Consider the following 114,031-nt stretch of genomic DNA (forward strand, 5'->3'; position numbering starts at 1 on the left):
CCTCGCCGGAGTCGGCGGCGAGGACGCCCAAGATGATCCGCATGGTGGTGGACTTGCCGGCGCCGTTGCTGCCGACGAAGCCGAAGATCTCGCCGGGGGCGACGGAGAAAGTGACGTCGTCGAGGGCGCGGAGCGGTCCGTAATTCTTCTGTAGTCGATGGATGTGCAGGGAGTCGGTCATGTTTCGCCTCCGAAAGAATGGGTGGGGGGATGTCGCCCCCGAGGGGCGTCGTGATTCGGTGTCGAGTCACTCCTGCTCGTCGTCGGGTAGCCACCAGGTCAGGAGGATGTCCGGCAGGCAGGCCAGGGAGAGCAGGGCGGCGACGAACAGCCAGCCGACGGCCGTCACGGTCTCCCCGGCGACGTACTCGCTGTGGCCGAGGAAATTGGTGACGAGGAAGATCGCGATACCCGTCGGGATCAGCAGGACGTAGGTCAGCGAGCGCGCGGCGTTGCGCTGGGCCAGCTGGATCTCGTCGAGCGCCTGAGCGGGAGCGTCGGCGACGGCGTCGTTGGTGATCCGAATCAGGGTCAGCGGGATCAGGCTGCCCAACGTCGCGATGAGAAAGACCGGGGTGGCCGCTGCCAATTGCCAGAAGGTGGCGATCGACGACGCGACGGCCACCAACAGGGTGAGCATCAGGAGTGTCACGAGGGCGCGACGCGTGCGCCGGGTGCGTAGCGCCGGCCACCGGTGGCTGTACCGCGCGGCGCGGCGCTCGTGGGTGGCGATCCGACGGTCGTTGTAGCGCACCAGCCAAAGGGGCATGCTGCCGGCGGGGATGGTCAGGTTCGGGTCAGGCATCGGTGGGGCCTCCGTACAGCTCGGTGGACATCGCGGTAAAGGGGGTGCGGGAGAAGACTGCCTCGATCGGGAGGCCGAAGACCTCGCAGATGCGCATGGCCAGATCCAGGCTGGGGTAGTTGTCGCCGCGCTCGAGCGCGCCGACGGACTGCACATTGATCGAGACGAGTTCGGCCAACTGGGCGCGCGACAGGTTCCGTTCGGCGCGCAGAACCGCCAGGCGGTTGTAGATCGGACGTCGCTGCGCCCGTCGTGCTGCACTCATGCGCCGAAGTGTTGTGTAAACCCAACAGAATGTCAAGGTTGCACACGACCGGCGGGGGTCGGCAGGCCCGGGGTACGCTTCCCGCATGATCGAGAGCAGCGCAGTGGGGGCCGTCACCACCATCGAATTGGTGCGGCCGGAGAAGCGAAATGCCCTGAACGAGCAGATGGTGCAGGCGCTGTCCGTCGCCTTCGCCGAAGCGGTCGCCTCGGGCGCCCGCGCGATCGTGCTGACCGGTCGCGGCGAGGTCTTCAGTGCGGGCGCGGACCTGTCGGGTCCGGTGTACGAGCACGGTTTCATCGAGCAGCTGGTGGCGCTCGTGGAGCAGATCGAGACCACGCCGGTGCCGGTGATCGCGGCGCTGAACGGCGCGGCCCTCGGCGCCGGCCTGCAGCTGGCGATGGCCGCCGACCTGCGGGTGATGGATCCGGCCGCGCTGGCCGGTATCCCGGCCGCCAAGATCGGCGTCGGTCTGGACGAGTGGACCATCCGCCGCCTCGTATCGCTGGTCGGCGGCGGTCAGGCGCGCGGCATGCTCATCGGCTGCGACCCGCTGTCGGCCGATCGCGCCCACACCCTGGGCTTCGCCAACCGGATCGGCGACCTCGCCGAGGCCCAGCACTGGGCGGCCACCATCGCCGGGTTCGCGCCGCTGACCCTGCAGCACTACAAGTTGGTGCTGACCGGGGACGGCGCCCGGGACCAGCCGCCCGTCGAGCGGGATCAGGCGATGCGTGCGGCCTGGCTGAGCGAGGACCTGCAGGAGGCGCGCGCCGCACGGACCGAGAAGCGTCCGCCGAAGTTCACCGGACGATGACCGGCGAGCAGCCGACCCGGATCTCCGAGCCGCGGCGGCTGGTGGCCTACGGTCTCCTCGCGCTGCTCGGCGGGTGGTTCGCCGTGCGCGGCTACGACGGCGTGCGCGCCGACGAGGCGAACTGGCTGGACTGGCTGTCGCGGGTCCTCGGCGCGCTGGCCGTCGTCATCTGCCTCGCCGAGATGGCCCGGCCGTACGTGCTCCGGGCGCTCGGCAAGTCCGACGACAGCGACACCTGATCGCCGGACGTCTGATCAGGCGCCCAGTACCCGGTCCAGGTAGGGGTTGCTGAACGTGCGGTTCGGGTCGTACCGGTCGCGCACCGCGAGGAACTCGTCGAACCGCGGGTACACGCTCCGGAAGTAGTCGGCGTCGCGGGTGTGCATCTTGCCCCAGTGTGGACGGCCCTCGTACGCGGTGAAGATCTCCTCCGCATCGCGGAAGTAGCGCTCGGACGCCGCCGGATCGTCGCGGTGGTAGCGGTGCACGGCGATGTACCCGGACTCGCGGCCGCCGGCCGTGGACAGCATCAGGTCGTCGGCGGCCGCCGCGCGGACCTCGATCGGGAAGCTCACCCGGTGGCGGCCGCGCTCGATCATCGCGCGCAGTTCCCGCAGCACCTCGGGCACGGCCTCGAACGGCACCGCGTACTCCATCTCGCGGAAGCGCACGGTGCGCGAGGAGATGAAGACCTTGTCCGAGCGGTCGGTGAAGGTCCGGTCCGACAGCACGCGGCCGGCCACCTGGTTGATCTTCGGTGCCAGGGCCGGGACCGCGGCGCTGAGCGCGCAGGTCGCGCGGAACAGGCCGTTGGAGATCAGTTCGTCGTCGAGGTAGCGGCGCGCCACGCTCGGGCCGCTGACCGGCGTGTGCGCCGGCAGCCGCGTGTTGGTCTTGGTCAGCGTGCAGTCGGTGTGCGGGAACCAGTAGAACTCGTAGTGATCGTGCGCGCGGCAGTTGTCCACGAAGCCGTCGATCGTCGCATCGGCCTTGCCGGGCGCCTCGTGGGCCCGCATCGAGTAGGCGTCCACGCACTGCAGGGTGATCTGTGTCAGCACGCCGAGCGCGCCGAGGCCGAGGGCCACGGCGGGCAGATCGGGGTGGCCCTCGTCGAGGACGTGCAGTGCACCGCGGCCGTCGATCAGCTGGGCGCCGACGATCTGGGTGCTGATGCCGCCGAACGCCAGGCCGGTGCCGTGCGTGCCGGTGGAGGTCGCGCCGGACACCGTTTGTCGGTCGACGTCGCCGAGGTTGGCCATCGCCAGCCCGTGCGGTTCCAGCAGACCGGGAATCTGGTGCAGGTGCGTGCCAGCCGCGAGGGTCACGCGGCTGCGGGCGGCATCGACGTCGAGCAGCCCGCCGATGCCCTCCATGGAGAGCTGGATCGACGGCGCGACGGCGATCTCGGAGAAGCTGTGGCCGGCGCCGACCGGCTTGACCTTCTCGCCGCGTTCGCTCGCCGCGTGGATGTCGGCAGCGAGTTCCTCGGGGGTGCGCGGTGCGATCAACCGGCTGGGCTGGCACTGCACGGTGCGGCCCCAGTTGGTCCAGATGGCCTGTGTCGTCATAGGAAGCACTTTCCTTCGCCTCGATAGGTGGGGACCACGTCGACGACGTCGGCTCGGCCGGCTTCGTCGCGGGCGATCAACGCCACTTGTTCGGCGCGCTCGCTCACTTCCCCAGACTTAGTGTGACGGAACCATACTCTGCTTCCGACACGGAGGTGTCTCACTTGACCCCCGTGCAGTGGCGTCTGCACCTCTCCGGCGGCCTCGGTATCGACGTATTCCAGACCCGTCGGCCACACCGGCTTGGGCAGGCGATCGGGTCCCGGCGGACCGGAGGCGATCCAGCCGCCGCCGGCACAGGTGGCGTAGTCCGGGCTGGGACGACGCACCACGTCGAGCCCGAAGGCCAGCGCGGGGGCCGGCTGGAAGTGCCGGTAGGTGTCGAACAGGTGCCCGCCGAGCAGGCCGCTGCCGACCGCGATGTCGGTGACCGCGGCGTCCTTGGCGGTCTCCTCCAGCGAACCGGTGCCGCCGGCGTTCACGAACTCGAGGTCGGCGTACTCGCGGACGGCGGCGATGGCGCGGCCGCGGCGGTGCCGCAGTTCGGTCATCGACAGCGACTGCATGGCGCGCACCGCGGTGTTCATCAGTGTCTGTCCGGGCACGCCGTTGCCGACCCCGGCGACCTGCGCCTCGTACGACATCACGCCGACCAGCGTGAAGCCCGCGCGGGAGGTGATCGTCTGCGCCAACCGGCGGATCTGCGTCAGATCGTGAACGGGGGAGCGGCGCACGCCGAGGTGCACGCGCCCGCCGAGGATGCGCAGCGACGCATCGAGGTCGATCGCCACGCGCAGCGGCGCGCGCTGATCGGGCGCGGCGATCGCGTCGATCACGTCGAGCTGGGCGGGATCGTCGATCAGCAGCGTGACCCGCTCCAGCGCCACGTCGTCGGCCAACAGTTCGCCGATGGCGGTGCGGCGCACGCTCGGATAGCCGAGCAGCACGTCGGTGACACCGGAGGCGGTGGCCAGCCATCGCGCCTCGGCCACGTCGTAGGCCAGCACGCCGGCGAAACCGGGGCGGGAGAGGACGTCGTCGATCACCGAGCGGATGCGCAACGACTTGCTGGCCACGCGGATCGGGACGCCGCCGGAGCGGCGACGCAGGTCGGCGATGTTGTACTCCAGCGCTCCCAGGTCCAGGGCGAGGACCGGGGAATCCAGTCCGGCACGGGCGACGGCGTCGTCGATGCCGCCCCAGTATTCGGCGGGGTCGGTCACGTAGGGCGTGGGCCGAGACGTCATCGCGGGGTCCTCCTGGATCGGATGCGGCGCCGCGCGCGGCGCGTGAAGTGTGACCTGCAGCGCCGGAGCGGCAGGTGGCGATTAGGCTAGTCAAGCGTGACATCGATCCGAAGTCTTCTGTCCGACGGGGTGGCCGAACCGGTGGGCTCGGCCATGGTCCGCGGTCGCCGCGCGGCCGCCCGGCTCGGGGCCGCCGGAGCGCAGCTCAGCGAGACCGCCTTCGCCGGCGCCGTCGATCTGCTCGCCGACCGCGGGTTCGCTCCCGCGCGGGCGCTCGGCGCCACCCACGAGGACCTTCTCGCCGCCACCGCCGGGTCGGCGTTCGCCGTCGACGGAGTCTTCGGCAACCGCGAGCCCAGTCCGCCGCCGACCCGTCCCACCGTCTCGATGTCGCTCCAGATGGCACGCAATCCCGGGGTGCCGAGCGCGCCGGTACCGGTGCTGACCCCGAAGTTCGACGCCGAGCCCGCCGATCTGGCGGCCACCTGGCTGGGGCACGCGAGCGTGCTGCTCGAGATCGACGGGGTGCGCGTGCTGACCGATCCGGTCTTCAGCAAGCGGTGCTCGCCGACGCAGCGGATCGGTCCCCAGCGGATGCACGCGCTGCCCGCCGAGGTGGGTGCGCTGGGACCGGTGGACATCGTCCTGATCTCGCACGATCACTACGACCACCTGGACATGGCGACCATCGATGCGCTCGCCGCGCTGCAGCCGCAGGCGCAGTTCGTGGCGCCGATCGGCGTGGACGCGCACCTGCGGTCGTGGGGGGTGCCCGCCGAGCGGATCCACACCGCCGACTGGTTCGAGCGGGTCACCCTCGACGTGCGCGGTACGCAGCTGCGGTTCCACGCCACCCCCGCGCGGCACTTCTCCGGGCGCGGCCTGGTGCGCAACCTGTCCCAGTGGGTCAGCTGGGTGGTCGTCGGACCCCGCCACCGAGTGTTCTTCTCCGGCGACACCGGGTTCACCGAGCGGTACGCCGAGACCGGGGAATTGCTGGGGCCGTTCGACCTGACGATCATGGCGATCGGCGCGTACGACCCGCTGTGGCCGGACGTGCACGTGAATCCGGAGGAAGCGGTGGTGCTGCACCGCCTGCTCAACGGGCCGGCGAAGGCGGAGTCGCTGTTCTTCCCGATCCATTGGGGCACGTTCCTGCTGGCGCCGCACACGTGGGCCGATCCGGTGCAGCGCCTGCTCACCGCCGCGGGCGGCGCGGGTATCCCGGTGGTGGTGCCCCGACCCGGAGCCGCCGCCGACGTGGGCTCGCGCACCGGCACGGCCTTCGACGATCCGACCTGGTGGGAGCGCTGCGCATGAGTACACCGATCGATACGCGGCCCACCGGGCTGACCGCCGCCGAGGTGGCCGAACGCGTCGCCGCCGGGCAGATCAACTCGCAGCCGGACAAGACCGGCCGCACCGTCACCGACATCGTGCGGGCCAACGTGTTCACGCCGATCAACGGGATCCTCGGTGTGCTGTTCGCGATCGTGGCCTACACCGGTTCCTTCATCAACGGCCTGTTCGGCCTGCTGATCATCGCCAACTCCGGGATCGGCATCATTCAAGAGGTGCGGGCCAAGCGCACCCTCGACCGACTCTCCATCGTCGGGCAGGCACAGCCCGTGGTGCGGCGTGACGGTGTGAGCGCGCCCATCGCGCCCGATGAGGTGGTGCTCGGCGACCTCATCGAGCTCGGGCCCGGCGACCAGATCGTCGTCGACGGTGAGACCGTCGAATCCGAAGCCCTGGACGTGGACGAGTCGCTGCTGACCGGCGAGGCCGATGCCGTGGACAAGGCCGTGGGCGACCCGATCATGTCGGGCAGTTTCGTGGTGGCCGGCTCCGGTTCGTACCGGGCCACCAAGGTCGGGGCCGACGCCTACGCGGCGCAGCTGGCCGCCGAGGCCTCCAAGTTCACCCTGGTCTCGTCGGAGCTGCGCAGCGGCATCAACAAGATCCTCGCCGTCATCACGGTGATCCTGATTCCGGCCGGCGCGCTGACCATCTACAACCAGCTGTGGGTCAGCCGGCAGGAGCTGAACGACGCCCTGCTCGGCATGGTCGCCGCCCTGGTTCCGATGGTGCCCGAGGGGCTGGTGCTGATGACCTCCATCGCCTTCGCGGTGGGGGTGATCCGGCTCGGCCAACGGCAGTGCCTGGTCAACGAACTGCCCGCCATCGAAGGCCTGGCCCGCGTGGACGTGGTGTGCACGGACAAGACCGGCACTCTCACCGAGAACGGCATGCGCCTGTCGGAGGTGCGGGTGGTCGACGACGTCTACGCCGCCGCCGACGTGACCGCGGCGCTGGCGGCGATCGCCGCCGCCGACAAGCACCCCAACGCCAGCATCGAAGCGATCCTCGAGGCCTATCCGGAGGCTCCGGACTGGACGCCGTCGGCGGTGCTGCCGTTCGCGTCGGCCAACAAGTTCAGCGGTGTCTCGTTCGTCGGGTCCGACGGGGCGGCGCACGGCAACTGGCTGATCGGCGCCCCCGACGTGCTGCTCGACCCGGCGTCGTCGACCGCGCAGCTGGCCTCCGAGCTCGGTGCGACGGGCCTGCGCATTCTGCTCGTCGGCGCCACCGACGTGCCGGTCGACACCGAACCCACCGGCGACTCGCGGGTGCCCGGCACCCTGACCCCGGTCGGTCTGATCGTGCTGGAACAGCGCGTGCGGCCCGACGCCGGGGACACCCTGCGCTACTTCGCCACGCAGGGCGTCGACGTCAAGGTGATCTCCGGCGACAACGCCCGCTCGGTGGGCGCCGTCGCCGAATCGCTCGGCCTGGGCACGTCGGCGACCGCGATCGACGCGCGCGAGCTGGCCACCGACCGTGACGCACTCGCCGACCAGGTGACCGACGGGGTGACCTTCGGCCGGGTGCGTCCGGACCAGAAGCGGGCGATGGTCGAGGCGCTGCAGTCGCGCGGGCACACCGTCGCCATGACCGGCGACGGCGTGAACGACGTCCTCGCCCTCAAGGACGCCGACATCGGCGTCGCGATGGGCGCCGGGTCGTCGGCGGCGCGTTCGGTGGCGCAGATCGTGTTGCTCGACAACAAGTTCGCCACCCTGCCGTACGTCGTGGCCGAGGGGCGGCGCGTGATCGGCAACATCGAGCGGGTCTCGAACCTGTTCCTCACCAAGACCATCTACGCGGTGTTCCTGGCCCTCGCGATCGGCATCGCGGGGCTGGTGGCGCACTGGATGGGCGACCAGCCGATCAGCTACCCGTTCCAGCCGATCCACGTCACCATCTCGGCGTGGTTCACCATCGGCGTTCCGGCCTTCGTGCTGTCGTTGGCGCCGAACAACGAGCGGGCCAAGACCGGCTTCGTGCGGCGCGTGCTGACGCAGGCCATTCCCAACGGACTGATCATCGGCTGCCTCGTCTTCCTCTGCTACCTGTGGGTGAGCCCGGAGACCTCCACGGTGTCGGTGATCGGCGCCGAGACGGACTTCTCCACCAGTCAGACGCAGGCGGCCACGGCGACCCTGGCCGCCATGATCACGATGGCCTGGTGGGTGCTCGTGGTGGTGGCCCGGCCGATGAACTGGTGGAAGGTCGTCCTCGTGGCCACCGCGATCGTCGCCTACGTGATCATCTTCCTCTGGCCGTTCACGCAGGACATGTTCAAGCTGGACTCGTCCAACGGCCCCATGATGTGGCGCGCGGGTGTGTGCGCGCTGATCGGCATGGTGATCATCGAGATCTCGTCGCGAATTCTCAAGGCGCGCTTGGATCGTCGTGCCGCGGCGGAAGCCGCCGCACTGCTGGAGCATTCCGCGGCCGATCCTGTACCGCACTGAACGGCGCCGATGCCACTAGAATCGACGGTATGAACCTTCAGAATCTGGTCAAGCAGGCCAAGTCCGCGCTGCAGAAGAACCCCGATCTCATCGAGAAGGGCGGCGACATGGTCGACAAGGCCACCGGCGGCAAGTACGCCGGCCAGGTCGACAAGGCGCAGGACGCGGCGCGCAAGGCCGTCGGCGTCGAGAACAAGGCCCCCGAGGCCAAGGCCCCGGAGAACAAGCCCGAGGGCAACTAGCCCGCTCGCGTCTGAGCCCGACGGTGCCGCCGATATGCGGACACCGTCGGGCTTTGCGCTATCCAGAAGCGCCACGGCCGGTCCGCGGCCAGTCGGACGCCGACCCGCGGACCCACGCCGATCTGCTCGTTGGGCAGCGGCTCCGGCAGGCGTTGCACGACGATCCCCGGCGGTACTCGGACGTCGCTGCCGCGGTCGGCCATGGTGATGCCCAGCGCCTTGGCGAGATTGCCGGGCCCGCGGCCCAGCTGGACGTCCGGGACGTCGTCGCGTCGGGCACGCGCCGCCAGCAGGCCGTCGACGATCTCGCCCGCCCGCAGCAGCACCGCCGCGCCCTGCCCCTCGTCGCTGGTGACGATGTTCGCGCAGTGATGACCGTGGATCCGATAGACGTAGAGCCGGTCGGGCGGGCCGTACATCAGGTCCGAGCGCGGGGTGCGGGTGAAGGCGTGCGAGGCGGGGTCGTCGGGCCCGTTGTAGGCCTCGGTCTCGGTGATCCGTGCGATCACGCCGTCGTGCCCGAGAATCACCGCGCCCAGCAGTGCCCGTGCGGCGGCGCAGACATTAGGCTCATCAACCATGGCGAAGACCAGTGATTCCATTTCCGTCGATCTCACCCCGGACGATACCTTCGCGGCCGCCTCCGATCTGGCCCGCTTCGACGACTGGCTGCTGCTCCACGACGGCTGGCGCCGCGAGGTGCCCACCGGACTGGCCGTCGGCACCAAGGCCACGTCGGTGGTCAAGGCGAAGGGCACGCGCGTCCGCTTCGACTGGACCATCGACACCTACGACCCGCCGCGCCGAGTGCGCTTCTCCGGCAACGGAAAGGGCGGCGTGAAGGCCAAGATCGACCTGACCGTCGAGCCCGACGGCACCGGCTCCAAGGTGACCTTCCTGATCGACCTCGGCGGCCTGCCGCTGATGGGCCCGGTCGGCAAGGCCGCCGCCAAGGCCGTCCACGGCGACGTCCACCGCTCCCTGGAGCGCTTCCGCGAGATCTTCGGCTAGGTCTGTCGTCCGGCGCGACGGCCGGCACGGGCCCCGAGCGTCCTGACGTAGACTTCCTCAGGCGGCCGTCCACCCCACGAGCACGGCCGCGCCAGATCCGCTCTCGTAGCTCAGGGGATAGAGCACCGCTCTCCTAAAGCGGGTGTCGCAGGTTCGAATCCTGCCGGGAGCACAAACCGCAGGTCGGCCGCGCCGCGTGAAATCCGCAGTGGGAGAGTGAAAGCCGATAGCATCCGGGGCCAAAGCCACTGACGAAGCGGAGACACGATGACGACCACGATCCTGGCGGCGCCGGCCCTATTGCTCGCCGAAGAGGGCCGCGGATCGGGTATCTCCGCCTGGTGGTGGCTCCTGCTGCTCCTGCTGTTGATTCCGATCATCGGCGGCGGATGGCTGCTCACCCGGGGACCCAAGAACCCCGATGAGGTGCGGCACGCGCCGCGGCCGGACTCGCACGACCCGAATCTGCCGATGGTGGATCTTTCCGGCCCGGCACCGGAGGCGCAGTCCGGGTTCGTCGGCGCGCCGACGGGGGAGCCGGTGGTCCCGACCGCCCCGCCGGTGCCCGAAGTCAAGAAGACCGCCACCGGCGACGGCGTCGGGTCCTACCTCGACGCGGACGGCAACCGGGTCCCCGTGCCGATCGGCGGGCACCTTCCGCTGGCGTCGGACCGGCAGCAGGCGCCGGACGGCTATCCGATCAAGGGCGATGTCGACACCGACCTGTACCACCTGCCGAGCGATCCCTGGTTCGCCGAAGTGATCGCCCAGGTCTGGTTCGCCACCGAGGGCGCGGCGCGCTCCGCCGGATTCCAGCGGGCCGGCAGCCAGGACCCGGAGAACCCCTAACACCCGGGAATGCTCTGCGTCGCAGGAGTTCCTGTACTAGCCGGTACGGTGAGCACATGACGCACGCTGCTTCGCCCCAGACCGTCCTCGTCACCGGTGCCTCCAGCGGTATCGGTGCCGAGGTGGCCCGCCAGTTCGTCGCCGCCGGCCTCCGGGTCTACGGCACCAGCCGCAATCCGGACTCGGTCTCCGATCCGATTCCCGGTGTCACCTACGTCCGGCTCGACAACGCGGATCTGTCCACGGCACAGACCTGCGCCGACGAGGTCGGCGTGGTCGACATCCTCGTCAACAACGCCGGTGAGAGCCACGCGGGCGCCTTCGAGGACACCCCGATGGACGAGATCGAGCGCATCTTCGCGGTGAACGTCTTCGGCCCGGTGGCCCTGACCAAGGCTGTCCTCCCCGGTATGCGCGAGCGCCGCCGCGGCACGGTGATCATGGTCGGGTCCATGCTGTCGAGCTTCCCGATCGCCTTCCGCTCCACCTACGCCGCCACCAAGTCGGCCATCAAGGGCTACGCCCTCGCGCTGCGCCGCGAGGTGGCGCCGTACGGGGTGCGCGTGATCTCGGTGGAGCCGGGCACCATCGCCACCGGTATCGGGGACCGCCGAACCATCCATATCGGTGAGAACTCGCCGTACCGCGACGAATACGAGATCGTCTCGACCACCACCGCCGAGAACGAGAAGAAGGGCATCACCGCCGAGGCGATGGCCGAGCAGATCGTCAGTGCGGCGCTGGCCGAGAAGCCCAAGCCGTTCTACGCGCGCGGCAACCGCGCCGAGGTGGTCTTCCTCCTGCGCCGCCTGGTGCCGCGCCAGCTGGTCCTGGACCTGAGCTCCCGGATTCACGGACTTCCCAAGGTCCGCGCCTGACACCGGCGGGCGGGGTCAGGTGAAGTAGCGGAGGGTGTCGAGCACGTCCTCGGCAATCTCCGTGCGGCAGATCACGAAGTCGGGCAGGTAGGGCTTGGGATTGTTGTAGACGATCTCGCTGCCGTCCAGACGTGAGCAGTGCAGGCCCGCCGCGAGTGCGACGCCGACCGGCGCGCAGTTGTCCCACTCGTACTGTCCGCCGGCATGGAGGTAGGCGTCGACGTCGCCGCGGACCACGGCCATCGCCTTCGCGCCGGCCGAGCCGATGTGCACGGCGCGCAGCCCGAGCCGTTCGGCCACCGCGGCACTCGGATACGAGTGCCCGTAGCGGGAGACCGCGATCCGGCCGGTGAGCTCGCCGCCCACCCGCGGCACTGCATCGGATCGGAAGAGCTGTCCCTGCGCGGGCAGCGAGACGGCGCTGACGTCGGGAATCCCGTTGCGGGTCAGCGCCACATGCACCGCCCAGTGCGTGGTGCCGCGGGAGAACTCGGAGGTGCCGTCCAGCGGATCGATGATCCACACGCGCTCGGCGGCGAGGCGTGTCAGGTCGTCTTCGGCCTCTTCGGAGAGCACGGCGTCGTCGGGTCGCTGGCGCTGCAGTACCCGCGAGATCCAGGCCTGCGCGAGGGCGTCGCCGAGGTCGCCCAACTGGACCCGGTCCAGGAGCGCTCCGTGTCCCACACCGAGCAGCAGCTGTCCGGCGCCTTCGGCGATGATCGCCGCGAGTTCGGCATCGGAGTGGCGGTATCCGCCGGGGAGCGTCATTCCTCTACCAAAGCACACCGACCCGCTGCTGCGCGCACGCTGGAGGCATGCCCGAGCTTCCGGAAGTGGCGGCCCTCGCCGAGTTCCTCGACGGCCGCATGGCGGCCCTGCCGATTCGGCGGATCGACGTCGCGTCGCTGTCGGTGCTCAAGACCGCCGAGCCGCCGTACACCGCGCTGGTCGGACGAACGGTGGCGAGCGTCGAACGGATCGCCCAGTACCTGGTGATCCGCACGGTGCCCGGCGACCCGGCCGAAGCCGAGCCGCAGATCGATCTGGTGATCCACCTGTCGAGGGCGGGCTGGATCCGCTGGAGCGAGTCGCTCGCGCCGACTCCGCCGCGGCCCGGCGGCAAGGGGCCGATCGCTCTGCGCGTGCACTGCGGACTGCCGGGAGAGGGCTTCGACGTGACCGAGGCCGGCACCCAGAAACGACTGGCCGCGTGGGTCGTTCGCGACCCGAACGAGGTGGAACGCATCGCCGGACTCGGACCGGACGTGCTGTCGCTGGACCGCGCCGCGTTCGGCGCACTGCTCGCCGGCAGTGGAGCACGGATCAAGACCCTGCTCACCGATCAGCGCGTGCTGTCGGGCATCGGGAACGCCTACTCCGACGAGATCCTGCACGCGGCACGGCTGTCGCCGTTCGCCATCGCCAAGTCGTTGGATGACGCGGCGGTCGACACCCTGTACGACGCCGTGCGGTCCACCCTGATCGACGCCACCGAGCGGCTGGCCGGGCTGGGCGTGGGCAAGCTCAAGGCGGAGAAGCGCACCGGACTGAAAGTGCATGCGCGCGTAGGACTTCCGTGTCCGGTCTGCGGCGACAAAGTGCGCGAGGTGTCTTACGCCGACCGCTCGTTCCAGTACTGCGCGACCTGCCAGACCGGCGGGAAGGTGCTCGCCGATCGGCGGATGTCCCGACTGCTGAAGTAGCCGCGTTGCGCGCGCCGGGGGCGCGTCACCAGCCCTTCTGCAGCTTCGACTCGACGAGCATCACGTTGTAGTCGCTCCACCGAGATCCGTTGAAGTACAAGCGATTATCGGTCGCGCTGGTGAGAGCGGGCGACTGCGGCAGCATCATCGCCCCGTACAGGACGACGGCCCCCGCGGGCACCAGCGTGCGCGGCGCGCTCCACGGACCTTCCGGCGTGGTGGCGGTGCGCAGGCGGATGGCGTTGTCGCCGTCGATCAGGATGTACTTGCCGAGGTACTCGCTCCACGAGACGGACAGTTCGGTGACGGCGGCCTTGATGATGGCCGAGTCGTCGCTCAGGAGGCTGAGGTCGCTGGTCCAGCGTGTGCCCAGCCAGTACTCGTAGGCCGACAGGTTCAGGATGTCCTCGGGACGGAAGCGAGCGAGGTAGGCGCGGCCGAAGCGGCCGTTGGGGGTGCCCACCTGGTAGATGTACGGGTCGTCGCCGTGGCCCTTGACGTAGCCGCTCTGCTGGAAGCGACTGTTGTTGACGTTCAAGGTCGGGGCGGCAGCGGGCAGAGCGACCGTGACGGGCGCGTTGATCATCGCGGTAGACGGTTGCGGTGTCCACGTCTGGCCGTTGTCCTCGGAGACGGCGATGGCGGCGTAGTTGGTGTCCCACACGCCCGCGGCGCCCCACTTCCGCACGGACATGAAGTTGACGTACTGCTTGCCGCCCACGCTGATTCCCGCGGTGGGGATGGTGGTGATCTCCACGAAGTCCTGCTTGATGGCGCGGACCATCTCGACCGCGAAGTTCGGTGCCTCCGCCGTCACCACCGCGCCCGACGAGGTGTCGCCGGGGCGACCGGGGGCGATCGTCACTCCGTCGGACAGATCGTCGTCGTCGGTCCGCGTCAGCAGGTTGTTGCGCCACTGCTGTCCGGCGACGTTGCAGTAGCCGAACGAGTCGCCGAAGGCCATCAGCGTCTGGCCGCGGCCGTTGTCCCACGCGACGCCCAGATCCGTACCGGAGACGGCGAACCGCGCGAGCGTGTCGTTCGGGCTCTTCGGTCCGGTGACCCACGAGACGACCCGCGAGGTGGAGTTTCGCCAGCTGGGGAGCGGACCCTGCGGTCCGGCACCGGGGCTGGTCGGCGGGGTCTGGTCGCCGAGCGAACCGAGGCCGCCGAGAGATCCGCTCGACCCGCTGCTGGGGTTGCCGCACGGGGCGGCGTTCGCGGGACCGACGACGGCCAGGCTGACCGCGCACGTGGCGGCGACCGCGATCGTCGCCGTCAGCGGTAGGCGCAGTCGGTGACGCAGGGACGTCGCTGAGCGCATGGGCTCTCCCGGTGTTGTGGCCAGAGTTACAAAAGTGACAATAGGGATCAGGCGGGCGATCGCGTAGGACCACGGGGACGCAGTGGAGTCACGATCGCGCATCGATCGCAGCGGGGCGCTCGCCGCCGAAGCACCCGGTAGATTCCTCGGGTGTGACCCGCGACAAGATCATCATCACCGGTGCCAGTTCCGGACTCGGCGAAGGCATGGCCCGCCAGTTCGCCGCCCGTGGGCGTTCCCTGGGGCTCGCCGCGCGCCGCGTCGAGAAGCTCGACGCGCTGGCCGCCGAGCTCGCCGACCAGGCCGGACGCGTCGTGGTGCGCGGCCTCGACGTGACCGACTTCGACGACGTGCCCCGCGCGTTCGCCGAACTGGCCGACGGGCTCGGCGGTGTGGACCGCGTGATCGTCAACGCCGGACTCGGCAAGGGCGCCCCGATCGGCACCGGCAACGCCGCCGCGAACCTGGAGACCGTGCAGACCAATCTCCTCGGGGCCCTCGCTCAGGCCGAGGCGGCGATGGAGATCTTCCGCGCGCAGAACCACGGGCACCTGGTGCTGATCAGCTCCATCAGTGCGGTGCGCGGGCTGCCCAAGGCGCAGGCGGCCTACAGCGCCTCCAAGGCCGGGGTCTCCGCGCTCGGCCAGGGGCTGCAGACCGAACTCGCCAGCAGCCCCATCACCGTGAGCGTGATCCTGCCGGGCTACATCGAGACCGACATCAACCGCGGGGTCAAGACCAAGCTGATGTCCGAGACCGACGACGGCGTGCGCGCCATGGTCGCCGCCATCGAGGCCGAGCGCCGTCGTTCCGAGGTGCCGGCCTGGCCCTGGACGCCGATCGCCGCCGCGCTCAAATACCTCCCGGATGCGTTGTCCGCCAAGCTCGTTTGACGCGTGACGGGCGAGTAATCCCGACGCACCGCCTGTCGGAATCCGGGCACTACTAGGGTGAGGTAATGGACCCCGACATCGCAGCGCGTGTGAGCAACGACGATCTCGACATCACCGCGACGGCGGCCTGGTCGGACCTGCTCGATCACCAGCGGGACCTGGCCACACGCCAGATGCGCGATCTCTTCGCGGCCGAACCGGACCGCGGCCGCGAGATGGTGGTCGACGCGGCCGATCTGCACATCGACTACTCCAAGAATCTGGCCGACGCGCACACGCTCGGTCTGCTCGCGGCCCTCGCGCGCGAGGCGCGCGTGGAGGAACTGCGCGATGCGATGCTCGCCGGCGCTCACCTCAACACCTCCGAGGACCGCGCCGCACTGCACGTGGCGCTGCGGTCGCCCGCGGACGCGCGACTGGTGGTCGACGGCCACGACGTGGTGGCCGACGTGCACCGCGTCCTCGCCGCCCTGGGCGACTTCTCCGACGCCGTGCGCGACGGCGCGTGGACCGGCTACACCGGCAAGGCCATCACCGACGTGGTGAACATCGGCATCGGCGGTTCCGACCTCGGCCCCGCGATGGGCTACCAGGCGCTGCGGTACTACCGGCATCCGCGGATCCGCGGACACTTCGTCTCCAACGTCGACCCGGGCGATGTGATCGCCACGCTCGCCGAGTTGGACCCGGAGACCACGCTGTTCATCGTCGCCTCCAAGACCTTCACCACCCAGGAGACGCTGATCAACGCGAAGGTGGCCCGCACGTGGCTGCTGGAGCAGGCCGACGGCGACGAGACGGTGATCGCCAAGCATTTCGTCGCGGTGAGCACCAACGCCGCCGAGGTCGCGGCATTCGGCATCGACACCGACAACATGTTCGGCTTCTGGGACTGGGTGGGCGGTCGCTACTCCCTGGACTCCGCCATCGGCCTGAGCCTGATGATCGCCGTCGGCCGCGACAACTTCGCCGACCTGCTCGACGGCTTCCACCGCATGGACGAGCACTTCCGCACCGCGCCGATCGAGGCGAACGCGCCGATCCTGCTTGGGCTGCTGGGCCTCTGGTACTCGAACTTCTGGGACGCGCAGTCGCACGCGGTGCTGCCGTACGCCAACGACCTGACCCGCTTCCCGGCCTACCTGCAGCAGCTGGTGATGGAATCCAACGGCAAGTCGGTGACGCGCGGCGGCCGCAAGCTCAACGCCGCGTCGGCCACGGTGGTCTGGGGAGAGCCCGGCACCAACGGCCAGCACGCCTTCTATCAGCTGCTGCACCAGGGGTCCTGGCTGATTCCGGCGGACTTCATCGGTTTCGCCGAGCCGCTCACCGACCTCACGACGCCCGACGGCGGATCCATGCATGACCTGCTGATGAGCAACTTCTTCGCGCAGACCGAGGTCTTGGCCTTCGGCAAGCGCGAGCGCGCGCTGAAGGCCGAAGGCGTTGCGCCCGAGCTGGTGCCGCACAAGGTGATGCCCGGCAGCCGGCCCACCACGTCGATCCTGGCGCCGCGGCTGACGCCGTCGGTCCTCGGTCAGCTCATCGCGCTGTACGAGCACAAGACGTTCGTGCAGGCCATGGTGTGGGGGATCAACCCGTTCGATCAGTGGGGCGTGGAACTGGGCAAGGCGGTGGCCAACGCACGACTGGCCGTCGTCACCGACCCGCAGTCGCCCGCGCCGCTGCCGGACAGCTCCACCGATGCGCTGATCCGCTGGTACCGCGCCGCCCGCGGCCGCACCCCGTAGTCGCGCTCCCCAGGAAGCACTCCGCTCCCGCGAAAGGCTTCCGTTCCCGCGGACCTCTGGAAGGCCCGCGGGAACGGAAACGTCTCGCGGGAGCGGAGTCGTCTCGCGGGAAGGTCGGGCCGGGAGGTCAGCGACCCAGCGGTCCGCGGCCCAGGCGCAGCAGAAGCATGGCGAGGGTGTGGCCCTCGGCGCCGAGCGAGGAGAACCGCTCGAGCACCTTCACCTCGCGGCTGTGCACCAGGCGGGGGCCGCCGGCGGCCATGCGTGCGACGCCGATCTTCTTCGACACCGCGGAACGACGCTGCACCGCGGCCAGGATCACCGCGTCCATGCGGTCGATCTCGCCGCGCAGTTCGTCGATGTCGTCGGGCAGGTCGGCCACATCGCTGCCCAAGTCGTAGCCCGACAGGTCGATCTCGGAGAACTGCTGCTGGGGGTCCTGGTCGCTCACAATGGGTGATTTTGCCATGTCGGCCGGAGGGGGCCGGGGCCAGTGTCGGTCGCGGTGTCACACTGGTCGAATGACCGACGAGCGCGCCCCGGCCATTTCCCGCGTCGCACTGGGCGCGATCGTGCTGATCGTCGCCCAGCTCGTGGTGCGGGTGGTGCTGGTGGCCCGCGGCGACTTCTACTGGGACGACCTGATCATCATCGGGCGCGCGTCGTCGAGCCCGATCCTGAGTTGGGAGTACCTCGGGCACAGCCACGACGGCCACTTCATGCCGGGCGCGTTCCTGCTGGCCGGCATCACCACCGTGCTGGCGCCGCTGCAGTGGTGGCTGCCCGCGCTGACGCTGGTGCTCCTGCAGCTGCTGGCCTCGCTCGCGGTGTGGCGGATGATCCGCATCGTGGTGGGTCGCAGCGCCCGCGCCGGGATCGGCGCGCTGGTGGCGCTGGGCTTCTACCTCTTCGTCCCGATGACGGTCAGCGCCTACGTCTGGTGGGCAGCCGGTCTGAACACGCTGCCCATGCAGGCCGCCATGGCGTTCATCGTCGGCAACGCCGTGCTGCTGGTGCGGGAGAACGACGACCCGCGACGGCGCCGCAACCTGGTGATCGCCTCGGTGATCGCGTTCGTGGTGGCGCTGACCTTCTTCGAGAAGTCGTTGTTCATCCTGCCGGTGGCGGCGGTGGCGGCGCTGCTGGTGGTCCGCATGCAGCCGGGCGTCGGGACCGGCGACTACCGGTCGTCGGCGCTGACGGTCACCTTCACCCGGGCCCGCGCGCTGTGGGCCTGGCTGAGCGGCGTTTTCGTCGTCTGGGTGGTGATCTTCCTGTCGGTGTCGACCGCGACGGCCGGCTCGCACTCGCTCGGCCAGATGTGGAAGTTGGTGTCGCGCAGCCTCAATTCGGCGATCGTGCCGTCGACCGTCGGCGGCCCGTGGGAGTGGGACCGCTGGATTCCGTCACCGCCCATGGGGTTCCCCGCCGTCTGGATGATCGTGGCCGGCTGGGTGCTGATCGCGGGTGCCGCGGTGTGGGCGTGGCAGACGCGGCGCGGCGCGGTGTCGATCGTGGTGTGCGCCGCCCTGTACGCGGTGGCCGCGCAACTGCCGGTGATGTGGAACCGGTCGAGCGAGGCCACCGCGCTGGAACTGGCGCAGACCATGCGCTACCTGCCCGACACCGCGCTCGTCTTCGCGCTCGCGATGGCCCTGGTGGCGGCCAGCCCGGCGCGCGGGGCGCACGGAGCCCCGGCCGCGCCGCATCCCGCGGCCCGCGCGGGGGTGCTGGCCGGGGCCGTGGTGATCCTGGTGTCCGCGCTGGTGAGCACCGCGGCGTTCTCGACGTCGTGGCAGCGCGACCCGACCGGTGCCTACCTGGCGACCGCGCAGGCCTCCCTGGCCGAGCACTCGGACCTGGTGATGTTCGACCAGGCCCTGCCGCTGGAGGTGCTGACCCCGGTCGCCTACCCGAACAACCAGATCAGCCGGGTCTTCGGGCGGCTCGACGATCGCCCGCGCTTCGGTGATCACACCGACAAGCTGATGGTGCTCGACGAGAAGGGGTCGATGGTGCCCGGCGGCGTCAGCCCGATGCGCGAGGTGGCACCCAGCGAGGGCACCTGTGCCGATCCCGGGCTGACCGAGCGCACCCGCCTGGCCCTGTCCGGACCACTCATCGAATGGCGCTGGACGGTGTCGCTGAGCTACTGCGCCAACCGTGACGGCGAGATCGGCGTCTCGCTCGGCGGCCGCGAACTGCGGGTCCCGGTCCGCGCCGGCCTGCACCCGGTCTACTTCCAGCTGGGCGGCCACGGCGAGCACCTCACGGTGCGCCCGCTGACCGACGGCCTGGCCCTGCACACCGGTGCCGGGCGGGTCGGTGAACCGATCGTCGCCGCCTACGCGCCCTGACCGTGCCCCAAGGTGCAGTGTCCGAGCCCGCCGGTACCCTGGACAGGCGATGATGACCACTTCTGACCAGCTCCTCGACGGCCTCAATCCCCAGCAGCGCGCGGCGGTGCTGCATTCGGGCTCGCCCCTGCTCATCGTGGCCGGGGCCGGTTCGGGCAAGACCGCCGTCCTGACCCGACGAATCGCCTACCTGCTGGCCGAGCGCGATGTGACGCCCGGCCAGATCCTGGCGATCACCTTCACCAACAAGGCCGCCGCCGAGATGCGCGAGCGGGTCATCGAGCTGGTCGGTCCGCGCGCCAACTACATGTGGGTCTCCACCTTCCACTCCACCTGCGTGCGGATTCTGCGCGCCCAGTCGTCGCTGCTGCCGGGCCGCAACTCCAACTTCTCCATCTATGACTCCGACGATTCGCGTCGACTGCTGTCGATGGTGGTCCGCGACCTCGATCTGGATCCGAAGAAGTACGCGCCGCGCGGACTGTCGACGGTGATCTCGAACTTCAAGAACGACCTCAAGTCGCCGGAGGAGGTCGCCGCCACGCTCGGCGAGATCCAGCCGCAGCAGGGGCAGACCGCCGAAGACATCGCGCGTGTGTACGACGAGTACCAGCGCCGCCTGCTCGCGGCCAACGCCTTCGACTTCGACGACCTCATCGGCGAGACGGTGGGGCTGCTGCAGCGGCACCCCGAGGTGGCCGAGTACTACCGCCGCCGGTTCCGGCACGTCCTGGTCGACGAGTACCAGGACACCAACCACGCGCAGTACGTCTTCGTCCGCGAGCTCGTCGGCGAGCCCGGCCAGGGCGGCACGGCCCCGTCGGAGCTGTGCGTGGTCGGCGACTCCGACCAGTCGATCTATGCCTTCCGCGGCGCGACGATCCGCAACATCGAAGAGTTCGAGCGCGACTACCCGGACGCGGAAACCGTTCTGCTGGAACAGAATTACCGATCCACGCAGACCATCCTGACCGCCGCCAACTCGGTGATCTCGCAGAACCCGAACCGTCGTGCCAAGAAGCTCTGGACCGACTCCGGTGACGGCGAACTGATCGTCGGCTACGTCGCCGACTCCGACCGCGCCGAGGCGCAGTTCATCGCCAAGGAGATTGACGAGCTCACCGATTACTCGATCGGCGGCGCGCAGTCGGCGTCGTACTCCGACATCGCCGTCTTCTACCGCACCAACACCGGCTCCCGGCCCATCGAGGAAGCGTTCATCCGGCACGGCATCCCGTACAAGGTGGTCGGCGGCACGCGCTTCTACGAGCGCAAGGAGGTGCGCGACATCGTCGCCTACCTGCGGGTGGTGGCCAACCCGGACGACTCGGTGAGCCTCCGACGGATCCTGAACACGCCCCGCCGCGGCATCGGCGACCGCGCGGAGGCCTGCGTCGCGGTGCACTCCGAGAACCTCGATCTCAGCTTCTATCAGGCACTGCTCGAAGGCGCGGAAGGCCGTGTGCCGCTGCTGAATACGCGCGCGGTGAAGCAGATCGGCGGGTTCGTCGACCTCATCGAGGGACTGCGGCAGGAGTTCCTGCTGTCGTTCTCCGACGACGACGGGGCCGGCGCCGACGCGAGCACCGAGGGCGCCGACATCGGCGACCTGGTGGAGGCCATCGTCGCGCGCTCCGGTTACCGTGCCGAACTCGAGGCGTCCAACGACCCGCAGGACGGTGCGCGCCTGGACAATCTCAACGAGCTGGTCGCCGTCGCCCACGACTTCAGCCTGGAAGCCGCGCAGGAACTCGACGACCTGGACCTTGACACCGACGACCTCGACGAGGACGCGGCCGCGCAGCGGGACGGGGAGCCCGAGCCGGGCTCGTTGGCCGCGTTCCTGGAGAAGGTCGCGTTGGTGGCCGACGCCGACCAGGTGCCCGACGAGGGCGACGGGGTGGTCACGCTGATGACCCTGCACACCGCCAAGGGCCTGGAGTTCCCGGTGGTCTTCGTGACCGGCTGGGAGGACGGCCAGTTCCCGCACGCACGAGCCCTCGGCGACGCCGCCGAACTCAGCGAGGAACGACGCCTCGCCTACGTCGGCATCACACGGGCCCGCGAGCGCCTGTACGTGACCCGCGCGATCATGCGCGCCGCGTGGGGGCAGCCGGTGGAGAACCCGGAATCACGCTTCCTGCAAGAGATTCCGCAGCACCTGATCGACTGGAAGCGCACCGCGCCGCGGCGTTCGTCGCACGGCGGTTTCGGCCGGGACGGCGAATCACGCTCGACGGGACGCCCGTTCGGCTTCGGTTCCACCGGATCGTCGGGGGAGGGGATGCGCGGCCGGTCGTCGTACTCGTCCGATCCCACCCGCGGACGCAACAAGTCCGTCGTCTACGAGATCGGCGACCGCATCAGTCACCCGAAGTACGGGCTGGGCAAGGCCGTCGCCAAGGTGGGCGCCGGGCCGACCGAACAGATCACCTTCGACTTCGGCGGCAACGTGGGACGCGTGACGCTCCTGACGCTGGGCGGCCTGCCCGGCGAGAAACTCTGACCGCCGACGCGCCGAACGACAGCGCCGCGGCCCTCCGGAGAGAGCCGCGGCGCGGAGGACGAGTCTCGGGTCAGCGAATGCTGACGCCCTTGGCGGCGAGCCAGGGGATCGGGTCGATCTTGGTGGACCCGTCGCGCCACACCTCGAAGTGCAGGTGCGGGCCGGTGGAGAAGCCTTCGGAGCCGACCAGCGCGATGATGTCGCCCGCGGTGACCTTCTGGCCTTCCTTCACCAGGACGCCCGAGCTGGCCATGTGGCCGTACATGGTGACGGTGCCGTCGGCGGCCTTCACCTGTACCCAGTTGCCGTACCCGGACGCCGGTCCGGCCTCGATCACGACACCGTCGGAGACGGCGTGGATCGGGGTGCCCAGCGGGGCGGCGAGGTCGACGCCGCCGTGGAAGCTGCCCCAGCGCTCGGCGTAGGCGGAGGTGAAGCTGTACTTGGCCTTGATCGGGGCGGCGAACATCGGCTTGCGTGCAGCGGCGTCGCGCGCGGCGGCGGCCGCAGCGAGCTGCTTGCCGACGGCCAACTGCTTGCCGTAGCCGCCCATGTCGGCCTTGCTGGCCGCGGGGACCACGCCACCGTCGAGGTCGGAGGTGGTGGAGGCGAGCGCGGGGGCGCCGACCGCGGTGCCGTCGGCGCCGGCGGCCAACGGCACGATGTCGGTGGTCGCGGGTTCGGCCGCGGGAGAGTCGGTGGCGCCCGACCCGCCGACGGCCATCGCGACCGCGCCGGCGGCGACGGCGACCAGGGCGGCGCGTGCCTTCATGGCGGCCGGCGGTCCGCTGCGATGACGTCCGGTGGCGGTGATCTTCGGGCCGTCGTTGTTCGGGGGATCCTGCGTGGTCGACGCGGCGACCGGGGCCGCGTCGGGCGCCGGGGTGACGGGTGACGAGGTGGCGGGGCCACCGAGGCCCAGACGGGCCGAGCGCGACGGCAGCGGGAAGTCGCGGGTCGTGGCTGCGTCGTGGCGGGTCATGGGGGACGCCATGTCCGTGCGGTCGACGACGGCCGTCGCGCCCATTTCGCTGCGTGCAGCCAAGTCATTCACCTCAGAATCGGATCGATAGGTCGTGCTTCGTCGTGACCTTCTCGTTATCAACCTCATGAACGGTAGCCAACAATGGGGGGTCACGTCCACCCGTTGTCTTCTCCGCACCAATGAGTTCGACATCGCGGCCCTCTCACCGGCGCGGACATTTCTACCGACGGGTAAGTGATTCTTTGCACAAGGGCCGGGGTCGAGGCCGACGTGGCGCGCCCACGCGACTACAGTTCTTTGTGGTCCGCGTTACCTCGCGGGCATTTCCGAACACACTCAGATGGTGAGCTGAATGGATCTCTTCGAGTACCAGGCGAAGGAACTGTTCGCCAAGCATGGGGTACCGACCACACCCGGTCGAGTTACCGACTCCGCAGCCGACGCACGGGCGATCGCCGAGGAAATCGGCAAGCCGGTGATGGTCAAGGCGCAGGTGAAGGTCGGCGGCCGTGGTAAGGCCGGAGGCGTCAAGTACGCCGGTACCCCCGATGACGCACAGTCCCACGCCGATAATATCCTCGGGCTCGATATCAAGGGCCACGTCGTCAAGAAGCTTCTTGTCGCCGAGGCCAGCGACATCGCGGAGGAGTACTACATCTCCTTCCTGCTCGATCGCGCCAACCGCAACTACCTGGCCATGTGCTCGGTGGAAGGCGGCGTGGAGATCGAGGAAGTCGCCGCGAACAACCCCGACCGTCTCGCGAAGATCGCGGTCAGCCCCACCAAGGGTGTCGACCTGGCCACCGCTCGCGCGATCGCCGAAGCCGGCCACCTGCCGGCCGAGGTCCTCGACGCCGCCGCGGTGACCATCGCCAAGCTCTGGGAGGTCTTCGTCGCCGAAGACGCCGTGCTGGTGGAGGTCAACCCGCTGGTCCGCACCCCGGACGATCAGATCCTGGCCCTCGACGGCAAGGTCACCCTGGACGAGAACGCCGACTTCCGTCAGCCCGGCCATGCCGACTTCCAGGACACCGACGCCACCGACCCCCTTGAGCTCAAGGCCAAGGAGAACGACCTCAATTACGTCAAGCTCGACGGTGAGGTCGGCGTGATCGGCAACGGCGCCGGCCTGGTCATGTCGACCCTGGACGTCGTCGCCTACGCCGGTGAGAACCACGGCGGCGTGAAGCCCGCCAACTTCCTGGACATCGGCGGCGGCGCTTCGGCCGACGTGATGGCCGCCGGCCTGGACGTGATCCTGGGCGACTCGCAGGTCAAGAGCGTCTTCGTGAACGTCTTCGGTGGTATCACCGCATGTGACGCTGTCGCCAACGGCATCGTCGGCGCGCTGGCGAAGCTGGGCGACGCGGCCACCAAGCCGCTCGTGGTCCGCCTCGACGGCAACAAGGTCGAGGAAGGCCGCAAGATCCTGGCTGAGGCCAATCACCCGCTGGTGACCCTCGCCGAGACGATGGACGAAGGCGCCGACAAGGCTGCCGAACTGGCAAGCAAGTAAGGGGCCGCAACAACATGTCTATCTACCTGAACAAGGACAACAAGGTCATCGTGCAGGGCATCACCGGCGGTGAAGGCACCAAGCACACCGCCCTGATGCTCAAGGCCGGCACCAACGTCGTCGGCGGTGTCAACGCCCGCAAGGCCGGCACCACCGTCAGCCACGTCGACGCCGACGGCAACGCCGTGGAACTGCCGGTCTTCGGCAGCGTCGCCGAGGCCATGGAGGTCACCGGAGCCGACACCTCGATCGCCTTCGTGCCGCCGGCGTTCTCCAAGGACGCCATGCTCGAGGCCATCGACGCGGAGATCCCGCTGCTCGTGGTCATCACCGAGGGCATCCCGGTGCAGGACTCGGCGTACGCCTGGGCCTACAACGTGGACAAGGGCGCCAAGACCCGCATCATCGGCCCGAACTGCCCCGGCATCATCACCCCGGGCGAGTCGCTGGTCGGTATCACGCCGAACAACATCACCGGCAAGGGTCCGATCGGCCTCGTGTCGAAGTCGGGCACCCTGACCTACCAGATGATGTACGAGCTGCGTGACCTCGGTTTCTCCACCGCCATCGGCATCGGCGGCGACCCGGTCATCGGCACCACGCACATCGACGCCATCGAGGCTTTCGAGGCTGACCCCGAGACCAAGATCATCGTGATGATCGGTGAGATCGGCGGCGACGCCGAGGAGCGTGCGGCTGATTACATCAAGGCCAACGTCACCAAGCCGGTCGTCGGCTACGTCGCGGGCTTCACCGCTCCCGAGGGCAAGACCATGGGCCACGCCGGCGCCATCGTGTCCGGCAGCTCGGGCACCGCGCAGGCCAAGAAGGAGGCCCTCGAGGCCGCCGGTGTCAAGGTCGGCAAGACGCCGAGCGAGACCGCCCGCCTGGCACGTGAGCTGTTCGACGCGCTGTAAGCACCACCTGTGACGAGCAGTGCTCGTCGACCCGCCCCGAAGTAGCCGTATCCGGCTCTTCGGGGCGGTGTGCATCCGGCATACTGTGTCGGTGACTGAAGTCGAGGTAACGGGGCGCAGCGAGGGGGCGCTGGCGCAGTTGCCACTGGTTTCAATGGCCCGTGCCGCAACGGAAGTGGTGCTTGCGGTGCCGCGCGCAGCGGTCTCCACCGTCGTCGGTCTGCCGCGGGCCGTCTTACGCGCCGCGCTCGACGAGGTGTTCGCCTACCTCGGGGAAGCGGACCTGACCGGGGTGCTGCTGTCGGCGGTCGACTTCGACCGGGTGCTCGGCGCCCTCGATCTGCAGGCGCTGGTGAGCCGCCTCGACCTGAATGAACTGCTCGCGGGGGTGGACCTCAACCCGCTGCTCGCCACCATCGACCTCAACCCGCTGGTAGCCGGGCTGGATCTGGAGGCCGTCATCGCGCGGATCGACATCGATGCGATCGTGGCCCGCGTGGACATCGACGCGATTCTGCAGCGCACCGACATCGCGTCGGTGGCCGCCAACGTCGTCGACGAGATCGACCTGAACTCCATCGTCCGCGGCGCGAGCGCCACGGTGAGCACGGAGATGATCGCCGATGTCCGCGGCGGCAGCGAACGCGCCGACGACCGCGTCGAGGTGTTCGTCAATCGCATGCTTCGGCGCAAGGGCACGGAGCGGTCCGACGCCGCCGACGATGAGGACTCGACGCCATGACCGAGGTGCGGACCGCGGGGATCGTGAGCCGAACGCTGGCGGCATTCCTGGACCTGCTCACCGTGCTGGCGATGCTGGCAGGCACCTATCTCACGGTCGCGTTCGTGGCCTTTCTGGTCGACGTCCGGAGCTTCGACTTCCCGACGGTGCGGTGGTTGTTCACCGTGCCCGGTTTCCTGGTGGGCTGCATTCTGTATCAGGTGATCGCCTGGACCGTGTTCGGCCGCACGCTGGGGCAGGGGCTGATGGGGCTGCAGGTGGTCCGCCGGAAGTCCACCGCCAATCTGCACGTGCTCCAGGCGTTCGGCCGGGCCGTGGTGTGCACGCTGTTCCCGCTGGGATTGGCCTGGGTGGTGCTGTCGCCGAAGCGTCGATCAGTGCAGGACATCGCGGCCCGGAGCCGCGTGATCTACGGGCATCGTCGACGGTGAACGCACGGGAGCTGATCGCGGCGCTGGTCGAGGACTGGTGCAGCTGGGACATTCCGGTGGCACCGCAACCGGTGCACGCCGATCTGGGCGCCTTCGATCCGGAACGACTCGACTCCGGCGCGCACTCGGACTACGCCGAGCAGTTGGCGCGGGCCGCCGAGCGCACCGGCGTCGACGAGTCGATCCTGACGGGTGTGGGCATGGTGACCGCCCCGGACACCGGTGATCGGTTTCCGTTGGTGCTGATCGTCAGCGAGTTCGGCTTCCTGGGCGGCTCCATCGGACGGGTGGCCGGAACCCGCGTCGTGGCGGCCCTGCAGCGGGCCACGGCCCGCGGACTGCCCGTGCTGGCGCTGCCCGCGTCCGGCGGCACCCGCATGCAAGAGGGCACGCCGGCCTTCTTGCAGATGGCCGCGATCACCGCGGCGGTCAACGCCCACAAGGCCGCGGGCCTGCCGTACCTGGCGTACCTGCGCCATCCGACGACCGGCGGGGTGCTCGCCTCGTGGGGGTCGCTGGGGCACGTGGTGTGGGGCGCTCCGGGCGCGCTCATCGGTTTTCTGGGGCCGAAGGTCGCGACGACGCTGCGCGGGGAGGCCTTCCCGCCGGGCGTGCAGCGAGCCGAGAACCTGTATCGCCACGGCGTGCTCGACGGCGTCGTCGACGTCGACGACCTGCCCGCCCGGGTGGCCCGGCTTCTCGCGGTCTGGCGGGCGGAGGCCGACCCGCTCGAAGTGCCGCGATCGTGGGCCCGTACGTCCGGACATCCGGAGAACGCCTGGTCGGCGGTGCAGCAGTCGCGAAAACCGGACCGACCCGGCCTCGACTGGATGCTGGACGCGGTGCCGTTCGCGCCGATCGTCGATCATGGCCCGGTGCAGGTGGCGCTGGTGCAGCTGGGCGGCCACGCGGTGGTCATGGTCGGGACCGACGGGCCCACTCAACGTGCCGGCGAGGCGATCGACGTCGCGGCACTGCGGGCGGCGCGGCGGGGGATCGCACTGGCAGCGGAGCTGCAGTTGCCGCTGCTGACGGTCATCGACACCCACGGCGCCCAACTGTCGGTGCGCGCCGAAGAGGAGGGTCTGGCGGCGGAGATCGCGCACTGCCTCTCCGACTTCCTCGCGGCACCCGTGCCCACCGTCTCGGTGTTGACCGGGGCCGGGGCGGGCGGTGCCGCGCTGGCGCTGTTCCCCGCCGACCTGGTGATCGCCACGAGCGACGGCTGGCTGGCGCCGCTGCCGCCGGAGGGGTCGGCGGCCCTCGTCTACGGCGATCCGGGGCGCGCGCCCGACCTGGCGCAGGCGCAGCACATCTGGGCCGTCGACCTGCACCGCGCCGGGCTCGTCGACATTCTGGCCACCGGGCGCGCCCAGATTCTCGACTACGTCGTCGAATACCTGGATCCCGGGCCCCGGCCGCGGCCGGAACGTCGTTCGAACAGGTGAGTACGTCTTCGGGATGGTTCAATACGAAGATGAGCGAGAACGAGAACTACGGTCAGCAGTGGGTGCCCGGTGCCCCGAACGCCCCGACGCAGCACGTCACGGGGCCGCAGACCGGTGGTCCGTATCCGAACTACGGCCCGCCCACCCAGGGCACCGGCCAGCCGATCCCACCCGGCCAGACCGGAATGTACGGTCCGCCCCAGGCCGGTCCCCCGCAGTACGCGCAGCCTGCCCGGCCGTCGTTCCTCGCCCTGATGCCGCTGCCGATCAAGTTGGCGGTCGGTTCCGGCTTGATGGGCCTGGTGACCTTCTTCATGGGCTTCCTGTCGTGGGTGACCATCGGTGAGACCATCGACTCCAAGGCCGAGGACTGGGCCATGGACCAGGGCAACAGCATCGGTATTCCGGCGTTCCTGACGATGGTCTTCACGCCCGGTTGGTTCCTGCTCGGCTTGGGCGCCGCCGCGGTCGCAGCGTTCGGTTTCGTGGCCGCCAAGTGGCGTCGGTTCCTGCCGCACGTGGCCTTCCTGGTCGTCGTCTCCTGGCTCGGCCTGCTCGCGTGCGCGCTGGCTCTGCCCGGCTTCATCAGCCTGGGGACCGGCGCCATCCTCGCGCTGATCTTCGGTTCGTTCCAGCTGCTGCTCATCGGTGCGGCGGTCATCATGGACGGGCTCAACGAAGAGGCGTGACCGACCACTCCGTCGACGCAGCACCCACCACCCGCCGAGGCCAAGCGAAGGCTGCCCGGCGGGTGGAGTTGCTCGCCGCGGCCGCCCGCCAGATGGCGGCCCGCGGTTTCGCCGGTGTCCGCTTGGAGGACATCGGTGCCGAAGTGGGCGTGAGCGGCCCGGCGATGTATCGCCACTTCGCGTCCAAGAACGACGTCCTGGACCAGCTTCTCCTCGACATCAGTGAGCGGCTGTACGCCGGCGGCGCCGAGGTGATCGACCGGGGCGGGCCGCCGCGAGAGGTGCTCGGCAGCCTCATCGAGTTCCACATCGACGTGCTGGTGACCAAGCCCGACCTCATCGCCGTGCAGGACCGGGACCTGGGTTCGCTCAGCCCGGACGCCAACCGCCGGGTGCGTTCGCTGCAGCGCCGCTACGTGGAGAGCTGGGTGCAGGTGCTGCTCGCGGTGGCGGTCGAGGACGGCCGCACGCTCGCCGACGACGAAGCCCGCGTCCGCGTCCACGCGGGCTTCGGGCTGCTCAACTCGTCGCCGCGCCTGCCGTCGTTCGACGAGGCCGCGCTGCGGACGCTGCTCGCCCGCATGGCGCTGGCCGCCCTCCTCGCCGACCTAAGTTAGCCGCCGCGCGAGCTCGGCGCGGAAGCGCTGCACGTTGGCCATCTTGATGCCCTCGTAGCCGCGGACCAGGTCGGGGAGCTCCGCCGTCGCGACGGCCTCGGCCAGCGCGGCGGCGTCCGGGGCGGTGCCCAGAGCGTTCACCACCTGCTCCAGCGCGGCACGGTACTCGTCGATCAGCGCGCGTTCGGTACGACGCACCTCGGTGCGGCCGAACGGATCCCAGCGCGTCCCGCGCAGTCGCTTGGCGCCGGCCAAGGTCCGCAACACCGGCGTGGACCAGGTCCCGAAGGCGATCTTGCGGCGCATGCCGAGCTCGCGCAGCAGCGGCGGGTGCAGGCGGATCGCCACGGCGGCATCGTCGCCGAACGCAGCGGTGACCTCGTCGGCGAAGTCGGGGTCGGCGGTCAGTCGGGCCACCTCGTACTCGTCCTTGTAGGCCATCAGCTTGTACAGATTGCGCGCCACCGCGTCGGTGAGGTCGGGGTGGCCGACGCGCGTGTGCACGGCCGCGACGTCGGCCAGCCAGCGCTGCGCGTAGGCCTCGTCCTGGAAGGCGATCAGTTCGTCGTAGCGACGGGCGACGGTGGCGCGGACCCGCTCGTCGGCGCCGTCGAGCGAGGCCGCCGCACGTGCGGCGACGCTCGCCACCGGTGCGGTGTGTTCGGGGCCGCGAGCCGCGGCGGCCAGCCCGGCCGGATCGGCGACCGCCTGGCGTCCGCGGCGGAACGCCTGCACGTTGCGGTCGACCGCCACCCCGTTCACTGCGATGGCTCGCTCGAGCGCCGCGGCCGAGATCGGCAGCGCACCCGACTGGTAGGCGGCGCCGACCATCAGCATGTTGGCGTACTGCTCGTCGTCGAACAGGTCGTCGGCCAGGCCTGCGGCATCCAAGTGCACCGAGCGGGCGACGTCGGCGTCGATCGACGACTGCACGCGCGCGGGATCGGGGAAGGTCGTCGCGGTGTCGCTGACCATCGCTCCGGTCGGCACCTGCGCGGTGGAGACCACCGCCGTGGTGCGCTCGGGGGAGACCACCTTCAGGTTGGTCGGATCGGCGCCGACCAGCTGATCGCACGCCAGATAGAGGTCGCACTCCCCGGTGGCGAGTTTGGCGGCGCGCTCGGAGCGGTCGACGGACAGCTTCAGGTCGCTGACCACCGCGCCGCCCTTCTGCGCGAGCCCGGTCATGTCGACGGTGCGGGCGTCCAGGCCGTCGAACACCGCGGCCGTGGCCAGCACCTGCGACACCGTGACCACGCCGGTGCCGCCGATGCCGGTGATCCGGACGGTGCACCCGCGGTCGGCGTCACCGCGGCGCACGGGGTCGGGCAGCTCCGCCGCGACCAGCGGCGCCACTTGGCGCGCGGCTCGACGACCGGCCGGAGTCACGGTCACGAAGGCCGGGCAGTCGCCGTCCAGGCACGAGTCGTCGAGGTTGCAGGAGCTCTGGTCGATGCGGGTCTTGCGTCCGAACTCGGTCGGCACCGGGTGGACCGACAGGCAGTTCGACTTCGCGCCGCAGTCGCCGCAGCCCTCGCAGATGCGCTCGTTGATCATCACCCGGGTGCGCGGGGTGGGCGCCAGGTCGCGCTTGCGCTTGCGGCGGAGCTCGGCGGCGCACGGCTGATCGTGGATGAGCACCGTGACACCGGGCACCGCGGCGAGCTCGGTCTGCACGGTCTCGAGGTCGTCGCGGTGGCGCACCGGCGCGGACACCTGGGCCCGACGCAGTTCCCGCCGGGTGCGTGCCGGATCGTCGGTGGTCACCACGACGGCGGCGACGCGCTCGGCCTTGAGCAGGGACACCAGCTGCGGCAGGCTCATCTGACCCACCGGGTCCTGCCCGCCGGTCATCGCGACGGTGCCGTTGAACAGCAGCTTGTAGGTCACGCTCACCCCGGCCGCGACGGCGGCACGCACGGCCAGCGAGCCCGAGTGCAGAAAGGTGCCGTCGCCGATGTTCTGCACGAAGTGCTTCTCCTGCACGAACGGCGACATGCCGACCCACTGGGCGCCCTCGCCGCCCATCTGCGTCACGCCGGTCACGTCGCCGACCTGCGCCGGATCCATCAGCAGCACCATCGCGTGGCAGCCGATCCCGGCGCCGACCAGGGTGTCCGGCGGCACCGGGGTGGAGCTGTTGTGCGGGCAGCCCGAGCAGAAGTACGGCGACCGCACCGCCAGCGGCAGTCGGATCCGGGCGCTGCGCGGGGCGGGCCGCTCCAGCCACCGCACGGCCGGTTCGACGCGATGGGTGCGGCCGAGGCGTCGCGCCAACCCGCGCAGCACGGCGTCGACGTCGAGTTCGCCGAAGCGGGAGAACAGCGGGGTCCCGTCCTCCTCGGCCTTGCCGACGATGCGCGGCACGTCGCGCCGGCCGAAGAGCAGATCGCGCAGCATGGTTTCGATGAAGTCGCGCTTCTCCTCGACGACGATCACCTCGTCGAGCCCGTCGATGAAGGTCTCGACGATGCCGGGTTCCAGCGGATACACCATGCCGAGCTTGAGCAGGCGGATGCCGAGGCGACCCAGGTCGGCGTCGTCGATGCCGAGCAGGCGCAGTGCCTCGCGCACGTCGAGGTAGGTCTTGCCCGCGGCGACGATGCCGAGGCGGTCGTCGCCGGTGCGGGCGGCGATCTGATTCACGCCGTTGAGACGGGCGTACTCCACCGCGCGCGGGAGTCGGATGGTCAGCTGATTGTGTTCGGCCTCCATCAGATCCGGGCCGAGCAGTTTGCCGTGCGGCACGTGCAGGCTGGGGCCGAGTGTGCCGTAGTCGGCTGCGAGGCGGTCGGGATCGAGCAGCACGGTCGACGTACCGTCGGCCACGTGCGCGGAGATCTTGAGTGACGTCCACAGGCCGGAGGTGCGGCTCATCAGCGCGGCGTGCACACCGAAGCGGAGGATGTCGCTGCTGTCGGCGGGGTAGAGGATCGGCATGTAGAGGTCGGCCAGCGCCATCTCGGAGGCGCACGGGATGGTGGAGCTCTTCGCGCCGGGGTCGTCGCCGACCAGCGCGACGGCGCCGCCGGCCGGGTGGGTGCCGATCATGTTGGCGTGCCGCAGGGCGTCGGTGGCGCGGTCGAGGCCGGGGGCCTTGCCGTACCAGTAGCCGACGACGCCGTCGCGCGGTGCGCCGGTGGCGTCCGGTGACAGGTGGCCGATACGGGCGGCGAGCTGTGCACCCATCACGGCGGTGGCGGCGAGCTCTTCGTTGAGCGCCGGGCGGTGGGTGATGTCGTGAGCGGCGAGGTAGGGGGCGCGACGACCGAGTTCCAGGTCGTAGCCGGCCAGCGGCGATCCTTCGTAGCCGGAGACGAACGACGCGGTGCGCAGTCCGGAACGTCGGTCCTCGCGGGTCCTATCGCCGATCATGCGCAGCAGCGCGGCGATACCGGGGAGGAGGACGAGCCCGGATGCGGCGGAGTACCGGTCGTCGAGCGGGGACGCGGCCGCCGGGGCCTGCTGATCGGCGATGGTCATGGTTCACCTGAGCCTTCGTGTCAGCTCGCGAGGCCGGATCCGGGGTGGGGGCGGCAGCGAGCGGTGTGCGGCCGCGGTGGTGGTGCGGCCTGACCTCAGGATAGCGAACTGTGTGCCAGATCACGTTCGCGGCACGGAAGTGAGAGGCTGTACAAGTGGACGTCCGTCACGTAATCTGCATTCAGTTAATCATCAATAACTGATATTTCGAGACGGCAGAAAGGGCGTCGATGACCACCACGGAGGACATCACGGGTACGGGCCTGACCGGTGCGGACGCGCATCGCGCCAACGTCGAGGTGCTGCGCGACCGCCTGTCGCAGGTCGCCCAGGGCGGCGGTGACAAGGCGCGGGAACGGCACCTGAGCCGCGGCAAACTGCTGCCGCGCGATCGCATCGACGGTCTGCTCGACCCGGGCTCCCCGTTCCTGGAGGTGTCTCCGCTCGCCGCCTTCGACATGTACGACGGCAAGGCGCCCGCCGCGGGCGTCGTCGCCGGCATCGGGCGGATCCACGGACGCGAATGCATGATCGTCGCGAACGACGCCACCGTCTCCGGCGGCACCTACTACCCGGTGACGGTCAAGAAGCACCTGCGGGCCCAGGAGATCGCCGCGGCCAACCGGCTGCCGTGCATCTACCTGGTCGACTCCGGCGGCGCGATGCTGCTGAACCAGGACGACGTCTTCCCCGACCGGGAGCACTTCGGCCGCATCTTCTACAACCAGGCCAACATGAGCGCGGCCGGCATCCCGCAGATCTCCGCGGTGCTCGGATCGTCGACCGCCGGCGGCGCCTACGTCCCGGCGATGAGCGACGAGAACGTCATCGTCCGCAACCAGGGCACCATCTTCCTGGCCGGTCCGCCGCTGGTGAAGGCGGCCACCGGTGAGGACGTCACCGCCGAAGACCTCGGCGGCGGCACCATGCACTCCACCGTCTCCGGCGTCACCGACCACCTCGTCGACAACGACGAGCAGGCGCTGGCCAAGGTCCGCGAGATCGTCGCGACGTTCGGCCCGCAGGACCCGGCGCAGTGGGAGACCACCGCGACCGTCGCGCCGATCCGCCCGCAGACCGACCTGTACGACGCGGTTCCCACCGATCCGCGTATCCCGTACGACGTGCGCGAGGTGATCGAGACCCTCAGCGACGGCGGCGAATACACCGAGTTCAAGGCCGGCTACGGCACCTCGCTGGTCACCGCGTTCGCCACTGTCCACGGCCACCCGGTGGGCTTCGTCGCCAACAACGGCGTCCTGTTCTCCGAGTCCGCGCAGAAGGGCGCGCACTTCATCGAGCTGTGCGATCGCCGCCGGATCCCGCTGATCTTCCTGCAGAACATCACCGGCTTCATGGTGGGTCGCCAGTACGAGGAGGGCGGCATCGCCAAGAACGGCGCCAAGATGGTCACCGCCGTCGCCTGCGCGCGCGTGCCCAAGCTGACCGTGATCATCGGCGGTTCCTTCGGCGCAGGCAACTACTCGATGTGCGGCCGGGCCTACTCGCCGCGCTTCCTGTGGATGTGGCCCAACGCCCGTATCTCGGTGATGGGCGGCCCGCAGGCGGCCGACACCCTCGCCACGGTGCGCCGCGGCCAGTATGAACGCTCCGGCGAACAGTGGCCGGCCGCGGACGAGGAGGCCTTCAAGGAGCCGATCCGCAAGCAGTTCGAGACGCAGTCGGACTCGTACTATTCCACCGCCCGACTCTGGGACGACGGGATCATCGACCCCGCCGACACCCGCACCGTGCTCGGCCTGGCGCTCGAAGCCTGCCGCCACGCACCGCTGGGCGACGTCAACAACGGCGTCTTCCGCATGTGATCGGCCCACCCGCACACCGGACCCGCCCCTTCGCGACGACCACAGGACTTCACCGATGACAACCGCACTTGTTTCCACCGCCACCGCGAGCCCGCGCACCATCCGCAGCGTGCTGGTGGCCAACCGCGGCGAGATCGCCTGCCGCGTGATCGACACCCTGCGCACCATGGGCATCCGCTCGGTCGCGGTGTACTCCGACGCCGACGCACACGCCCCGCACGTGCGGGCCGCCGACATCGCCGTCCGACTCGGCCCGGCGCCTGCCGCGCAGAGCTACCTCGACATCGCCAAGGTCGTCGAGGCCGCCCGCGCCACCGGCGCCGATGCCGTGCACCCCGGCTACGGCTTCCTCTCCGAGAACCAGGAGTTCGCCGCCGCGCTGGCCGCCGCCGACATCGCGTTCATCGGCCCGCCGGCGCAGGCCATCGCGACCATGGGCGACAAGATCACCGCGCGCGCCGCGGTCACCGAACGCGGCGTCCCGGTGGTGCCGGGCCTGTCCCGCCCGGGCCTCACCGACGAGGAACTGATCGCGGCCGCGCCCGGCATCGGGTTCCCCGTCCTCATCAAGCCGAGCGCGGGCGGCGGCGGCAAGGGCATGCACCGCGTCGACGATCCCGCCGAGCTCCCGGCCGCACTCATCACCGCGCGTCGCGAAGCCGCGTCGGCCTTCGGCGACGACGCGCTGTTCCTCGAGCACTTCGTGCTGACCCCGCGCCACATCGAGGTGCAGGTGCTGGCCGACGAGCACGGCAACGTGATCCACCTCGGCGAGCGCGAGTGCTCGCTGCAGCGCCGCCACCAGAAGGTCATCGAGGAGGCGCCGTCGGCGCTGCTGACCCCCGAGACGCGCGCCCGCATCGGGGCGGCCGCCTGCGATGCGGCCCGCAGCGTTGGCTACACCGGCGCAGGCACCGTCGAATTCATCGTCTCGGCCTCCGCGCCCGACGACTTCTACTTCATGGAGATGAACACCCGCCTGCAGGTGGAGCACCCGGTCACCGAGATGGTCACCGGCGTGGACCTGGTGGAGCAGCAGGTGCGGGTGGCCCGCGGCGAGGTCCTGACCATCGCGCAGGACGACGTGGTGCTCACCGGCCACGCGGTGGAGGCGCGCATCTACGCCGAGGACCCGGCGCAGGGTTTCCTGCCGACCGGCGGTGCCGTCCGTACGCTGCGGTGGCCCACCGGCCTGGCGTCGCACGTCCGGATCGACTCGGGCATCGACGAGGGCTCGGTGATCGGGTCCGACTACGACCCGATGCTGGCCAAGATCATCTGCCACGGCGCCGACCGCACCGAGGCGCTCGACCGGCTCGACGAGGCGCTCGCCGACACCGCGCTGGTCGGCGTCGGCACCAACATCGACTTCTGCCGCTACGTGCTGGGGCAGCCGCGGGTGCGTGCCGGCGAACTCGACACCGAACTGCTCGACCGCCTCGTGGTGGACTACGCCGCCCCGACGCCCACGCCCGCCGCCCTGGTGGCCGGCGCGCTCGGCACCCTCGACCTCGGCGACGCCGACGACGTGTGGACCAGCGCGGTGGCCTTCCGGATCGGCGTGCCGTCGCCCATCGTCACCCGCCTCGTCTGCGACGGTCGGACCTACCGGGTCTCGGCGCTGGTCACCGACTCGGACACCCGCACCCTGCACGCCGAGGTGACCATCACCGGCGACGACGACGCCGAGGTCTGGCAGGGCACCGTCTACCTCCGTCCGCGCGGCGAGCACGCGGTCACCGTGCGCTGCAACGGCATCGGCGCCCGCTGGGTGGTCCAGCAGACGTCGTCGACGGCGCGCTGGGTGTCCGGCGAGGACGGCACCTGGGTGATGCAGTTGGCCCACACCCTGGCCGACACCGACGACGCCGAGGCGGCCGGTGACGTCCGCAGCCCGATGCCGGGCACCGTCGTCGCCGTCCCGGGCGTCGACGGCGCCGCGGTCGCAGCCGGTGATCCGCTGGTGGTGGTCGAGGCCATGAAGATGGAGCACACTCTGCGTGCTCCGGCCGCCGGCGTCGCGTCGATCGCCGTCAAGGTCGGGCAGAAGGTGGATGCCCAGCAGATGCTGGCGCAGGTCGTCGTCGAGAATGAGGCCTGAGTCATTACCCAGCAGTAGGCCGTGTCCACACGCGGTCAGTCACTAACGTCAGCCCTAGAAACACCACGATCAAGAAGGTACTTCCCAGATGGAACTGAGCCAGGAATACACCGACCTCATCGGCAGCGTGCGCGACTTCGCCCAGCAGGTGGTGGCCCCGGTGTCGTACAAGCACGACAAGGAGAAGTCGTTCCCGTACGACGTGGTGAAGCAGATGGGCGAGATGGGCCTGTTCGGCCTGCCGTTCCCCGAGGAGTACGGCGGCATGGGCGGCGACTACTTCGCCCTGGCGCTTGCGCTCGAAGAACTCGGCAAGGTGGACCAGTCGGTGGCCATCACCCTGGAGGCCGGCGTCGGCCTCGGCGCCATGCCCATCTACAAGTTCGGCACCGAGGAGCAGAAACAGCGGTGGCTGCCCGACCTCGCCGAGGGCAAGCGGCTGGCCGGCTTCGGACTCACCGAACCGGGCGCGGGCAGCGACGCCGGCGCAACCGCCACCACCGCCGTCGAGGACGGCGACGAATGGGTGATCAACGGCGGCAAGCAGTTCATCACCAACTCCGGCACCGACATCACCTCGCTGGTCACCGTCACCGCGGTCACCGGCACCCGCCCGGACGGCGGCAAGGAGATCTCCACCATCATCGTGCCCGCGGGCACGCCCGGCTTCGTCGCGGAACCGGCCTACGACAAGGTCGGCTGGAACGCCTCGGACACCCATCCGCTGAGTTTCACCGACGTCCGGGTGCCGCGGGAGAACCTGCTGGGCACGCGCGGCCGCGGCTACGCCAACTTCCTGTCCATCCTCGACGAGGGACGCATCGCGATCGCCGGTCTGGCCACCGGTGTGGCGCAGGGCTGCGTCGACGAGTCGATCAAGTACGCCGCCGAGCGGCAGTCGTTCGGCAAGTCGATCGACCAGTACCAGTCGATCTCGTTCGCGATCGCGCGGATGGAGGCCCGGGCCTTCGCGGCGCGCACCGCCTACTACGACGCCGCGGCGAAGATGCTGGCGGGCAAGCCCTTCAAGAAGGAGGCCTCCATCGCCAAGATGATCTCCAGCGAGGCCGCGATGGACAACGCGCGCATGGCCACGCAGATCCACGGCGGCTACGGCTTCATGAACGAGTACACGGTGTCGCGGCACTACCGCGACTCCAAGATCCTGGAGATCGGCGAAGGCACCACCGAGGTGCAGCTCATGCTGATCGCGCGCTCGCTCGGACTGCCGGCATGAGCGCCGACGCCGCCTCGTCCGGCGTGCGCATCACCCAGCGCGGCCTGTGGTTCGAGGAATTCGAAGTCGGCGCGATCTACGAGCACCGGCCGGGCCGCACCCTCACCGAGGCCGACAACGTCCTGTTCACCACGCTGACCATGAACACCCAGGCGCTGCACCTGGATGCGGCGTGGTCGGCGGCCCAGCCCGGATTCGACGGCCAGCGCCTGATCAACTCGATGCTGACGCTGTCGACGATCGTCGGCCTGTCGGTGGCGCAGCTGACGCAGGGCACCCTGGTGGCCAACCTCGGGTTCTCCGACATCGCCTTCCCCGCACCGATGTTCGCCGGCGACACGCTGTACGCGGAGACCGAGTGCACCGGCAAGCGCGTGTCCACGTCGCGGCCGGGGGAGGGTGTGGTGTCGCTGACCCACATCGGCCGCAATCAGCACGGCGTCGTGGTGGCCCGTGCCTCCCGTTCCACCCTGGTACGTCTCGATCCCGAAGGACAATGATGACCGACGCCCCCACTGAGTACGGCTGGCTCCCGGCCGGACCGGCCCTGCTGTTCTGCCCGGCCGACCGACCCGAGCGCTACGCGAAGGCGGCCGAGCGCGCCGACGTGGTGATCCTCGATCTCGAGGACGCCGTGTCCCCGGAGAACAAGGCCGCCGCCCGCCAGGCGCTGGTCGACACCCCGCTGGATCCGGCGCGCGTAGTGGTGCGCGTCAACGCGGCCGACACCGCCGAGCACGCCGCCGACCTGGCCGCCCTGGCACAGACCGAGTACCGCGTGATCATGCTGGCCAAGGCGCAGGACGCGGCCGTCGTCGCCGGACTCGACTACTCGGTGGTCGCCCTCATCGAGACCCCGCTGGGGGTGGTGCGCTGCGAGGAGATCGCCGCGGTCGACAACTGCGTGGGCCTGATGTGGGGCGCCGAGGATCTCGTCGTCGGCTTGGGCGGCAAGTCCAGTCGGTTCGGCGACTCCGAGCCCGGGGCCGGCGCCTACCGCGACGTCCCGCGCTTCGCGCGGGCCCGCGTCCGCCTGGCCGCCGGCGCCTTCGGCAAGGCCGCCATCGACGCGGTGCACGTCGACATCGCCGACGTGGTCGGCCTGGACCTGGAGGTCCGCGACGCCGTGGCCCTCGGCTTCGCCGGTACCGCCTGCATCCACCCGTCGCAGGCCAAAGTGGTCCGCGACGGTTACGCGCCGTCCCCGCAGGAAGTGGCGTGGGCGCGGCGTCTGCTCGCCGCCGCCGAGGAGTTCCGCGGCGGAGTGTTCGCATTCGAAGGACAGATGGTCGACGCGCCCGTCTTCGGACAGGCGGTCGCGGTGCTGCGCCGCGTCGGAGAGGAACTGTGATGAGCGAACTGTCGTACGCCAAGGGCGAGAGCACCCCGGCGCTGCTGGAAGACACCATCGGTGTCACGCTCGCGAAAACCGCTGCCGCGCACCCGGATTCGATGGCGTTGATCGACGCGGCCGCCGACGACGGGGCGGGCCGCCAGTGGACCTACGCCGAGTTCCACGCGCAGGTGCGCGCGCTCGCCGCCGGCCTGCGTCGCCTGGGCATGGTGCCCGGCGATCGGCTGGCGCTGTGGGCGCCGAACCGGTGGGAGTGGGTGATGACCCAGTTCGCGGCGGCCGAGGCCGGCGTCGTCCTGGTGGTGCTCAACCCGTCGTACCGTCGGCACGAGGTGGCCTACGCACTCAACCAGTCCGGCGCGTCGGTGGCCTTGTCGGCCACCGCATTCCGCGATTCGGCCTACGCGCAGATGCTCGACGACGTGCGGGCCGAGGTGCCCGAACTGCGGACCGTGATCCTGTTCGAGTCGCCGGAGTTCGACGAACTGCTGGTCCCGCCGACCGAGTCCGAGCTCGACGAGCTGGCTGCGGCCGCGGCCACGCTGCGCGCCGAGGATCCGATCAACATCCAGTACACGTCGGGCACCACCGGCAACCCGAAGGGCGTCACGCTCTCGCACCGCAACATCGGCAACAACGGCTACCTGGTAGGCGAGCTGCTCGAGTACACCGCGGACGACTCCATCTGCACGCCGGTGCCGTACTACCACTGCTTCGGCATGGTGATGGCCAACCTGGCGGCCACCTCGCACGGTGCCACCATGGTGATCCCGGCGCCGGCCTTCGATCCGGCGGCCACCCTGGCGGCGGTGGAGAAGTACCGCTGCACCAGCCTGTACGGCGTGCCGACCATGTTCATCGCCGAACTCGCGCTGCTCGACTCCGGTCGGACGTTCGACCTGAGTTCGCTGCGCACCGGCATCATGGCCGGCTCCACCTGCCCCGAGTCGGTGATGCGTCGGGTGCTCGACGAGATGCACATGTCGCAGGTGTCGATCTGCTACGGCATGACCGAGACCAGCCCGGTGTCCACGCAGACCCGCATGGACGATCCGCTGGAACTGCGCGTCGGCACCGTGGGCCGAGTGGGCCCGCACCTGGAGATCCAGGTGGTGGATCCGGCGACCGGCGAGCAACTGCCGCGCGGCGAGGCCGGCGAGCTGTGCACCCGCGGTTACTCGGTGATGCTCGGCTACCGCAACGATCCGGTGAAGACCGCCGAGGCGATCACCGACGACGGCTGGATGCGCACCGGTGACCTCGCGGTGATGGGCGACGACGGCTACGTCCGCATCACCGGCCGCATCAAGGACCTGGTGATCCGCGGTGGCGAGAACATCTACCCGCGCGAGGTGGAGGAGTTCCTCTACACCCACCCGGACATCGTCGACGCGCAGGTGATCGGGGTGCCCGACGAGAAGTACGGCGAGGAACTGATGGTCTGGGTGCAGTTGCGCGAGGGCGCTGCGCCGATGACCGCGGAGAGTCTGCGCGAGTTCGCCACCGGCTCCATCTCCCGCCACAAGATCCCCAAGTACGTGCATATCGTCGACAGCTTCCCGATGACCGTGACCGGCAAGGTGCGCAAGGTGGAGATGCGCGAGCAGGCCATCGACCTCCTCGGCCTCGAGCCGTAAGCACCTGTGTAGAGAGTGAAGTAGGACCCATGAGTGAGCACCCCGCCGCCTCGGCGACACCCTATGAGCAGTTCGTCGCCCAGCTCCGCGAGCGGACCGGTCGCACACTGTCGTCGTACGACGACGTGTGGCAGTGCTCGGTGACCGAGCTGCCCGGCTTCTGGCGCGCCGTGTGGGACTTCTTCGACCTCGACGACGTCGCCGCCGAGCCGCTCGCCGACGGCGACGCGGCAGTGCTGGCCGATGCGGTGATGCCGGATGCCGCCTGGTTCCCCGGGGTTCGGTTGAACTACGTCGATGCGGTCCTGCGCAATTGCGATCGGGACGGCGCCGCGATCGTCGGGCTCGACGAGGCCGGCAACCGCACCGAGATCGCCTGGCGCGAGCTGCCGGGCCTGGTGGCCGCGGTCGCGGCGGCGCTCGCCGACGCCGGGATCGGGGAGGGCGATGTGGTCGCCGCCTACCTGCCCGACATTCCGGAAGCCGCGATCGCTTTCCTGGCCACGGCGTCGCTCGGCGCGATCTGGTCGGGCTGCGGCCAGGACTACGCGCCCGAGGGTGCGGCCGGCCGCTTGGAGCAGTTGCGCCCGAAGGCCCTGTTCACCTGCGCCGGTTACCGCTTCAACGGCAAGGACGTCGACAAACGGGCCGAGAGCGCCGAACTGGCCGGGCTCCTCGAGGACGTGGTCCTGCACATCCAGGTCGGCGCCGAGGACAGCGCGGCCGAGACAGCGTGGTCCGCCGTCGTCACCGACACCTCGCGCACGATGCCGTCGGTGAAGGTGGCCGCCGACCATCCGCTGTGGGTGCTGTTCTCCTCCGGCACCACCGGCCGCCCGAAGGGCATCGTGCACGGGCACGGCGGCGTCCTGGTGGAGCACTTGAAGGAAACGGCCCTGCACTGCGGGCTCGACTCGAAGTCGGTCTTCTTCTGGCACACGGCGCTCAGCTGGATGATGTGGAACTACCAGGTGGCCGGGCTGCTGGTGGGTGCGCGGATCGTCACCTACAGCGGCTCGCCGCTGTACCCGGACGCCGACCGGCTGTGGCAGATCGTCGCCGACGAGCACGTCACCTTCTTCGGCACCAGTCCCGGACAGCTCAACGCCTCGCGCAAGGCCGGGTTGGTGCCCGGCCGCGACCATGATCTGTCGGCTCTCGCCACGCTCGGCAGCACCGGATCCACCCTGCCCGCCGACCTGTTCGAGTGGGTGTACCAGAACGTCGACGCCGGCCTGCCGATCTCGTCGGTCAGCGGCGGCACCGACATCGTCAGCGCCTTCGCCGGTGGCAGCGACGGCGTGCCGGTGGTGGCCGGCGAACTGTCGGTGCGCCATCTCGGCGTCGCGCTCGAGAGCTGGTCGCCGGATGCGCAGCCGCTGATCGGCGAGGTGGGCGAGCTGGTGGTCACCGCGCCGATGCCGTCCATGCCGATCTCGTTCTGGAACGACGACGACCAGGCCCGCTACCGCGCCGCCTACTTCGACCACGAATGGGACCGTCCGCTGCCGCATCCGGTGTGGCGGCACGGCGACTGGGTCACCGTCACCGACCGCGGCTCGCTGCTGTTCCACGGCCGCAGTGATGCCACCTTGAACCGGCACGGCATCCGGATGGGGTCGGCCGACATCTACGAGGTGGTCGAGGGCGTCGAGCAGATCGCCGAGGCCTTCGTGCTGGGCGTCGACGGTCCGGACGGCGCCTACTGGATGCCGATGTTCGTGACCCTGGTGCCCGGCGCCGAGCTCACCGACGAACTGGTCAAGCAGGTGGCCGCGGAGGTCAAGACGCGACTGTCGCCGCGGCACGTCCCGGACGAGATCATCGTGGCCCCGGGCATTCCGCACACCCGCACCGGCAAGAAGCTGGAGGTGCCGGTCACCGCGATTCTGGCCGGGCGCGACGACGTGAACGTCGACCCGAAGTCGATCGACGACCCGGACCTGATCGACTGGTATCGCGAGCGCGGCGCCGCCCATCGTTGGTGACGTATCGCTGCGCCGGAACGACGCGCCGCGAGGTGTCTGTACTAGCGTGGATGCAGTTCGCGGGTCATCGTTGACGACGGTGGCCGTTCCTCAAGCCAGGAGAATCTCTGTGACTTATCCGCAAGGCCCGAGCTACGGCCAGGGCGATTCCGGTCAAGGCCACCAGTACGGCACCGGCCAGTACGGTCAGCAGCAGTACGGCCAGCAGGCCCAGCAGCAGTACGGCCAGCAGCAGTACGGTCAGCAGTACGGCCAGCAGCAGCAGTACGCCGCGCCCAAGCCGCCGTCGCAGGGCTTGCCGCACAACACGCCGATGATCCTGTCGGCAGTGGTGGGCGCCCTCGGCGTGATCATGCTGTTCTGCGGCTTCATGCCGGCTGTCACGGCCGAGGGCCGCCGCACCAGCGAATCCATCAAGCTCTTCGACACGCTCTACGTGGCGCCGTGGATCATCTTCGCCGTGGCAGGCATTCTGGCGCTCCTCACCCTGGTGGCCGGCGCGACCAAGCAGTTGGTCGCCGGAATCGCCGCGCTGAGCATCACCGCGGCCATGGTCACGATCTTCATGTTCGCGGGCTCGGACGCCTGGGAAGGCGCCGACACCGGTGCCGGTGCCATCGTGCTGCTGATCTTCACCGTGGTCGGCGCGCTGGCAGCGGTCGGTTGGCTGCTGGTGGAGGCCGAGTACCTCAAGACCGCACCGGCCCCGAGCGCTGCGGCGCCTGCCGCTGCCGCACCGGCCGCCTACGGCAGTGCGGCGCCCGCCGCGTCGTACGGTCAGCCGGCCACCCCGGCCTACGACCAGAGTGCGCCGTCGACCAGCTCCTACGGTGCTGCGCCCTCGTACGGTTCGACCCCCTCCTACGGTTCGACCCCCTCGTACGGCTCGGGCCCCGCGCACGACGCCGCGACCTCGGTGACCGGCAGCGACGCTGCGACCACCTACAACCCGCTGCCGACCGCCGGCCAGTCGTCGGATCCGGGCACCCCGGCCGATGACAGCTCGGCGACCACCTTCTTCGGTCTGCCCGACACGTCGGCGTCCACCGAGACCTCGGGTGAGAGCTCGGACGGCACCAGCAAGTAGGCTGCCGCGCACCGGCAGTTTCTTCACCGAACGCCGTCGCCCCGCCGGGGCGGCGGCGTTCGGCATCCCCGCCCAGCGCCGATCACAATTTCGGTCGCTGCGGCGTGGCCCCTTCGAGCGCGCCGTCGGACGTGCCACCCTCGATAGCGATGCCTGCAACCACCGAACCTCTGGTCACCCGTCTCCGACAGGGACGGGTCGCTCGGCGTGGCGAGCACCAGGTCGGCCGGACGGCCACCTGGAACCTGCTGAAGGTCGCGCTGCTGGTGCCGGTGCTCACCACCGTGGTCCTGGCGCTGGTGCTCACCGTGACCAAGCTGCTGGCCGGCGGCGCGTTCGGCGGGCTCAGCAGCCAGTCGGCGGCCGCGTGGCTGGCGGTGAACCAGGTGCCGTTGACCGTCGGCGGGGTGACCGTCGGCGTACTGCCGATGTTGCCGACCATGGTGCTGATCGCGGCCGTCGCGATGGTCACCGCGCGGGCCTGCCGCGAGGTCGACAGCCTGCAGGAAGTGGCGACGATCGCCGGTGCCGCGCTGGCCGGACCACTGGTGTGGACCGCCTTGGCCTTGGCCGTGGTGGCCGACGGCGCGGCCGTGTCCGCGCTCGGTCAGCCCGCGCCGCTGCCCGCCTTCGCCTTCACGCTGCTGGTGCAGGGTATCGGCGTGGCGATCGGCACGGCCCGCCGCTGCGTGCAGCCGCTGCTGGCGATGTACGAGTTCCCGGTGGCCGACCGCGTGGGCGGACGCGCCGGGCTGCTGGCCTTCGCCGGGCTGCTCGGTGGCGGCCTGGCGCTGGTGGTGATCGCGGGCCTGGTCAAATGGGACCGGATCGGTGAGCTGATCGCGACCGGCAATTCCTTCGACGGCTACCTCGGCCTCATTCTGCTGTCGATCCTGTACCTGCCGAACGTGGTGGTCGGCGCGCTCGGTGTGGCCGTCGGTGCCAGCGTGCAGGTCGGCACCGCGACCATCGACGCGATCAGCGTGCATCCCGGTGCCGTGCCGCCGCTGCCGATCCTGGGGCTGCTTCCCGAGTCGAGCATGGGCCCGCTGGGCGCGTTCGTCTTCGTCGTGCCGGTGGCCGTCGGGGTGGCCGTCGGCTGGTACTGCCGGAGCTACGACATCGCCAAGCACCTGCGCGCCGTCGGCGTCGCCGCCGCGACGTGCGCCGCGCTGGTGGTGCTGGCCTGCGGCATGTCGGGCGGCGCAGTCGGCGAACTCGGCCGGGTGGGCGTGAGCGCACCGCTCGCCGGGGTCTACACCTTCGCGTGGATCGCGATCCTCGGCGCGGTGACCGCGGGGGTCCACCGGGTGGCGCCGGCCAGTTGGTTCGGCGACGCGGAGGCGGGGTCCGACGACGACTTCGACCTGGACCGGCTGCTGGCCGAGGATGCGGAGTTCGCGGACCTGGAGATCGTCGAGGATCCGGACCTGGACACCGCTGCGGACACCGACACCGACACCGACGACGAGGACGAGGACGACGAGACCGACGCCGCCGAGGCCGACGTCGACGAGGATTTCGACGAGGATGCAGACGTCGTCGAGGCCGCGGAAGTCGAGGACGAAGACGTCGAACCCGACATGGCGGGCGCGGTGACCGAGGAACTCCCCGTCACATCCGACGAGGTCGAGGCGTCGACTGACGCACCCGAGCGGCAGAGCGCAGACCCGGGGCACTAAAATCCAGGGCGTGAACAACCGGTCGGACTCGCGCGTGCCCATCGTGGCGATGGCTTCGGGTACCGGTTCGCTGCTGGCCGCGCTGATCGAGCGCGCTGCGGCGCCGTCGTCGTCCTTCCGGGTGGCGGCCGTGGTGATCGATCGCGACTGCGCGGCCCGCGAGATCGGCGAGGCCGCCGGCCTCCCCGTGGTGGTCTGTCGTCTCGGCGACCATCCCGATCGCGACGCCTGGGACCGGCAGCTGTTGGCCGAGGTCGACCGCTTCGCACCGGACTGGGTGGTGACGGCCGGCTTCATGAAGATCCTCGGGCCCGCCTTCCTTGGCCGCTTCGCCGGTCGCGTGGTGAACTCCCACCCGGCGCTGCTGCCGGCCTTTCCCGGCGCGCACGGGGTGGCCGACGCGCTGGCCTACGGGGTCAAGGTCACCGGCACCACGGTGCACCTGGTGGACGGCGGCGTGGACACCGGCCCCATCCTGGCGCAGGCCACGGTCCCGGTGCTGCCCGACGACACCGTCGACACCCTGCACGAACGCATCAAGATCTCAGAACGTGAACTCCTCCCGGACGTGGTGGAGGCCGTGGTGACCCGAGGTGTGGTCACCGATGGACGAAAGGCACAAATCTCGTGAACGCATCCGCAGGCACTCGGCCGATCCGACGGGCGCTGGTCAGCGTCTATGACAAGACCGGCCTCGCCGAGCTGGCGACCGCGCTGCACGCGGCGGGCGTGGAGATCGTCTCCACCGGCTCCACCGCGAAGACCATCGCCGCCGCCGGTGTGCCGGTGACCGAGGTCAGCGAGCTGACCGGCTTCCCGGAGTGCCTGGAGGGCCGGGTCAAGACCCTGCATCCGCGCGTGCACGCGGGCGTGCTGGCCGACACCCGCAAGGACGACCACCTCGCGCAGCTGGCCGACCTGGACATCAAGCCGTTCGAGCTGGTGTGCGTCAACCTGTACCCGTTCACCGAGACGGTGGCCTCCGGCGCGACGCCTGACGAGTGCGTCGAGCAGATCGACATCGGCGGACCGTCGATGGTTCGTGCCGCCGCCAAGAACCACCCGTCGGTGGCCGTGGTGGTGGACCCGAGCGACTACGCGCAGGTCGCCGCGGCTGTCACCGCCGGCGGCTTCGACCTCGCGCAGCGGCAGGCGCTGGCCGCCAAGGCCTTCCGCCACACCGCCGACTACGACGTGGCCGTCGCCTCTTGGATGAGCAGCGTGGTGGCCCCCGACGCCGAGTCGTCGTTCCCGGTGTGGACCGGCGCCACCTGGGATCGCAGTGCGGTGTTGCGCTACGGCGAGAACCCGCACCAGAGCGCGGCGCTGTACACCAACCACGGTGGCCCGGCGGGTCTGGCGCAGGCCGAGCAGTTGCACGGCAAGGAGATGTCGTTCAACAACTACACCGACGGTGACGCCGCCTGGCGCGCCGCCTTCGACCACACCGAGCCGGCCGTCGCGATCATCAAGCACGCCAACCCGTGCGGTATCGCGATCGGCGCCGACATCGCCGAGGCACACCGCAAGGCGCACGAGTGCGACCCGGTCAGCGCCTTCGGCGGCGTGATCGCCGCCAACCGCGAGGTCTCGGTGCAGATGGCCGAGCAGGTGGCGGAGATCTTCACCGAGGTCATCATCGCCCCGGGTTACGCCGACGGTGCCGTGGAGGTGCTCTCGCGCAAGAAGAACGTCCGTATCCTGGTGGCCCAGCCGCCCACCGAGTCAGGCATCGAGCTGCGCCCGATCTCCGGCGGCGCACTGCTGCAGGCCCGCGACGTGCTCGACGCCGAGGGCGACGACCCGGCCAACTGGACCCTTGCGGTGGGCGAGCCCGCCGACGCGCAGACCCTCGCCGACCTGGCCTTCGCCTGGCGCGCGGGGCGCGCGGTGAAGTCGAACGCGATCCTGCTGGCACACGACGGCGCCTCGGTGGGTGTCGGCATGGGCCAGGTGAACCGCGTCGATTCCGCGCACCTCGCGGTCAATCGCGCCGGTGATCGCGCCCGCGGTTCGGTGGCCTCCTCGGACGCCTTCTTCCCGTTCCCGGACGGACTGCAGGTCCTCATCGACGCCGGTGTGCGCGCCGTGGTGCAGCCCGGCGGTTCGGTCCGCGACAACGAGGTCATCGAGGCCGCGCAGGCCGCGGGCATCACCATGTACTTCACGGGTGCCCGGCACTTCGCGCACTGATCGGCAGTTCTATGTCCGCGAAGGTACCTGTGAGGGGCCTTCGAGGACACAAAAGTTCGGCTGCTCGCCGGTGAACACGGAAACAGCATGAGTCTTCTCGACATTCTGGTGCTGGTGCTCGCCGGCATCGCGGCCGGTGCCGTCGGCTACGCGACCGGACTGGCATCGATCATCAGCTACCCGGCGCTGCTGATGGCCGGGCTGTCGCCGATGACCGCGAACGTCACCAACACGGTGGCGCTGGTGGCGGTGGGCGTGGGGAGCTTCGCCAAGTCCGGTCGGGTGCTCCTGGCCGAGGACGGCGGGAAACCGCTGGCCCGCGCGTCGCTGATCGCCCTCGCCGGTGGTGCCGTCGGCGCCGGGGCGCTGATGTTGGCGCCGTCGTCCGTCTTCGAAGTGGTGGTCCCGTACCTGGTGGCGGTGGCCGCCATCGCGCTGCTGTTGCAGCCACGACTGCGTGCCCGCGTCGGCGAGCGTGCCGAGCATCCCGCCTGGTGGCTGGTCGGCGTGTTCGCGGTGTCCATTTACGGCGGTTACTTCGGTGCCGGCGCCGGGGTGATGTTCGTGGCCCTGGCGATGGTGCTGACCGGCCTGCCGCTCTGGCGGGCCACGCTGCTCAAGTCGGCGCTGCTCGGCATCGCCAACGCGGTGGCCGCGGTCGGCTTCATCATCTTCTCGGACGTGCACTGGGGTGGCGCGCTCGCGATGGGGGCCGGTTGTCTGATCGGCGGCTGGGTGGGACCGCCCATCGTCGAACGCCTCCCGGCCACACCGCTGCGGATCGCGATCGGCGTGGCCGGTTTGGGGCTTGCCCTGTGGCTGGGGTTCGGCGGCTGACGCGGCCCGTGGTCAGGGCGTGGCGCGCCGCAGCGTGAGGAAGCTCAGACCGGCCAGCACGGCGGCGACCGCTGCGCCGATCAACGCCACGGACAGGGCTTCGGACCCCGCCAACGTGCGGCCGACGGTCGACCACCCGTCGGCCAGCGTGATCCCGAGCGCGGCGAGGACCAGCGCGACGGCTACGCCGATGAGCAGCAGGACCACCCACAGCATGCCGAAGCGTTTGTAGACGGTCGCGCCGAGCACGCCGACGATGAACGCGAGCATGGCCGCGACGAAGTAGAACAGACCGGCCGCCCACGGTCCCTGATCCCAGATCCAGGGCAGGCGGAAGAAGTAGCCGCCCAGCCACCATCCGTCGGTGGCCTGCTCGATGACGCCGCCGATCAGGTAGATGGCGGCGAGACCCAGCGCGGAGGTGCCCGCGGTGAGCATGGTGCCGTCGAAGAACTCTCGCCGACTCACGCTCAATGCCTGGGAGAACGGAAACCCGAGGTTCAGTGCCTGCACGCCCACCACGGCGAAGTACCAGAGCGGCGCCTGCACACCGCCGCTGTACATGGCCTCGGTGATCGGCTGGCCGGCGGCAGCGGTGATGATCCCGTAGATCGCGAGGGTGATCGCCAGCGACGCGAACAGAATCAGGAGGGGCACCCAGACGAAGGTCTGGCGGTTGATCAGTTGCATACGGACCACGTTGGCGGTGCGGTTCATCGCTGCGCTCCTGTCGGGAGATCGGCGGGGGAGCCGGAGGCGGTCGTCGCGAGGTCGGCGGGGCCGGAACCCTGCGTCAGACGCACGATCAGGTCTTGGAGGGAGACGGGCACCGTGGACAGCCCGGCGCGGACCACAGCGTCTCGCTCGTCGCTGTCGAGTCCACCGAGCACGGTCACGGAGACGATGTGCCCGAGGCGTTCGCGGTGCAGCTCGTCGCGCCCGGCGAGGAATGCGTCGACTGCGGTTTCCGGGCCGACCACGGTGACGGCGCGGTTGCGCAGGTCGTCGGCGGCTTCGTCGATCACCACCTTTGCGTCGTCGAGGACCAGTACCTGCTCGATCAGGTCGGCGATCTCGTCGATGAGGTGGCTGGAGATGACGACGGTGCGCGGATGGTCGGCGTAATCGGCGAGCAGCCGGTCGTAGAAGATCTGCCGCGCGACGGCGTCCAGGCCGAGGTACGGCTCGTCGAAGAAGGTGATCTCGGCACGGGAGGCCAGGCCGATGATGATGCCGACCGCGGAGTGCTGGCCGCGGGAGAGCTTCTTGATACGGGTATTCACCGGCAGCCGGAAGTCCTCGATGAGCTGGGCGGCGAGGTCGTCGTTCCAGTTCGGAAAGAAGAGTTTGGCGGTGGCGAAGGCGTGCTTGGGTTTCGCGTCGTCGGGGTAGCGCTGGCCCTCCCGAACGAAGCACAGGCGTTACAGCACGCGCGGGTTCTCGTACGGCCGGCCGCCGAATATCTCCGCGCGACCGGAGGTCGCGAAGTTCTGCGCGGTGAGGATCGACATGAGGGTGGTCTTGCCTGCGCCGTTGCGGCCGAACAGACCGCAGATCACGTCGCGCGGGATGTCGAAGTCGATGGCGTCGAGCACGGTGGTGCGGCCGTACTTCTTGGTCAACTCGCGGACTCGGACGGCCGGGCCGGCGTCTGTGTCAGACATGCCTTAACTCCTTGCGTTGATGAGGTCGATGACGTCCTGGCGGCTCAGTCCGAGGCGGGTCGCCTCTGCCAGGAGCGGGTCGAGGAAGCGGTCGGCGAGCGCGGTGCTGCGTTCGGCACGCAGCACGTCCCGCGCGCCGGTCGCGACGAACATCCCGATTCCGCGTCGCTTGTACAGCACGCCCTTGTCCACCAGGAGGTTCACACCCTTGGCCGCGGTGGCCGGGTTGATCCGGTAGAAGCGCGCCAGGTCGTTGGTCGACGGCGCCTGGCCCTCCTCGGGCAGGTCGCCGTCGATGATCTGGTCGGCGATGCTGTCGGCGATCTGCAGGAACAGCGGCCGCCCGTCGTCGATCATGCCCGCGTCCTTCGGTTAGTTACTCGACTAACTAACCATGACACCTGGGGGCGATGCTGTCAACGGCAGGTCGTGGGCAGCGCCTATCGGCGGGCCCAGGGCCGGCGCCCTTCGCCGGTCCCTGAGCCCGTCGAAGGGCTCGCAGTATGGAATTCTCAAACAACACATCGCGCCGGGAAATCTCTCCCGACACTGCATTCAGATACGTTCTAGATCTCGCGTGATACGAGAGTTGTTGGCGGACAGCACTTTTGGTGCTGCTGGGACTTCGGATCGTGAAACAGGCGTCGCTGGTACGGACTCAGGCCGCGCCGGGCAACAACGTCAGAGTCCGGCGGGCATTCGACGGAATCGGTTCCCGGAAGCGCTGCGGGTGCTCGGGGTCGGCCGGTGGCACGAACCAGGGGTGGCGGTCGTGGCCGATGAACACCTCCCATCCGCTTTGGTGAATCAGCATGTGGTGACGACGGCACAGCAGCACACCGTTGTCGAGGCAGGTCTGCCCGCCGTGCTCCCAATGGTCCACGTGGTGGCCGTCGCACCAGGACGGCGGTAGCCCGCAGCCGGGGAACGCGCAGCCGCGATCACGGAGGACGAGTGCTTTGCGGATGGCTGGCGTGAACAGTCGCTTCTCGCGGCCGACGTTGAGTGGGGAGCCGTTGTCGTCGAGCAGTGCGATCGCGACCGACGCCTCGCACATGATCACTTCTGCGGTGCGTGCGGAGATCGGTCCGCCGAAGCCGAGCCACGGCACGGCGGTATCGGAACCGGCGAACGGGATCGAAATCGTCTGCCCCGCAACCGAATCGAGCACCTGCCCGTTCATCACCACCGCCGCCGGCACCGACAAGGTCACGTGCGGCAGAACGCCGCCCGATTCCGGCCGTTCAGAGTGTGCGAGGTAGGTCCGCACCACCTGGGTCATCGCGTCGGCTCGTCGCCGCTTAGCGGAGCGCTTGTCGTTCGATCCGTCCGGTTCGGGAACCGGTCGGGTCAGCGGATCCAGCGCGGCGAACAGTTCCTCTGCGGCCACGGTGTCCAGGTCGATCGTCACGGCGACGCGGCCGTCGTCGGTCCGGTCCATCGTCATCTCGTTGAGGTCGTCGCGCTCCGCAACGGGAACCTGTCCGTCGGGGGTCTCGACCGGGGCGAGTTTGATGGCCCACGCGCGGGCCTTCTCCTTCACGCGCGCCGGAGTCGTCTGCACTATCAGCGAATGCACCACGCGCGCGCGGTCCTCGTCGGAGAGGTCGACGACGCGGCCTTCGACGTGGCCGATGCCGGTGACGACCGCGTCGCCCTTCTCGGCGGACACCGCACCGTCGCGGATTCCACGGGTCACCGCCCGGAGGCCTTCGTCGGCGATCGCCCATCCGATGCGGACCGCTCGGTGCGCGACCGCGGGTGCTGCACCGAGTTCGGTGACGATCGCGGCCGCGGAGCGTACGTGCTTGCGGGCGGGCAAACCGCTGCGTTCGATCGCCGCACACACCGCTCCCACCGAATAGTCGACCACGTTCCGCAACCGCAGCAGGGCCGCCGCGACCGCGAGCAGTTCCCGGTCGTCGTCGACCGCGCGAACACGTGCGAGGAAGTGTGCGAGGTTGTCGTCACCGTCGTTGTCGGTGACGTCGTCGACCATGATGTCGGCGAGTTCGGTCAGATCTGCTGCGTCCACGAGTGGGCACCTCCGGGTAGGAGAACGAGTACAGCGGTGAACCGGTCGAGCTGCGTGACGGTCGGTCGCGGCAGCCACTCGATTCGGCAGACGGGCAGAGGTATCCGCATCGTCTAGCTCCAAGTTACGCCTCATATTGTGTTCGCACAACAGTTCGTCGAAACTTTTTTCGAAAGATTTTGGCGGGCCTTTCACCTGGGCGCATGTCGATCCTATGGGCGGGAACGTAGCGTGGCGGGCGTGAACGACTCGACGAGATGCCCGTGTGGCAGCGGGGAAGTGCTGGCGGCGTGCTGCGGGCGGTACTTGGCCGGCGAGGCTGTCGCGCCCACCGCGCGGGCGCTGATGTGCAGCCGCTTCACCGCCTTCGCGGTGGGGGATGAGGACTACCTGCTCGCCACCTGGCATCCGAGCACCCGCCCCGTCGGGGTGGGGCTGGATCCCGACCAGCGCTGGCTGCACCTGGCCGTCGAGGCGACGGCGGCGGGTGGTCCGTTCGACGACCGCGGCACGGTCGAGTTCACCGCCGTCTATCGCGACGCGAACGGTCGAGGCCGGCTGCACGAACTCAGTCGCTTCGTGCGTGAAGGCGGTCGCTGGTTCTACGTCGACGGCGACCACGACTGACCTCTTCCGGCCGTATTCAACAAAAGTGTTGACAATCCGGTTGTGGAGGCGTTCACTCGTATTCAACAAACGTGTTGAACATGGGCGATTGGGAGATGCCGGACATGAGTGATCAACTCTCCCGCGCGTTCGCCGCGCTCGCCGATCCGACCCGCCGCGACATCGTCGCGCGCCTCACCGACGGTGAAGCCACCGTCAGCGACCTGGCGGCGCCGTACGACATCAGTCTGCAAGCGGTGTCTCGGCACCTGAAGGTGCTCGAGGAGGCAGGCCTGGTCAGTCGCAGCCGTGACGCCCAACGACGACCGGTGCGCCTCGAAGCCGAAGTCTTCGACATGATGACCGGCTGGATCGAGCGCTACCGCCGTCGCGCGGAGGAGCGCTACCAGCGCCTGGACGCCGTCCTCGCGCAGGAGTTCGGCCACGAGGAATCGGAACAGCCGGAGCCCGACGAACAGACAGGAAAAGTGTCATGACTGCTACACGTATCGAGAAGGCCACCATCGAGGCCGACCCGAATCTGCCGCTCATCCGCATCACGCGCGACTTCCGCGCGACGCCCGCGCAGCTGCACCGGGCGCACACCGACCCCGAACTCTTCGCGCGCTGGGTGGGGCCGGACGGCCTCGACACCCTGGTGCAGGCCTGGGACGCGCGCGACGGCGGGGAGTGGCGGTACGTCGCTCGCCCGAGCGGTGCGCCGGAGGGCGGCGAGGAGTACGGCTTCCGCGGCTGCTTCCACACCGTGCGCGAGGGCCTGATCGTGCAGACCTTCACCTTCGAAGGCATGCCCGACGACGTCTCCCTGGAAACCCTGCGCTTCGAGGACCTCGGCGACGGGTGGACCCGACTGCATGCGCAGTCGCTGGTCGACTCGCTCGAGGGTCGCGATGCCTGGCTGAAGTCGGGCATGGAAGTCGGCGTGGACCAGGGCTACGCCAAACTGCAGACCCTGGTCGACGGCTTGGGCTAGAACGACGGGTCGCGCCCAGTGAACGACAGCAACCGGTCCGTGGCCGAAGCGTCCGCGGGCGCTTCGAGCGCCGGTCCGAAGACTCCGGGCTGCCGGCTCACCTCATCGGGGATGTGCGTGAACATCTGCTCGGTGAACGCGATGGCCTCCGCGGGGAGTTCCACCTTCTGCCCGGTGGCGGCCGCGAGATCCCAGCCGTGCAGGAACAGATCCACCCCAGGGAACGACAGCCCGTCGCGCACCGACCGCGGACCGGCCGGCGACTCGACCACTCGATCGAGGTCCTCGACGGTCGCCAGGGCGGTGCGCGCTGCGGCGGCCAGGTCGCGCCACCAGGAGGCGGGATCGTCGGGCACCACACTGCCGGGCGGATCGACGGCCTCGTAGGCCATCGGCTTGCCGGACAGGATCGCGATGCCCATCTCGGTCCCTGCGCCGACGTGGCCGAGAACGTCCTTCCCTGTCCATCCCGCGCACGGGGAGGCGCGGTTCCAACTGTCGACGGGTACCGCGTCGACCACTTCGGAGAAGAAGTCGAGGCCGTGGGTGTACAGGTCCAATGCGTCCCATGCCATGCCGCGATGCTACGCCCGGAAGGGTCGACGATGCAGGCCCTCTGCTGACCCGAACCCCGTCGTGGCGCGGACGGGTAGCGTGGGCGGCGTGCCCTCGGAGACTGTGATCGATACCGCTGCCAATCCCGCTCCCACCGCCGCGACGCTCGGCGAACTGCGCGCCAGTGACCATCGCCGGCGCGACGTCCGGGACGAGATCCGCCACAACCTGCTGACCGCGCTGCGCGCGGGCGACGACCCGTGGGAGGGCATCGTCGGCTTCGAGGCGACGGTCATCCCGCAGCTCGAGCGGGCGCTGATCGCCGGGCACGACGTGGTGATGCTGGGCGAGCGCGGCCAGGGCAAGACCCGCCTGCTGCGCACCCTGGTGAACCTGCTCGACGAGTGGACCCCGGTGATCGCCGGTTCCGAGCTCGACGAGCACCCGTACGATCCGATCCTGCCCGAATCGCGCCGTCGTGCAACGGAATCAGGCGACGACCTGCCGATCGAATGGCGGCACCGCAGCGAGCGCTACAGCGAGAAGCTGGCGACGCCGGACACCTCGGTCGCCGACCTCGTGGGCGACATCGACCCCATGAAGGTGGCGCAGGGCCGCAGCCTGGGCGACCCGGAGACCATCCACTTCGGGCTCATCCCGCGCGCGCACCGCGGCCTCATCGTGATCAACGAGCTGCCCGACCTCGCCGAGCGCATCCAGGTCTCCATGCTGAACGTGATGGAGGAGCGCGACATCCAGGTCCGCGGCTACAACCTGCGGCTGCCGCTCGACGTGCTCGTCATGGCCAGCGCCAACCCGGAGGACTACACCAACCGCGGCCGCATCATCACGCCGCTCAAGGACCGCTTCGGCGCCGAGATCCGCACCCACTATCCGCTGGAGCTCGACGACGAGGTGGACGTGATCGAGCAGGAAGCCGATCTGGTGGCCACGGTGCCGTCGTTCCTGATCGGCATCCTGGCGCGCTTCACGCGCTACCTGCGCGAGCATCCGTCGATCGATCAGCGGTCCGGCGTCTCGGCGCGCTTCTCGATCGCCGGCGCCGAGACCGTCGCCGCGGCCGCCCTGCACCGTGCGACCGTGGTCGGCGAAGAACTCGCGGTGGCCCGCCCGGTGGATCTCGAATCCGTGGTGGAGGTGCTGCGCGGCAAGGTGGAGTTCGAGTCCGGCGAAGAGGGCCGTGAGCTCGAGATCCTCGACTACCTGCTGCGCAAGGCCACCGCCGACGCGGTCCGCGCCGACCTGGGCGGCCTCGACCTGCGCCCGCTGGTGGACCGCTTGGAGAGCGGCGACGCCGTGCTGACCGGCGACCGCGTGCCGGCCGCCGAGGTCATCGCCGCGTTGGGCGAGGACCCGGAGGTCGTCGAGGTGCTCGATCAGCTCGTCGAACGTCTCGAGCTCGAGGAGGCCGAGCGGGCCAGCGGCGTCGAGTTCGCGCTGGAAGGGCTGTACCTGGCCCGTCGCATCGGCAAGGAACCCGACGAGCGCGGTCGCACCGTGTACCGCGTGGAGTCGGTCGACACCGAAATCGACTGATCATGACCACCAACCGGCACCATCGCTCCCGCTACCAGCGGTACACCGGCGGCCCCGATCCGCTGGCGCCGCCGGTGGATCTGCGGGAGGCACTCGCGGCCATCGGCGACGACGTGATGGGTGGAACCTCGCCGGACCGCGCGCTGCGCGAGTTCCTGCGCCGCGGCGGCTCGACGACGCGCGGCCTCGATCGACTCGCCGAGATGGCGAACCGCCGCCGCCGGGAGCTGCTGAAATCGCGGAACCTGGACGGGACCTTCGAAGAGATCCGCAAGCTGCTCGACGACGCGGTCCTGGCCGAACGCAAGCAGCTCGCCCGGGACCTGGACGACGACGCCCGCCTGGCCGAGATGCAGATCGGCAGCCTGCCGGCCTCCACCGCCCAGGCCGTCCGGGAGCTGCAGGACTATCAGTGGCGCAGCCAGGAGGCGCGGGAGAAGTACCAGCAGATCTCCGACCTGCTCGGCCGGGAAGCGCTCGACCAGCGCTTCGCGGGCATGAAGCAGGCCCTGGAGGGGGCTAGCGACGAAGACCGGCAACAGATCTCGGAGATGCTCGCCGACCTCAACGAGCTGCTCGACGCGCACAATCGCGGCGAGGACACCACCGAGGCCTTCGAACAGTTCATGGACAAACACGGTGAGTTCTTCCCGGAGAATCCGCAGAACACCGAGGAGCTGATCGACGACCTGGCGCGCAGATCCGCTGCGGCGCAACAGTTCTTCAACTCCCTCAGTCCGGAGCAGCAGGCCGAGTTGGCCGCGCTCTCGCAGCAGGCCTTCGGCTCGCCGGCCCTGATGAACCAGCTGTCGCAGATGGACTCCGCCCTGCGTGAAGCGCGTCCGGACCTGAATTGGGATGGGTCGCAGGAGTTCTCGGGTGATCAGTCGATGGGCATGGGCGAGGGCGCCGCCGCGTTGCGCGACATCGGCGAACTGGAGGAGTTGGCCGAACAGCTGTCCCAGGCCTACGCGGGCGCGCAGATGGAAGACCTCGACCTGGACGCCCTCGCGCGGCAGCTCGGCGACGAGGCCGCCGCCGACGCGCGCACCCTCGCCGAGTTGGATCGGGCGCTGCGGGAGCAGGGCTTCTTCCAACGCGATCCGGACGGCCGGCTGGGTCTGTCGCCGAAGGCGATGCGGCAGCTGGGCGAGTCGATCCTGAAAGACATTGCGGCGCAACTGTCGTCGCGCTCGGGGGAGCGTCGCGCGGACACCGCGGGCCGCCTCGGCGAACTGACCGGCGCCACCCGCGAGTGGGCGTACGGGGACACCGAACCCTGGGATGTGACGCGCACACTTTCGAACGCGGTGCTGCGCACGGTGTCGTCGGCACCGAACGGTGCCGACGCCTTGGCCGCCATGGCTTCCGGTGGCGTGCGGATCGAGATGGGCGACGTGGAGGTGACCGACACCGAGGCGCGGCCGCAGTCGGCCGTCGTGCTGCTCGTCGACACGTCGTTCTCGATGGTGATGGAGGGCCGCTGGACGCCGATGAAGCGCACGGCGCTCGCGCTCAATCACTTGATCTCCACGCGTTTCCGATCCGACGAACTCCACCTGATCGAGTTCGGGCGCTATGCGCGGGACACCTCGGTGGGCGAGCTGACCGGCCTGGAACCGCGCATGGAGCAGGGCACCAACCTGCACCACGCCCTGATGCTGGCCCAGCGGCATCTGCGTCGCTTCCCGAACGCGCAGCCGGTGGTGCTGGTGGTGACCGACGGTGAACCCACCGCGCACCTGGAGCCGGACGGCCAGCCGTTCTTCTTCTATCCGCCGCATCCGCAGACCATCGGTCTCACCGTCCGCGAACTCGACCACATCTCGCGGATGGGCGCCCAGATCACCTTCTTCAAGCTGGGCGACGACCCCGGCCTGGCTCGCTTCATCGACCAGATCGCCCGTCGCATCGGCGGCCGCGTGGTGAGTCCGGACCTCGACGGTCTGGGCGCCGCGGTGGTCGGCGACTACCTTCGCTCCCGCTGATCCGCGGCGCCGCCCGGTCGCACGCCGCACCCATTAGGGTGGAGCCTGTGACCCAGGAACCGCATGGCGCCAAGTACTTTCCGGTCCCGCTCGGCAACGACGTGCGAGGACGGACGCGGGCCAGCACGGCCGATCGCGAAGAGGCCAACGCCATCCTCGCCGCGGCGATGAGCGTGGGTGCGCTGTCGCCGGAGGAGTTCACCGAGCGCGCGGGTACCGCGTTGGCGGCCGTGACCCTGGCCGAACTTGACGCACTCTGTGCGGATCTGCCGATGGATCGCCTGGGCGGCGCAGTGGTCAGCGGCCGGCTGGACGAGACGTCGGTGAGCACCTCGGGCGCGGCCCCGGTGACGCGCGTGTCGGGCATCCTGTCCGGCGGCTCGATCGGCGGCGGCGCCGTGGTCGCCGGACACCTGACGGCCTTCTCGCTGATGGGCGGCGTCGAGATCGATCTGCGCGACGTGGAGTTCACCGCGCCGGTGCTGACCATCGCGTGCCGCGCGATCATGGGCGGCATCCGCATTGTGGTGCCCGAAGACGTGACCGTCGAAGTCCACGGCACCGGCATCATGGGCGGCTTCTCCGGCCGCGGTGCCGGCGCCGGCCGACCGGGCGCGCCGCGCGTGATCGTCACCGGCTTCGCCCTGATGGGCGGTGTAGACACCGAACGCGCGCCCCGCGGCCAGAACCTGGGTCCGCGTCGTCCCAACTGATCCGCCCGCACTTTCCTCGGCGTTGCCGTCTGCTGCAGTCAGTATGTGACTGCAGCAGACGGCAACGCTCGTTCTAGGCCAAGACCGCCGCCAGGAGGGCGATGATCGGGATCGAGAGCAGGGTGGTCACCAGCGCGCTGTCGCGGGCGAGGATCTCGCCGCGGCCGTACCGCGTGGCGTAGACCAAGACGTTCTGCGCGGTCGGGAGCGCCGCGATCACCACCTGCGCGAACAGTGCCGGTCCGGTCATGCCGAATCCCCAACGCGCCAGCACGTAGGCCAGAGCCGGCATCACGGCCATCTTCCCGGCGGCGGCCAACGCGGTGTCCCGGCGCGGACTCGCGCCCTTGGCGAACACCTGCACCCCGGTCAACGACAGCCCGAAGGCGAGCAGCGCCAGCGGCACCGACGCCTGGCCGAGCATGTCCAGCGGCGAGAACACCGGCTCGGGCAGGCGGATACCGGCCAACGACAGTGCGAGACCGATCAGCCCGCCGATCACGATCGGATTGCTCACCGGCGTGGCCACCGTGCGCCACAGCGAGCGCCGGTGCGCGGCGTCGAGCGCCGTGAGATCCAGCGTCACCAGGGCGATGGGGGAGTACAGCATGATCTGGAACAGCAGCAGCGGAGCGATGAACGAGGCATCGTCGAGCACGAAGATGGCGATCGGCAGACCCAGATTCACGCTGTTGACGTACGACGACGACAGCGCGCCGATCACCGCGTCGGGGATCGCGCGGCGCCACACCAGGCGCACCACGGCGAAGTAGAGTGCGCCGGTGGCGACGGCGGTGATCGCGGCGACGGCCAGCGTGGAGGAGAACACCACCGACAGGTCGTTGCTCGACAGCGAGGTGATCATCAGGGCCGGCGTGCAGACGAAGAAGACCATGCGGGCCAGCACGGTGACGGCCTGGTCGCCGAGCACACGCGTGCGCCCGAGGACGTAGCCGATGCCCACCACGATGAAGATGACGGTGAATCCGGAGGCGACGCCTGACACCCCGGTGATGGTAGTGCCCCGACGCCGTTTTGCAGGACCCGGCGCTGACCGGTTAGTCTGTTCAAGTTGCGCGTCGCGTGAAATAGCGGGGCGTGCCTAGCGAGCAATGGTCGCGAGTCGGCCGGATCGGTCTCACCGAACCCCACTCGCGCACGAAAGTAAGCACGTAAGAGAAGGGCTGGAACCATGGCAGTACCGAAGCGCCGGATGTCGCGGGCTAACACCCGCAGTCGTCGTTCGCAGTGGAAGGCGGACAACGCTCCCCTGCAGGAGGAGAAGGTCAACGGTGTGACCCACCGGATCCCGCGTCGCCTGGTCAAGGCTGCGCAGCTGGGCCTGGTCGACCTCGACCGCCGCTGAGCGAACTCAAGCACAAAGAACCGCTACCGACCTCCGGGTCGGTAGCGGTTCTTTTCGTTTCCGGCGTGTGCCGGGTGGTCGCTACTGGGCGAGGGCCTTGTTGACCAGGCGGTTCACGCTGTTCGGAATGAACTTGGCGGCGTTGCTCAGCACGGTGGTCTGCGCGCCCACCGAGTAGCTGGTGCGCCGGGTCAGCCGGTCCACGGCGTTCGGGTGCACCGACTCCCAGACCTTCTCGGCCACGTCGTCGGCGGTCAGCCGGACGCCGAGGGTCTTGGTGGTCTTCGCGTCGGTCTGGGCGAGGGCGGTCTTGGCCCACAGCGGCCAGATCGACACCACGCGGATGTCGTCGTTCTGCCACTCCAGCTCCAGTGCCTCGGTGAGGCCGGCGACGAAGAACTTGGTGGCGCTGTAGACCGCGATTCCGGGCTGGCCGTAGATGGCCGACGCCGAGGCGATGTTCACCAGGTGCGAACCCGGGGTGGCGGCCAGGTAGCGGTGGGCGGCCTGCGCGCCGAGTGCGACGCCCAGCGCGTCGATGTCGATCTGCGCCTTGACCGCGGCCGGTGTCAGCTCGGCCAGGTCGCCGGAGACCAGCACGCCGGCGTTGTTGTCGAGCACGTCGAGTTGCCCGCCGGTGTGCGCGGTGAAGTCCGCCAGGGCGGCGTCCCACTGGTCGGCGTCGCGGACGTCGAGGGTGCCGGTGACGAAGTCGGGGTGCTGCTCGCGCACCGCGGCCAGGGCCTCCTCGCTCACGTCGTAGACGCCCACGGTCCAGCCCTCGCGGGCGAAGCGTTTGGCCGTCGCCAGGCCGATACCCGCTGCTCCGCCGGAAATGAAGATCGATCCCATGGTGTCCTCCGCTCGTCCCGCGGCGGACGCGGTCGCGTCCACCCAACCTTACTGCCGAGTAGGTTTCCAGACCCTTTCTACGTGCGCAAGCAGGTGCTACGGTGACAATAAGCGTTGTAACGGTTAGCTGTGTCACAGCCCGAGTGCGACAAGGAGTGGAACACCATGACTGCTGCCATCGAGCGGGATCCGGCCCTGGGAACAGGGGTGGGCGAGACCGCGGTGAGCCGTCCCGATCAGGGGCCCGACGAGGTCGCCGAACGACTCCTCGCGTCGGCCGCCCGGCTGTCCCGCAACGCGATGACCGAGATCGACTGGTCGTTGCCGATGGAGCCGGACAAGTACGGCTGCAGCCCGGAGTGGTCGTCGCTCTACGGCACCGACTACTGGGACGAGCTCACGACCGAGCAGCGCATCGCGCTCACCCGCCACGAGTTCGCGTCGATCATGTGCATCGGGATCTGGTTCGAGATGATCCTGCAGCAGATGGTGATCACCGACCAGTACCTCGGCGAGTACCACAGCCCCGAGTTCCAGTTCGCCCTGATCGAAGTGGCCGACGAATGCCGGCACTCGCTGATGTTCGCGAAGGCCTCGGAGAAGATGGTCGGTCGCTCGTATCACCCGCACCCGAAGATCGGCCGCCTCGGCAAGCTCTTCAAACTGATCGCCAAGGACGAAGTGGCCTACGCCGGGATCCTCGTCGCCGAGGAAGTGCTCGACGTGTTCCAGCGCGGCTGCATGCGCGACGACCGGGTGCTGCCGTTCATCCGGACCATCAACGAGATCCACGTGCTCGAAGAGTCGCGGCACATGAAGTTCGCGCGCGAGGAGGTCCGCGCATCCATGCAGGGCATCAGTGCCAAGCGGCGGCACGCCAGCGCGCTGTCGGTGGCGCTGGGCGCCTCGCTCATCGTCGAGAGCCTGATCCAGCCGCAGGCCTACGCCGACGCGGGGCTCGACGTCGCCCGTGCCCGTCGGGAAGCGGCAGGCAACGCGCACTTCCACTCGATGATCCGCAGCAGTTGCACGCACCTGATGGAGTTCCTCGACGAGGTCGGACTGCTCACCAAGCCGGCCCTGCGGTTCTACCGCAAGGCCCACATGATCTGAGAGGCCCCCGTGGCTTTCGTCATCACCCAGTCCTGCTGCAGCGACGCCGCCTGCGTTTCGGTGTGCCCGGTGAACTGCATCCATCCGACGCCGGAAGAACGCGGCTTCGGCACCTCGGAGATCCTGCACATCGACCCGGTGGCCTGCATCGACTGCGGCGCCTGCGCCGACGCCTGCCCGGTCAACGCGATCTTCCCGATCGAGAACCTCGCGCCGCGGGACCGGGTGTTCGCGGAGGTCAACGCCGACTATTACGCGGCGAACCCGGACATCACCTCGGGCTGGACCGACGTGGTCTACCCCGACATTCCGCGGCTGCCGGACGGTCTGCGGGTGGCCGTGGTCGGGACCGGCCCGTCCGGCGGCTACGCCCTGCGGACCCTGCTCAACCGCACCCGGGCGCGGATCACCGTGTTCGACGCGCTGCCCACGCCGGGCGGACTGGTCCGGGCCGGGGTCGCGCCCGATCATCCGAGCACCAAGGACGTGATGGCCACGTTCGACCGGCTGTACCGCGATCGTGCGGTGACCATGGCGACCAACGTCCGGATCGGCGGCGACGTCGCGGCCGGCGAGGTGACGCCGGCCGAACTCGCCGAGCACTTCGACGCCGTGTTCTACGCGGTCGGCGCCGCGCACCCGAAGGCACTGGGCATTCCGGGGGAGGAGCTGCCCGGATCGACGTCGGCCACCGAGTTGGTGGCCTGGTACAACGCGGTGCCCGGCGCCGACGGTCCGCCGTTGGCCGCCGGCGGCAGCGGCCGCGCGGTGATCGTGGGCACCGGCAACGTCGCCCTCGACGTGGCGCGCATTCTGGTGTCGCCGCCGGAACAGTTGGCGCGCACCGACATCGCCGATCGGGCGCTGGCGCTGCTCGCCGAGCAGAACCTCCACGAGGTGGTGGTGCTGGGACGCCGCGGCCCCGATTCGGCCGCCTACTCGGCCGCCGAATACCGCGCACTCTCGGTGATCGACGGTGTGCAGGTGGTGGTGCACGACGCCGCCGACGGCCCGATCCCGGACCTGAGCGGCCCGGCCGACCCGGCGCGACGACGCATCGTCTTCCTCTTCCACTCCGCGCCGGTGCGCGCCGAGGGTGCCGGCCGCGTCGAGAACGTCACCGTCGCGACCGCCGGTCGCGAGCACCACGTGGCCGCCGATCTGCTGGTGCGCTCGATCGGGTACCGGTCGTCGCCCATCGCCGGGCTGCCGTTCGATCACGACCGCGGCACGTTTCCGAACGACGAGGGCCGGATGCTCGACGACGCCGGCGCCGTGCTGCAGGGCGTCTACGTGCTCGGCTGGGCCGGTCGCGGCGCGGTCGGCGGCATCGGCGCCAACAAGCTGCACGCCGTCGCGACCGTGGAGAAGTTCCTGGAGGACGCGGCGGCCGGGTCCCTGGACCGGACCGCGGCCACCGCCGACGAGTTCGAGGCGCTGTTGCGCACCCGGCAGCGCGCGGTGGTCGGCTACCGCGGCATCGCGGCGATCGATCGGTCCGAGCGTGAGCGGGGCCGGGAACAGGGGCGCCCGCGCGTGAAGTTCACCGAGCTGTCCGACATGCTCGCCGCGGCCGGGCGTCGTCGTCGCTGACCGCGGATGTGCGGCGCGCCCTCAGTGCGCTCTAAGCCCGGAGGGATAAGACTGTAGGCATGCGCATCCTTGTGGTCGACGACGACCGGGCCGTCCGCGAGTCCCTGCGGCGGTCCCTGACCTTCAACGGGTACACCGTGGAGACGGCGGGCGACGGACTCGAAGCACTCGAGAAGGTGGTGGCCGACCGGCCGGACCTGATAGTGCTCGACGTGATGATGCCGCGCCTGGACGGGCTGGAAGTGTGCCGTCGTCTGCGCGCGGCCGGCGACGACCTCCCGATCCTGGTGCTGACCGCCCGCGACTCGGTGTCCGAGCGGGTCAGCGGCCTGGACGCCGGTGCCGACGACTACCTGCCCAAGCCGTTCGCTATGGAGGAACTGCTGGCCCGGCTGCGCGCGCTGTCCCGACGCACCACCCGCGAGGACGACCTCGACTCCGAGGCGATCACCTTCGAGGACCTGACGCTCGACCCGGTGACCCGGGAGGTGACGCGCGGCGAGCGGCAGATCAGTCTGACCCGCACCGAGTTCGCGCTGCTGGAGATGCTGATGGCCAACGCCCGCCGGGTGCTCACCCGCAGCCGGATCCTCGAAGAGGTGTGGGGCTACGACTTCCCGACGTCCGGCAACGCGCTGGAGGTCTACATCGGCTACCTGCGACGCAAGACCGAAGCCGACGGCGAGACCCGACTGATTCACACCGTGCGCGGCGTCGGCTACGTGCTGCGCGAGAACGCGCCGTGAGGCAGGTCGTGCCGGCGTGAGTTCCCGGACTTCCGGTCGCCCCATGCGCAGCCCCCTCGCGCTGACTCGCGGGGTGTCCCTGCGCACCCGGGTGGCCCTGCTCGTCGCGGCCGTGGTGGTGCTGTCGGCCACCCTGATGGCGGGCGCGACCTACGTCTTCGTCTATCGCGCGCTGTACCAGGACGTCGACTCTCAGCTCACCGTGCGCGCCGACGGCATGACGGTGCTGGCCAACACCGGTCAGCTGTCGGAGCCGAGCCGACTCCTGACCGGCACGGTGTTCTCCACCAACATCACCATCGCGCTGGTGCAGCCCAACGGCCGCGTCTTCAGCGTCGGCGAGGTTCCGTTCGAGTCCGTCGAACGCGAGATCGCCACGTCCGACCCCGGGGACAGTCCGGCCCAGAGCCTGCGGACGGTCGGCAACCACCGGGTGCTGGCGCGCAAGCTGTCCGACGGCAGCACCCTGGTGCTGGCGCAGAGCCTGGACCGCACCGACGCGATCCTCAACCGACTGGCCTCGGTGCTCTTCGTGGCCGGCGGCATCGGTGTCGCGTTCGCGGCGGCCGCGGGCACCGCGGTGGCCCGCGCCGGACTGCGGCCGGTGACCCGCTTGACCGGCGCCGTCGAACGGATCGCCAAAACCCAGGACCTGCGTCCCATCCCGGTCAGCGGCACCGGCGAACTGGTCCGCCTCACCGAATCGTTCAACGCCATGCTGGCCGCGTTGGCCTCGTCGCGCGATCAGCAGGCGCGGCTGGTCGCCGACGCCGGCCACGAACTGAAGACGCCGCTCACCTCGCTGCGCACCAATCTGGAACTGCTCATCGCCGCCTCCGAGCCGGGGGCCCGTCAGGTCCCGGCCGCCGACATGATCGAACTGCGATCGGACGTGATGGCGCAGATCGAGGAGCTGTCCACCCTCGTCGGCGACCTCGTGGACCTGGCCCGCGACGATTCGTCCACCGCGGTCTTCGAGGAGTGCGAGATCTCCGAGGTGATCGAGGAGGCGCTGGTGCGAGTGCGGCGTCGTCGCACCGACGTCGATTTCGAGATGGACACGCAGCCGTGGTTCGTCTTCGGCGAGGCCGCCGGCTTGTCCCGCGCGGTGTTGAACGTCCTGGACAACGCCGCCAAGTGGAGTCCGCCGGGCCGCGCGGTGCAGATCCGTCTGCGTCAGACCGGTCCGGAGATCGCCGAGCTCACGGTGGCCGACGCCGGTCCCGGCATTCCGCCGGAGGATCGCGAGCTGGTCTTCGAGCGCTTCTATCGGGCCGCGGCGACGCGCTCGATGCCCGGGTCCGGCCTGGGCCTGGCGATCGTGCGCCAGGTGGTGGTGCGCCTGGGCGGCACCGTTTCGGCCGGCCAGTCGGAGCAGGGCGGCGCTCTGATCCGGATCACGCTGCCGGGCAGTCCGGTGCACACCGAGCCCGACCCGATGCTGGTCCGCCGCTGATCGTCGACCGTGGGGCTCTGGGCGTGTCGGCAGGAACCCTTGAGCACCCTCACAGGAAAACCTTCTAAGGTGAACGCCATGACAGACCGCGGACCCCGCGACGACGATCCGAATCCGTACGCACCCCCCGGCGGGCACCCCGCGCCCGGCGCGAGCGGCATGCCTCCGGTACCCCCGGCACCGCACTACGGCCAGCAGGCCGGGTACGGCGCACCGCCCCCGCGGCAGCCCGCGCCGCACCAGCCGCAACCGACGCTCGCCTACGGTGCGGGCGTCGGTCCCTATGGACCGAACACCGGCGCGCAGCCGGTGGTGCCGCCGCCACCCGGATCGCAGCCGCCGGTGCCGCCGCAGCAGGGCGCACCGGACGGGCCGCAGAAGAAGGGTCGCGGGCCGATGTGGGTGGCGATGGTCGCCGTCCTGGCGCTGGCCGCCGGTCTGCTCGGCGGCGTGGTCGGCGTCATCGCGACGCGGGGCGATTCGGGCGCCGATGCACCGGAGGTGCTCGCCGGTTCGCCGAGCACCCGCGTCAGCACCCAGCCGCCGGCCAAGCCCGGTTCGGTGCAGGACGTGGCGGCGCGCGTGCTGCCCTCGGTGGTGTCCATCGGGGTGTCCAACGGTCGGCAGAGCGGGTCCGGCTCGGGCGTGGTGCTGGAAAGCGACGGCACCATTCTGACCAACGCGCACGTGATCCTCGCCGGCGGCGACAAGCCCGCGGAGAACGTGCTGGTGAGCTACAGCGACGGCTCGCGGGCCAAGGCCACCGTCGTCGGCGTCGACGTGACGTCGGACATCGCGGTGATCAAGGCCGACAGCTCCGGTCTCACGCCGATCACGCTCGGTGCGTCCGACAACCTCTCGGTGGGCCAGGACGTCATCGCCATCGGTTCCCCGCTGGGCCTGGAAGGCACGGTCACCACCGGCATCATCAGTGCGCTGAACCGTCCGGTCACCACCGGCGGCGCCGACGGCTCCATCGAATCGGTGATCAACGCGATCCAGACGGACGCCGCGATCAACCCGGGTAATTCCGGTGGCGCCCTGGTTAATTCGTCGGGCGCGCTGATCGGTATCAACACCGCGATCGCCACCGTGGGTGGCGGGCAGGGCGAGGTCGGTTCCATCGGCCTCGGCTTCGCCATCCCGATCGATCAGGCGATGCGCGTGGCCAAGCAGCTGATGGCCGGCCAGAAGGTGACGCGCGCCAATCTCGGCGTCAACGTGCGTCCGGGCCCGGATGCGACCCAGCCCGGCGCGCTCGTCCAGAGCGTGGTCGCGAACGGTCCCGCGGCGGAGGCCCGGATTCCCGAGGGCGCCCTCATTACCGCGGTGAACGACACCAAGATCGTCTCGTCCGAGGCCCTGGTGGCCTCGATCCGCTCGCAGGTTCCGGGTGAGACGGTCAAGATCACCTACACCCACCAGGGCCGCGAACAGACGGTTACCGTGAAACTAGGAGAGTCCTGAGCCGATTTCGGTCGGCTCGGAGCGAGGAGAGGTTCGACATGATCGACGCAGCAGACGCAGAGGCCGACGCCGCCGCCCGTGACCTGATCGACAGCGCGGCCGAGCCCGCGGAGCCGCTGCTTCGCGCACTGGTGGTGGTGGTCGACGACCGCATCGCCGAAGACGGCGACCCGAGTCGGCTGGGTGCCCTCGTCGGAGAGCTGTTGGAAGAGGGACACTTCCACGTCGATGCCACCGTCGCGGTGTTCGGCGACGAAGTGGAGATCCGCAACGCGCTCAACACCGCCGTGATCGGCGGCGTGGACCTCGTGGTCTCGGTGGGCGGTGTCGGCGTGCGTGCGCGCGATGTGACGCCGGAAGCCACCGAACCGCTGCTCGACCGCCGGCTCCGCGGCATCGAGGAGGCGCTGCGTTCGTCCGGGCTGTCCGCCGGAGCCACCGACGGCGGCCTCTCCCGCGGTCTGGCCGGTATCTCCGGGCAGACCCTGGTGGTGAACCTCGCAGATTCTCGGGCGGCCGTCCGCGACGGCATGGCGACCCTCATCCCGCTCTCGCGCTTCATCATCGATCAGGTCAGTGAATTCTAGGGACGACGCCGCGCCGCCGACGGGCGAGAGCGACGTTCCGGCCGAGGCGGAGTGGGAGCGACGGCGTCGTCTCGACGCGGTTTTCGGGGATCTGGTCCCGGAAACGACGGCGGACGCGGGTGAGTCTGCTCACACCGCGCGCGGACGCGATTGGTACGAGCAGAACACCCCGCCGCACCACGGCTAGGCCGTGGCCACCGGCTATCGGGCACGCGGCGTGCTGCCGCTGGTCGCACCTCCTTATCCGTATCATCGAGGACTATTCCTCTGATTGACGGGAATTTCTCAGGCTGATGGTGAGCGGCGTGACACATCGGATACGGTTTCTCTCGACTGGCGTCGCACACCGTCATGCCGTGCGCGCTGCTGACCAGCGAGGAGAATTACCATGCGCAAGCATTTCCTGCGTTCGTCCCTGATCGCCGCGACGATCGGTGCGCTCGGCGCGACCACCCTGCTCACCGGCGCGGGCACCGCGGATGCCGCGAAGCTGCCCAACGGCTCCAAGAAGTCGTCCGGCATCGACGGCCAGGTGGTGACCATCAAGCGCACCGGTGAGCGCGCCTACCCGATGCCGTCGGTCGCCAACAACGGCGCCGGCCGCGCCGCCGCCGTCTCCGGCACCTACAAGGCCACCCTGAACAAGGGTGTCGGCACCATGAGCGTCGGCTACCTCGTCGGTTGCCAGGTGGACATCACCGGACTCAAGGGCGGTATGAGCGGATCCATCGGCCTCACCTCGTCGCTCAGCGGGTCCATCTCGGTGCCCCTCATGCCGGGGCAGGTCGCGCTGATCCGCAGCGACAACATGTCCATCACCAAGGGCAAGGCCACCCTCATGGTCGACAGCTTCCACATCGACGTCCAGCAGTGCGGCGGCTACGCGTCGGCCCGCTCGGTGGTCACCGTGATGGCGGCCGACGGCATGTCCACCGCTGACGGCACCCTCTCCGGCAACAGCGGTTTCGTGCAGTCGAGCCTGTACGGCAAGCCCTTCAGCCTCAACTGATCCGCCACTCGCGAAAAGGACCCTGACATGAAGAATCTGACCAAGCGCGTCGTGGCCCCCGTCGCCGTGGCCGGCGCCGCGATGATCGCCCTCACCGGCGTCACCGCGGGTGTGGCCGAGGCCAAGAACCTGCCGGGTGCGACCAAGACCCGCAGCTTCGATGAAGGCAGCGTCACCATCCGCCTGTTCGACGAGTCGGCGCGCATCACCCGCGCGGTGACCAACGTCCCCACCTCCCGCGAGGTGCAGGTTTCCGGCAAGGTCGCCGTCACCACCAAGGGCGGTGTCAAGGGCGGCAACATCAACGTCGGCTACCTCGTCGGCTGCCAGCTGAACTTCGGCGCGAAGGCAGGCGGCGGCATTGCATACACGGCGCCCTACGACTTCGGCCAGAACAATCATCCGCAGGACTGGATGGCGAACCTGAACAACTCGGGTACCAACTTGTCGGGCGGTGTCGCTCTGGCGCCGGGCAAGGCGGCATACGTGCCGATCATCAAGGCGTCCATCGGCGGCAATCCCGTCGACAGCTTCGACTTCAATCAGGCCCGCGGCGGCGTCGCCTACAGCCAGGAGCGCTTCGGCGTCGACGGCTGTGCGGGGCATGCCGAAGGCATGGCGAAGGTGACCGTGAAGGTCTCCACCGACACCTTCAAGGGCAACATCACCATGTACGGCAAGCCCTTCAGCCTCGGATAGCAGATGATGATTGCGCGCAAACGCACGCTCGGATTGGTCGCTGCTGCGGCGGTGGTCGGCACGCTGGCCACCGGTGTCGTGACGACCGGCACCGCGGAAGCCGCACCGCTTCCGGGCGCCTCGGGCGCCAAGAAGGTCCCCGGCGGCAGCGTCTCGATCCGCCTGTTCGACGAGAGTTTCACGGTGCAGCGACCGGTCGCCCACGTGCCGACCAGTCGCGAGGTGCATGTCTCGGGCAAGGTCCGCGTCACCACCACCGGCTCACTCAAGGGCGGCACGGTGACCACCGGCTACCTGATCGGCTGCCAGCTCGACTTCGGGGCTAGGTCGAACGGCAACATCGGCCTGACCAGCCTCTCCAAGGACCAGTTCTCCACCTCGGTGCCGGGACCGGATGGAACTCCCATCCCGATCGACACGCCGCTCAATAAGGGCTCCGGTGTCGGTGGCGGCTTCACGCTGGCTCCGGGTGCGGCGAAGTTCGTCCCGGTGATCAAGGCGTCGATCGGCGGCCAGCCCGTCGAGAGCTTCACCTTCACCGGCCAGCGCGGCGGGGTGGCCTACAGCCAGGAGCGCTTCGGCGTCGACGGCTGCGCGGGCTTCGCCCAGGCGCGAGCGCTCGTGAACGTGAAGGTCGCGACTGACGACTACAAGGGCAACATCACCCTCTACGGTCGGCCGTTCAGTATCGGCTGACCCCGACCCACGAACCCACAGTGCAGCCACGCCCGGATCCGGGCGTGGCCGCACTGTTCGGTAGGGACAGGGCTGCCCGTGGCAGGATCAGCGGTATGGGATCCACCGTCGACCTCAACCGCTACGACGCCGACCACCGCGGATGGGTGGCCGAGTCGGTTCGCAGGATTCAGGCCGAGGCCAATCGGTCCGCGGACACCAATCTGATCGCGGTCCCGCTGCCCGCCGAGTGGAACATCGACCTGTATCTGAAGGACGAGTCGACGCACCCGACCGGGTCGCTCAAACATCGGCTCGCGCGATCGCTGTTCCTGTACGGACTCTGCAACGGTTGGATCCGGCGGGACGCGCCGGTGATCGAGGCCTCCAGCGGGTCGACGGCGGTGTCCGAGGCCTACTTCGCGAAGCTGATCGGCGTCGGATTCATCGCGGTGATGGCCGAGAGCACCAGCCGGCAGAAGATCGACCTCATCGAACGCGAGGGCGGCGACTGCCACCTCGTCGCCGATCCCAGCCGCGTCTACGAGGTGGCTCAGCAGCTCGCTGCCGAGACCGGCGGGCACTACATGGACCAGTTCACCTTCGCGGAACGGGCCACCGACTGGCGGGGCAACAACAACATCGCCGAGTCGATCTTCGCGCAGCTGTCTCTGGAACGCTTCCCCGAGCCGGAGTGGATCGTGGCCACCGCGGGCACCGGCGGGACGTCGGCCACCATGGCGCGCTATCTGGCCTATACGGGACGGCGCACGGGCGTCTGCGTCGCCGATCCAGAGAACTCGGCCTTCTTTCCCGGCTGGCGCGACCGGGATGCGAGCACCCGGACCGACGTCGGCTCGCGGATCGAAGGCATCGGACGCCAGCGCGTGGAACCCAGCTTTCTACCGACCGCGATCGACCGCATGATGGTGGTGCCCGATGCCGCCACGATCGCCGCACTGCGGCAGTTGGAGGCGACGACGGGCCGACGCGTCGGTGGGTCCACCGGCACGGGCCTGTGGGCCGCCTACCGGATCTGCGCGGAGATGCTCCACGAGGGGCGCAGCGGCAGCGTCGTCGCCCTGCTCTGTGACTCGGGGGACCGGTACCTGGACAAGTACTACTCCGACGAGTGGGTCGCCGGCGAGGGCCTGGACCCGGCGCCGTATGCCGCGCAGCTGGCGGACTTCTTCCGCACCGGGGTCCTGGCCGACTAGTTCGCGGGCAGTTCCAGCTTGCCGGCGAGCTCGGCGAACAGGCCCTGGTTCAGCTGGAACGCCTTGCAGACCTCGTCGACCACGCGCAGACGGTCGGTCTCCGACAGCTCGGCGCCGATGGCGTCGAGGTTGGTGCGGTAGTCGTCCTTGTACGGCTTGTTCTTGCCGATCTCGGCGAAGTCGTAGAAGTCCAGGCCCTTGCCGTCGAGGTCGAAGGCCCGGTTCACCAGAGCGCCGACGGCCTGGCCGCCGGACAGGTCGCCGAGGTAGCGGGTGTAGTGGTGGGCCACGTACAGGCCGGGCCACGACGCCGACTCGGTGATCGCGGCGGCGTAGGCGTCGGCGGCGGGCGACTCGATCGACTGGTCCTCACCGGGCGCCCACTGCTCGAGGTCGGCATCGATCGAGGCGAGGCGATCGAGCCCGGCGTCGAAGATCGGCGCGACGATCGGATCGGCGGCCAGGTCGCGGCCCACGCTCTCCAGCGCGGCGTAGACCGGGCGCAGTGTGCGCAGGTAGGCGAGGTAGCCGGCCTTGCTGACCCGACCGCCGAGCAGCGCGTCCATGAACGCGGACTGCTCCGCCTGCTCGTGTTCGTTCGCCGAGCCCTGCTTCATCGCCGCGGACAGCGGCAGGATGACGAGTTCGGAGGGGGCGAGCGAAGCAACGGTCATGGTGTATCTCCTGAAAGCTGATGTGGTGCGGCGTACACCTGTCGGACTAAGGGTACCCTGCCCATCGAAAAAACCGTCGTCCGCACCCCCGGAAGAGGCGCGGACGACGGTTCGTCGAGCAGGTCGGGTCAGCGCGAGTGGCGCGGTCCGTCGGCCGGCGGGAGGTTGTCCCCGGCCGGGGACGGCAGGCCGCCGCCGAGGCTCGCGGCCGGAGCGGCGTCCGACGCGGCCAGCAGGTCGCGGATCTCGGTGAGCAGACCGACCTCGGTCTCCTCGGCCTCTTCGCCGGCGTCGGCGCCGCGACGCAGCGCGGCCAGCTCGTTGAGCTTGTTGTACGGCACGATGATGATGAAGTAGACCACCGCGGCGACGATCACGAAGTTGATTCCGGCGGCGATGACGGCGCCGAAGTCCATCTTGGTCGCGGCGTCGGCGTCGTTCAGTTGGTAGGAGAGGCCACAGACCTGCACGGCGGCGCTCTGGGCCGTCTCCCCGCCGGTGTCCATCGTCTGACCACAGTCCTGGCCGGTCGGAATAGCGGCCAGCAGCGGGGCGATGATCTTGTCGGTGAATGCAGTGACGATCGCGGTGAAGGCGGCGCCGATGATGACGGCGGTGGCCAGCTCGACGACGTTCCCCCGAAGGATGAATTCCTTGAATCCCTTGAGCACGGGACTGAGTGTAACTCAGTGAAACACCAGCGTCAGTGCATTAACGAGGCCTGCTGCGGCGACGCGTCGCGCGGCCGTCTCGGGGACCGCCAGCAGGATCGGCTCGGCCGGAACAGCGACGACGGCCCCCGCGGCCAGTACGTTCGCGTCCTCGTCGACCACATCCACCACGTCACCGGTGCGCAGCAGACCGGTCACCGCCGGGTCGGCCGGACGAACCGACACCAAGCGGGCGCGCGGGTCGCCGGTGAGCGCGGCGGGCAGCCGGGACGAGAGCAACCGGGTGCTGGTGATCGCCTCGCCCTCGGTCACGGCACCGGACACGGTACTGCCGACGGCGGCGGCGGCCTCGTGCAACGTCCCGGGCAACGCGCTGCCGGCGGGCACCTCGGTGAGGGCCACGTCGCCTGCGGTGAGCACCTGCCCGGGGCGGAGGTCGTGCGCGGCGACGACCACGGCGTCGGTGCGTACCTGGCTGCGATCGACGAGCAGCAGGGCAGTGGCGCACAGCAGCAGGGACACGGCGGCGGCGCGTCGCACCGTGACCGCGCGCAGGTGCCGTGACCGGGGACGACGGCGCTGCCACGGCGGTTGTCTCATGTCCGGAACGTACGGCTCCGGAGCTGGCCTGTGCAGTCTCGTTTCCACAGCCGGGGCCTGTCGATGGAAGGATGTCCACATGGCACCGCTCAAATTCACCGGACGTTTCAAGGGCTGGATCGCCCGCGATGTGAGCGGCGGGATCTTGTTGTTCACCGCCGCCGTGGTTGCTCTGATCTGGGCGAACTCGCCGTGGCGCGACAGCTATGCGTCGCTGCTGGCGATCGAGGTGGGGCCGTCGGCGCTGCACCTGAACCTGTCCCTGTCGCAGTGGGCCGCCGACGGGCTGCTCGCGATCTTCTTCTTCGTGGTCGGCATGGAACTCAAGCACGAGTTCGTGGCGGGCAGTCTCCGTAACCCGCGTCGCGCCGGCGTTCCGGTCGCGGCCGCGGTCGGCGGCATGGTGGTGCCCGCGCTCTTCTATCTGGCGATCGTCGCCCCCACCGCCCCCGATGCCACGCACGGCTGGGCGATCCCCGCGGCCACCGACATCGCGTTCGCCCTGGCGGTCCTCGCGGTCTTCGGGCGCGGCCTGCCGATCGCCCTGCGCGTGTTCCTGATGACCCTGGCGGTGGTCGACGACCTGCTCGGCATCATCGTGATCGCGACGGTCTACACCGAGAGCATCGACTTCGGCATGCTCGCCGCGGGCCTGGGCTGCGTCGTCGTCTTCGGTTTCCTGGTCCGGCAGCGGATCTTCTTCTGGTGGCTGCTGCTGCCGATCGCGCTGGTCGCCTGGGCCTTCGTGCACGCCTCGGGTGTGCACGCGACCGTGGCCGGCGTGCTGCTCGGCTTCACCGTGCCGGCGGTGGCACTGCACGGGGAGATCCTGCCGCGCACCATCACCGGCAGCCGAGTGCTGACGCCGTGGTCGTCGGGCATCGCATTGCCGCTGTTCGCGTTCGCCGCGGCCGGTGTGACGGTGGTCGGCGGCGACGACCTGGTGCAGCCGGTCAGCATCGGCATCGTGGTGGCACTGGTGGTCGGCAAGGTGGCCGGTGTGCTCGGCACGACCTGGGTGGTGACCCGCGCGACGCCGCTGCGCCTGCCGGACGCGATCGGCGTGCGCGACCTCGTGCCGATCGGCCTGCTGTGCGGCATCGGCTTCACCGTCGCGCTGCTGATCGCCGAGTTGTCGTTCACCGGCGGAGCGGCGGAGAGTCACACGTCCGCGGCCAAGGTCGGCATTCTGTTCGGCTCGCTGCTGGCGGCGGTGCTGGGCGGGGCGCTGCTGCGGTGGGACGCCAAGCACCCGCGACACGCGGACATGAATCGCGACGGCATCGTCGACCGCAATACTGAGCTGATCGAGTAACGGGGGCTCATCGAGTAGCCGCGGTCCGTCGAACTGCGGGGCTCAGCCGAGCGGAACCTTCTGTTCGCGCGACGGAGGTCCGGTGTACGTCTCCCAGAAGGTGGCGCCCTGGATACCGAGCTCTTGCGGGCGGAAGATCGGATCCACTCCGGCCTTGCGCTGCCGTTCGTAGTCGCGCAGGGCCTTCAGTGCCGGACCCTGGATCACGAAGATGCCGAGCAGATTCAGCCACGCCATGGTGCCCACGCCGATGTCGCCGAGCGTCCAGGCGTCCTTCGCGGTGGCGATCGCGCCGTAGACCACCGAGGCCAGGATCACGGCCTGCAGCAGGATCTGCAGATTCTCGCCGACCGTGCTGCGCAGCGGGCGGATGTACAGATTGGCCTTCTCGCCCAGCATGAAGCGCAGATTCACCTCGGCCATGTAGTAGTAGGCGACGATCGTGGTGAAGCAGAAGAAGGCCAGCGAGATCGCGACGAACGACGCCCCGGCCCCGGCCCAGATGGTGTCGAAACCGTGCTGCACGTAGCCCGATCCCACTTCTTCCTGGCCGGGCACATGGATCGGCAGGCCGCCGCCCTCGGCCATCACGCCGCCGGCCTCGGCCTCGTCGTTGAACACCCGGTAGGCGCCGGTCGCCAGGATCAGGAAGCCGGTGGCCGAGCAGACGAACAGCGTGTCGATGTAGACGGCGAAGGACTGCACCAGGCCCTGCTTGGCAGGGTGGCTCACCTCGGCGGCCGCGGCGGCGTGCGGCCCGGTGCCCTGACCGGCCTCGTTGGAGTAGATGCCGCGCTTGACGCCCCACATGATGGCCGAGCCGATGATCGCGCCGAAGGCGGCGTCGGCGCCGAACGCGCTGGAGAAGACCAGGCGGATCACTTCGGGAACGTCGCCGGCGTTGATCAGCACCACGATGAGGGCCAGCGCGATGTATACCGTCGCCATGGCCGGGACCACGATCGACGCGAAGGCGGCGATGCGCTTGACGCCGCCGATGATGACGAAGCCGAGCAGCGCGGCGGTGATGGTGCCCACCACCCACTTCTCCACGCCCCAGGCGTTGTGCATCGAATCGGAGATGGAGTTGGCCTGGATGTTGGGCATCAGGATGCCGCACGCGATCAGCGTGACGAGGGCGAAGATCCACGCGTAGACCTTGAAGAAGCCGCGGCCGCGCGTGTGGGCCAGTGCCTGACGGAAGTAGAAGGCCGGGCCGCCGCGGTATTCGCCGGTCACCGCGTCGCGCGTCTTGTAGATCTGGCCCAGCGTGCACTCGACGAACGACGTCGAGGCCCCGAGGAAGGCCATACCCCACATCCAGAACAGTGCGCCCGGCCCGCCGAACGCGATCGCCGTGGCCACACCCACGATGTTGCCCGCGCCGACGCGGCCGGCCAACGACACCGCCAGCGCCTGGAACGACGAGATGCCGTGTTCGGAGGAACTACCGCGCCAGATCAGCCGCAGCATGTCCTTGAACAGGCGGATCTGCGCGAATCTGGTCCGGACCGAAAAGAAGATCCCGGCCGCGAGGCACAGGTAGACCAGTGCGTTGCTCCAGATGTAACTGTTCAGGGTCGACAGCGTTTCGGTCATTCCGGTCTCCGAAAGTGGGTTCGGCTCGTCGACCGGTGCCCCGGCCAGGGTGCGAGTGTGACACACCACGTTCGACGATGTGCGGATTGCCCTCGGCTTGGCACTCGGAATGGGGGAGTGCCAGCAGCGGTTACACTGGACGACAGTCTTTGATCCCCCGGAGGTTTTCGTGCCCACTTACAGCTATGCGTGCACTGACTGCGACAACAAGTTCGACATTCAGCAGGCCTTCTCCGACGATGCGCTGACCACCTGCCCGCAGTGCGACGGCAAGCTGCGCAAGCTCTTCAACTCCGTCGGCGTGGTGTTCAAGGGCAGCGGCTTCTACCGCACCGACTCGCGCAAGGGTTCGGTCCCGTCGAGTAGTTCGAGCAGCAGCAGTTCGTCGTCGAGCACGTCGTCCTCGTCGTCGAGCAGCAGCAGCAGCACCACTGCGTCCTAACGCGGGGTCAGCCGACGGGGCGGAAGCCGCCGGACGGCGTGAGGATCCACTGCCCGCGCACGTCGTACCGGTCCTCGGGCAGTTCGCCGTCGACCACCTCGGTGTCGTGCACCACCACCACGATCTGGCCCGGCATGCCCACCAGCGTGCGGTCGTAGTAGCCGGCACCGCGGCCCAGTCGGACGCCGCGCCGGTCCACCGCGACCGCGGGCACCAGAATCAGCTTGGCCTCCACCAGCGTGTCCGGATCCAACCGAAGTCCTTGCGGCTCAAGGAGATTCCAGCGTCCCTCGGTGAGGGTCTGCTCGTCGCGGTAGACGCCCCACTGCAGACGCTGCGGGTCGCCCTCCGGGACGATCGGCAGCAGCACGCGCAGCCCGCGGTCCACCAGGGCGTCGAGCATGGCGGTTCCGCCCGGCTCACGGCGCGTGGGCACGTACGCGGCGACGGTGTCTCCGGCGGCCACCTCGATCGGCAGGTTGTACATCCACTCGGCGAGATCGCCGATGGCCTGCGACAGCACGAACGGGCTCATCGCATCGCGGGCTGCCAACAGTTCGGTCCGCAGCGCGTTCTTGTCCGACGTCGTCATCTCGGGGAGTCCCTTCACTCGCGTCCGATCCTGCCAGAGGGCGGCCAGTAAGCTGATCGACATGTCGCAGTCGAAGATCCCGCGCACCGCAGTGGTGCCCGCCGCCGGTTTGGGCACCCGTTTCCTGCCTGCCACCAAGACGGTGCCGAAGGAACTGTTGCCCGTCGTGGACACCCCGGGCATCGAGTTGGTCGCCGAGGAAGCCAAATCGGCCGGCGCCGAACGGCTGCTGATCATCACCTCGCCCGGCAAGGACGGCGTCGTCGCGCACTTCGTGCAAGACCTGGTGCTGGAGCACACCCTGGCCGCCCGCGGCAAGGAGTCGATGCTCGCCAAGGTGCGCAATGCGCCGTCGTTGCTCGAAGTGGCCTCGGTGATCCAGGACCAGCCGTTGGGGCTGGGGCACGCGGTGGGCTGCGTGGAAACCGCGCTCGGCGACGACGAGGACGCCATCGCGGTCCTGCTGCCCGACGACCTGGTCCTGCCCGGCGGCGTGCTCAGTGCGATGGCCCGGACTCGGGCCGAGTACGGGGGCAGTGTGCTGTGCGCGATCGAGGTGGACGACGAGAAGATCAGCGCCTACGGCGTTTTCGACGTCGAGGACGCCGACCCCGCCACCCCGCACGTCAAGCGGGTCAAGGGCATGGTGGAGAAGCCTGCGGCGGACGAGGCGCCGTCGAACCTGGCCGCGGCCGGCCGATACATCCTGGATCGGAAGATCTTCGATGCGCTGCGCGAGATCACCCCCGGCGCCGGCGGCGAACTGCAGCTGACCGACGCGATCGCGCTCCTCATCGAGAAGGGGGAGCCGGTGCACGTCGTGGTGCATCACGGGACCCGGCACGATCTGGGCAACCCCGGCGGCTACCTCAAGGCCGCCGTCGATTTCGCCCTGGACCGCGACGACTACGGGCCGGAACTGCGGGCCTGGCTGCGCGAGCGTCTCGACCAGTAGCGCGGCGAGCCCGCGCGCCTGCAGGACCAGGCGGCGCACGATGGTTAACCTCGATTCGGAGCCCGCTGCGGACGCCGGTTTTCGCCGGCGGTGAGGAGATGACATGCGCTCGGTGCAGGACCAGTTGAGCCTGGTGGCCGCTTCGGTGGTGGCCCCGCGACCGGTCCAGGTGGCCATCTCCGAGGCGCAGGGTCTGCTGTGCGCCGAAGAAGTGATGACCACCGAGCCGTTGCCCGGCTTCGACCAGGTGGCCGTCGACGGCTACGCGGTGCGCGCGGTGGACGTGGCCCTGGCGGGAACGTCCGCGCCCGCGGAGATGGCCGATCTCGAGGCCGGCGGCCTCGACGTGAGCCGCCCCGACGACAGCGACGATCTGGTGGTGACCCTGCCGGTGGTCGGTGAGGTGGCCGCGGGGTCGCGCACCCCGACGCGGCTGCAGCCCGGGCAGGCCGTCCGGGTCTCGACCGGAGCGCCGATGCCCACGCTCGCCGACGCCGTGGTGCCGCTGCGGTGGACCGACGGAGGCATGCAGCGCGTGATGATCGGGCACGGTGTGGAGAGCGGCGAGTACGTGCGGCGCATCGGCGACGACGTGGTGCCCGGCGACGTCGCCGTCCGGGAAGGTGCGGTGATCGGCCCGGCCCAAGTGGGGCTGCTGGCCGCCGTCGGCCGCTCCCGGGTGCTGGTCCATCCGCGGCCGCGCGTCGCGATCATCACGGTGGGCGACGAACTGGTCGACATCGACCGCGATCCCGGCCCGGGCCAGGTGTACGACGTGAACAGCTACGCGCTGGCGGCCGCTGCGCGCGACGCCGGCGCCGACGTGCACCGCGTGGGTGTGGCCGTCCGCGACAAGGACCGGCTGCGCGAAGTGGTCGAGGCGCAGTTGATCCGTTCGGAGATCGTCGTGCTGTGCGGCTCGGTGGGCGGACAGGCCTCGCAGGAGGTGGTCGAGGCGCTGGCGGATCTGGGCGACATGGAGATCGGTCGGATCGCCATGCATCCGGGTTCGGTGCAGGGTTTCGGACTGCTCGGGCGCGATGAGATCCCCACCTTCTGGCTGCCCGCCAACCCGGTCAGTGCGCTGGTGACCTTCGAGGTGATGGTCCGGCCGTTGATCCGGATCGCCCTCGGCAAGCGTCATCCGCGTCGGCGGACGGTTAGCGCTCGTACCATCGGTCCGATCGCCTCGGTGGCCGGCCGGACCGGCTATCTGCGCGGCCAACTGATGCGCGACGAGCGGTCGGGTGAGTACCTGGTGCAGGTGATCGGTGAATCGCCGACGGGCACTTCACATCTGCTCGCCGAGCTGGCCGACGCGAACTGTTTGATCGTCGTCGACGAGGACGTCGAGGAGTTGGAGACCGGCGATCGCGTCGAGGTCATGTTCTTGGCTCAACGCGGGTGATCGGCGGCTGCGCGGCGACGATTAGGATCGCCCCATGCTGAGATGGCTGGTCGATTCGCCGAGCAACCCGGGATGGCCGGCGACCCTGGGGCCGCTGCGTGTGAAGGCCGGGGTCGTCACGGTGCGCCCGATCCGCATGCGCGACAGCAAAGAGTGGAGTCGGCTGCGGATCAAGAATCAGAACAGCCTGCTGCCGTGGGAACCCACCGGGGTGGGGCCGTGGAATCGGCGGCATGAGCCGTCGGCGTGGCCGCCGTTGCATTCGGTCCTCAAGTCCGAAGCCAAGCGCGGGAACGTGCTGCCCTTCGTGATCGAGGTGGACGGCCGGTACGCCGGACAGTTGACCGTCGGCAACATCCAGCGCGGCGCCGTGCGCAGCGCGTGGATCGGCTACTGGGTCGACGACGACTTCAGCGGGCAGGGGGTGGCCTCGGCCGCGGTCGCGCTCGGGGTGGACCACTGCTTCGGTCCGGTCGGGCTGCATCGGCTCGACGCCACGGTGCAGCCGACCAACGGCGGCTCCCAGGCGGTGCTGCGCAAGGTCGGCTTCCGCGAGGAAGGCCTGCTCAAGCGGTACATGGACGTCAACAACCGCTGGCGCGATCACCTGCTGTTCGCGATCACGGTCGAAGAAGTGGTCGACAGTGCCGTCGACACACTGGTGCGCGCCGGACGGGCGACTAGGGTCGACGCATGACGATGATGCGCCCGTTCCTGATGTTCCAGGGCGGCGTGGCCGCGGCCGCGATCGACCTGTACGTGACGACGTTCGACGGCACCGTCGTGGCGTCGACCCCGCACGCGCCGCCGGCGAGCGGGATTCAGCTCGCCGAGCTGGACCTGAAGGGTCAGCGAATCCTGGTGAGTGACAGCGCGATCGACCACGACTTCGACTTCACGCCGTCGACGTCGATGTTCGTCGACTGCGACGACCGCACCGAACTGGAGCGTCTGGTCGAGGTGCTCGGCGCCGACGGCGCCACGTTCATGCCGCTCGACGACTACGGCTTCTCCACGGCGTTCGCCTGGGTCGCGGACCGGTTCGGCGTCTCCTGGCAGCTCAATCTGCCCTGATCGGCAGGGCGCTCACGGGGTGCGACGACGCAACGTCACCGCGCCCAGCGCCAGCGCGGCGACGGTGAAGGCGGCGAGGATGCCGATGTCGCGCCACAACAGACCGGTCGGTGCGGCATGGTCGCGGATCTCCTGCAGCGCCTGGACGGCGTAGGTCAGCGGCATCACGTCGGACAGGTACTGCATCCAGTCGGGCATCTGGTCGCGGGGGACGAACAGGCCGCACACGAACAGCTGCGGGAACACGATCGCGGGCATGAACTGCACGGCTTGGAACTCGGTCTGCGCGAAGGCGCTGCACAGCAGGCCCAGCGCGACGCCGAGCACGCCGATCAGAATGCACACGCCGATCACCCCGCCCGCCGAACCGGCGATGGTGAGGCCGAAGCCGCCGAACGCCAGCCAGCATGTGAGGGCGGCCTGGACCGCGGCGAACAGCGCGAAGGCGAGCGTGTAGCCGCCCATGAGCGAGCCCTTGCTCATCGGCGTCGCCAGCACCCGCTCCAGCGTTCCGGAGCTGCGCTCGCGGAGCATGGCGATGGAGGTCACTAGGAACATCGCGATGAACGGGATGATGCCGAGCATGGCGGTGGCGACCCGGTCGAAGTGGGTGGGCTGGCCGGGCACCTCGGGCATGGCCGCGAACATGTAGTAGAGCAGCACCAGCATCACCAGTGGGATCGCCAACAGCAGCGCGATGGTGCGCGGGTCGGCGCGCAACTGCTGGAGCACGCGGACGAAGGTGGCCGTCGTGGTGCGCAGGTGGTTCACGCCGCCGCCCCCGTGTCGGTGATGATCTTCAGAAAGGCCTCGTCCAGGCTCTGCTCGCCGGTGCTGTTGCGCATCTCGGCGGCGGTGGTGGTGGCCACCAGCTTGCCGTCGCGCAGCAGGATCAGGCCGTCGCAGTGGTCGGCCTCGTCCATCACGTGGCTGGACACGAGCAGAGTGGTTCCGGCGTCGGCGAGCGCGCGGAAGCGCTGCCACAGGTCGGCGCGCAGTACCGGATCCAGGCCCACCGTCGGCTCGTCGAGGATCAGCAGGTCCGGGCGGCTCACGAGAGCGCTGGCGATGGAGACGCGGCGCAGCTGGCCGCCGGAGAGGTTCTTGGCGCGCTGGCCGGCGACGTCGACCAGATCGACGGCGGCGAGCGCCTCGTCGACGTTGGCCGTCGAGTTCTGCAGGCGCGCGAAGTAGACGATGTTCTCGCGCACCGAGAGGTCGGTGTAGACCGACGCGGCCTGGGTGACATAGCCGAGGCGGGAGCGGAGCGCCGCCGAGCCTGCGGGCAGACCGAAGACGGTGACCGTGCCCTGCACGTTGCGCTGGGAGCCGATGACGGCGCGCATCAGTGTCGTCTTGCCGCAACCGGACGGCCCGAGGAGGCCGGTGATGGACGCGCGCGGCACCACCGCGTCGACGTCGTCGATCGCCACGTGTTTGCCCCGCTTGACGGTCACGCCGCGGCACTCGACTGCGTTCTCGGTCACGTTCTCACCGTAGCTCATGAGAATTCGCTGGGGCCTGCGGCGCGCCTGAGCGATCGCGGCGGTGCGCGGACCTAGGTTGAAATGTGGTCGAGTGTCGGCAAATCGGAGCAGAAGCGGAGGTCGTTCGGTGAATTCGTCGGTGTTGTGGATCTTCCTCATCGTGGCCTGGCTGTTCATCCTGCTGCCGATGGTGTTGCGCGGTCAGCCCGAGGTGCGCAAGACCACCGAGGCGGCGGCCAATACGCGCCTGCTGCACCGCGGTGGTCAACGCGCCACGGCCGGTCGTCGTTCCGCCGGACGGCACCCGAGCGACCCCTCCTATGTGCGTAAACCCGCCCGTACCTCGCCCGCCCTCCAGCGACCGGTTCTCGAGGAGACCCCCATGGACGATTCCGCGATCGACGAAACTGCAGTGGAGAAGCCGGCTGTGAAGACGGCCGACGTCGACGATGTCGAGCTCGCCGCCGAGGTGACCGATGTGCTCGACGCCGTGGAGGTCGCCGAGGACGACATCGTGGACGCCGAGACCGTCGAGGAGCCGGCCGAGGCGGAGCTGGACGAGGACCTGGACGACGACGTCGAGGAGGGTCTCGAGGACGAACTCGACGAAGACCTCGAAGACGAGCTCGACGAGGACCTTGACGACGAGCTCGACGAGGACCTTGCCGACGAGCTCGACGACGATCTGGACGACGAGTACGAGGACGACCTCGACGACGAGTATGACGACGAGGCCACGGACGAGGGCCTCGACGACGAAGACGTTCCCGCGCGCCCGGAGGCCAAGCCCCGGGAGCTGCGTGGACGCGCGTACACGCCGGACGCGATCGCCGAGCGCGATGCCCGCCGGTACCGCGAGCGGCAGCGGATCGTGGCCGGACTGGTCGCGGCAACCGTGCTGGCCATTGCCAGCTGCTTCTTCTGGCAGCCCTACGGCTACCTCGCGACCGGCGTGATGGTGGTCCTGTCCGGCCTGTACCTCTACTTCCTGCGTCGTACGGCGGTGGCCGAGCAGCAGTACCGCGCGCAGCGTGCCGCGCGTCTGCGTCGCCACGCCGCGGAAGACGAGCGACTGCGCCGCGAGCAGGAGCGGGACCTGGCGGTCCGTCCGGAGATGCCGGCCTCGCCGGTGCGCCGTCGTCCCGGCGGCATGGTGGTCCTGGAGCTCGACGACGAGGACCCGTCGTTCGATCACCTGCCGACCTACGACTTCGCCTACGCGAACGACGCGCAGATCGCCGACGACTACCGTCACGCCGTCTAAGGTGGGGGACATGAGCGGATTGACTGGCGATTGGTACTACGACGTCTCCACCGGTGAAGTGAGCCAGGGGAAGGCGACCCACGCCCTCACCCGCATGGGCCCGTACGCCACCGAGGACGACGCGCGTCGCGCACTGGAGATCGCGGCCGAGCGCAACGCTGCGGCCGACGCCGAAGACGACGACTGATTCACACGTCGATCGCCGCGCGGTGATCGACGATCCACTGTCGGCTGGCGCCGACCGCCCGGCACAGCGCCACGCGCTCGCCGAGGTAGGCGGCCGGGCCGCCGACAATTGGCAGCCACATCAGTGAGCTGATCAGGCGCGGCGCCTGCGGTCGTGCGCCGAGCGCCTTGTCGAGGCTGCGCAGCCCCCAGGCGATGTCCCACAGGCCCTTCAGCACGGCCTTGGCGAGCGCCGACCCGCCCTCGGGGAATTCTTGTCGCACAGCGGGTTTCGCGCACGCCGCGGACACCTCGCGCCCGAACAGCACCGACCCCAGCATGGCGATCTGCTCCGCGCGATCGACGACGCCGTATTCGCGTCCCACCGCCAGCACCATCAGGGCCTGGCTCGCGGCGCCGAGGAAGGCGCCGATCGGAACCTTTCGTGTCCACGCACCGAACATGCTGGGGAAGGCGACGGCGACGGTGTTGACCGCGCCGATCCGATCCACCCACCAGTCGGCCCGCTGGTTCATGCTCAGCGCGTCCCAGCCGGCGGTGCCCGGCCAGTCGGCTGCCTGCAGTGCGGCGACCGCGGCGTTGCCGGGGGACAGCGGTAGCCGGTCCAACAAGCGCGCGTGCGTCCGCCGCTTGAGGTCGAACGGATCGCTGTGCGCCAGCACATCCAGAATCGGGTCGGCGACAGCGACGGTGCGGTCGAGAATCGTGACGATCTGCGCGTCGTTCAAGGCCATGCCGTCGACGCTACCTGTCCCCGCGCGGACCCCGATTTTCACCTACCGCGCGCAGCCGGTTAAACTGGTGCACGGTTCATCCGAGGGGCTTCCCGAGGACGAGCACGGGGCTATGGCGCAGTTGGTAGCGCGACTCGTTCGCATCGAGTAGGTCGGGAGTTCGATTCTCCCTAGCTCCACCGAAAACCGCCCTTCCTGGATTCCGGGGAGGGCGGTTCCTGCATCATTGGCGGCACTCTGCCGTCTGGCGCAGTCGCCTGGTGACTGCACCAGACGGCAGTGCTGTCCGGCGCTCTACAAACACTCACGCCGCCGGCCCCGAATGGGGCGGGCGGCGTGAGTGTCCTCCGACAGGTTTGTGGCGCTAGATCAGGCGCCGAAACCGAAGGTGATGGCGATGTGCAGCAGGTCGCCGCCGAAGACGGTGAAGTCGTTGAAGAACTGGGTCAGAGCGGGGAACATTGCGTGTCCTTTCGGGGTTCGGTTCACATCGATCGATGTGCCAAAAGCGTTACACGCCAACCCCTTTCGTGGAAGTTAGGCTACCCTAAATCACACTTCGCGCCGATTGTGGCACGAGTCACGATTGTCGCTCTCGGGCCCGCCGACCAGCGCTGATCCCATGTCGACGAAGGGTGGGTGCGCGGGGCGGATAGGCCGCGGTCACGCACTGTTTACGCACGACATGCGCCGTTCACTGGCGGAAGTCGACGTCAAGTCTGAAGGCCTTCTTGAGGTCCGGCATACTGAGACGACCCTCGGCGGCCGGTTCGGGGCCAGCGCGTGAGGGAAGTATGAGCAAGCAACGGCAGTTGATCGACCTGAGACGCGTGCGCCGCCTCGGGGTCTTCGCGTGGTCGGTCCTCGGGATGGTCGCGTTGGTCGTGGTAGTCGCACTCGCGATCGGGGCGGTCAGCGGTATCCTGGTGCCCTTGGTGATCGCGGTGATCGTCGGCGTGGTCTTGGAGCCGATGGTCGACTTCCTTGTGCGCCACCGGGTTCCAGCCGCTTTGGCGCCGGTGATCACGCTGCTGACGGCATTGGCCGTGCTCGTGGGCGTCATCGTGATCGTGATCCGCGGTTTCGTCGACCAGTGGCCGGAGATCCAGCGGCAGCTGCAACTCGGCTGGGACAGCATGGCTAAGTGGCTCGAGTCGCTCGACGTGGACGACGCGTTGATCGACGGTGTCCGCGCCACCGTCGAGGACCTCGCGCCCGCGGTGGGACAGGGCGTCCTGGGCGCGGTGTCGTCGACCGTCTACGGTGCGATCTCAGCGATCATGGGTGCCTTCTTCGCGCTCTTCTTCCTGTTCTTCGTCTTGCGCGACGGCCGACGATTCGGCGACTGGCTGGCGGCGTCGACCCGCCTGGACCGGGACACGGTCACCGAGGTCACCGAGATCTCCCGCGCGTCGATCCGCGGCTACTTCCGCGGCACCGCCATCACCGCGCTGCTGACGGCGCCGATCTTCATGGTGCCGCTGGTCCTGCTCGGCGTGCCCCTGGCGATCCCGATCTTCATCCTCTACTTCGTGCTGTCGTTCGTGCCGTTCCTCGGGGCCTGGATCGCCGGCGGCTTCGTGATTCTGATCGCGTTCGGCTCCGGCGGCACCACGGCGGCGCTGATCATGGCCATCACCTTCCTGATCTCCAACGGCACCATTCAGAGCGCCGTCAGCTCGTGGGCGCTCGGCTCATCGCTGCGGCTGCACCCGATCTCGGTGCTGCTGGCGACGATCATCGGCGGCACCGTCGCGGGGTTGCTCGGCATGGTGCTGGGCGCGCCGGTGCTGTCGGCGGTGCTCAAATCCGTCGAGGCGGTGTCGCATCGACGACGGGCGGCCGCCGAGATGGCACCGGAGCCGGGCGACTGACCTACTCGCAGGCGACGCCGTCGCCGTCGCGGTCGAGCTTGCGCGAATAGCCGGGGTCGCCGGCATGCAGCGGTGCCGCACCCGCGGCACGGGCCGCCGAGCAGTTGGCGTAGTAGGCGGAGCCGCCGGAATCGGGAGTTTCGACCAGCGGCTGCGGCCGCGGCTGGGCCGCGGTGCGATCAGTGGTGCGCTCGGACGTGGCCGGTTCCTCGGTGGCCTCCGGCGCATCGCCGCCGCAGTCGGTGAGCAGACGGGTCATCGCGTTCTTCTCGGCCTGGGTCACCCACAGTCGGTAGGCGGCCTTCACCTCGATCTGCCGGGCCACGTAGGTGCAGCGGTAGCTCTTGTTGGGCGGCAGCCACGTCGCGGCGTCGCCGTCGCTCTTGCGCTGATTGGTGGGGCCGTCGACGGCCAGCAGATTCCGCGGATCGTTGGCGAAGTTCGCCCGCTCGTCCGAGGACAGCTGCTGGGCGCCCTTCTGCCAGGCGTCCGACAGCGCGACGACATGATCGATCTGCACCGCGCTGGAGCTGTCCGATCCGCGGACGAACTCGATGGTCTTGCCGGTGTACGGGTCGTTCAGCGTGCCCGACAGCACGACGCAGTCGCGGGTGCCGGCCTTGGTCGCGATCTGGGTCAGGTCGCGCCGCAGGATGTCGTTGCGGGTGTCGCAGCCGTTGTGGCCGTACTCGACGTCGACGTCGTCGCTCCACCGCTGGCCGAACAGGTCGCGCGAGTAGCCGGTCTTGGGTGCGCGTCCCTTCACCGGCAGGTCGGCGAGCGCGGTCAGCGCGGCGGTGGACCGCTCGTCCAGCGGACGGCTGTCGGGAGTGGTCTCCGGGAGGCTCGGGGCAGTGGTCTCCGGCTCGGTGAAGCGCGGCGCCTCGACCGCGGTCGACGTCGAGCTCATGACATCGTCGGCCTGCGCCGAATCGAGCGGCTCACACCCCGCCAACACCACCGTCGCCGCGGCCGCCGCGACTCCCGCAGCGCACCGGCGCAACACCTTCGACATCGAACTCCCACACAGATCCTCGGACAACCACTCCAGTATGTCCGAACTGTCCGACAGTCCGTGCTGCGCTGCTGGTCAGGGCAGGTGTAGAAGCGACTTCAGTGACAACTTCAGCGTGAAGCCGATGAGTCCGGGCAGCGGGCCGTGCAGAGTCTGCTCGACGGCGGCCGCCGCGGGCATGTCCGGCGCACGACCGAGGTAGGGCGTGGGCTCGCGCCCGGCCAGCACCGCCGCCAGGTTGCCGAAAGCGGTGGAACCGGGGTCGTCGAGGTAGGCCGCGTGGGCGTCGGTGCCGAACACCAGGCGGCCGTGACGGGCGCCGTCGGTCGAGTAGAACCCGGAATCCATGCGGTGCACGCCGGGTGCGGTGTCCGGGTCGCCGCCGTGCACCATGCCGCCGAGTTTCTGCGCGTAGTGGATCGGATCGCCCGGCGGTGTCATCGAATAGCGGTGCACGTCGGGATTGGCGTTGCGCCAGGGGCCGTCGCCGACGCCGGTTCCGGCCGACGACGCATAGACGACGTTGTCGGCGCGCAACCCGTACTGCTCGGCGGTTCCGACCACCGAACCGCCGTACGAGTGACCCAGGTAGGTGACCGGGGTGCCCGGTGTCGCGGCGGCGACCTCGTGATCGAGGTCCCGACCGAACGTCACCAACTTCTGGGCGAGCCGGCGCGCGGGACCGGGATCGGCGGCCGAGTCGGTCAGGGCGTCGCGGGGATCGAGCGTGAGCTTCGGGGCGACCTTCTGGGGCAGGTCACCGTCGGCGAAGACGAAGACCGGGGCACCGGAACTGCGCGCCAGATCGAGGGCACGACGCCGCTGGGCTTCGCTGTTGCCGAGATTGGCGCCCGTGCCGGGCACGAACACCCCGACGCCCGGCGACTGGGGCGTCAGTGCGCCGATCTGCTCGATGTACCGGCCGTTGCCGCTGTTGTCGAAAGCGATGAACTGCCGGGGCCCGAGCCGACCGTCGGGGCCCGGCGCCGGGGCGAGGAGTTCCTTGAGATCGGCCACCCGGCCGGGATCGGCCAACAGCGTGTTCAGCATGGCGGTCTCGTAGGCCAAGGCGCGTCGGATGCTGATCCGGTTGGCGGTGATCCGGTCGGTGAAGGCGACGCCGTCGAGGTTGCCGATCACCTGCGGATCGGCGTCGATCAGCACTTGTCTCTCGTTGGGCGACAACGTGTCCCAGAAGTCGCGGCGCGCGTCCTGCGGCAGGGCCTGCAGGGTGGCGATCACCTGGCGCGGCGATGCCCAGCCGCCGAGCGGGTGGGGGATGGACTCCCCGTCGCGGGCGAGGAGGCCGGCCAACTGAGTGAGGCGGAGCCCGAACGTGCCGTCCAGATCGCGCAGGGTGCTCAGCAACGACCGGATGCGGGTGGCGAGATACCCGGCGTCGGCGGTGCGTGACGACGACGGGTGCGTCACGCCGCCGTCGTCGGCCACCGTGAACCCGGCGCCGCGCGCGGTGTCGACCAACTGCAGCAGCAGGGTGCGCGCGGGCACCATCTCCTCCCATGCCTGCCGTCCGGCGGCGGCCGCCGCCTCCACGGTGTGCGCCGTCCGGCGGGTGGTGGCGGACTGTGTGGTGACACGTCGGGTCACCGCGTCGTGGGTCGCGCCGGTCCAGTCGACGGCGCCGGCCACCGAGTTCTGCACCGCGCCCGCGGCGCCGAGCAGTTCGTCGGCCCCGGCCTCCAGCGCCAACACCACCGCGCCGAGCTGATCCAGCGGCCAGCCGCGGACGGCGGCGATGCCGGTCACGGCGTGCTCGCCGCGAGAATCTTCGCGGCGGCCTCGGCGTCGGCGGACTCGGTCAGGTTCGCGAACTGGTGGACGGCCGCGCCCAAACCGTCCACGGCGGCACCGTACCGGTCTGCGGCCGCGTCGGCGGCACGCGTGCACGCGAGCAGGCCGGTGGCACTCGCGCAGTCCGGCGCCGGCGCGAGGCCGCCCGCGAAGGCCAGCGCACTGACGGTCTGGCCGAGTCGACGCCACTGCGCGGCCAGCGCGCGCAACTCATCCGGGGTGAGACTGGTCATCGGGGATCCCGTCGTCGCTGATGGAAGTGGTCCCTTCCATTGACGCGCGTACCGGCGGGAGCGGCGCGGCGCTGTCCACAGCGACGACGACGAACGCCCGAGCTGTGCACAGCTCGGGCGTTCGGGTTCGGTGTCAGCGGCGGGTCAGGCGCCCACCGCCGTGCGACGACGCGGCAGCAGCCCGGCGTCGGCGTCGGCGAGCAGATGGTCCACCGTCTCGCGTGAGTCCGTCTTGTTGGTGCCGATGAAACCGGTGGGACCACGCTTGATCCAGCCGGTCACGTACAGGCCCGGTACCGGTTCCTGATCGACGGTGACGCGGCCGGCCACGTTGGCGACGGTGCCGTTGGCATCGTCGAACGGCAGGTCGGGGATCGGGCGACCCCGATAGCCGATCGCGGTGAACACCAGCGACGCGTCCACGTCCACCGTCTCGTCGGTGCCGGTGCGGACGAACCGCACACCGGTCGCCCGCTCCGCGCCGCGCACTTCCTGCGGCGTGAGGCCGAAGGCCAGGCGGATGAACGGTGCGGCGGGCTGTGGGCGGGCGGCGAGCTCGCGCAGCAGCGCCACCTTCTCCGCGTCCTCGCGGCTGTCGAGGGCAGCGACGTCGACGTCCGTCAGGTCGGCCGGGTCGACCCACACGCGGGCCGGGCCGTCGGCCAGTCCGATGAGTTCGGGCAGCGTGAACGCACCGTGCTCGGGACCGCGACGCCCCACCACCAGCACTTCGCGCACGGTGGATCCGCGCAGGGCGGCGAGGGCCTCGAGCGCGATGTCGGTGTCCGCCAACCGATTCGGGTCGGCGGTCAGGATCCGAGCCACGTCGAGGGCGACGTTGCCATTGCCGATGACCACGGCACGGTCGCCGGTCAGCGCCGGAGCGGCCTCCCGGAAATCCGGGTGCCCGTTGTACCAACCCACCACCGAGGTGGCGCTCTGCACGCCCGGCAGATCGACGCCGGGGATCTCCAGGCGGCGGTCGGTCGGGGCGCCACCGGCCCACAGCACGGCGTCGTAGTCGGCGCGCAACTGCTCCAGTGTGAGGTCGGTGCCGATGTGCGTGTTCAGCAAGATCTGCAGGCGCGGGTGCGCGGCGATCGTGTTGAACAGATCGGCCACACTGCGCGTGGCCTTGTGGTCGGGGGCGACGCCGAAACGGGCCAGACCGAACGGCTCGGACAGGCGCTCGAACATAGTGACCCGGACCTGGGAGTGCTTGAGCAGTTCGTCGGCCGCGTACATGGCCGACGGACCCGAGCCCACGATGGCGATCTCCATCGGATCGGGCAGGCCGTCGAACGCCTTCGGCTTGCCGATCGGCGCCAGCGGCTTGCGCCACAGAGCATCGACCGGGAAACGCGCCACGCTCGGCGGCTGATCGCCGTAATGCTCGGCGTTCACGGCGGTGAAGCGTTCCTGACCCTCGGGGATCCGATGGATCGGGGCGATCGCGCCCACCGGGCAGGCGGTGACGCAGGCGCCGCAGTCGACGCAGGTGCCCGGGTCGATGTAGAGCATTTCCGCGGTCGCGAAATCGGGCTCGTCCGGCGTGGGATGGATGCAGTTCACCGGGCAGGCGTAGACGCAGGAGGCGTCGCCGCAGCACGGCTGCGTGATGACGTGCGGCATATCAGCGCGCGTTGTACGACGGCTCGCTGCGGTAGCGAGAGGAACGGCCGTCGATGCCCAGCGCCTTCCAGATGCGGCGCGAGACGGGGTTCATCAGCCCGCACTGCTCGGCCAGCATCCGGACATCGCCGAAGACGTCGCTCAGGAAGTTCCGCGAATCTTCCGACTTCCAGAACATCTCCTTGAAGACCTGGTCGGGCACGTCGAACTCGCGACGGAACTGCACCGGCGGGCGGGCGATGGCGCCGCAGAGCACGCGCATCACGACGGGCATGGCCATCGACAGCACGAAGCGCGTCGGCGCGCTCCGCGAGGGAATGGTGGTGCGCAGGTGGTGGTGCGCGAACGAGATGTGGCGGGCCTCCTCGGCCACGTGCAGCTCCATCACGGCGGCCATCACCGGGTGCACGTTGGCGCCGGCGCGCAGGAAGTCCTTCTGCAGGTGATCGATCGGCTCTTCGCCGGCGAGTACGCCGAAGAAGAAGACCGTCGGCCAGAAGGTGGAGAACAGCGGGATGATCGGGTCGGCGAGGCGCATGCCGCGTGGCATGCCGGGCACGTCCATGCCCACCCGGTTCACCATCTCCTGGAACATCAGCGTGTGCTGGCACTCTTCCTTAGACTCGTGGGTCACGTAGCGGAAGCGCTTGTCGCCGTTCTTCAGCTTCGACGCGTACTGCAGCAGACCGCGAATCAGGATCGACTCGAACTGCAGGCCCACCTTGGCGACGTTGGCCTGCCGCCACATGCCGATCTGGATCTGCTTCTCTTCCGGCAGCGCCTTGTACCAAGGGTGCTTGCCGACCGGATCCACCTCGGGGTCCAGGATCCAGCGCGGATCGTTCGGCACGATGGCCATCTCCGGGGCGTCCCAGGCGATGTGGATGTACGGGTCGAAGTTCCGATGGACCGAGGCGGCCGAGAGGTCCTCGACGACCTGGTCGTAGTCGATGTCGGTACCGGTCTTGGCGGCAGGCGGCTCGTAGGCGATCGGCCGCGGCTGTGTGCTGGTCATCGTCATTCCCTTTCCTGATCCGCGCAGGGCGCGCGGAATGAGAACGTGTTCACAGCTAACGTTGACATCGCCCACTGATCTTGTCAACGTTCAATGTCACGGTAGCGGGCGGTGGCGTGTGTGGCTTCCGGCTGATTGCGACGACAGATGCGGTGTGCGCCACAATGAGTGCCGTGGATGCCGTCGAGATCGCCGCCGTCGCGGTCCTGTGTGTGCTGGCCATAGCCGCTGCGAATACGCTCGCTCCGCGCCTGCGAGTCGCAGCGCCGCTGCTGCTGGTCGCCGTCGGCGTCGGGGTCAGCTTCCTGCCCCGGGTGCCGGAGATCCGGGTCGACCCGGAACTGATCCTGGTGGGGCTGCTGCCGCCGCTGCTCTATGCGGCGGCGCGCGCCATGCCGGTGATGGACTTCAAGCGGGACTTTCCCGCCATCGGCGCGCTGTCGATCGTCCTGGTGATCGTCTCCGCGTTGCTCCTCGGTCTCTTCTTCGACGCGATCCTGCCCAATGTGGACTACCCGCTCGGTGTGGCGCTCGGCGCCATCCTCAGCCCGACGGATGCGGTGGCCACCGGCACGATCAAACGGATGGGCGCGCCCAACCGGATCGTGACGGTGCTGTCCGGGGAGAGCCTGTTCAACGACGCCAGCTCCCTGGTGGTGCTGCGCGCGGCGATCGCCGCCACCGGCGCGAGCATCTCCTTCGCCGGCGTCGCGGTGAACTTCCTGTGGTCCCTGATCGGCGCGGTCGCGGTGGGTGCAGCGATGGGTTGGTTGTTCAGCCGACTGCGGGCGCGCATTCCGGTGCCTGCCGTCGCTACCGCGATCTCCTTCACCATCCCGTACGTGGCGTACGTGCCCGCCGAACTGATCGGGTCGTCGGGCCTGGTCGCCGCGGTGGCCGCGGGTCTGGTGACCGGCCGGACGGCGGTGCGGCACCTGTCGGCCGCGCACCGGCAGTCCGATGTGCAGAACTGGCGGATGGTCGAGGTGATCCTGGAGGGCGGCGTCTTCCTCCTGATGGGGCTCGAGCTCAACACCCTGCTGGTGGAGGTGCGCGAGTCGCACGACACCTGGCTGCATGCGCTCTGGCCCGCGGCGGTGGCGCTGGTGCTGTCCCTGCTGATCCGCTGGGCGTTCGTGGCGCCGCTGGTGTGGTGGCTCGGCCGTCGAGCCCGACGCGTCATCGCCAGCGAGCCCGCGCTCTCAGCGCTGCGGGAAGAGCTGCCCACCGATCAGATCGACGGCGACGCCGTGGGGCAGCGGCTGCGCCTGCACCTGGATCGGCGCCTGGCGGACATCGACTACTACCGGGCCGAGGCGATGGGCTCGCGCGAAGGTCTCGTGGTGGTGTGGGGTGGCCTGCGCGGTGCGGTCACGCTCGCGGCAGCGCAGACCCTGCCGATCGATACGCCGTACCGATCCTTGCTGGTGCTGGTGGCCTTCTTCGTCGCCGCGCTGTCGCTGACCCTGCAGGGCGGACTGATGGGCCCGGTGCTGAGCATGCTCAAGCTGCCGGACCAGAGCGCCGACATCCGGGCGGAACGCAAGCGGTTGCGCGGGGAGATGCTCGACGTGGCGCAGCGGACGCTCGCCGATCCGGCGGTGATCGGCACCGACCCGACACTCGCCGAGCAGGCACGAGCGATCCGCGAACTGGAGAATCCCGACGTCGACGAGGACGACTCGGAGATCGACGCACTGGATCGGCGCCTGCAGACCTCGCGTGAGCTGCGCCGCGTACGACGGCACGTGATCGACGAGCAGCGTCGTATGTTGCTGGCCTTCCGTGACCGTGGCACCTACAGCTCCGGCGCCCTCACCGACGAACTGGCCAAACTCGATGCGCAGGAACTGAGCCTGCAGAGCTAATCGAGCGTCTCGACGGGTACCGCGTCGTCCGGGGCGGTGACGTGCCCGGACGGATTGGTCTCGCGCGCGGGCAGCCACAGCACGAAGGCGACGACCACCACGAGGCCGGTGAGCAGGAAGGCCGGGCCGTAGCCGAAAGCGGTGGCGACGGCACCGGCGGCGAGCGGACCGATCACGGCGCCGAGGTCGGAGGCCATACCGTAGGCGGCCAGCGCCGAGCCGCCGCGTTGCGAGGTGCCGAGGACGTCGCCGAGAGCGGCCTGATGGGTGGGGGCGAACAGACCCGAGCCGATGCCGGCGATGGTGGTCAGGGCGACGGCCACCGCGAGGTTGGGGGAGTAGCCGAGCGTGAGGGTCGACGCCGCGGCGATCGCCAATCCGGGCAGCAGAATCGGGCGACGACCGTAGGTGTCGGAGAGTCGGCCGGCCACCAGGATGGCGATCATGTTGCCGCCGGCGTAGAAGGCCAGGATCACGCCGGCCCAGGCGTCGGATTCGCCGAGGCCCTGGGTGATGAACAGCGGCACCAGGGCGATGCGGACGCCCATCGACGCCCAGCCCTGCGCGAAGTTGGAGGCGAGGACGGCGCGGTAGGCGCTGTCCCGGCAGGCCGTCGCGAAGGTCACCGTCTCGACGGTCTTGGGCGCACCGCCCGCGCCGTCGACCGCGTGGGCGGGGACCGCGGGCATGAAGAACGCCACCCCGAGCGCCGCGATCACCAGGGCGATCGCGTAGACCACGAAGGGGAGTTTGAGGCCGCCGCCGATCAGTGCGGCACCGATCAGCGGGCCGGTGAGGTTACCGATCAGGAAGCCGGCGGAGAAGTAGCCGGAGGCGCGGCCGCGGATCTGCGGCGGGGCGAGCCGGATCAACAGGGCCATCGCCGAGACGGTGAACATCGTGGAACCGATGCCGCCCGCGGCGCGGAAGACCAGAAGTTGCCAGTACGACGCGGCGAACGCGCACGCCAGGGTGCTGGCGGCGACGATGATCAGGCCGGTCAGATAGATGCGGCGCTCACCGAGCACCGTGACCAGGCGGCCGGTCGCCGGAGCGAAGGCCAAGCGCATCACGGCGAATGCGGAGATCACCGCCGACACTGCCGTCACCGACACCCCGAAGGTGCTGGCGAAGATCGGCAGTGCCGGCGCGATCAGTCCGTAGCCGAGCGCGATGACGACATTGGCCGCCAGAAGAACCCACAGACCGCGGGGGAGATGCTTCATGCCGCGGAATCAGGCCGTACTCGAGCCGATCAGTGCGACTGCGAACGCACGATCATCACTGGCACCTTGGCGTGGTGCAGCACCTTCTGGCTGCGCGAGCCGAGGAGCAGGCCGGTGAAGCCGCCGCGGCCGCGGCTGCCCATGACGATCAGCGACGCGGTGTCGCCCGCGGTCTCCAGGATGGCCTTGCCCGGCTCCTCGGGGATCACCACACGCTTGACCTGTACGTCCGGGTGATCGGTGGAGTAACCGGCCATACGCTCGGCCACCGCGCCGACAGCCTGCTCGCTCATCTGCTCGATCTCGTCGGCGCTCAGACCGAAGCCGTGCAGGGCGTCGGCGTCGAGCGGGGTCCACGTGTGGACCGCGATGAGTTCGGCGTTGCGCAGGTCGGCCTGGCGGTAGGCCTCGGCCACGGCCGGGTCGCTGACCTTGGAGTCGTCGACGCCGACCACTACGGGGCCGTCGCCGATGATGGCCTCGGGCGGCACGATGACCACCTTGCTCTTGGCGTGGGCGGCGACGCTGGTGCTGACCGAGCCCAGGAACAGGCCCTTCAGGCCACCGAGGCCGCGGCTGCCCAGGACGACCATCTCGGCGTCCTCGCTGAAGTCGATCATCACGTGCGCGGCGTCGCCCTCGGCGATGGAGCCGTGGATGGTGATACCGGGAGCGGCTTCCTCAGCGACCTTGGCCGCGTCCTGCACGTATTTGCTGACCTCGCCGCGGATCGCGTCGATCACGTCCTGCGGGATCACCAGGCCGGGCGCGTAATCGCTGGTCGTGGTGGTGTAGGCCGAGACGATTTTGAGGTCGGCGCCTTCGAGCTTCGCTTCTTGCGCCGCCCAGCGCACTGCGTTGACTGCTTCGGCCGATCCGTCGACACCGACAAGAACCACGCTCATCGTGAAACCCACATCCTCGCTCGCTACGGCCCGGACGCACGGAGTGCGCATCCGTATTTTCAAGCCTCACCACTATTCTGTCGTACCGCCCACCCGGATGCACGGCGGGTGGGGACTTTAGGCCCCGGTCTGCTTCGACACACCTCGGCTCGGCCGAAAAACCGTCGGTATCCTGGTTGTTATGAGCATCGAATCGCAGCATGAGCTGCCGCAGCAGTCACCCGGCGGCGAGCTGGAGCCGGAGATGCCGCGCGTCGAGCTTCGCCAGGCGATCCTGCACGTGGTGATCACCGTCGGCATCGCCGCATTGTTCGTGGCCGGCTCGGCCGTCACCTCCGGCGCCTGGTTCAAGGTGCTGATCCTGGGGTCGGCGGCGGTGATCTTCCTCGGTGCCGTCGTGCTCGGGGTGCGCGCCTTCCGTAGCCAGCGCAGCGGTGGTCGCTGGCAGGTCTACCAGGGCGGCATGTGGGCCCTGCTCCTCATCTTCCTGCTCTGGGTCTTCGGCGCCATCGGCGCAGCGATGGCCTGACCGTCAGAACGGCGGTTCGCCGATCGCCCGTTTCGCCTCGTAGTCGTCCCAGGCCGCGGCTTCTTCGGCGGCCTGCCGTCGTGCCTGGCCGACGGCGCGTTGTTCGTAGTTGGCCTTCCGCTCGGCCCGCCGCCGCGCATGCTTGGCCGCCGTGCGCGTCTGCGATCGTTCCGGAGCCTGGTCGACGGTGCTCGCCGCGGATCCCGTCGCGGACTGCTGCGCGAGCTGGTGACGACACCGCAGATCGGCCAGTTGCGGGAACAGCCACTGGTTGGGCGCAAGCAACTCGACGGTGATGCCGCCCGGCGTCGTCACGCTGGCGTGGTACCGCCCGTCGTCGTCGATCCAGAGGTCGTCGAGGAAGCCGGTCAGATGGGTTTTCATCAGATGATGGAAGCGACACTTCGGCAATAGATTGCAAATGCACGTGGGTCCGCCGTTGCTCGGGCAGATGTTGTCGAACTCGGCGACATGGTCCAGATCGCACGCGAAAGCCGCGCGCTCGCAGCCGGGGATGGAACAGGTGCCCCAGAGGAAGCGTGCGACGAGGTCGGTGAGCAGGTTCGGCCGGTAGGGGTCGCTCGGCAGCGCGGTTTTCGCGATCAGGAAGCGCGGCGGGGAGACGCCGTCGGCCGCTTGGGTGTCGGATCCGGCGTCGGATGCGCTTGCGGCCGCGCCGTTTTCGTCGATTTCCGGGTCGGGGCGTGGGTCATCGGCCCGGCACTCGTCCGGGCTGTCGGGGCGGGGTCCTTTTCGGTGGACGGCCGCTTCGTCGAGGTCATTGTCGCTTTGTGCTTCGGGTTCGAGCAGATCGTTCAGGTCGTGCTGGTGGATCACCGAGTCGTCGCGCTCGGCGATCTGCCGGACGTGGTCGCCGGAGATCGGCCCGTAGCCGTCGAGGTAGCCGCACTGATCGCCACCGTCGAGGGTGGTGGCGTCGCAGAGGACGTGTACGACGATCCGCGCCGCCCGGGCATCGAGTTCCACGTCAGTGATCTGCGCAGTGCAGCCGTCGCTGTCGCACTGACAGGTGAACGGGGTGCGCTGCAGGAGCGCGATGGCCGCGTCGGAGCGTGCCTGCGCCTTGGTCCGTGGATCTTCCGGGCAGAGGCCGGCGATGACGGCGTCGAGCAGCTGTCGGACCAGGCGCACGTCTTCGGCGGTGGCCGTGATGGAGATCTGCGCCATCCCGCCGTCCAGAGCCTGGAAACCCACGTTGCGCGACGCCTTGGCCCGGTCGCGGTCGAGTTTCTCGGCGTCGGGGTCGTACTCGGCGACGAGTCGGCGGGCCATGTGGCCGGTTTTGGTGATGGACATCGACGACACTCCGCCGCGCAGGCCCATGATCTGCAGTGCCAGGGTCTGGTCGATGAGGGCCATGGTCTCGTCGTCGCGGACCAGTTGGGTCTCAGCGACGATCCGATGGAACCGGGCGCGGTCGATCAGCCCCAGCCGCATGGTGGAGAACACCGCCGGAAGGCGGTCGCGGGCGCACACGGCGTCGTCGAGCAACGAGCGTGCGAAGTGGTCGGTGCTGTCCAGACTCATCTGCAACTCCAGGGCAGTCTGGGCCTCCAGATCGAGGATCGACCGCTGCGTCACCGCGACGTTCTTACTGACCGCTTGGGCATGGTCGAACATCGACAGGGCGAACTGGAACAGCCGCCAGTCGAGGTAACAGTGGCCGTTCTTGATCGCGTGGACGGCCTCGGCGAGATCGCCGGTCGACAGCTCTGCGAGCGAAACACTGGACGAGGGCATGCCGACGGAAGCCAAGTCCGCCTTCGGCCAGGCGGAAGCGGCGAGCTTCGTCATGCCTACTCACCTCCCCAAGCGAGTCAGCCACACCGATCGATCTGGTGTGCTAACTCCACGTTACGCTGATCTACCAAATAGAACAAGCATTCGAGGAGATTTATTTCAAAGAATTTCTGAAGGCAGAAGAAGGCCGCTGACCAGGGCTTTCGTCCGCAAGGGCGCGGTGACGCTGCGGGTCAGGTCCAGCTGGGCAGCCAGAGCTGCATGTTCCACAGGTCGTTGCTGATCGGCACGCCGGTGAGGATTGGCCAGTGGAAGGCGAAGTTGGTCACCACGAGTCCGACGTAGAGCGCCACCCCGAGGACGGCGATCAGCCGCGTCGTCGACAATCGATCTCTTCCCGCACTGGAGAGGACGTCCCCGCAAACCAGCGCCAAGCCCATCACCAGGAACGGCGCCATCGCGGTGGCGTAGAAGAAGTACATCTGGCGGTCGATCGAGAAGAACCAGGGGAGGATGGCGGCGCCGTAGCCGACGAGGACGGCGGCGTAGCGCCAGTCCCGGCGGAAGATGGTGCGCCACAGCGCCCACACCAGCATGGGCAGGGCCAGCCACCACAGGGCGGGCGTGCCGATGAGCATCTGGGCGCGAATGCAGTCGCCGCCGCCGCACTGATCGGGGCCGTAGGAGATCGCGTAGAGCATGGGACGCAGCGCCATCGGCCACGTCCACGGCTTGGACTCCCACGGGTGGTGATTGCCCGCGGCGTTGGTGAGGCCGGAGTGGAACTCGAGGATCCCGGTCTCGTAATACCAGAACGAACGAATCGCGGCCGGCACCCACGAGAAGGTGCCGTCGACGCCCACCTCGGTGCCGACCACGTAGCGGTACACCGAGGTCTCCGCGCGGAACCACACCGCGAAGAAGGCGAGGTACATCGTCACCGGCAGCACCGCCAGCGAGGCCCCCGACGGAACCAGATCGCGCGCCAGGACGCCCTTGTACGGCTTGCGCACGTGGTAGGCCTTGCGAGCGGCCAGGTCGAACCCGAGGGACATCAGGGTGAAGAAGACGACGAAGTACATGCCCGACCATTTGGTGCCGCAGGCCAGACCCAACATCACGCCGGCGGTGAAGCGGTACCAGCGGAAGCCCAGCCGGGGTCCGAGCGGGCTCAGGTGCATGCGGCCCTCGACGTAGGCGCGGTGCATGCGGGCGCGCATCTGGTCGCGGTCGGCGATGAGGGCGGCGAAGGCGAGCACCACGAAGAGCGCCTGGAAGATGTCGAGCATGCCCATGCGGGACTGCACGAACAGCACGCCGTCGCAGATGGCGAAGATGCCGGCCAGCGCCCCGATCAACGTGGACCGCGACATCCGGCGCACGGTCAGATAGATCGCCAGGACGATGATGACGCCGGAGACGGCGGCGGTGAATCGCCAGCCCATCGGCCCGTAGCCGAACATCGCCTCGCCGATCGCCAGCATCCATTTGCCGACGGGCGGGTGCACCACCAGGCCGTACGCGGGATTGTCCTCGATCCAGCCGCCGCCGGTCAGCGCCTGCCAGCCCTGCGGCACGTAATGCTTCTCGTCGAAGACGGGCGTGCCGTCGTCGGTCGGATGGGTGAGGTCCCAGAAGCGCGTCACGATCGCGATCAGGGTCAGCACGACGCCGACGATGAAGCCGCGTCGACGGTCGGTCGCGCCGAAGATCGGCTCGGGAATCTCCGGGCCGGGAGCGGTGCCGAGGTCCTCGGTGCGCGCGCGGGGTGCGACGGTGGCGCGATCGAGGACGGCTGGACTCACCTGGCCGATGGTAGAGGAAGGTAGGTTGGCCAGGTGACTGGAGCACTCGTCTTAGCCGGTACGCCGATGGGACAGCCCGGCGACGCCTCCCCGCGACTGCGGGAGGCCTTGGCGTCCGCGGACATCGTGGCCGCCGAGGACACGCGGCGGGCCCGCGGCTTGGCGTCGTCGTTGGACGTGACGATCGGCGGAAAGCTGGTCAGCTACTACGACCACGTCGAAGCCCAGCGCGCGCCGCAATTGGTGGAGGCGATCGCCGACGGCGCCACCGTTCTGCTGATCACCGATGCGGGCATGCCGTCGGTGAGCGACCCCGGTTATCGACTCGTCGCCGCCTGCGCGGCCGCCGACCTGCGCGTGACCTGTCTGCCCGGCCCGTCCGCGGTGACCACCGCGCTGGCGCTGTCGGCGCTGCCTTCGGAGCGGTTCTGCTTCGACGGCTTCGCTCCGCGCAAGCCCGGCGCTCGCCACGACTGGCTGGCGTCGCTGCGCACCGAGCCGCGCACCGTGGTCTTCTTCGAATCACCGCACCGGCTGGCCCAGACCTTGGCCGACGCCGCGCAGGTGCTGGGCGACGACCGGTCGGCGGCGGTGTGCCGCGAACTGACCAAGACCTACGAAGAGGTCAAGCGCGGCGGTCTCGGCGAGCTGGCTCGGTGGGCCGCCGACGGCGTCAAGGGCGAGATCACGGTGGTCGTCGCCGGCGCTTCGGCGATCGACGACGAAGCGGACCTCGAGTCGGTGGTGGCCGCGGCCGAGAGGCTGGCCGACGCTGGCAGTCGTCTCAAGGATGCGTGCGAGCAGGCGGCGGCGGGGACGCCGTTCAGTCGCCGCGAGGTCTACGAAGCGGTACTGGCCGCCCGCCGCGCGGCCGACAACTGATCGCGCAGTCGTCGGCTCGACTTCCTCGGAACGGATGAAGCCGCGGCTAGCCTGGATCTTTCATCGGTGAATTCGAATCGCCAGGCCTAAAGCATGAAGAAAGGTGCTCTCACCTGCGATAATCGTTCTTGCGACAGCACGATTACGTCAGAGCGAAGGAGCACCTTTCTGGTGAACAACTCTACCGTGTTCTATCCACACATCCACGCCACCGGCGACGGCGAGAACCTCGTGTCCCACGCCGGAACTGTCCTGTTGACCCGGACCGTCGAGGCCAGCAGCCTGGCAGCCGAGGTATCGACCGCACTGGCGCCGTGGCGCACACCGTTGGCGACGCATGATCCGGGCAAGATCATCGCCGACCTCGCCGTCGCGTTGGTCGCCGGCGGCGACTGTCTCGCCGACATCGCGACCATCCGCGAACGCCCCGATACCTTCGGCCACGTCGCCTCGGACCCGACGGTGTCCCGCCTGATCTCCACCCTGGCCAAGTCGCCGATCCAGGCGCTGTCGGCGATCGCCGCCGCGCGAGCGGCGACCCGGGCACGCGTGTGGTCGCTGGCCGGCACCGCCGCGCCGAACCATGCCATCTCAGCGAAGAAGCCACTGGTCATCGACCTCGACGCGACCCTGGTCACCGCGCACTCCGACAAGCAATCGGCTGCAGGAAATTACAAGGGAGGCTACGGATTCCATCCGATGACCGCGTTCATCGACCACGGGCCCGGCGGCGCCGGGGAAGCCGGAACGATCCTGCTACGGCCAGGCAATGCCCGTGGTCGTGCGGCGAGAGAAACCGCATCCGGGTGCGCAACTGCGGATCACCGACCGCAACGGGTGGCGGCTGACCGCATTCGCTACGAACACCAAGCTCGGGCAGCTCGCGGATCTGGAACTGCGGCATCGCCGCCGTGCGCGGTGCGAGGATCGGATCCGGCAGAGCAAGGATTGTGGCCTGCTGAATCTGCCGCTGTTCTCGTTCGCGCAGAACCAGGTATGGACTGCGATCGTCGCGCTGGCATTCGACCTGAACGCGTGGATGCAGATGCTGGCGTTGACCAGCACGAACGCCCGAACCTGGGAGTTGAAGACATTGCGTCTGCGGTTGTTCGCGATCGCGGCCAGGATCGCTCGCCACGCCCGTCAACGACGCCTGCGGTTCGATGCCCACGCCAAGCACACCAGGCTGCTCATCGCTGGGCTTCATCGGCTCGACGCATTCACCAACACCAGCTGACCACCAGTTCCCGCTGGTATCCGAACGACCTGAAAGACACCCTCCGGGCCCGTGAAACCCGGCCGCGATCCGGCGGCATCCGGCCAGCCTGTCGTACCCGACCTGCATAATCTGCTCCGCCGCAATCAATCCGAACCGCTCAGGCCGGGAGAAAACCACGACGAAAGATTGAGGCTAGGAGAACGTGTGGCCTGAGAATATGGCGAAACTTCCCCGTCGCATTTGTCGAATCATCTCCGTGGGTGTCCAATATGCCTCGGGGGAAGAATCCTCCCACTATCGGCAACTCGAAGCCGAGACCACTCCACAGGGAGTATCGGCAGGGTTGGGGGAAGCGTTACATCGGGGGATTGTGGTCCTTCGGTGTCCGCATGGACTACAAGGGGGCTCGTCTCGATGAGGCGTATCACCAGACTTCTACTGCTCACCGTTCTCGCTGCGTTCACGTTGGCGGGATCATTGCTCGCCGGACCGGCGGACGCGAAGACCCATCACACGCGTGAAGGCGTCGACATCACGCTGACCGCCTCGAAGCTCAAGGCGAAGAAGATTCCGGCACTGGACGCCTCGCCGCTGTCGGGCGAAGCGCTGCTGTCCTCGGACGTGCACGCAGCACTCAAGGGCATCGACGGCAAGACCGTCCGTGCAACGGTCGAGGTCGGCTACAAGATCGGCTACCCGGTCTCGGTCGCGCCCTCGGGCGTGAATGTCGCCGCACACACGCCCGAGCTGAAGCTGACCGGCGGCCTCAACGCCAAGGTCGCACCCGAGGTCACCATCTCCGGCAGCGGCGGCGGCGCCAAGCTCGGCGAGATCGGCGCAGAGCTCGGTGCCGAAGCGACCGTTATCCCGGCCGCGGACCTCGAGTTCGAGGTCGGCGCGGGCAAGATCACCACCGTCACACTCGCCGACATCGCGCTGACCCAGCCCGTCGCCGACATCGTCCTGTCCGGTGTCGAGCTGAACGTGTCCAACGCTCTCGGACCGATCTCGGTGCGACCGTTCGCCAAGATTAGCGTCACGACTGATACCGGTGTGTACGTGTACTACGACCACGGCCCCAACAGCCGCATCTGAGTAGGGGATCCGCGATGTATGTACATTTCGATCGTGCTAGAAGAGAGCACGGACTACTAGTTGGTGCGCTCGCAGGAATCGCGACGATGACTGTCGCCTTCATACTTGTGCTTACGCTCGCCCCATCGCCGGCGTCGGCTGAAACACCTGCCCAACGTTGCAAACGGGAGACAGCGGCATATAACGCGGGGTGGGCGGCTATAGGAAGGAAGCCACCTGCTCCGTACAAATGTGGCGGCAGCAATAAACCGCCACCCACCCTATCTCCAGCCGAACCTGGCGACCATGGCGAAGAAACTGAGGAAAAATCGCCCCCTGAAAAGGGAACGCCAGACGGCGCCGACACCGGTCGTAGTGGAGGCCCAAGCCTCAAACCGCCCACCGAGCGCAACGACAATGCCAGCGGCGTCGACCCAAATCAGCCGAGCGTAGCACCTTCTCCCGGAATGAACCGGCCCGAAAGGCGAGAAGTTCAAGCGTGTACTCAATACCGTTTCGACACGGGGCGTTGTCTCCCCTTTAACTCTCCCGCCAAGCATGCTGCCGACCGGGTGATCGCTACGATCACGCAAGCGATTCGCCAGGGCTACGAAATCCAGGTTCGGCGTTACATCGATCGTACAAGAGCTGTGTGGCCATCGTCCCGCCTTGCCGAGATTGAGGCCGCTGTCGTACGGGCAAGGGCCGCGCGTGACCTCGGTGTCACTGGCCAGTATGATGGATCGGTCAAAAGCCGCAATAGGTGGGTCTATGATCAGCTTCACGATGTTGGCTACTGCAACAACTCGGGGAATTGTAGTCTGGAGTTCAAGCTTCGAGTCAATTACGAAATCTACCTGAATGTTGCTACTAAGAAGCCGGAGGCGCTACTTCGCGGACAGATATCACGCCCAGACGGGGGACAGTTCCGCATCACGAATCATCAATGCGTGGTAATGAAAGACGACCTATTCGATAACGCGGTCGGGCGCTATAATGAGTGTGGAATCACGGAATACAAAACTTCTAGCTACCAAATACTCGACGGATCGTCGACCACTATGACGCGGGGGAAGTTTCACTACTTCCAGGCGACTGTTTTTATCGCTGCGCCAGAGCAGGCAGTAGGGCCGCAACCGGCACCGCGATCACCTCGATGGTTCACCGCAGACAACGGTGATCAGTGGTTCTACTAGATTAACTAGGAGAGTTAACCGTGGGATTAGTGCCTAGCGATGATGAGCTACGGACGCTTGAGCGAAGGGGCCTTCTATCGGCGGTGCTCTTTTACGCCGAAAACTTCGGGGCGGTTAGCTCTACCGTTCTTGATGCAAGTAGCCGAGTCGAGGCGGTTGAGAAACTGAAGGAAATGTATGGCTTCAGCGTTGAACAGGCGGATCTAATTCTCGCCACGCAGTTGCAAACGATTCTTCCCGATCGGATCTCGGCAATCAGAGAGGAGCTGGAGTGGATTGATTTAAATTTGAATCGACCGTAAATGGAAATTCCACTATGTGTGGATTCCGGCGGTGGGGCGCCAATGGTTGGTGCGGGGACCTCAACGAGCGGGGCATCGTGGTTCGGTTGCTGACCGAGGGCTGGGCTCGGGCACCTACACCGGACAGATGATGATCGGCATCCTGTTGCTGGTGGCCGAGTGCGAGGTGTCCCTCAAGGCTGAGCGTGCTGAGGCCAAGCGGGAGTTGATCCGCAAGCGGCGATTCGCCGGGCGCAGGTCAACGGCGAGACGGTGGCGGGGTTGGCCAGGGTCGCGGGGTATCGCGACCGACGATCTATCGGATGCTGGAGGGTCAGAAATGAATGCATCGAATGCCCGCGATGGCCGACCAGATGGATGCGGTGGGGGTGAGTGATCCGTCCCGGTGTTTCCGGAGAGTTCACCTTGTGAGTGCCCCCTCCGGATTGGGGGTGGCAATCCGATCGTAGTGGAGTCGCTCGGCGTGGTCGGGGGTGAGGTCGTGGCAGTAGCTGGTCGTTGCCGGTTGTAGAACACGACCCACTCGGCGGTGGCCAGGGAAAGTGGCTCTTCGTTTTTCAGAGTGCGTTGACCCTTTCGGCGAGCTGACCGGAGTGCAGTAGGGACCGCAAGATGTAGTGGTCGAGGTTGCGGAAGCCTTGGGCGATGCCGCGGAGGTGTTCGAGGCGTCCGTTGATGGCTTCGACGGGTCCGTTGGAGACGCCGGTGTCGAAGTAGGCCAGGATGTCGGCGCGCCTGTTCCACAGGCTTCGTCCGAGTTGGGCCAGCTCTTGCAGGCCTGTCGGCAGTCCGGTGCGGATCCGGTGCAGGACCTTGTACATGAGTTTCTTCCCCTCGCGGCGCTGCGGGTGTTCGTAGGCGGCGATCAGCTGCTGGTAGATCTGGTGGGTGATCTCGACAGCGACATGGTCGTCGTGACTGGTCAGTGACTCGAATAGGCGGATCTTCTGCTTGTCGGTGAGGAGTTCGGTGCGGGTATGCAGGATCCGGCGGATCTTGTAGAGCGGGTCGTCTTTGCGCCCCCGGTGCCCGCATACTTGTTGCTGGATCCGTTGCCGGCACTGGTCGAGTTTGCTCGCGGCCAGGTGTACGACGTGGAACGGGTCCATCACGACCCGGGCGTCGGGGAGTTCTTCGGTGGTGGCGCTCTTGTAGCCGGTGAATCCGTCCATCGCCACGACCTTGATCCGATCCCGGAACCGTTGGTCTCGGGCGGCCATCCACTGTTTGAGGACGTGTTTGGATCGTCCGCCGATCATGTCGAGCAGGCGTGCGGGGCCGGTCCCGTCGATGACCGGGGTCAGATCGATCAGGACGGTGACGAAACTCGGGTCTCCTTGTCCGCGAACATGTTTCCATTTGTGTTCGTCCACGCCGAGGCAGCGGACACCGTCGAGGTGGTCGCCGTTGTAGACCAGGGTGCGAGCGGCCTCTGTGGCGATGGTATTGACCGTTCTCCAGGCGATGCCGAGGTTGGCAGCCACGGCGGCCACGCTCATCTTGTCGACCACGATGCGCTGCAGAATCCAGCGCTGCGTCCTGGTCGTGACCACTGCTCGCGCCCTGGCGATGTGGTCGATCCTCGCGCGGAAGACCGACCTGGAGCAGTCGCTGGTGTGGCACACGTACCGCGGAACCGCCACGTGCAGGAGGACTGGATGGCCGGCGGCAGGAGTGTCGGTCAGGATCCGTGCGACCCGATCGCGTGGTTGACCTGCAATGTTGCAGTTCGGGCATCGTCGATCGGGGTCGAGGACCTCGCAGAAAAATATGGGTCCGGTCGTCGGCGCCGACGGCCGCGCCGGTGATCGTGACGCCCAACTCGACGGTTCGGCAGATCGTGTCGGCAACATCGGAAGTAAGCTCAGTCATGGGTCCTGTGGTGTGCGTCGAGGGTGTGTAGGAACTTCCATGATCACACCCAGGGCCCGCCTACATGTTGTGGTCGCCCACGCTCGTCCCGAACCTCACCTATGCACTCTCAGATACGAAGAGATTCCCTAACAGTTGTCAACACCATTGTGAACCGGGACTTGACCTCGCAGCCCTCGGTGCGCCAGTCGACGCCCGAGCCGGCGTGGACCTGCTCGGCGGTGAGGTCACCCGCGTCGACGGCGTCGACCCAGATACCGACGAGACGGCCGTTCGAGTGACAGGACTCGCAAGATGCCCAGGCCCTGGGGACGTTCACGGATGCTGGGTTCGTAGGAGTCATGGTTGGTCCTGTCTTTCCACCGCAGGGCTGCCGTCTGTCGTTGGGGCCAGGGTTCAGCGACGCAGCGTCCATCGGTTCTCGCCACGAGCGCTTCGGAGGAGTCTCTGCCGGCGGCGGTGCCGCCGGTGCTCAAAGTGGCGATTGCCCGCTTGCGTAGGGTTCTGGCCATGGACGAAGGGCTGTGGCGCGAGCACCTGAAGGCGTACCGGAGACGAATGCTGTGGGCCCCTCTGGGCCTGAGCGCGTTGGGCTGTGCCTTCATCGCCGTCTCGGCCTACGACACCGACTGGGAGTTCAGCTTCCTCGGATTCGCGACCGGCGCGCTCCTCCTGGTAGTCGCGCTCACCCCGGTGACGGTCCGACTGCTCCCCATCGGCCAGCCAAGGGTCGAGAGGACCGAGACAACGCTGTCGCTCGTAGCCTCTCCACGAGGCCGTGTCGCGATTATCACAATTCCGATCGCGGTGGCGATGGCCGTCGCCGCCTTCGCGGCACTGACGCTGGACCACTGGCGGAAGCCGTTGATCGGGATCGTCGGGATACCGCTGGCCATCGTTCTGGCACTCGTCTCATTCGCGGAGTCGCGGTATGAGGTAACCGACAGGTGCTTCGCCCATGTCGTCGACTACGGCGGGCTGGTGTGGGTCCGCGAAGTAGATCGACCAACGATTGCCTGGCTCGATTCCCGTTTGATCCTCTACCTGGCAGGCGATGTCACGGTGACCCGCCGCACTCGCGGCAGCAGCACCAGCCGGTCGAAGGAAGGCAGCGTCCTGTTCAGACTCAGCCCCCTGCCCGATCGGTTGGCCACCGAGTTCGCCGCCGAGGTCGTGCGGCGAACCGGCATCGAGATCAGCTACGGCGTGATGCCGACCGAGATGTGGGATATGCGATAGAGCCCAGGTTAGACTTCGTCTGAGACGGTGACGCCTACCAGGCGAGCACACCTCGATGGCACCGAACCAGATCCCGAGGAGACGGCTGTTGCGGGCTGAGGCGCTCGCAGGCTATCGCAAGCGTTCACGGTGATGGTTGTCATGGCGGTCCTTTCAGACGGGAAGCAGGTCAGCGATGCGGTCAATGTCGATGACGCTCTCGGGATCGGGATCGCTGGGCCCCAGGAAGCGCTGCTCGACGTCGAGGCCAAGCAATCCCCGGCCGGCAGCGAAAGAGACTTCCTGGTCAAGTCCGAGGTTGCGGCCGTAGGCCGGATCGAGGCCGAGAATCGTGTACAAAGCTCGTGCTGCGCCGAAGACGGGATCGGCGCAGATGGTGATCTCCGCCCAGCCGGCCCAGCGCTCGAAGCCGTACTTATCGCCGCCGCACGGGCCGGGAACATAGACAACTCGGTCGGCGCCCTCGGCGCGAGCAGCCTCGGCCGCGTCGATGCGCCAGATGACTGGCCAATGGCGTTGGAATATCTCGGCCATCTCGGTTATTCTCACGGCAGCGCCTCCAATAGCGGCTCGACGGCGAGAACCTCGCCGGTAGTCAGTCGGTGCTCCTCGATCGCCGCTTCGATCTGGCAAGGATTGGCCAGGTGCGACCAGCACCGCGGACCGGCCACGCCGTCGGTGAGGACGATGCGGGTTCCGTCGGTCAGGTCGATGCCGACCATCGACAGGGCCGCTCGGGCAGCGTCCTGGGCCATGCCGGGCGAGTACAGATAATCCGGGTCAGCCGGGGCCAGGTCGTGGACCCGATTGTACCGGCGGGCGACGTCGGCACGGTCCAGAGTTCTGGCCCGGTCCGGGACGAGGCCGCGGTGGACCAGACGTGCGACCCAAGGGTCGGTGATGGCGGTCATCGCCTCAGCCCTCCGCGTTCGCGGTCAGGCCGACGAGGTGCGGGTATTCGGCTGGCGCGGTGAGGATCTCGACCTCGTAGATTGCATGAACCTCTGCGTACTGCGGGCCCTCGCCGGTTAACGGGATGAGGGCGCCCTGTGCCCAGTCATCGAGGTCGTGAGTGGGTGGTGGCGACACCTCGACACCGATGGTGTGGGTGAACACAGCGCCGGTGGCGTAGGAGTTCTCGGTGCGGATGGTGAGCGGGATGGTTGCCGGCAATCTGGGCCTCCTTGATCGAGTCGAGGAAGGTTTGGCGGCGGCTATGCCGCCGGTGCTTCTTGTCTGTGTTCGAGGTCGCGCCGACCTACAAACCCAGCCGCGAACCCGGGCCCCTGGCACCAGAAGGCGGGCCGCGAGCGCAGCACCGAACCCATGTCAGGCAAGCACCTACCGGACCCGCACAGCGAATCCGAGTCTCGGCATTTCCCAAGGTCACCACTCCGGAAAATTCCGGACCGGAATCGTATTTCTTGCTTCTACCTGCAAGTTCGCAAATGCTCTCCAGTACTGGCTGGCCAACCGGTTTTAGCGTTCTCGCGGGCTCTCAGTCGGGGGCTCACACACGAACACAACGAAACTCGGAGTGATGATGAGACGAGGTTTCACCCTTCTGCTCGCCCTGTTGGGCGCGCTATCGATGACCACACTGCTGGCCGGCGGTCCCGCGGAGGCCAAGACGTACAAGACCCGCGAAGGGTTAACGATCGCCCTGACCGCGGCCCAGCAGTCGGCGCGCGCGGTCCCGCCGCTGGACTCCTCGCCGCTGTCGGGGCAAGCGCTGTTGTCCTCAAATGTGCACGCCAGGATCGGGAACATCGACAACAAGATCGTGCGCGCCACGCTCGAGGTCGGCTACAAGATCGGCTATGCGGTATCGGTCGCTCCCGACGGAGTGAAGGTCACCGCCCACACCCCCGAGTTGAAGCTCACCGGCGGGGTCAACGCCAAGGTCGCCCCGGAAGTCACCATCTCCGGTTCAGGAGGCGGCGCGAAGCTCGGCGACCTCGGAGCCCAAGCGGGCGTGGAAGCGAATGTGATTCCGTCAGCGGACCTGGAGTTCGAGGTCGGGGCCGGCAAGATCACCACCGTCACCCTGGCCGAGATCGCGTTGACCCAGCCCGTAGCCGACATCGTCCTGTCCGACGTGGAGCTCAATGCTACCAACGCGCTCGGCCCGATCAGCGTGCGTCCATTCGCTAAAATCTCGGTCACCACCGATACCGGCGTGTACGTGTACTACGCCCACGGCCAGACCAGCCGTCTGTAGGCGGGGGCTTCACGGATGATAGACAGGAAGATCGATAACAACCGACCGGCGCGGAAGCGGGCATCCAGCGGGATGGGCGCAAGCGTTGCCGCCCTCGCTGTATCCCTCGTGATGGCGTCATCGCTGCTGTCGGCAAATGCGTCGGCCGAAACGCCGGCGGAGCGTTGCAAGAGGGAGACTGCCGCGTACAACTCCGCATGGGCGACGTCTTGGGTGAGAGCTCATCCCGGAACGAAACCGGCTGATGCACCGCCTCCGCCGGTGCCCTACAGGTGCGGCGGGGGCGGCGGGGGCGGCGGCCAGCCTCCCACGTTTAGCCCGGACGAGCCAGCGCCCCCGAGCTCGACGGCAACACCGCCCCCTTCTACCTCCGCTGAGCCGGCAGACGGCAGCAGTGGGCCTTCGCTCCACCCGTCGACAGAGCGCAACGAGCCAGCCAACGGTGTCGACCAGGACCAGAGTCCTGTCGGGGGCGGGGAAAGAGAAGAGTATCCAGATATTCCCGACGACGAACTCCGGAAGCTGATCAACATATCGGTAAGGAACTTCAATACCTCAATCAGGAAGCTACGTAGCGATCTTCAGACGTTCGCCCGCCAGATGTCCCTTCCCTACTCTGAGGTCCTCTCCAGTGCCGAGCGGAATGCTTTTGACGCCGTACAGGTAAGTAATCCCAGCGCCGATTCGACGTGTGGGAAACCTGCGAACCAACCAGTCGGTCAAGCTAGAGGAGAAGGTGACTTCTTCTACTCGGACTCCTGCTTGGGAGGCTACAACCATGGCCACAATGGGATATTCACCTCCCCGTCAGCTACTATGGAAGCGAGCGACGATCAAGGGGTCCACGACGTTGAAAACGCGGCCGCTTCCATGCGAGTGAATCCGCAAAAGTACTATGTCAAGTCTGAGAACGCGACGAACCACCAGAAGCACCTAGCGGCAGAATACGCTCTATCTAAAGACGGTAAGGGGTACAATTCGGCGGGCTTCGCGAACAACAGGAAGGGTGGCCCCGATGTGGGGCATTTCAACTGTTCCCAGTTGGTGTGGGCAGCCTACTATGAGACTTCGAGAATCGACCTCGATAAGGACTCATATGGATCATGGCTCGGCCGGAACGTGTCCCCCAATCCCGGGGTGTATCCGAAGGACCTCACCGGGTCTCCGCTAGTTGTGGCGTACTGATGCGTTTTTGCCGAAGGAGGGGGCGGGGGTCGCCCGTCCGTCTGGTTGTCGGTATCGCGGTGTCGCTTATGGTGGCCGTCACAGTGTCGTGTTCGGACGACGCTCTGCCGGAGACATCAGTTCTGGGGCCCGAAGTCGATCGAATCCCTGAGCGGGCGTACGCCGCAGTGATGGTTGCGCCACCGATGTTCGAGTTCTCGTATAACACCGTTCAGGACAATTCCTGGGTGGTCTTCGTCGATCGAGATATGACACCCCTGGGGTACATGCACCAGAAGGGGATGTTTCGAAGTCAGATCGCACGGTATCGCGACGGAATCGTCTTTGCGGACCACGAGAGATATTTCGTGACCTCCAAAGCCGGTACACGCGTCGAACCCCACGACGCAGGCGGGATGTCACTGCGTGCGTCAACACCGTACGACCTTCAAACGGAAGGCGCTTTCTTATGGCTTGACGACGGTGTAGTGGACGGCCAGTATCGAACTACCGCGATCTCGGTATCGTCGGCCGGCTCAGTTTCGATCCGCAAGATCGACGGACGGATCGTTTCTTTCGGCAGATGCACCGGTATCCCCTATGCCGTTTTCTTCCGCAGTTTCGGGAGCGCCGGGTCGGACAAGGTCCACGAACTAGTTGAGATCGACATGTCCAAGAACCGACCTGATATCCCGAAAGCCCGAGGAATCTTCGACTTCAAGGGCTCCGGTGGCGGGATGCCCTATTCGTGCGACAGTTCAGGACGGGTCTCGACGTACATGTCGGATGGCTACGGGGTTTCCGAAGGCCGGCCGATCAAGTCCGGGTTCTGGACGGCGAGCGTCGATGATGGCCGCGCCGAGTGGTCCCCCGTCCCGCGCGAACAGGCCGAGCGTTCTGCGGAACACGGCGGATTACATACTCAATACCAGGCACCCTTCGGGGCGAAGATCTCATGGCCCAGCCATGACGGCATCCGGTACGTCGATACCGACGGACAAGTGTCGGAGATCAGGTTCGGTCAGGATTTTGCCAGCTATTTATTCGCCATCGCTCCGGACATTCAGGATCGTAGGGTCCACGCGATAGCGGTCGGTTCCGGATCGAACAGTATCGCCTATCTGGAGCGCGTCGAATCGGACGGCTTCATCCTCCTGGGTGACGGCGAGTTTGTTTTCACGGACCTCAACTCTCGTGAAGAGAACCGCCGAATACCGACCCCAGAGTGGTTAGCGAACCTTGTCGCATCGGACCCCTTCACGGTCAGCGATATCGCGCTACTGGACGATCTCATGTAAGAGGGTTCCTCGCCGTCATGCGGAGAGGTATCGATACCGGACCGGAATCTGGCAATCCGAGAATGTATGAACTACATATCCGGCTCTTCGTTTTTCAGAGTGCGTTGACCCTTTCGGCGAGCTGACCGGAGTGGAGTAGGGACCGCAAGATGTAGTGGTCGAGGTTGCGGAAGCCTTGGGCGATTCCGCGGAGGTGTTCGAGGCGTCCGTTGATGGCTTCGACGGGTCCGTTGGAGACGCCGGTGTCGAAGTAGGCCAGGATGTCGGCGCGCCGGTTCCATAGGCTTCGTCCGAGTTGGGCCAGCTCGGCCAGTCCGGCGGGTAGTCCGGTGCGGATACGGCGCAGGATCTTGTACATGAGTTTCTTGCCCTCGCGGCGGTGTCGGTGTTCGTAGGCGGCGATCAGCTGTTGGTAGATCTGGTGGGTGATCTCGACAGCGACATGGTCGTCGTGACTGGTCAGTGACTCGAACAGGCGGATCTTCTGCTTGTCGGTGAGGAGTTCGGTGCGGGTATGCAGGATCCGGCGGATCTTGTAGAGCGGGTCGTCTTTGCGCCCCCGGTGCCCGCATACCTGCTGCTGGACCCGTTGCCGGCACTGGTCGAGTTTGCTCGCGGCCAGGTGTACGACGTGGAACGGATCCATCACCACCCGAGCGGCGGGGAGTTCTTCGGTGGTAGCGCTCTTGTAGCCGGTGAATCCGTCCATCGCCACGACCTTGATCCGACCTGAGTTGGACCTCCTGAGCTGATTTTCGGGGGCGGTTCTTGGATCGGTGCAGGCCAGGGCTGTTCGGGTGGTCAGTTTCGGGCACTAAATGGTCGGGTATGTTCGGTGGGTGCCTCCGTATGTTCGTAAGGTGAAGACGGCTTCGGGGGCGACCGCGGTCCAGATCGCCCAGACCGTTCACGGTCGCCGCAAGATCCTCGAGCACCTCGGGTCGGCCCATTCCGAGGACGAGTTGGCGGCGCTGATCGCTACCGCGAAAACCAAGATCAATTCAGGTCAAGAAGAGATCGGACTGGGTTTCGGGCAGCCAGCGGCCGGTGGCACCGACGCAATTATTGCCGCGCACCGCAGTGAGCTGCTCTGGAATACGCTCACCGACGCCTATGCGCGCCTGGGCTTCGATCAGGTCGGCGACGACACCTTCCGCACTTTGGTGGCAGCGCGGCTCGTGGAACCGACGAG

Annotated in this window: 105 protein-coding genes, 2 tRNA genes and 5 pseudogenes (1 of these 112 cut by a window edge); 71 read left to right on the forward strand and 41 right to left on the reverse strand. The window is 68.7% G+C overall.

The genetic code is table 11. The annotated features are described in order from the left end of the window. The 3 genes from ABD989_RS01325 to ABD989_RS01335 all read right to left on the reverse strand — a co-directional run. A protein-coding gene (locus ABD989_RS01325; RefSeq protein ID WP_246994120.1) for an ABC transporter ATP-binding protein crosses the window boundary here: on the reverse strand, positions 1-181 show its 5' portion. Its footprint begins 710 nt before the window's first position; only the first 181 of its 891 coding nucleotides appear in the window; the start codon lies at positions 179-181; its stop codon lies beyond the left edge, outside the window. Between the two features lie 66 nt (positions 182-247). After that, entirely contained in the window at positions 248-805 is a 558-nt protein-coding gene (locus ABD989_RS01330) for a hypothetical protein (RefSeq protein ID WP_345312138.1), read from the reverse strand. Continuing rightward, complete coding sequence (locus ABD989_RS01335; RefSeq protein ID WP_246994124.1) at positions 798-1,070, reverse strand: helix-turn-helix transcriptional regulator; 273 nt, start codon at positions 1,068-1,070, stop codon at positions 798-800. Before ABD989_RS01335 ends, ABD989_RS01330 begins: the two co-directional genes overlap by 8 nt. 85 nt (positions 1,071-1,155) lie before the next feature. Between ABD989_RS01335 and ABD989_RS01340 the strand changes: the two genes are divergently transcribed. Further along, complete coding sequence (locus ABD989_RS01340) at positions 1,156-1,887, forward strand: enoyl-CoA hydratase (RefSeq protein WP_345312139.1); 732 nt, start codon at positions 1,156-1,158, stop codon at positions 1,885-1,887. Next, positions 1,884-2,126: a hypothetical protein gene (locus tag ABD989_RS01345; protein ID WP_345312140.1), complete on the forward strand. Its 243-nt coding sequence runs from the start codon at positions 1,884-1,886 to the stop codon at positions 2,124-2,126. The genes ABD989_RS01340 and ABD989_RS01345 overlap by 4 nt, the downstream gene beginning before the upstream one ends. Before the next feature lie 15 nt (positions 2,127-2,141). On the opposite strand, the gene ABD989_RS01350 is transcribed toward ABD989_RS01345, so the two are convergent. Both ABD989_RS01350 and ABD989_RS01355 read right to left on the reverse strand, forming a co-directional pair. Then, positions 2,142-3,455, reverse strand: coding sequence for a D-arabinono-1,4-lactone oxidase (locus tag ABD989_RS01350; protein WP_345312141.1), 1,314 nt, complete (start codon positions 3,453-3,455; stop codon positions 2,142-2,144). Further along, positions 3,452-4,702 carry an alanine racemase gene (locus ABD989_RS01355; RefSeq protein ID WP_345312142.1) on the reverse strand — a complete coding sequence of 417 codons (1,251 nt, stop codon included), beginning with the start codon at positions 4,700-4,702 and terminating at the stop codon, positions 3,452-3,454. The genes ABD989_RS01350 and ABD989_RS01355 overlap by 4 nt, the downstream gene beginning before the upstream one ends. Before the next feature lie 96 nt (positions 4,703-4,798). On the opposite strand from ABD989_RS01355, the gene ABD989_RS01360 reads away from it, so the two are divergent. Genes ABD989_RS01360 through ABD989_RS01370 form a run of 3 tightly spaced genes read left to right on the forward strand, consistent with a single transcriptional unit; the run spans position 4,799 to position 8,762 of the window. Beyond that, complete coding sequence (locus ABD989_RS01360) at positions 4,799-6,022, forward strand: MBL fold metallo-hydrolase (RefSeq protein WP_246994134.1); 1,224 nt, start codon at positions 4,799-4,801, stop codon at positions 6,020-6,022. Beyond that, positions 6,019-8,520 (forward strand): HAD-IC family P-type ATPase, encoded by a 2,502-nt coding sequence (locus ABD989_RS01365; protein WP_345312143.1) that lies wholly within the window; start codon positions 6,019-6,021, stop codon positions 8,518-8,520. Before ABD989_RS01360 ends, ABD989_RS01365 begins: the two co-directional genes overlap by 4 nt. A gap of 29 nt (positions 8,521-8,549) precedes the next feature. Continuing rightward, positions 8,550-8,762, forward strand: coding sequence for an antitoxin (locus tag ABD989_RS01370; RefSeq protein WP_246994138.1), 213 nt, complete (start codon positions 8,550-8,552; stop codon positions 8,760-8,762). Here the strand turns inward: ABD989_RS01370 and ABD989_RS01375 are convergent. Continuing rightward, the gene (locus ABD989_RS01375) at positions 8,759-9,364 is read right to left on the reverse strand and encodes a DNA-3-methyladenine glycosylase (protein ID WP_345312144.1); all 606 of its coding nucleotides are present in this window, start codon (positions 9,362-9,364) and stop codon (positions 8,759-8,761) included. The genes ABD989_RS01370 and ABD989_RS01375 overlap by 4 nt on opposite strands. On the opposite strand from ABD989_RS01375, the gene ABD989_RS01380 reads away from it, so the two are divergent. From ABD989_RS01380 to ABD989_RS01395, 4 genes are all read left to right on the forward strand, one after another. Next, on the forward strand, positions 9,342-9,773 hold the full coding sequence (locus ABD989_RS01380; protein ID WP_246994142.1) for a type II toxin-antitoxin system Rv0910 family toxin: 432 nt from the start codon (positions 9,342-9,344) through the stop codon (positions 9,771-9,773). The genes ABD989_RS01375 and ABD989_RS01380 overlap by 23 nt on opposite strands. A gap of 99 nt (positions 9,774-9,872) precedes the next feature. Continuing rightward, a tRNA-Arg gene (locus ABD989_RS01385) sits at positions 9,873-9,945 on the forward strand. 95 nt (positions 9,946-10,040) lie between these two features. Next, positions 10,041-10,622, forward strand: coding sequence for a sunset domain-containing protein (locus ABD989_RS01390; RefSeq protein WP_345312145.1), 582 nt, complete (start codon positions 10,041-10,043; stop codon positions 10,620-10,622). Positions 10,623-10,678: 56 nt separating this feature from the next. Beyond that, on the forward strand, positions 10,679-11,500 hold the full coding sequence (locus ABD989_RS01395; protein ID WP_246994145.1) for an SDR family oxidoreductase: 822 nt from the start codon (positions 10,679-10,681) through the stop codon (positions 11,498-11,500). A gap of 15 nt (positions 11,501-11,515) precedes the next feature. On the opposite strand, the gene ABD989_RS01400 is transcribed toward ABD989_RS01395, so the two are convergent. Next, entirely contained in the window at positions 11,516-12,268 is a 753-nt protein-coding gene (locus ABD989_RS01400) for a 3'(2'),5'-bisphosphate nucleotidase CysQ (RefSeq protein WP_246994147.1), read from the reverse strand. A 47-nt stretch (positions 12,269-12,315) separates the two neighbouring features. Between ABD989_RS01400 and ABD989_RS01405 the strand changes: the two genes are divergently transcribed. Then, on the forward strand, positions 12,316-13,203 hold the full coding sequence (locus tag ABD989_RS01405) for a DNA-formamidopyrimidine glycosylase family protein (protein ID WP_345312146.1): 888 nt from the start codon (positions 12,316-12,318) through the stop codon (positions 13,201-13,203). A 25-nt stretch (positions 13,204-13,228) separates the two neighbouring features. On the opposite strand, the gene ABD989_RS01410 is transcribed toward ABD989_RS01405, so the two are convergent. Further along, positions 13,229-14,527 carry a glycoside hydrolase family 183 protein gene (locus tag ABD989_RS01410; RefSeq protein WP_345312147.1) on the reverse strand — a complete coding sequence of 433 codons (1,299 nt, stop codon included), beginning with the start codon at positions 14,525-14,527 and terminating at the stop codon, positions 13,229-13,231. A 152-nt stretch (positions 14,528-14,679) separates the two neighbouring features. Here ABD989_RS01410 and ABD989_RS01415 point away from each other — a divergent pair, with 152 nt between their 5' ends. Both ABD989_RS01415 and pgi read left to right on the forward strand, forming a co-directional pair. After that, complete coding sequence (locus ABD989_RS01415; protein WP_345312148.1) at positions 14,680-15,420, forward strand: SDR family oxidoreductase; 741 nt, start codon at positions 14,680-14,682, stop codon at positions 15,418-15,420. A 65-nt stretch (positions 15,421-15,485) separates the two neighbouring features. Then, complete coding sequence (gene pgi, locus ABD989_RS01420) at positions 15,486-17,171, forward strand: glucose-6-phosphate isomerase (RefSeq protein ID WP_345312149.1); 1,686 nt, start codon at positions 15,486-15,488, stop codon at positions 17,169-17,171. A 127-nt stretch (positions 17,172-17,298) separates the two neighbouring features. On the opposite strand, the gene ABD989_RS01425 is transcribed toward pgi, so the two are convergent. Next, a complete protein-coding gene (locus ABD989_RS01425) occupies positions 17,299-17,622 on the reverse strand; it encodes a chorismate mutase (RefSeq protein WP_372493179.1) in 324 nt (107 codons plus the stop codon). Between the two features lie 70 nt (positions 17,623-17,692). Between ABD989_RS01425 and ABD989_RS01430 the strand changes: the two genes are divergently transcribed. Together ABD989_RS01430 and ABD989_RS01435 are read left to right on the forward strand one after the other, a co-directional pair. Then, positions 17,693-19,528 (forward strand): hypothetical protein, encoded by a 1,836-nt coding sequence (locus tag ABD989_RS01430; protein WP_345312150.1) that lies wholly within the window; start codon positions 17,693-17,695, stop codon positions 19,526-19,528. A gap of 49 nt (positions 19,529-19,577) precedes the next feature. Next, positions 19,578-22,034 (forward strand): UvrD-helicase domain-containing protein, encoded by a 2,457-nt coding sequence (locus tag ABD989_RS01435; protein ID WP_345312151.1) that lies wholly within the window; start codon positions 19,578-19,580, stop codon positions 22,032-22,034. 70 nt (positions 22,035-22,104) lie between these two features. Here ABD989_RS01435 and ABD989_RS01440 read toward each other — a convergent pair whose 3' ends face one another. Further along, positions 22,105-23,088, reverse strand: coding sequence for a M23 family metallopeptidase (locus ABD989_RS01440; RefSeq protein WP_345312152.1), 984 nt, complete (start codon positions 23,086-23,088; stop codon positions 22,105-22,107). A 283-nt stretch (positions 23,089-23,371) separates the two neighbouring features. Between ABD989_RS01440 and sucC the strand changes: the two genes are divergently transcribed. The 7 genes from sucC to ABD989_RS01475 all read left to right on the forward strand — a co-directional run bounded on the left by sucC (position 23,372) and on the right by ABD989_RS01475 (position 29,379). After that, entirely contained in the window at positions 23,372-24,535 is a 1,164-nt protein-coding gene (gene sucC / locus ABD989_RS01445) for an ADP-forming succinate--CoA ligase subunit beta (protein ID WP_246994162.1), read from the forward strand. 14 nt (positions 24,536-24,549) lie between these two features. After that, on the forward strand, positions 24,550-25,452 hold the full coding sequence (sucD, locus tag ABD989_RS01450; RefSeq protein WP_246994164.1) for a succinate--CoA ligase subunit alpha: 903 nt from the start codon (positions 24,550-24,552) through the stop codon (positions 25,450-25,452). Positions 25,453-25,543: 91 nt separating this feature from the next. Next, complete coding sequence (locus ABD989_RS01455; protein WP_345312153.1) at positions 25,544-26,194, forward strand: hypothetical protein; 651 nt, start codon at positions 25,544-25,546, stop codon at positions 26,192-26,194. Further along, complete coding sequence (locus tag ABD989_RS01460; RefSeq protein WP_345312154.1) at positions 26,191-26,625, forward strand: RDD family protein; 435 nt, start codon at positions 26,191-26,193, stop codon at positions 26,623-26,625. Before ABD989_RS01455 ends, ABD989_RS01460 begins: the two co-directional genes overlap by 4 nt. Beyond that, positions 26,622-28,073, forward strand: coding sequence for a carboxyl transferase domain-containing protein (locus ABD989_RS01465; protein WP_345312155.1), 1,452 nt, complete (start codon positions 26,622-26,624; stop codon positions 28,071-28,073). The genes ABD989_RS01460 and ABD989_RS01465 overlap by 4 nt, the downstream gene beginning before the upstream one ends. 29 nt (positions 28,074-28,102) lie before the next feature. Next, a complete protein-coding gene (locus ABD989_RS01470; protein WP_345312156.1) occupies positions 28,103-28,762 on the forward strand; it encodes a DUF5336 domain-containing protein in 660 nt (219 codons plus the stop codon). After that, complete coding sequence (locus ABD989_RS01475; RefSeq protein ID WP_246994180.1) at positions 28,759-29,379, forward strand: TetR/AcrR family transcriptional regulator; 621 nt, start codon at positions 28,759-28,761, stop codon at positions 29,377-29,379. The genes ABD989_RS01470 and ABD989_RS01475 overlap by 4 nt, the downstream gene beginning before the upstream one ends. Here the strand turns inward: ABD989_RS01475 and ABD989_RS01480 are convergent. Continuing rightward, on the reverse strand, positions 29,371-32,862 hold the full coding sequence (locus tag ABD989_RS01480; RefSeq protein WP_246994182.1) for an indolepyruvate ferredoxin oxidoreductase family protein: 3,492 nt from the start codon (positions 32,860-32,862) through the stop codon (positions 29,371-29,373). The genes ABD989_RS01475 and ABD989_RS01480 overlap by 9 nt on opposite strands. A gap of 230 nt (positions 32,863-33,092) precedes the next feature. Here ABD989_RS01480 and ABD989_RS01485 point away from each other — a divergent pair, with 230 nt between their 5' ends. The 12 genes from ABD989_RS01485 (at position 33,093) to ABD989_RS01540 (ending at position 48,804) form a co-directional block, all read left to right on the forward strand. Further along, positions 33,093-34,688 (forward strand): carboxyl transferase domain-containing protein, encoded by a 1,596-nt coding sequence (locus ABD989_RS01485; protein WP_345312157.1) that lies wholly within the window; start codon positions 33,093-33,095, stop codon positions 34,686-34,688. A 55-nt stretch (positions 34,689-34,743) separates the two neighbouring features. Continuing rightward, the gene (locus tag ABD989_RS01490; RefSeq protein ID WP_345312158.1) at positions 34,744-36,789 is read left to right on the forward strand and encodes an acetyl/propionyl/methylcrotonyl-CoA carboxylase subunit alpha; all 2,046 of its coding nucleotides are present in this window, start codon (positions 34,744-34,746) and stop codon (positions 36,787-36,789) included. A gap of 88 nt (positions 36,790-36,877) precedes the next feature. Next, complete coding sequence (locus tag ABD989_RS01495; RefSeq protein ID WP_246994188.1) at positions 36,878-38,026, forward strand: acyl-CoA dehydrogenase family protein; 1,149 nt, start codon at positions 36,878-36,880, stop codon at positions 38,024-38,026. Next, a complete protein-coding gene (locus tag ABD989_RS01500) occupies positions 38,023-38,526 on the forward strand; it encodes a MaoC family dehydratase (protein WP_246994190.1) in 504 nt (167 codons plus the stop codon). Before ABD989_RS01495 ends, ABD989_RS01500 begins: the two co-directional genes overlap by 4 nt. After that, on the forward strand, positions 38,526-39,377 hold the full coding sequence (locus ABD989_RS01505; RefSeq protein ID WP_246994192.1) for an HpcH/HpaI aldolase/citrate lyase family protein: 852 nt from the start codon (positions 38,526-38,528) through the stop codon (positions 39,375-39,377). The genes ABD989_RS01500 and ABD989_RS01505 overlap by 1 nt, the downstream gene beginning before the upstream one ends. Further along, positions 39,377-41,017, forward strand: coding sequence for an AMP-binding protein (locus ABD989_RS01510; RefSeq protein ID WP_246994194.1), 1,641 nt, complete (start codon positions 39,377-39,379; stop codon positions 41,015-41,017). The genes ABD989_RS01505 and ABD989_RS01510 overlap by 1 nt, the downstream gene beginning before the upstream one ends. A 29-nt stretch (positions 41,018-41,046) precedes the next feature. Continuing rightward, complete coding sequence (locus ABD989_RS01515) at positions 41,047-43,005, forward strand: acetoacetate--CoA ligase (RefSeq protein ID WP_345312159.1); 1,959 nt, start codon at positions 41,047-41,049, stop codon at positions 43,003-43,005. Positions 43,006-43,114: 109 nt separating this feature from the next. Continuing rightward, a complete protein-coding gene (locus tag ABD989_RS01520; protein ID WP_345312160.1) occupies positions 43,115-44,092 on the forward strand; it encodes a DUF5336 domain-containing protein in 978 nt (325 codons plus the stop codon). A gap of 149 nt (positions 44,093-44,241) precedes the next feature. Next, positions 44,242-45,774, forward strand: a complete 1,533-nt coding sequence (locus ABD989_RS01525) for a cell division protein PerM (protein WP_345312161.1) — start codon at positions 44,242-44,244, stop codon at positions 45,772-45,774. A 49-nt stretch (positions 45,775-45,823) separates the two neighbouring features. Next, complete coding sequence (purN, locus tag ABD989_RS01530; protein WP_345312213.1) at positions 45,824-46,405, forward strand: phosphoribosylglycinamide formyltransferase; 582 nt, start codon at positions 45,824-45,826, stop codon at positions 46,403-46,405. Beyond that, positions 46,402-47,967, forward strand: a complete 1,566-nt coding sequence (gene purH / locus ABD989_RS01535; protein WP_246994202.1) for a bifunctional phosphoribosylaminoimidazolecarboxamide formyltransferase/IMP cyclohydrolase — start codon at positions 46,402-46,404, stop codon at positions 47,965-47,967. The genes purN and purH overlap by 4 nt, the downstream gene beginning before the upstream one ends. A gap of 87 nt (positions 47,968-48,054) precedes the next feature. Next, on the forward strand, positions 48,055-48,804 hold the full coding sequence (locus ABD989_RS01540) for a sulfite exporter TauE/SafE family protein (protein ID WP_345312162.1): 750 nt from the start codon (positions 48,055-48,057) through the stop codon (positions 48,802-48,804). Positions 48,805-48,816: 12 nt separating this feature from the next. On the opposite strand, the gene ABD989_RS01545 is transcribed toward ABD989_RS01540, so the two are convergent. The 4 genes and pseudogenes from ABD989_RS01545 to ABD989_RS01560 all read right to left on the reverse strand — a co-directional run bounded on the left by ABD989_RS01545 (position 48,817) and on the right by ABD989_RS01560 (position 52,503). Further along, complete coding sequence (locus tag ABD989_RS01545; RefSeq protein WP_345312163.1) at positions 48,817-49,521, reverse strand: hypothetical protein; 705 nt, start codon at positions 49,519-49,521, stop codon at positions 48,817-48,819. Then, positions 49,518-50,468, reverse strand: a pseudogene (locus ABD989_RS01550) (ATP-binding cassette domain-containing protein). The gene ABD989_RS01545 and the pseudogene ABD989_RS01550 overlap by 4 nt, the downstream one beginning before the upstream one ends. 3 nt (positions 50,469-50,471) lie before the next feature. After that, positions 50,472-50,825, reverse strand: coding sequence for a GntR family transcriptional regulator (locus ABD989_RS01555; RefSeq protein WP_345312164.1), 354 nt, complete (start codon positions 50,823-50,825; stop codon positions 50,472-50,474). Between the two features lie 301 nt (positions 50,826-51,126). Beyond that, a complete protein-coding gene (locus ABD989_RS01560) occupies positions 51,127-52,503 on the reverse strand; it encodes an HNH endonuclease signature motif containing protein (RefSeq protein WP_345312165.1) in 1,377 nt (458 codons plus the stop codon). A 231-nt stretch (positions 52,504-52,734) separates the two neighbouring features. Here ABD989_RS01560 and ABD989_RS01565 point away from each other — a divergent pair, with 231 nt between their 5' ends. The 3 genes from ABD989_RS01565 to ABD989_RS01575 all read left to right on the forward strand — a co-directional run bounded on the left by ABD989_RS01565 (position 52,735) and on the right by ABD989_RS01575 (position 54,103). After that, a complete protein-coding gene (locus tag ABD989_RS01565; protein ID WP_345312166.1) occupies positions 52,735-53,130 on the forward strand; it encodes a YchJ family protein in 396 nt (131 codons plus the stop codon). Positions 53,131-53,234: 104 nt separating this feature from the next. Continuing rightward, entirely contained in the window at positions 53,235-53,606 is a 372-nt protein-coding gene (locus tag ABD989_RS01570; RefSeq protein WP_345312167.1) for an ArsR/SmtB family transcription factor, read from the forward strand. Continuing rightward, positions 53,603-54,103 carry an SRPBCC domain-containing protein gene (locus tag ABD989_RS01575; protein WP_246994225.1) on the forward strand — a complete coding sequence of 167 codons (501 nt, stop codon included), beginning with the start codon at positions 53,603-53,605 and terminating at the stop codon, positions 54,101-54,103. Before ABD989_RS01570 ends, ABD989_RS01575 begins: the two co-directional genes overlap by 4 nt. Here the strand turns inward: ABD989_RS01575 and ABD989_RS01580 are convergent. Next, the gene (locus tag ABD989_RS01580; protein ID WP_345312168.1) at positions 54,100-54,678 is read right to left on the reverse strand and encodes a TIGR03086 family metal-binding protein; all 579 of its coding nucleotides are present in this window, start codon (positions 54,676-54,678) and stop codon (positions 54,100-54,102) included. The two genes, ABD989_RS01575 and ABD989_RS01580, sit on opposite strands and share 4 nt — an antisense overlap. An 88-nt stretch (positions 54,679-54,766) precedes the next feature. Between ABD989_RS01580 and ABD989_RS01585 the strand changes: the two genes are divergently transcribed. The 3 genes from ABD989_RS01585 to ABD989_RS01595 are packed head-to-tail and all read left to right on the forward strand — an operon-like array spanning position 54,767 to position 58,916. Next, positions 54,767-56,215, forward strand: a complete 1,449-nt coding sequence (locus ABD989_RS01585) for a sigma 54-interacting transcriptional regulator (protein ID WP_246994234.1) — start codon at positions 54,767-54,769, stop codon at positions 56,213-56,215. A gap of 2 nt (positions 56,216-56,217) precedes the next feature. After that, positions 56,218-58,203 carry a VWA domain-containing protein gene (locus tag ABD989_RS01590; RefSeq protein WP_345312169.1) on the forward strand — a complete coding sequence of 662 codons (1,986 nt, stop codon included), beginning with the start codon at positions 56,218-56,220 and terminating at the stop codon, positions 58,201-58,203. Positions 58,204-58,250: 47 nt separating this feature from the next. Further along, on the forward strand, positions 58,251-58,916 hold the full coding sequence (locus ABD989_RS01595; RefSeq protein WP_345312170.1) for a DUF1707 SHOCT-like domain-containing protein: 666 nt from the start codon (positions 58,251-58,253) through the stop codon (positions 58,914-58,916). A 73-nt stretch (positions 58,917-58,989) separates the two neighbouring features. Here the strand turns inward: ABD989_RS01595 and ABD989_RS01600 are convergent, their stop codons facing one another. Then, positions 58,990-59,922, reverse strand: a complete 933-nt coding sequence (locus tag ABD989_RS01600; RefSeq protein ID WP_345312171.1) for an AEC family transporter — start codon at positions 59,920-59,922, stop codon at positions 58,990-58,992. Between the two features lie 186 nt (positions 59,923-60,108). On the opposite strand from ABD989_RS01600, the gene rpmF reads away from it, so the two are divergent. Beyond that, a complete protein-coding gene (rpmF, locus tag ABD989_RS01605) occupies positions 60,109-60,282 on the forward strand; it encodes a 50S ribosomal protein L32 (RefSeq protein WP_246994241.1) in 174 nt (57 codons plus the stop codon). 81 nt (positions 60,283-60,363) lie between these two features. Here the strand turns inward: rpmF and ABD989_RS01610 are convergent, their stop codons facing one another. After that, the gene (locus ABD989_RS01610) at positions 60,364-61,134 is read right to left on the reverse strand and encodes an SDR family oxidoreductase (protein ID WP_345312172.1); all 771 of its coding nucleotides are present in this window, start codon (positions 61,132-61,134) and stop codon (positions 60,364-60,366) included. 165 nt (positions 61,135-61,299) lie between these two features. On the opposite strand from ABD989_RS01610, the gene ABD989_RS01615 reads away from it, so the two are divergent. The 10 genes from ABD989_RS01615 to ABD989_RS01660 all read left to right on the forward strand — a co-directional run bounded on the left by ABD989_RS01615 (position 61,300) and on the right by ABD989_RS01660 (position 71,696). After that, positions 61,300-62,247, forward strand: a complete 948-nt coding sequence (locus ABD989_RS01615) for an AurF N-oxygenase family protein (protein WP_246994246.1) — start codon at positions 61,300-61,302, stop codon at positions 62,245-62,247. Between the two features lie 9 nt (positions 62,248-62,256). Continuing rightward, entirely contained in the window at positions 62,257-63,840 is a 1,584-nt protein-coding gene (locus ABD989_RS01620) for an FAD-dependent oxidoreductase (RefSeq protein ID WP_345312173.1), read from the forward strand. Positions 63,841-63,899: 59 nt separating this feature from the next. Continuing rightward, positions 63,900-64,586, forward strand: coding sequence for a response regulator transcription factor (locus ABD989_RS01625; RefSeq protein WP_345312174.1), 687 nt, complete (start codon positions 63,900-63,902; stop codon positions 64,584-64,586). A 43-nt stretch (positions 64,587-64,629) separates the two neighbouring features. Continuing rightward, a complete protein-coding gene (locus tag ABD989_RS01630) occupies positions 64,630-66,042 on the forward strand; it encodes a HAMP domain-containing sensor histidine kinase (RefSeq protein ID WP_246994252.1) in 1,413 nt (470 codons plus the stop codon). Between the two features lie 78 nt (positions 66,043-66,120). Further along, positions 66,121-67,509 (forward strand): S1C family serine protease, encoded by a 1,389-nt coding sequence (locus ABD989_RS01635; protein ID WP_246994254.1) that lies wholly within the window; start codon positions 66,121-66,123, stop codon positions 67,507-67,509. Between the two features lie 38 nt (positions 67,510-67,547). Continuing rightward, positions 67,548-68,096: a MogA/MoaB family molybdenum cofactor biosynthesis protein gene (locus tag ABD989_RS01640; protein ID WP_246994255.1), complete on the forward strand. Its 549-nt coding sequence runs from the start codon at positions 67,548-67,550 to the stop codon at positions 68,094-68,096. A 388-nt stretch (positions 68,097-68,484) separates the two neighbouring features. Next, on the forward strand, positions 68,485-69,105 hold the full coding sequence (locus ABD989_RS01645) for an MspA family porin (protein WP_345312175.1): 621 nt from the start codon (positions 68,485-68,487) through the stop codon (positions 69,103-69,105). A gap of 27 nt (positions 69,106-69,132) precedes the next feature. Continuing rightward, positions 69,133-69,804: an MspA family porin gene (locus ABD989_RS01650; RefSeq protein WP_345312176.1), complete on the forward strand. Its 672-nt coding sequence runs from the start codon at positions 69,133-69,135 to the stop codon at positions 69,802-69,804. A 6-nt stretch (positions 69,805-69,810) separates the two neighbouring features. Next, on the forward strand, positions 69,811-70,500 hold the full coding sequence (locus tag ABD989_RS01655) for an MspA family porin (RefSeq protein WP_345312177.1): 690 nt from the start codon (positions 69,811-69,813) through the stop codon (positions 70,498-70,500). A 95-nt stretch (positions 70,501-70,595) separates the two neighbouring features. After that, complete coding sequence (locus ABD989_RS01660; protein ID WP_345312178.1) at positions 70,596-71,696, forward strand: PLP-dependent cysteine synthase family protein; 1,101 nt, start codon at positions 70,596-70,598, stop codon at positions 71,694-71,696. Here the strand turns inward: ABD989_RS01660 and ABD989_RS01665 are convergent. From ABD989_RS01665 to ABD989_RS01675, 3 genes are all read right to left on the reverse strand, one after another. Beyond that, a complete protein-coding gene (locus tag ABD989_RS01665) occupies positions 71,693-72,370 on the reverse strand; it encodes a biliverdin-producing heme oxygenase (RefSeq protein ID WP_345312179.1) in 678 nt (225 codons plus the stop codon). The genes ABD989_RS01660 and ABD989_RS01665 overlap by 4 nt on opposite strands. A 128-nt stretch (positions 72,371-72,498) precedes the next feature. Then, positions 72,499-73,041, reverse strand: a complete 543-nt coding sequence (locus ABD989_RS01670) for an MscL family protein (protein ID WP_372493180.1) — start codon at positions 73,039-73,041, stop codon at positions 72,499-72,501. Positions 73,042-73,056: 15 nt separating this feature from the next. After that, positions 73,057-73,641 (reverse strand): SAF domain-containing protein, encoded by a 585-nt coding sequence (locus ABD989_RS01675; RefSeq protein WP_345312180.1) that lies wholly within the window; start codon positions 73,639-73,641, stop codon positions 73,057-73,059. A 79-nt stretch (positions 73,642-73,720) separates the two neighbouring features. Between ABD989_RS01675 and nhaA the strand changes: the two genes are divergently transcribed. Next, positions 73,721-74,956, forward strand: coding sequence for a Na+/H+ antiporter NhaA (gene nhaA / locus ABD989_RS01680; RefSeq protein WP_345312181.1), 1,236 nt, complete (start codon positions 73,721-73,723; stop codon positions 74,954-74,956). 42 nt (positions 74,957-74,998) lie between these two features. On the opposite strand, the gene ABD989_RS01685 is transcribed toward nhaA, so the two are convergent. Further along, complete coding sequence (locus tag ABD989_RS01685) at positions 74,999-76,555, reverse strand: alanine/glycine:cation symporter family protein (RefSeq protein ID WP_345312182.1); 1,557 nt, start codon at positions 76,553-76,555, stop codon at positions 74,999-75,001. Positions 76,556-76,724: 169 nt separating this feature from the next. Between ABD989_RS01685 and ABD989_RS01690 the strand changes: the two genes are divergently transcribed. Continuing rightward, the gene (locus ABD989_RS01690) at positions 76,725-76,997 is read left to right on the forward strand and encodes an FmdB family zinc ribbon protein (RefSeq protein WP_345312183.1); all 273 of its coding nucleotides are present in this window, start codon (positions 76,725-76,727) and stop codon (positions 76,995-76,997) included. A 7-nt stretch (positions 76,998-77,004) separates the two neighbouring features. Here the strand turns inward: ABD989_RS01690 and ABD989_RS01695 are convergent, their stop codons facing one another. Beyond that, positions 77,005-77,589, reverse strand: a complete 585-nt coding sequence (locus ABD989_RS01695; protein WP_425556459.1) for a 5-formyltetrahydrofolate cyclo-ligase — start codon at positions 77,587-77,589, stop codon at positions 77,005-77,007. Between the two features lie 61 nt (positions 77,590-77,650). Here ABD989_RS01695 and ABD989_RS01700 point away from each other — a divergent pair, with 61 nt between their 5' ends. The 4 genes from ABD989_RS01700 to ABD989_RS01715 all read left to right on the forward strand — a co-directional run bounded on the left by ABD989_RS01700 (position 77,651) and on the right by ABD989_RS01715 (position 81,026). After that, positions 77,651-78,544: a UTP--glucose-1-phosphate uridylyltransferase gene (locus ABD989_RS01700; protein WP_345312185.1), complete on the forward strand. Its 894-nt coding sequence runs from the start codon at positions 77,651-77,653 to the stop codon at positions 78,542-78,544. A 103-nt stretch (positions 78,545-78,647) separates the two neighbouring features. After that, positions 78,648-79,952 (forward strand): molybdotransferase-like divisome protein Glp, encoded by a 1,305-nt coding sequence (gene glp / locus ABD989_RS01705; RefSeq protein WP_345312186.1) that lies wholly within the window; start codon positions 78,648-78,650, stop codon positions 79,950-79,952. A gap of 34 nt (positions 79,953-79,986) precedes the next feature. Continuing rightward, a complete protein-coding gene (locus ABD989_RS01710; RefSeq protein WP_345312187.1) occupies positions 79,987-80,649 on the forward strand; it encodes a GNAT family N-acetyltransferase in 663 nt (220 codons plus the stop codon). After that, on the forward strand, positions 80,646-81,026 hold the full coding sequence (locus ABD989_RS01715; protein ID WP_345312188.1) for a VOC family protein: 381 nt from the start codon (positions 80,646-80,648) through the stop codon (positions 81,024-81,026). The genes ABD989_RS01710 and ABD989_RS01715 overlap by 4 nt, the downstream gene beginning before the upstream one ends. 12 nt (positions 81,027-81,038) lie before the next feature. On the opposite strand, the gene ABD989_RS01720 is transcribed toward ABD989_RS01715, so the two are convergent. Further along, entirely contained in the window at positions 81,039-81,797 is a 759-nt protein-coding gene (locus ABD989_RS01720; protein ID WP_345312189.1) for an ABC transporter permease, read from the reverse strand. After that, on the reverse strand, positions 81,794-82,513 hold the full coding sequence (locus ABD989_RS01725; protein WP_345312190.1) for an ABC transporter ATP-binding protein: 720 nt from the start codon (positions 82,511-82,513) through the stop codon (positions 81,794-81,796). The genes ABD989_RS01720 and ABD989_RS01725 overlap by 4 nt, the downstream gene beginning before the upstream one ends. Positions 82,514-82,640: 127 nt before the next feature. Between ABD989_RS01725 and sepX the strand changes: the two genes are divergently transcribed. Continuing rightward, the gene (sepX, locus tag ABD989_RS01730; RefSeq protein WP_345312191.1) at positions 82,641-83,777 is read left to right on the forward strand and encodes a divisome protein SepX/GlpR; all 1,137 of its coding nucleotides are present in this window, start codon (positions 82,641-82,643) and stop codon (positions 83,775-83,777) included. A gap of 10 nt (positions 83,778-83,787) precedes the next feature. Next, positions 83,788-83,964: a hypothetical protein gene (locus ABD989_RS01735; RefSeq protein ID WP_246994287.1), complete on the forward strand. Its 177-nt coding sequence runs from the start codon at positions 83,788-83,790 to the stop codon at positions 83,962-83,964. 1 nt (position 83,965) lies between these two features. Here the strand turns inward: ABD989_RS01735 and ABD989_RS01740 are convergent, their stop codons facing one another. Beyond that, positions 83,966-84,697 (reverse strand): hypothetical protein, encoded by a 732-nt coding sequence (locus ABD989_RS01740; protein WP_345312192.1) that lies wholly within the window; start codon positions 84,695-84,697, stop codon positions 83,966-83,968. A gap of 106 nt (positions 84,698-84,803) precedes the next feature. Between ABD989_RS01740 and ABD989_RS01745 the strand changes: the two genes are divergently transcribed. Then, positions 84,804-84,876, forward strand: a tRNA-Ala gene (locus tag ABD989_RS01745). Positions 84,877-85,491: 615 nt separating this feature from the next. After that, positions 85,492-86,571, forward strand: a complete 1,080-nt coding sequence (locus ABD989_RS01750; protein WP_246994291.1) for an AI-2E family transporter — start codon at positions 85,492-85,494, stop codon at positions 86,569-86,571. 1 nt (position 86,572) lies between these two features. On the opposite strand, the gene ABD989_RS01755 is transcribed toward ABD989_RS01750, so the two are convergent. The 5 genes from ABD989_RS01755 to ABD989_RS01775 all read right to left on the reverse strand — a co-directional run bounded on the left by ABD989_RS01755 (position 86,573) and on the right by ABD989_RS01775 (position 92,278). After that, positions 86,573-87,586, reverse strand: a complete 1,014-nt coding sequence (locus tag ABD989_RS01755) for a GmrSD restriction endonuclease domain-containing protein (RefSeq protein ID WP_246994293.1) — start codon at positions 87,584-87,586, stop codon at positions 86,573-86,575. 75 nt (positions 87,587-87,661) lie between these two features. Beyond that, positions 87,662-89,353 (reverse strand): alpha/beta hydrolase, encoded by a 1,692-nt coding sequence (locus ABD989_RS01760; RefSeq protein ID WP_345312193.1) that lies wholly within the window; start codon positions 89,351-89,353, stop codon positions 87,662-87,664. Continuing rightward, positions 89,350-89,631 carry a hypothetical protein gene (locus ABD989_RS01765; protein WP_345312194.1) on the reverse strand — a complete coding sequence of 94 codons (282 nt, stop codon included), beginning with the start codon at positions 89,629-89,631 and terminating at the stop codon, positions 89,350-89,352. The genes ABD989_RS01760 and ABD989_RS01765 overlap by 4 nt, the downstream gene beginning before the upstream one ends. A gap of 144 nt (positions 89,632-89,775) precedes the next feature. Further along, the gene (locus tag ABD989_RS01770; RefSeq protein WP_345312195.1) at positions 89,776-91,263 is read right to left on the reverse strand and encodes an FAD-dependent oxidoreductase; all 1,488 of its coding nucleotides are present in this window, start codon (positions 91,261-91,263) and stop codon (positions 89,776-89,778) included. Between the two features lies 1 nt (position 91,264). Next, positions 91,265-92,278: an AurF N-oxygenase family protein gene (locus tag ABD989_RS01775; protein WP_246994301.1), complete on the reverse strand. Its 1,014-nt coding sequence runs from the start codon at positions 92,276-92,278 to the stop codon at positions 91,265-91,267. Positions 92,279-92,442: 164 nt separating this feature from the next. Here ABD989_RS01775 and ABD989_RS01780 point away from each other — a divergent pair, with 164 nt between their 5' ends. Further along, positions 92,443-94,146: a cation:proton antiporter gene (locus tag ABD989_RS01780; protein WP_345312196.1), complete on the forward strand. Its 1,704-nt coding sequence runs from the start codon at positions 92,443-92,445 to the stop codon at positions 94,144-94,146. On the opposite strand, the gene ABD989_RS01785 is transcribed toward ABD989_RS01780, so the two are convergent. Both ABD989_RS01785 and ABD989_RS01790 read right to left on the reverse strand, forming a co-directional pair. Continuing rightward, positions 94,143-95,372, reverse strand: coding sequence for an MFS transporter (locus ABD989_RS01785; protein ID WP_345312197.1), 1,230 nt, complete (start codon positions 95,370-95,372; stop codon positions 94,143-94,145). The genes ABD989_RS01780 and ABD989_RS01785 overlap by 4 nt on opposite strands. Positions 95,373-95,401: 29 nt before the next feature. After that, on the reverse strand, positions 95,402-96,277 hold the full coding sequence (locus ABD989_RS01790; RefSeq protein ID WP_345312198.1) for a universal stress protein: 876 nt from the start codon (positions 96,275-96,277) through the stop codon (positions 95,402-95,404). 181 nt (positions 96,278-96,458) lie between these two features. Here ABD989_RS01790 and ABD989_RS01795 point away from each other — a divergent pair, with 181 nt between their 5' ends. Further along, entirely contained in the window at positions 96,459-96,806 is a 348-nt protein-coding gene (locus ABD989_RS01795; protein WP_345312199.1) for a hypothetical protein, read from the forward strand. Positions 96,807-96,809: 3 nt separating this feature from the next. On the opposite strand, the gene ABD989_RS01800 is transcribed toward ABD989_RS01795, so the two are convergent. Next, entirely contained in the window at positions 96,810-98,621 is a 1,812-nt protein-coding gene (locus ABD989_RS01800; protein WP_345312200.1) for an HNH endonuclease signature motif containing protein, read from the reverse strand. 179 nt (positions 98,622-98,800) lie between these two features. Further along, positions 98,801-100,372, reverse strand: coding sequence for a dolichyl-phosphate-mannose--protein mannosyltransferase (locus ABD989_RS01805; protein ID WP_345312201.1), 1,572 nt, complete (start codon positions 100,370-100,372; stop codon positions 98,801-98,803). A 33-nt stretch (positions 100,373-100,405) separates the two neighbouring features. On the opposite strand from ABD989_RS01805, the gene rsmI reads away from it, so the two are divergent. The 4 genes and pseudogenes from rsmI (at position 100,406) to ABD989_RS01825 (ending at position 105,045) form a co-directional block, all read left to right on the forward strand. After that, a complete protein-coding gene (rsmI, locus tag ABD989_RS01810) occupies positions 100,406-101,254 on the forward strand; it encodes a 16S rRNA (cytidine(1402)-2'-O)-methyltransferase (protein ID WP_345312202.1) in 849 nt (282 codons plus the stop codon). A gap of 171 nt (positions 101,255-101,425) precedes the next feature. Next, positions 101,426-102,491 (forward strand): annotated as a pseudogene (locus tag ABD989_RS01815) (transposase). A 396-nt stretch (positions 102,492-102,887) separates the two neighbouring features. Next, the gene (locus ABD989_RS01820) at positions 102,888-103,568 is read left to right on the forward strand and encodes an MspA family porin (RefSeq protein WP_345312203.1); all 681 of its coding nucleotides are present in this window, start codon (positions 102,888-102,890) and stop codon (positions 103,566-103,568) included. 1,204 nt (positions 103,569-104,772) lie between these two features. After that, entirely contained in the window at positions 104,773-105,045 is a 273-nt protein-coding gene (locus ABD989_RS01825; protein WP_246994313.1) for a hypothetical protein, read from the forward strand. A 557-nt stretch (positions 105,046-105,602) separates the two neighbouring features. On the opposite strand, the pseudogene ABD989_RS01830 reads toward ABD989_RS01825, so the two are convergent. Further along, positions 105,603-106,917, reverse strand: a pseudogene (locus ABD989_RS01830) (ISL3 family transposase). Between the two features lie 109 nt (positions 106,918-107,026). Beyond that, a complete protein-coding gene (locus ABD989_RS01835; protein ID WP_345312204.1) occupies positions 107,027-107,260 on the reverse strand; it encodes a hypothetical protein in 234 nt (77 codons plus the stop codon). 167 nt (positions 107,261-107,427) lie between these two features. On the opposite strand from ABD989_RS01835, the gene ABD989_RS01840 reads away from it, so the two are divergent. Next, positions 107,428-108,156, forward strand: a complete 729-nt coding sequence (locus tag ABD989_RS01840; RefSeq protein WP_345312205.1) for a hypothetical protein — start codon at positions 107,428-107,430, stop codon at positions 108,154-108,156. Between the two features lie 153 nt (positions 108,157-108,309). Here the strand turns inward: ABD989_RS01840 and ABD989_RS01845 are convergent, their stop codons facing one another. Genes ABD989_RS01845 through ABD989_RS01855 form a run of 3 tightly spaced genes read right to left on the reverse strand, consistent with a single transcriptional unit; the run spans position 108,310 to position 109,329 of the window. Next, positions 108,310-108,690, reverse strand: coding sequence for a hypothetical protein (locus tag ABD989_RS01845; protein WP_345312206.1), 381 nt, complete (start codon positions 108,688-108,690; stop codon positions 108,310-108,312). An 11-nt stretch (positions 108,691-108,701) separates the two neighbouring features. Next, entirely contained in the window at positions 108,702-109,067 is a 366-nt protein-coding gene (locus tag ABD989_RS01850; protein WP_345312207.1) for a hypothetical protein, read from the reverse strand. A 4-nt stretch (positions 109,068-109,071) separates the two neighbouring features. Further along, a complete protein-coding gene (locus ABD989_RS01855; RefSeq protein ID WP_345312208.1) occupies positions 109,072-109,329 on the reverse strand; it encodes a hypothetical protein in 258 nt (85 codons plus the stop codon). A 367-nt stretch (positions 109,330-109,696) separates the two neighbouring features. On the opposite strand from ABD989_RS01855, the gene ABD989_RS01860 reads away from it, so the two are divergent. The 3 genes from ABD989_RS01860 to ABD989_RS01870 all read left to right on the forward strand — a co-directional run bounded on the left by ABD989_RS01860 (position 109,697) and on the right by ABD989_RS01870 (position 112,839). Beyond that, positions 109,697-110,377: an MspA family porin gene (locus ABD989_RS01860; RefSeq protein WP_345312209.1), complete on the forward strand. Its 681-nt coding sequence runs from the start codon at positions 109,697-109,699 to the stop codon at positions 110,375-110,377. A gap of 15 nt (positions 110,378-110,392) precedes the next feature. Continuing rightward, positions 110,393-111,562: a hypothetical protein gene (locus ABD989_RS01865; protein ID WP_246994317.1), complete on the forward strand. Its 1,170-nt coding sequence runs from the start codon at positions 110,393-110,395 to the stop codon at positions 111,560-111,562. A 68-nt stretch (positions 111,563-111,630) separates the two neighbouring features. Next, positions 111,631-112,839 carry a hypothetical protein gene (locus ABD989_RS01870; RefSeq protein WP_246994319.1) on the forward strand — a complete coding sequence of 403 codons (1,209 nt, stop codon included), beginning with the start codon at positions 111,631-111,633 and terminating at the stop codon, positions 112,837-112,839. Between the two features lie 94 nt (positions 112,840-112,933). Here ABD989_RS01870 and ABD989_RS01875 read toward each other — a convergent pair. Next, a pseudogene (locus ABD989_RS01875) lies at positions 112,934-113,635 on the reverse strand (ISL3 family transposase); the annotation flags it as partial. Positions 113,636-113,678: 43 nt separating this feature from the next. Between ABD989_RS01875 and ABD989_RS01880 the strand changes: the two are divergent. Beyond that, positions 113,679-114,031 (forward strand): annotated as a pseudogene (locus ABD989_RS01880) (IS1634 family transposase); the annotation flags it as partial.

Origin of the sequence: Gordonia alkaliphila (assembly GCF_039542465.1) — a bacterium.
GTDB lineage: Bacteria > Actinomycetota > Actinomycetes > Mycobacteriales > Mycobacteriaceae > Gordonia > Gordonia alkaliphila.

Coding starts and splice junctions, on each gene's coding strand:
- ABD989_RS01330 (WP_345312138.1), bottom strand. CDS start 805: ATGCCTGACCCGAACCTGACCATCCCCGCCGGCAGCATGCCCCTTTGG.
- ABD989_RS01335 (WP_246994124.1), bottom strand. CDS start 1,070: ATGAGTGCAGCACGACGGGCGCAGCGACGTCCGATCTACAACCGCCTG.
- ABD989_RS01340 (WP_345312139.1), top strand. CDS start 1,156: ATGATCGAGAGCAGCGCAGTGGGGGCCGTCACCACCATCGAATTGGTG.
- ABD989_RS01345 (WP_345312140.1), top strand. CDS start 1,884: ATGACCGGCGAGCAGCCGACCCGGATCTCCGAGCCGCGGCGGCTGGTG.
- ABD989_RS01350 (WP_345312141.1), bottom strand. CDS start 3,455: ATGACGACACAGGCCATCTGGACCAACTGGGGCCGCACCGTGCAGTGC.
- ABD989_RS01355 (WP_345312142.1), bottom strand. CDS start 4,702: ATGACGTCTCGGCCCACGCCCTACGTGACCGACCCCGCCGAATACTGG.
- ABD989_RS01365 (WP_345312143.1), top strand. CDS start 6,019: ATGAGTACACCGATCGATACGCGGCCCACCGGGCTGACCGCCGCCGAG.
- ABD989_RS01370 (WP_246994138.1), top strand. CDS start 8,550: ATGAACCTTCAGAATCTGGTCAAGCAGGCCAAGTCCGCGCTGCAGAAG.
- ABD989_RS01380 (WP_246994142.1), top strand. CDS start 9,342: ATGGCGAAGACCAGTGATTCCATTTCCGTCGATCTCACCCCGGACGAT.
- ABD989_RS01375 (WP_345312144.1), bottom strand. CDS start 9,364: ATGGAATCACTGGTCTTCGCCATGGTTGATGAGCCTAATGTCTGCGCC.
- ABD989_RS01390 (WP_345312145.1), top strand. CDS start 10,041: ATGACGACCACGATCCTGGCGGCGCCGGCCCTATTGCTCGCCGAAGAG.
- ABD989_RS01395 (WP_246994145.1), top strand. CDS start 10,679: ATGACGCACGCTGCTTCGCCCCAGACCGTCCTCGTCACCGGTGCCTCC.
- ABD989_RS01400 (WP_246994147.1), bottom strand. CDS start 12,268: ATGACGCTCCCCGGCGGATACCGCCACTCCGATGCCGAACTCGCGGCG.
- ABD989_RS01405 (WP_345312146.1), top strand. CDS start 12,316: ATGCCCGAGCTTCCGGAAGTGGCGGCCCTCGCCGAGTTCCTCGACGGC.
- ABD989_RS01410 (WP_345312147.1), bottom strand. CDS start 14,527: ATGCGCTCAGCGACGTCCCTGCGTCACCGACTGCGCCTACCGCTGACG.
- pgi (WP_345312149.1), top strand. CDS start 15,486: ATGGACCCCGACATCGCAGCGCGTGTGAGCAACGACGATCTCGACATC.
- ABD989_RS01430 (WP_345312150.1), top strand. CDS start 17,693: ATGACCGACGAGCGCGCCCCGGCCATTTCCCGCGTCGCACTGGGCGCG.
- ABD989_RS01435 (WP_345312151.1), top strand. CDS start 19,578: ATGATGACCACTTCTGACCAGCTCCTCGACGGCCTCAATCCCCAGCAG.
- sucC (WP_246994162.1), top strand. CDS start 23,372: ATGGATCTCTTCGAGTACCAGGCGAAGGAACTGTTCGCCAAGCATGGG.
- sucD (WP_246994164.1), top strand. CDS start 24,550: ATGTCTATCTACCTGAACAAGGACAACAAGGTCATCGTGCAGGGCATC.
- ABD989_RS01460 (WP_345312154.1), top strand. CDS start 26,191: ATGACCGAGGTGCGGACCGCGGGGATCGTGAGCCGAACGCTGGCGGCA.
- ABD989_RS01470 (WP_345312156.1), top strand. CDS start 28,103: ATGAGCGAGAACGAGAACTACGGTCAGCAGTGGGTGCCCGGTGCCCCG.
- ABD989_RS01480 (WP_246994182.1), bottom strand. CDS start 32,862: ATGACCATCGCCGATCAGCAGGCCCCGGCGGCCGCGTCCCCGCTCGAC.
- ABD989_RS01485 (WP_345312157.1), top strand. CDS start 33,093: ATGACCACCACGGAGGACATCACGGGTACGGGCCTGACCGGTGCGGAC.
- ABD989_RS01490 (WP_345312158.1), top strand. CDS start 34,744: ATGACAACCGCACTTGTTTCCACCGCCACCGCGAGCCCGCGCACCATC.
- ABD989_RS01495 (WP_246994188.1), top strand. CDS start 36,878: ATGGAACTGAGCCAGGAATACACCGACCTCATCGGCAGCGTGCGCGAC.
- ABD989_RS01500 (WP_246994190.1), top strand. CDS start 38,023: ATGAGCGCCGACGCCGCCTCGTCCGGCGTGCGCATCACCCAGCGCGGC.
- ABD989_RS01505 (WP_246994192.1), top strand. CDS start 38,526: ATGACCGACGCCCCCACTGAGTACGGCTGGCTCCCGGCCGGACCGGCC.
- ABD989_RS01510 (WP_246994194.1), top strand. CDS start 39,377: ATGAGCGAACTGTCGTACGCCAAGGGCGAGAGCACCCCGGCGCTGCTG.
- ABD989_RS01515 (WP_345312159.1), top strand. CDS start 41,047: ATGAGTGAGCACCCCGCCGCCTCGGCGACACCCTATGAGCAGTTCGTC.
- ABD989_RS01525 (WP_345312161.1), top strand. CDS start 44,242: ATGCCTGCAACCACCGAACCTCTGGTCACCCGTCTCCGACAGGGACGG.
- purN (WP_345312213.1), top strand. CDS start 45,824: ATGGCTTCGGGTACCGGTTCGCTGCTGGCCGCGCTGATCGAGCGCGCT.
- ABD989_RS01540 (WP_345312162.1), top strand. CDS start 48,055: ATGAGTCTTCTCGACATTCTGGTGCTGGTGCTCGCCGGCATCGCGGCC.
- ABD989_RS01545 (WP_345312163.1), bottom strand. CDS start 49,521: ATGAACCGCACCGCCAACGTGGTCCGTATGCAACTGATCAACCGCCAG.
- ABD989_RS01555 (WP_345312164.1), bottom strand. CDS start 50,825: ATGATCGACGACGGGCGGCCGCTGTTCCTGCAGATCGCCGACAGCATC.
- ABD989_RS01570 (WP_345312167.1), top strand. CDS start 53,235: ATGAGTGATCAACTCTCCCGCGCGTTCGCCGCGCTCGCCGATCCGACC.
- ABD989_RS01575 (WP_246994225.1), top strand. CDS start 53,603: ATGACTGCTACACGTATCGAGAAGGCCACCATCGAGGCCGACCCGAAT.
- ABD989_RS01580 (WP_345312168.1), bottom strand. CDS start 54,678: ATGGCATGGGACGCATTGGACCTGTACACCCACGGCCTCGACTTCTTC.
- ABD989_RS01590 (WP_345312169.1), top strand. CDS start 56,218: ATGACCACCAACCGGCACCATCGCTCCCGCTACCAGCGGTACACCGGC.
- rpmF (WP_246994241.1), top strand. CDS start 60,109: ATGGCAGTACCGAAGCGCCGGATGTCGCGGGCTAACACCCGCAGTCGT.
- ABD989_RS01610 (WP_345312172.1), bottom strand. CDS start 61,134: ATGGGATCGATCTTCATTTCCGGCGGAGCAGCGGGTATCGGCCTGGCG.
- ABD989_RS01615 (WP_246994246.1), top strand. CDS start 61,300: ATGACTGCTGCCATCGAGCGGGATCCGGCCCTGGGAACAGGGGTGGGC.
- ABD989_RS01625 (WP_345312174.1), top strand. CDS start 63,900: ATGCGCATCCTTGTGGTCGACGACGACCGGGCCGTCCGCGAGTCCCTG.
- ABD989_RS01630 (WP_246994252.1), top strand. CDS start 64,630: ATGCGCAGCCCCCTCGCGCTGACTCGCGGGGTGTCCCTGCGCACCCGG.
- ABD989_RS01635 (WP_246994254.1), top strand. CDS start 66,121: ATGACAGACCGCGGACCCCGCGACGACGATCCGAATCCGTACGCACCC.
- ABD989_RS01640 (WP_246994255.1), top strand. CDS start 67,548: ATGATCGACGCAGCAGACGCAGAGGCCGACGCCGCCGCCCGTGACCTG.
- ABD989_RS01645 (WP_345312175.1), top strand. CDS start 68,485: ATGCGCAAGCATTTCCTGCGTTCGTCCCTGATCGCCGCGACGATCGGT.
- ABD989_RS01650 (WP_345312176.1), top strand. CDS start 69,133: ATGAAGAATCTGACCAAGCGCGTCGTGGCCCCCGTCGCCGTGGCCGGC.
- ABD989_RS01655 (WP_345312177.1), top strand. CDS start 69,811: ATGATTGCGCGCAAACGCACGCTCGGATTGGTCGCTGCTGCGGCGGTG.
- ABD989_RS01660 (WP_345312178.1), top strand. CDS start 70,596: ATGGGATCCACCGTCGACCTCAACCGCTACGACGCCGACCACCGCGGA.
- ABD989_RS01665 (WP_345312179.1), bottom strand. CDS start 72,370: ATGACCGTTGCTTCGCTCGCCCCCTCCGAACTCGTCATCCTGCCGCTG.
- ABD989_RS01675 (WP_345312180.1), bottom strand. CDS start 73,641: ATGAGACAACCGCCGTGGCAGCGCCGTCGTCCCCGGTCACGGCACCTG.
- nhaA (WP_345312181.1), top strand. CDS start 73,721: ATGGCACCGCTCAAATTCACCGGACGTTTCAAGGGCTGGATCGCCCGC.
- ABD989_RS01685 (WP_345312182.1), bottom strand. CDS start 76,555: ATGACCGAAACGCTGTCGACCCTGAACAGTTACATCTGGAGCAACGCA.
- ABD989_RS01695 (WP_425556459.1), bottom strand. CDS start 77,589: ATGACGACGTCGGACAAGAACGCGCTGCGGACCGAACTGTTGGCAGCC.
- ABD989_RS01700 (WP_345312185.1), top strand. CDS start 77,651: ATGTCGCAGTCGAAGATCCCGCGCACCGCAGTGGTGCCCGCCGCCGGT.
- glp (WP_345312186.1), top strand. CDS start 78,648: ATGCGCTCGGTGCAGGACCAGTTGAGCCTGGTGGCCGCTTCGGTGGTG.
- ABD989_RS01710 (WP_345312187.1), top strand. CDS start 79,987: ATGCTGAGATGGCTGGTCGATTCGCCGAGCAACCCGGGATGGCCGGCG.
- ABD989_RS01715 (WP_345312188.1), top strand. CDS start 80,646: ATGACGATGATGCGCCCGTTCCTGATGTTCCAGGGCGGCGTGGCCGCG.
- ABD989_RS01735 (WP_246994287.1), top strand. CDS start 83,788: ATGAGCGGATTGACTGGCGATTGGTACTACGACGTCTCCACCGGTGAA.
- ABD989_RS01740 (WP_345312192.1), bottom strand. CDS start 84,697: ATGGCCTTGAACGACGCGCAGATCGTCACGATTCTCGACCGCACCGTC.
- ABD989_RS01750 (WP_246994291.1), top strand. CDS start 85,492: ATGAGCAAGCAACGGCAGTTGATCGACCTGAGACGCGTGCGCCGCCTC.
- ABD989_RS01755 (WP_246994293.1), bottom strand. CDS start 87,586: ATGTCGAAGGTGTTGCGCCGGTGCGCTGCGGGAGTCGCGGCGGCCGCG.
- ABD989_RS01765 (WP_345312194.1), bottom strand. CDS start 89,631: ATGACCAGTCTCACCCCGGATGAGTTGCGCGCGCTGGCCGCGCAGTGG.
- ABD989_RS01770 (WP_345312195.1), bottom strand. CDS start 91,263: ATGCCGCACGTCATCACGCAGCCGTGCTGCGGCGACGCCTCCTGCGTC.
- ABD989_RS01775 (WP_246994301.1), bottom strand. CDS start 92,278: ATGACCAGCACACAGCCGCGGCCGATCGCCTACGAGCCGCCTGCCGCC.
- ABD989_RS01780 (WP_345312196.1), top strand. CDS start 92,443: ATGAGTGCCGTGGATGCCGTCGAGATCGCCGCCGTCGCGGTCCTGTGT.
- ABD989_RS01785 (WP_345312197.1), bottom strand. CDS start 95,372: ATGAAGCATCTCCCCCGCGGTCTGTGGGTTCTTCTGGCGGCCAATGTC.
- ABD989_RS01790 (WP_345312198.1), bottom strand. CDS start 96,277: ATGAGCGTGGTTCTTGTCGGTGTCGACGGATCGGCCGAAGCAGTCAAC.
- ABD989_RS01795 (WP_345312199.1), top strand. CDS start 96,459: ATGAGCATCGAATCGCAGCATGAGCTGCCGCAGCAGTCACCCGGCGGC.
- ABD989_RS01800 (WP_345312200.1), bottom strand. CDS start 98,621: ATGACGAAGCTCGCCGCTTCCGCCTGGCCGAAGGCGGACTTGGCTTCC.
- ABD989_RS01820 (WP_345312203.1), top strand. CDS start 102,888: ATGAGGCGTATCACCAGACTTCTACTGCTCACCGTTCTCGCTGCGTTC.
- ABD989_RS01835 (WP_345312204.1), bottom strand. CDS start 107,260: ATGACTCCTACGAACCCAGCATCCGTGAACGTCCCCAGGGCCTGGGCA.
- ABD989_RS01840 (WP_345312205.1), top strand. CDS start 107,428: ATGGACGAAGGGCTGTGGCGCGAGCACCTGAAGGCGTACCGGAGACGA.
- ABD989_RS01845 (WP_345312206.1), bottom strand. CDS start 108,690: ATGGCCGAGATATTCCAACGCCATTGGCCAGTCATCTGGCGCATCGAC.
- ABD989_RS01850 (WP_345312207.1), bottom strand. CDS start 109,067: ATGACCGCCATCACCGACCCTTGGGTCGCACGTCTGGTCCACCGCGGC.
- ABD989_RS01860 (WP_345312209.1), top strand. CDS start 109,697: ATGATGAGACGAGGTTTCACCCTTCTGCTCGCCCTGTTGGGCGCGCTA.
- ABD989_RS01865 (WP_246994317.1), top strand. CDS start 110,393: ATGATAGACAGGAAGATCGATAACAACCGACCGGCGCGGAAGCGGGCA.
- ABD989_RS01870 (WP_246994319.1), top strand. CDS start 111,631: ATGGTGGCCGTCACAGTGTCGTGTTCGGACGACGCTCTGCCGGAGACA.